116 protein-coding genes, 3 tRNA genes, 1 rRNA gene and 1 pseudogene (1 of these 121 running past the window's edge) are annotated in these 107,219 nt (G+C 68.4%); 61 read left to right on the forward strand and 60 right to left on the reverse strand.

What is annotated here, in order from left to right; translation table 11 throughout:
• The 4 genes from rrf to NOW55_RS06760 form a co-directional block, all read left to right on the forward strand.
• Positions 1-110: ribosomal RNA gene (gene rrf, locus NOW55_RS06745) — 5S ribosomal RNA — on the forward strand; the annotation flags it as partial.
• A 234-nt stretch (positions 111-344) separates the two neighbouring features.
• Positions 345-420 (forward strand) — tRNA-Cys (locus NOW55_RS06750).
• Positions 421-600: 180 nt separating this feature from the next.
• The gene (locus NOW55_RS06755; protein WP_256399343.1) at positions 601-2,004 is read left to right on the forward strand and encodes a lamin tail domain-containing protein; all 1,404 of its coding nucleotides are present in this window, start codon (positions 601-603) and stop codon (positions 2,002-2,004) included.
• Complete coding sequence (locus tag NOW55_RS06760; RefSeq protein WP_256399344.1) at positions 2,001-2,324, forward strand: DUF3006 domain-containing protein; 324 nt, start codon at positions 2,001-2,003, stop codon at positions 2,322-2,324. The genes NOW55_RS06755 and NOW55_RS06760 overlap by 4 nt, the downstream gene beginning before the upstream one ends.
• Before the next feature lie 23 nt (positions 2,325-2,347).
• Here NOW55_RS06760 and NOW55_RS06765 read toward each other — a convergent pair whose 3' ends face one another.
• A complete protein-coding gene (locus tag NOW55_RS06765) occupies positions 2,348-3,388 on the reverse strand; it encodes a hypothetical protein (RefSeq protein WP_256399345.1) in 1,041 nt (346 codons plus the stop codon).
• Between the two features lie 151 nt (positions 3,389-3,539).
• Here NOW55_RS06765 and NOW55_RS06770 point away from each other — a divergent pair, with 151 nt between their 5' ends.
• Entirely contained in the window at positions 3,540-4,391 is an 852-nt protein-coding gene (locus NOW55_RS06770) for a DUF8231 family protein (RefSeq protein ID WP_256399346.1), read from the forward strand.
• A 126-nt stretch (positions 4,392-4,517) separates the two neighbouring features.
• Here the strand turns inward: NOW55_RS06770 and NOW55_RS06775 are convergent, their stop codons facing one another.
• Positions 4,518-4,850 carry a hypothetical protein gene (locus NOW55_RS06775; protein ID WP_256399347.1) on the reverse strand — a complete coding sequence of 111 codons (333 nt, stop codon included), beginning with the start codon at positions 4,848-4,850 and terminating at the stop codon, positions 4,518-4,520.
• Between the two features lie 138 nt (positions 4,851-4,988).
• Positions 4,989-5,062: transfer RNA gene (locus tag NOW55_RS06780), tRNA-Lys, on the reverse strand.
• Positions 5,063-5,157: 95 nt separating this feature from the next.
• Between NOW55_RS06780 and NOW55_RS06785 the strand changes: the two genes are divergently transcribed.
• Complete coding sequence (locus NOW55_RS06785; RefSeq protein WP_256399348.1) at positions 5,158-6,426, forward strand: M20/M25/M40 family metallo-hydrolase; 1,269 nt, start codon at positions 5,158-5,160, stop codon at positions 6,424-6,426.
• 426 nt (positions 6,427-6,852) lie between these two features.
• Here the strand turns inward: NOW55_RS06785 and NOW55_RS06790 are convergent, their stop codons facing one another.
• Entirely contained in the window at positions 6,853-7,509 is a 657-nt protein-coding gene (locus NOW55_RS06790) for a DUF7119 family protein (RefSeq protein ID WP_256399349.1), read from the reverse strand.
• Positions 7,510-7,558: 49 nt separating this feature from the next.
• Positions 7,559-7,705 carry a DUF8595 family protein gene (locus tag NOW55_RS06795; protein ID WP_256399350.1) on the reverse strand — a complete coding sequence of 49 codons (147 nt, stop codon included), beginning with the start codon at positions 7,703-7,705 and terminating at the stop codon, positions 7,559-7,561.
• A gap of 312 nt (positions 7,706-8,017) precedes the next feature.
• Here NOW55_RS06795 and NOW55_RS06800 point away from each other — a divergent pair, with 312 nt between their 5' ends.
• On the forward strand, positions 8,018-8,341 hold the full coding sequence (locus tag NOW55_RS06800) for a DUF8134 family protein (RefSeq protein WP_256399351.1): 324 nt from the start codon (positions 8,018-8,020) through the stop codon (positions 8,339-8,341).
• Between the two features lie 66 nt (positions 8,342-8,407).
• Entirely contained in the window at positions 8,408-10,186 is a 1,779-nt protein-coding gene (locus NOW55_RS06805) for a nitrite/sulfite reductase (protein WP_256399352.1), read from the forward strand.
• A gap of 100 nt (positions 10,187-10,286) precedes the next feature.
• Here the strand turns inward: NOW55_RS06805 and NOW55_RS06810 are convergent, their stop codons facing one another.
• On the reverse strand, positions 10,287-11,273 hold the full coding sequence (locus NOW55_RS06810; RefSeq protein ID WP_256399353.1) for a sodium:calcium antiporter: 987 nt from the start codon (positions 11,271-11,273) through the stop codon (positions 10,287-10,289).
• Positions 11,274-11,396: 123 nt separating this feature from the next.
• Between NOW55_RS06810 and NOW55_RS06815 the strand changes: the two genes are divergently transcribed.
• On the forward strand, positions 11,397-11,684 hold the full coding sequence (locus tag NOW55_RS06815) for a DUF6360 family protein (RefSeq protein ID WP_256399354.1): 288 nt from the start codon (positions 11,397-11,399) through the stop codon (positions 11,682-11,684).
• A 25-nt stretch (positions 11,685-11,709) separates the two neighbouring features.
• Here NOW55_RS06815 and NOW55_RS06820 read toward each other — a convergent pair whose 3' ends face one another.
• From NOW55_RS06820 to NOW55_RS06830, 3 genes are all read right to left on the reverse strand, one after another.
• A complete protein-coding gene (locus tag NOW55_RS06820; protein WP_256399355.1) occupies positions 11,710-12,300 on the reverse strand; it encodes a hypothetical protein in 591 nt (196 codons plus the stop codon).
• A 135-nt stretch (positions 12,301-12,435) separates the two neighbouring features.
• Positions 12,436-13,983, reverse strand: a complete 1,548-nt coding sequence (locus NOW55_RS06825; protein WP_256399356.1) for an SLC13 family permease — start codon at positions 13,981-13,983, stop codon at positions 12,436-12,438.
• Between the two features lie 308 nt (positions 13,984-14,291).
• Positions 14,292-15,878, reverse strand: coding sequence for an NAD(P)/FAD-dependent oxidoreductase (locus tag NOW55_RS06830; protein WP_256399357.1), 1,587 nt, complete (start codon positions 15,876-15,878; stop codon positions 14,292-14,294).
• Between the two features lie 503 nt (positions 15,879-16,381).
• Between NOW55_RS06830 and NOW55_RS06835 the strand changes: the two genes are divergently transcribed.
• Positions 16,382-17,149, forward strand: a complete 768-nt coding sequence (locus NOW55_RS06835; protein ID WP_256399358.1) for a helix-turn-helix transcriptional regulator — start codon at positions 16,382-16,384, stop codon at positions 17,147-17,149.
• Between the two features lie 48 nt (positions 17,150-17,197).
• On the opposite strand, the gene NOW55_RS06840 is transcribed toward NOW55_RS06835, so the two are convergent.
• Positions 17,198-17,491 carry an amphi-Trp domain-containing protein gene (locus NOW55_RS06840; RefSeq protein WP_256399359.1) on the reverse strand — a complete coding sequence of 98 codons (294 nt, stop codon included), beginning with the start codon at positions 17,489-17,491 and terminating at the stop codon, positions 17,198-17,200.
• Positions 17,492-17,621: 130 nt separating this feature from the next.
• On the opposite strand from NOW55_RS06840, the gene NOW55_RS06845 reads away from it, so the two are divergent.
• Positions 17,622-17,792 carry a hypothetical protein gene (locus NOW55_RS06845; protein WP_390292698.1) on the forward strand — a complete coding sequence of 57 codons (171 nt, stop codon included), beginning with the start codon at positions 17,622-17,624 and terminating at the stop codon, positions 17,790-17,792.
• A gap of 105 nt (positions 17,793-17,897) precedes the next feature.
• On the opposite strand, the gene NOW55_RS20940 is transcribed toward NOW55_RS06845, so the two are convergent.
• The 4 genes and pseudogenes from NOW55_RS20940 to NOW55_RS06860 all read right to left on the reverse strand — a co-directional run bounded on the left by NOW55_RS20940 (position 17,898) and on the right by NOW55_RS06860 (position 21,295).
• On the reverse strand, positions 17,898-18,035 hold the full coding sequence (locus NOW55_RS20940; protein ID WP_438266572.1) for a DUF7837 family putative zinc-binding protein: 138 nt from the start codon (positions 18,033-18,035) through the stop codon (positions 17,898-17,900).
• Positions 18,036-18,547: 512 nt separating this feature from the next.
• A pseudogene (locus NOW55_RS06850) lies at positions 18,548-19,183 on the reverse strand (citrate/2-methylcitrate synthase); the annotation flags it as partial.
• Positions 19,184-19,223: 40 nt separating this feature from the next.
• A complete protein-coding gene (locus NOW55_RS06855; protein ID WP_256399361.1) occupies positions 19,224-20,633 on the reverse strand; it encodes a sodium-dependent transporter in 1,410 nt (469 codons plus the stop codon).
• A 329-nt stretch (positions 20,634-20,962) separates the two neighbouring features.
• A complete protein-coding gene (locus NOW55_RS06860; RefSeq protein ID WP_256399362.1) occupies positions 20,963-21,295 on the reverse strand; it encodes a DUF5789 family protein in 333 nt (110 codons plus the stop codon).
• Between the two features lie 193 nt (positions 21,296-21,488).
• On the opposite strand from NOW55_RS06860, the gene NOW55_RS06865 reads away from it, so the two are divergent.
• On the forward strand, positions 21,489-21,758 hold the full coding sequence (locus tag NOW55_RS06865; protein ID WP_256399363.1) for a HalOD1 output domain-containing protein: 270 nt from the start codon (positions 21,489-21,491) through the stop codon (positions 21,756-21,758).
• Between the two features lie 141 nt (positions 21,759-21,899).
• Here NOW55_RS06865 and NOW55_RS06870 read toward each other — a convergent pair whose 3' ends face one another.
• Entirely contained in the window at positions 21,900-22,724 is an 825-nt protein-coding gene (locus NOW55_RS06870) for an undecaprenyl-diphosphate phosphatase (protein ID WP_256399364.1), read from the reverse strand.
• Between the two features lie 150 nt (positions 22,725-22,874).
• Between NOW55_RS06870 and NOW55_RS06875 the strand changes: the two genes are divergently transcribed.
• Entirely contained in the window at positions 22,875-23,657 is a 783-nt protein-coding gene (locus NOW55_RS06875; protein WP_256399365.1) for a methionyl-tRNA formyltransferase, read from the forward strand.
• Positions 23,658-23,914: 257 nt separating this feature from the next.
• Complete coding sequence (locus NOW55_RS06880; RefSeq protein ID WP_256399366.1) at positions 23,915-24,310, forward strand: DUF4870 domain-containing protein; 396 nt, start codon at positions 23,915-23,917, stop codon at positions 24,308-24,310.
• Between the two features lie 323 nt (positions 24,311-24,633).
• Here NOW55_RS06880 and NOW55_RS06885 read toward each other — a convergent pair whose 3' ends face one another.
• Both NOW55_RS06885 and NOW55_RS06890 read right to left on the reverse strand, forming a co-directional pair.
• A complete protein-coding gene (locus tag NOW55_RS06885; protein ID WP_256399367.1) occupies positions 24,634-25,134 on the reverse strand; it encodes a DUF8154 family protein in 501 nt (166 codons plus the stop codon).
• A gap of 3 nt (positions 25,135-25,137) precedes the next feature.
• The gene (locus NOW55_RS06890; RefSeq protein WP_256399368.1) at positions 25,138-25,821 is read right to left on the reverse strand and encodes a nucleotidyltransferase domain-containing protein; all 684 of its coding nucleotides are present in this window, start codon (positions 25,819-25,821) and stop codon (positions 25,138-25,140) included.
• 118 nt (positions 25,822-25,939) lie between these two features.
• On the opposite strand from NOW55_RS06890, the gene NOW55_RS06895 reads away from it, so the two are divergent.
• Complete coding sequence (locus NOW55_RS06895; protein ID WP_256399369.1) at positions 25,940-26,896, forward strand: oxidoreductase; 957 nt, start codon at positions 25,940-25,942, stop codon at positions 26,894-26,896.
• Between the two features lie 7 nt (positions 26,897-26,903).
• On the opposite strand, the gene NOW55_RS06900 is transcribed toward NOW55_RS06895, so the two are convergent.
• Positions 26,904-27,095, reverse strand: a complete 192-nt coding sequence (locus NOW55_RS06900; protein WP_368407744.1) for a DUF1328 domain-containing protein — start codon at positions 27,093-27,095, stop codon at positions 26,904-26,906.
• Positions 27,096-27,276: 181 nt separating this feature from the next.
• Between NOW55_RS06900 and NOW55_RS06905 the strand changes: the two genes are divergently transcribed.
• From NOW55_RS06905 to NOW55_RS06935, 7 genes are all read left to right on the forward strand, one after another.
• Positions 27,277-27,951 carry a helix-turn-helix domain-containing protein gene (locus NOW55_RS06905; protein WP_256399371.1) on the forward strand — a complete coding sequence of 225 codons (675 nt, stop codon included), beginning with the start codon at positions 27,277-27,279 and terminating at the stop codon, positions 27,949-27,951.
• 70 nt (positions 27,952-28,021) lie between these two features.
• Positions 28,022-29,332 (forward strand): ABC transporter substrate-binding protein, encoded by a 1,311-nt coding sequence (locus tag NOW55_RS06910; RefSeq protein ID WP_256399372.1) that lies wholly within the window; start codon positions 28,022-28,024, stop codon positions 29,330-29,332.
• Positions 29,333-29,351: 19 nt separating this feature from the next.
• On the forward strand, positions 29,352-30,260 hold the full coding sequence (locus NOW55_RS06915) for a carbohydrate ABC transporter permease (protein WP_256399373.1): 909 nt from the start codon (positions 29,352-29,354) through the stop codon (positions 30,258-30,260).
• Complete coding sequence (locus tag NOW55_RS06920; RefSeq protein WP_256399374.1) at positions 30,260-31,135, forward strand: carbohydrate ABC transporter permease; 876 nt, start codon at positions 30,260-30,262, stop codon at positions 31,133-31,135. The genes NOW55_RS06915 and NOW55_RS06920 overlap by 1 nt, the downstream gene beginning before the upstream one ends.
• Positions 31,135-32,265, forward strand: a complete 1,131-nt coding sequence (locus tag NOW55_RS06925; protein ID WP_256399375.1) for an ABC transporter ATP-binding protein — start codon at positions 31,135-31,137, stop codon at positions 32,263-32,265. Before NOW55_RS06920 ends, NOW55_RS06925 begins: the two co-directional genes overlap by 1 nt.
• A 40-nt stretch (positions 32,266-32,305) precedes the next feature.
• Complete coding sequence (locus NOW55_RS06930) at positions 32,306-33,634, forward strand: CaiB/BaiF CoA transferase family protein (RefSeq protein WP_256399376.1); 1,329 nt, start codon at positions 32,306-32,308, stop codon at positions 33,632-33,634.
• Entirely contained in the window at positions 33,631-34,707 is a 1,077-nt protein-coding gene (locus NOW55_RS06935; protein WP_256399377.1) for a LeuA family protein, read from the forward strand. Before NOW55_RS06930 ends, NOW55_RS06935 begins: the two co-directional genes overlap by 4 nt.
• A 111-nt stretch (positions 34,708-34,818) precedes the next feature.
• Here the strand turns inward: NOW55_RS06935 and NOW55_RS06940 are convergent, their stop codons facing one another.
• From NOW55_RS06940 to NOW55_RS06960, 5 genes are all read right to left on the reverse strand, one after another.
• Positions 34,819-35,151 carry a hypothetical protein gene (locus NOW55_RS06940; RefSeq protein ID WP_256399378.1) on the reverse strand — a complete coding sequence of 111 codons (333 nt, stop codon included), beginning with the start codon at positions 35,149-35,151 and terminating at the stop codon, positions 34,819-34,821.
• A 255-nt stretch (positions 35,152-35,406) separates the two neighbouring features.
• Positions 35,407-36,651 carry an inorganic phosphate transporter gene (locus NOW55_RS06945; RefSeq protein ID WP_256399379.1) on the reverse strand — a complete coding sequence of 415 codons (1,245 nt, stop codon included), beginning with the start codon at positions 36,649-36,651 and terminating at the stop codon, positions 35,407-35,409.
• Positions 36,652-36,875: 224 nt separating this feature from the next.
• A complete protein-coding gene (locus NOW55_RS06950) occupies positions 36,876-37,655 on the reverse strand; it encodes a class I SAM-dependent methyltransferase (protein ID WP_256399380.1) in 780 nt (259 codons plus the stop codon).
• Between the two features lie 34 nt (positions 37,656-37,689).
• The gene (locus tag NOW55_RS06955; RefSeq protein ID WP_256399381.1) at positions 37,690-38,196 is read right to left on the reverse strand and encodes a PIN domain-containing protein; all 507 of its coding nucleotides are present in this window, start codon (positions 38,194-38,196) and stop codon (positions 37,690-37,692) included.
• The gene (locus NOW55_RS06960; protein WP_256399382.1) at positions 38,193-38,519 is read right to left on the reverse strand and encodes a DUF7317 family protein; all 327 of its coding nucleotides are present in this window, start codon (positions 38,517-38,519) and stop codon (positions 38,193-38,195) included. Before NOW55_RS06960 ends, NOW55_RS06955 begins: the two co-directional genes overlap by 4 nt.
• A gap of 126 nt (positions 38,520-38,645) precedes the next feature.
• On the opposite strand from NOW55_RS06960, the gene NOW55_RS06965 reads away from it, so the two are divergent.
• From NOW55_RS06965 to NOW55_RS06975, 3 genes are all read left to right on the forward strand, one after another.
• Positions 38,646-39,491 carry an alpha/beta fold hydrolase gene (locus NOW55_RS06965; RefSeq protein ID WP_256399383.1) on the forward strand — a complete coding sequence of 282 codons (846 nt, stop codon included), beginning with the start codon at positions 38,646-38,648 and terminating at the stop codon, positions 39,489-39,491.
• A gap of 44 nt (positions 39,492-39,535) precedes the next feature.
• Entirely contained in the window at positions 39,536-40,714 is a 1,179-nt protein-coding gene (locus tag NOW55_RS06970; RefSeq protein WP_256399384.1) for a PQQ-like beta-propeller repeat protein, read from the forward strand.
• Between the two features lie 90 nt (positions 40,715-40,804).
• Positions 40,805-41,821, forward strand: a complete 1,017-nt coding sequence (locus NOW55_RS06975) for a hypothetical protein (protein WP_256399385.1) — start codon at positions 40,805-40,807, stop codon at positions 41,819-41,821.
• A 22-nt stretch (positions 41,822-41,843) separates the two neighbouring features.
• Here the strand turns inward: NOW55_RS06975 and NOW55_RS06980 are convergent, their stop codons facing one another.
• Positions 41,844-43,076, reverse strand: coding sequence for an MBL fold metallo-hydrolase (locus NOW55_RS06980; RefSeq protein WP_256399386.1), 1,233 nt, complete (start codon positions 43,074-43,076; stop codon positions 41,844-41,846).
• A gap of 179 nt (positions 43,077-43,255) precedes the next feature.
• Between NOW55_RS06980 and NOW55_RS06985 the strand changes: the two genes are divergently transcribed.
• The gene (locus NOW55_RS06985; RefSeq protein ID WP_256399387.1) at positions 43,256-44,212 is read left to right on the forward strand and encodes a calcium/sodium antiporter; all 957 of its coding nucleotides are present in this window, start codon (positions 43,256-43,258) and stop codon (positions 44,210-44,212) included.
• On the opposite strand, the gene NOW55_RS06990 is transcribed toward NOW55_RS06985, so the two are convergent.
• Entirely contained in the window at positions 44,213-44,587 is a 375-nt protein-coding gene (locus tag NOW55_RS06990) for a WNWW family protein (protein ID WP_465260936.1), read from the reverse strand.
• 54 nt (positions 44,588-44,641) lie between these two features.
• Between NOW55_RS06990 and NOW55_RS06995 the strand changes: the two genes are divergently transcribed.
• The 3 genes from NOW55_RS06995 (at position 44,642) to NOW55_RS07005 (ending at position 45,939) form a co-directional block, all read left to right on the forward strand.
• On the forward strand, positions 44,642-44,860 hold the full coding sequence (locus NOW55_RS06995; RefSeq protein ID WP_256399389.1) for a hypothetical protein: 219 nt from the start codon (positions 44,642-44,644) through the stop codon (positions 44,858-44,860).
• A gap of 74 nt (positions 44,861-44,934) precedes the next feature.
• Positions 44,935-45,363: a 30S ribosomal protein S6e gene (locus NOW55_RS07000; RefSeq protein ID WP_256399390.1), complete on the forward strand. Its 429-nt coding sequence runs from the start codon at positions 44,935-44,937 to the stop codon at positions 45,361-45,363.
• Between the two features lie 141 nt (positions 45,364-45,504).
• Positions 45,505-45,939, forward strand: a complete 435-nt coding sequence (locus NOW55_RS07005) for a DUF7112 family protein (RefSeq protein WP_256399391.1) — start codon at positions 45,505-45,507, stop codon at positions 45,937-45,939.
• Here the strand turns inward: NOW55_RS07005 and NOW55_RS07010 are convergent.
• From NOW55_RS07010 to NOW55_RS07050, 9 genes are all read right to left on the reverse strand, one after another.
• On the reverse strand, positions 45,936-46,436 hold the full coding sequence (locus NOW55_RS07010; RefSeq protein WP_256399392.1) for a PadR family transcriptional regulator: 501 nt from the start codon (positions 46,434-46,436) through the stop codon (positions 45,936-45,938). The two genes, NOW55_RS07005 and NOW55_RS07010, sit on opposite strands and share 4 nt — an antisense overlap.
• 296 nt (positions 46,437-46,732) lie before the next feature.
• Positions 46,733-47,176, reverse strand: a complete 444-nt coding sequence (locus NOW55_RS07015) for a FlaD/FlaE family flagellar protein (RefSeq protein WP_256399393.1) — start codon at positions 47,174-47,176, stop codon at positions 46,733-46,735.
• Between the two features lie 138 nt (positions 47,177-47,314).
• Positions 47,315-47,734 carry a DUF5518 domain-containing protein gene (locus tag NOW55_RS07020; RefSeq protein ID WP_256399394.1) on the reverse strand — a complete coding sequence of 140 codons (420 nt, stop codon included), beginning with the start codon at positions 47,732-47,734 and terminating at the stop codon, positions 47,315-47,317.
• 87 nt (positions 47,735-47,821) lie between these two features.
• Positions 47,822-49,540: an archaellar assembly protein ArlJ/FlaJ gene (arlJ, locus tag NOW55_RS07025; RefSeq protein WP_256399395.1), complete on the reverse strand. Its 1,719-nt coding sequence runs from the start codon at positions 49,538-49,540 to the stop codon at positions 47,822-47,824.
• A gap of 1 nt (position 49,541) precedes the next feature.
• The gene (flaI, locus tag NOW55_RS07030) at positions 49,542-51,206 is read right to left on the reverse strand and encodes an archaellum flagellar ATPase motor FlaI (RefSeq protein ID WP_256399396.1); all 1,665 of its coding nucleotides are present in this window, start codon (positions 51,204-51,206) and stop codon (positions 49,542-49,544) included.
• A 1-nt stretch (position 51,207) separates the two neighbouring features.
• Entirely contained in the window at positions 51,208-51,936 is a 729-nt protein-coding gene (gene arlH, locus NOW55_RS07035) for an archaellum protein ArlH (RefSeq protein WP_256399397.1), read from the reverse strand.
• On the reverse strand, positions 51,933-52,385 hold the full coding sequence (gene arlG, locus NOW55_RS07040) for an archaellum stator protein ArlG (RefSeq protein ID WP_256399398.1): 453 nt from the start codon (positions 52,383-52,385) through the stop codon (positions 51,933-51,935). The genes arlH and arlG overlap by 4 nt, the downstream gene beginning before the upstream one ends.
• A 1-nt stretch (position 52,386) precedes the next feature.
• Positions 52,387-52,818: an archaellum stator protein ArlF gene (gene arlF, locus NOW55_RS07045; RefSeq protein ID WP_256399399.1), complete on the reverse strand. Its 432-nt coding sequence runs from the start codon at positions 52,816-52,818 to the stop codon at positions 52,387-52,389.
• 2 nt (positions 52,819-52,820) lie between these two features.
• On the reverse strand, positions 52,821-53,924 hold the full coding sequence (locus tag NOW55_RS07050) for a FlaD/FlaE family flagellar protein (protein ID WP_256399400.1): 1,104 nt from the start codon (positions 53,922-53,924) through the stop codon (positions 52,821-52,823).
• Positions 53,925-54,360: 436 nt separating this feature from the next.
• Here NOW55_RS07050 and NOW55_RS07055 point away from each other — a divergent pair, with 436 nt between their 5' ends.
• From NOW55_RS07055 to NOW55_RS07080, 6 genes are all read left to right on the forward strand, one after another.
• A complete protein-coding gene (locus tag NOW55_RS07055) occupies positions 54,361-54,936 on the forward strand; it encodes a flagellin (RefSeq protein ID WP_256399401.1) in 576 nt (191 codons plus the stop codon).
• A gap of 41 nt (positions 54,937-54,977) precedes the next feature.
• Complete coding sequence (locus NOW55_RS07060; protein ID WP_256399402.1) at positions 54,978-55,424, forward strand: DUF7500 family protein; 447 nt, start codon at positions 54,978-54,980, stop codon at positions 55,422-55,424.
• 219 nt (positions 55,425-55,643) lie between these two features.
• The gene (locus NOW55_RS07065; RefSeq protein WP_256399403.1) at positions 55,644-56,228 is read left to right on the forward strand and encodes a flagellin; all 585 of its coding nucleotides are present in this window, start codon (positions 55,644-55,646) and stop codon (positions 56,226-56,228) included.
• 2 nt (positions 56,229-56,230) lie between these two features.
• Entirely contained in the window at positions 56,231-56,809 is a 579-nt protein-coding gene (locus NOW55_RS07070; RefSeq protein ID WP_256399404.1) for a flagellin, read from the forward strand.
• A gap of 391 nt (positions 56,810-57,200) precedes the next feature.
• A complete protein-coding gene (locus NOW55_RS07075) occupies positions 57,201-57,626 on the forward strand; it encodes a DUF5807 family protein (RefSeq protein WP_256399405.1) in 426 nt (141 codons plus the stop codon).
• On the forward strand, positions 57,627-58,547 hold the full coding sequence (locus NOW55_RS07080) for a carbohydrate kinase family protein (RefSeq protein WP_256399406.1): 921 nt from the start codon (positions 57,627-57,629) through the stop codon (positions 58,545-58,547).
• A 26-nt stretch (positions 58,548-58,573) separates the two neighbouring features.
• Here NOW55_RS07080 and NOW55_RS07085 read toward each other — a convergent pair whose 3' ends face one another.
• From NOW55_RS07085 to NOW55_RS07100, 4 genes are read right to left on the reverse strand one after another with little or no spacing between them, the layout of a single operon-like run.
• Complete coding sequence (locus NOW55_RS07085) at positions 58,574-58,825, reverse strand: type II toxin-antitoxin system HicA family toxin (protein WP_256399407.1); 252 nt, start codon at positions 58,823-58,825, stop codon at positions 58,574-58,576.
• On the reverse strand, positions 58,826-59,095 hold the full coding sequence (locus NOW55_RS07090; RefSeq protein WP_256399408.1) for a type II toxin-antitoxin system HicB family antitoxin: 270 nt from the start codon (positions 59,093-59,095) through the stop codon (positions 58,826-58,828).
• A 58-nt stretch (positions 59,096-59,153) separates the two neighbouring features.
• Positions 59,154-59,834 (reverse strand): hypothetical protein, encoded by a 681-nt coding sequence (locus tag NOW55_RS07095; RefSeq protein WP_256399409.1) that lies wholly within the window; start codon positions 59,832-59,834, stop codon positions 59,154-59,156.
• A 57-nt stretch (positions 59,835-59,891) separates the two neighbouring features.
• Positions 59,892-60,989: a DHH family phosphoesterase gene (locus NOW55_RS07100; RefSeq protein ID WP_256399410.1), complete on the reverse strand. Its 1,098-nt coding sequence runs from the start codon at positions 60,987-60,989 to the stop codon at positions 59,892-59,894.
• 116 nt (positions 60,990-61,105) lie between these two features.
• Between NOW55_RS07100 and NOW55_RS07105 the strand changes: the two genes are divergently transcribed.
• Positions 61,106-61,903, forward strand: coding sequence for an alpha/beta fold hydrolase (locus NOW55_RS07105; protein WP_256399411.1), 798 nt, complete (start codon positions 61,106-61,108; stop codon positions 61,901-61,903).
• A 78-nt stretch (positions 61,904-61,981) separates the two neighbouring features.
• Here NOW55_RS07105 and NOW55_RS07110 read toward each other — a convergent pair whose 3' ends face one another.
• From NOW55_RS07110 to mutS, 3 genes are all read right to left on the reverse strand, one after another.
• Entirely contained in the window at positions 61,982-63,070 is a 1,089-nt protein-coding gene (locus tag NOW55_RS07110; RefSeq protein ID WP_256399412.1) for a sensor histidine kinase, read from the reverse strand.
• A 101-nt stretch (positions 63,071-63,171) separates the two neighbouring features.
• Complete coding sequence (locus NOW55_RS07115) at positions 63,172-63,600, reverse strand: universal stress protein (protein ID WP_256399413.1); 429 nt, start codon at positions 63,598-63,600, stop codon at positions 63,172-63,174.
• A 547-nt stretch (positions 63,601-64,147) separates the two neighbouring features.
• The gene (mutS, locus tag NOW55_RS07120) at positions 64,148-66,793 is read right to left on the reverse strand and encodes a DNA mismatch repair protein MutS (protein ID WP_256399414.1); all 2,646 of its coding nucleotides are present in this window, start codon (positions 66,791-66,793) and stop codon (positions 64,148-64,150) included.
• A 113-nt stretch (positions 66,794-66,906) separates the two neighbouring features.
• Here mutS and NOW55_RS07125 point away from each other — a divergent pair, with 113 nt between their 5' ends.
• Both NOW55_RS07125 and kynU read left to right on the forward strand, forming a co-directional pair.
• Entirely contained in the window at positions 66,907-67,086 is a 180-nt protein-coding gene (locus NOW55_RS07125; protein ID WP_256399415.1) for a hypothetical protein, read from the forward strand.
• 269 nt (positions 67,087-67,355) lie between these two features.
• Positions 67,356-68,654: a kynureninase gene (gene kynU / locus NOW55_RS07130; RefSeq protein WP_256399416.1), complete on the forward strand. Its 1,299-nt coding sequence runs from the start codon at positions 67,356-67,358 to the stop codon at positions 68,652-68,654.
• On the opposite strand, the gene NOW55_RS07135 is transcribed toward kynU, so the two are convergent.
• From NOW55_RS07135 to NOW55_RS07145, 3 genes are all read right to left on the reverse strand, one after another.
• On the reverse strand, positions 68,655-68,852 hold the full coding sequence (locus NOW55_RS07135; RefSeq protein ID WP_256399417.1) for a DUF7535 family protein: 198 nt from the start codon (positions 68,850-68,852) through the stop codon (positions 68,655-68,657).
• A 75-nt stretch (positions 68,853-68,927) separates the two neighbouring features.
• Complete coding sequence (locus NOW55_RS07140; protein ID WP_256399418.1) at positions 68,928-69,275, reverse strand: DUF6199 family natural product biosynthesis protein; 348 nt, start codon at positions 69,273-69,275, stop codon at positions 68,928-68,930.
• A gap of 63 nt (positions 69,276-69,338) precedes the next feature.
• Positions 69,339-69,776, reverse strand: a complete 438-nt coding sequence (locus NOW55_RS07145; protein ID WP_256399419.1) for a PaaI family thioesterase — start codon at positions 69,774-69,776, stop codon at positions 69,339-69,341.
• A 150-nt stretch (positions 69,777-69,926) separates the two neighbouring features.
• Here NOW55_RS07145 and NOW55_RS07150 point away from each other — a divergent pair, with 150 nt between their 5' ends.
• The 3 genes from NOW55_RS07150 to NOW55_RS20745 all read left to right on the forward strand — a co-directional run bounded on the left by NOW55_RS07150 (position 69,927) and on the right by NOW55_RS20745 (position 72,928).
• Positions 69,927-70,103, forward strand: coding sequence for a hypothetical protein (locus NOW55_RS07150; RefSeq protein ID WP_256399420.1), 177 nt, complete (start codon positions 69,927-69,929; stop codon positions 70,101-70,103).
• 149 nt (positions 70,104-70,252) lie between these two features.
• Complete coding sequence (gnd, locus tag NOW55_RS07155; RefSeq protein ID WP_256399421.1) at positions 70,253-71,164, forward strand: phosphogluconate dehydrogenase (NAD(+)-dependent, decarboxylating); 912 nt, start codon at positions 70,253-70,255, stop codon at positions 71,162-71,164.
• A 111-nt stretch (positions 71,165-71,275) separates the two neighbouring features.
• Positions 71,276-72,928, forward strand: coding sequence for a thiamine pyrophosphate-binding protein (locus NOW55_RS20745; protein ID WP_256399422.1), 1,653 nt, complete (start codon positions 71,276-71,278; stop codon positions 72,926-72,928).
• Between the two features lie 108 nt (positions 72,929-73,036).
• On the opposite strand, the gene NOW55_RS07165 is transcribed toward NOW55_RS20745, so the two are convergent.
• The 3 genes from NOW55_RS07165 to NOW55_RS07175 all read right to left on the reverse strand — a co-directional run bounded on the left by NOW55_RS07165 (position 73,037) and on the right by NOW55_RS07175 (position 75,883).
• Complete coding sequence (locus NOW55_RS07165; RefSeq protein WP_256399423.1) at positions 73,037-73,243, reverse strand: hypothetical protein; 207 nt, start codon at positions 73,241-73,243, stop codon at positions 73,037-73,039.
• A 115-nt stretch (positions 73,244-73,358) separates the two neighbouring features.
• A complete protein-coding gene (locus NOW55_RS07170; RefSeq protein WP_256399424.1) occupies positions 73,359-74,519 on the reverse strand; it encodes a 3-hydroxyacyl-CoA dehydrogenase in 1,161 nt (386 codons plus the stop codon).
• Positions 74,520-74,542: 23 nt separating this feature from the next.
• The gene (locus NOW55_RS07175) at positions 74,543-75,883 is read right to left on the reverse strand and encodes an APC family permease (RefSeq protein WP_256399425.1); all 1,341 of its coding nucleotides are present in this window, start codon (positions 75,881-75,883) and stop codon (positions 74,543-74,545) included.
• A 234-nt stretch (positions 75,884-76,117) separates the two neighbouring features.
• Here NOW55_RS07175 and NOW55_RS07180 point away from each other — a divergent pair, with 234 nt between their 5' ends.
• The 6 genes from NOW55_RS07180 to NOW55_RS07205 all read left to right on the forward strand — a co-directional run bounded on the left by NOW55_RS07180 (position 76,118) and on the right by NOW55_RS07205 (position 85,359).
• Positions 76,118-76,528, forward strand: coding sequence for a ribbon-helix-helix domain-containing protein (locus tag NOW55_RS07180; protein ID WP_256399426.1), 411 nt, complete (start codon positions 76,118-76,120; stop codon positions 76,526-76,528).
• A gap of 74 nt (positions 76,529-76,602) precedes the next feature.
• Positions 76,603-77,181: a 2Fe-2S iron-sulfur cluster-binding protein gene (locus NOW55_RS07185; RefSeq protein WP_256399427.1), complete on the forward strand. Its 579-nt coding sequence runs from the start codon at positions 76,603-76,605 to the stop codon at positions 77,179-77,181.
• 201 nt (positions 77,182-77,382) lie between these two features.
• Positions 77,383-81,240 carry a COG1361 S-layer family protein gene (locus NOW55_RS07190; protein ID WP_256399428.1) on the forward strand — a complete coding sequence of 1,286 codons (3,858 nt, stop codon included), beginning with the start codon at positions 77,383-77,385 and terminating at the stop codon, positions 81,238-81,240.
• A 2-nt stretch (positions 81,241-81,242) separates the two neighbouring features.
• Complete coding sequence (locus tag NOW55_RS07195) at positions 81,243-83,747, forward strand: efflux RND transporter permease subunit (RefSeq protein ID WP_256399429.1); 2,505 nt, start codon at positions 81,243-81,245, stop codon at positions 83,745-83,747.
• Positions 83,748-83,825: 78 nt separating this feature from the next.
• Positions 83,826-85,241: an MATE family efflux transporter gene (locus tag NOW55_RS07200; protein ID WP_256400397.1), complete on the forward strand. Its 1,416-nt coding sequence runs from the start codon at positions 83,826-83,828 to the stop codon at positions 85,239-85,241.
• 45 nt (positions 85,242-85,286) lie between these two features.
• Positions 85,287-85,359 (forward strand) — tRNA-Arg (locus NOW55_RS07205).
• Positions 85,360-85,466: 107 nt separating this feature from the next.
• Here the strand turns inward: NOW55_RS07205 and NOW55_RS07210 are convergent.
• Entirely contained in the window at positions 85,467-86,234 is a 768-nt protein-coding gene (locus NOW55_RS07210; RefSeq protein ID WP_256399430.1) for a DUF429 domain-containing protein, read from the reverse strand.
• A 159-nt stretch (positions 86,235-86,393) separates the two neighbouring features.
• On the opposite strand from NOW55_RS07210, the gene NOW55_RS07215 reads away from it, so the two are divergent.
• Positions 86,394-87,179, forward strand: coding sequence for an HpcH/HpaI aldolase family protein (locus NOW55_RS07215; protein WP_256399431.1), 786 nt, complete (start codon positions 86,394-86,396; stop codon positions 87,177-87,179).
• Between the two features lie 126 nt (positions 87,180-87,305).
• Here the strand turns inward: NOW55_RS07215 and NOW55_RS07220 are convergent, their stop codons facing one another.
• Positions 87,306-88,751, reverse strand: a complete 1,446-nt coding sequence (locus tag NOW55_RS07220) for an MATE family efflux transporter (RefSeq protein WP_256399432.1) — start codon at positions 88,749-88,751, stop codon at positions 87,306-87,308.
• Between the two features lie 295 nt (positions 88,752-89,046).
• Between NOW55_RS07220 and NOW55_RS07225 the strand changes: the two genes are divergently transcribed.
• From NOW55_RS07225 to NOW55_RS07235, 3 genes are all read left to right on the forward strand, one after another.
• Positions 89,047-89,703 carry a helix-turn-helix domain-containing protein gene (locus NOW55_RS07225; RefSeq protein ID WP_256399433.1) on the forward strand — a complete coding sequence of 219 codons (657 nt, stop codon included), beginning with the start codon at positions 89,047-89,049 and terminating at the stop codon, positions 89,701-89,703.
• Between the two features lie 280 nt (positions 89,704-89,983).
• On the forward strand, positions 89,984-90,319 hold the full coding sequence (locus NOW55_RS07230) for a CHY zinc finger protein (RefSeq protein WP_256399434.1): 336 nt from the start codon (positions 89,984-89,986) through the stop codon (positions 90,317-90,319).
• Positions 90,320-90,417: 98 nt separating this feature from the next.
• Positions 90,418-91,221 carry a hypothetical protein gene (locus tag NOW55_RS07235; RefSeq protein ID WP_256399435.1) on the forward strand — a complete coding sequence of 268 codons (804 nt, stop codon included), beginning with the start codon at positions 90,418-90,420 and terminating at the stop codon, positions 91,219-91,221.
• A 14-nt stretch (positions 91,222-91,235) separates the two neighbouring features.
• Here NOW55_RS07235 and NOW55_RS07240 read toward each other — a convergent pair whose 3' ends face one another.
• Entirely contained in the window at positions 91,236-91,715 is a 480-nt protein-coding gene (locus NOW55_RS07240; protein ID WP_256399436.1) for a deoxyuridine 5'-triphosphate nucleotidohydrolase, read from the reverse strand.
• Between the two features lie 52 nt (positions 91,716-91,767).
• Positions 91,768-92,046: a hypothetical protein gene (locus tag NOW55_RS07245; protein WP_256399437.1), complete on the reverse strand. Its 279-nt coding sequence runs from the start codon at positions 92,044-92,046 to the stop codon at positions 91,768-91,770.
• Positions 92,047-92,241: 195 nt separating this feature from the next.
• On the opposite strand from NOW55_RS07245, the gene NOW55_RS07250 reads away from it, so the two are divergent.
• The 8 genes from NOW55_RS07250 (at position 92,242) to NOW55_RS07285 (ending at position 97,617) form a co-directional block, all read left to right on the forward strand.
• Positions 92,242-94,215: an aconitate hydratase gene (locus NOW55_RS07250; RefSeq protein WP_256399438.1), complete on the forward strand. Its 1,974-nt coding sequence runs from the start codon at positions 92,242-92,244 to the stop codon at positions 94,213-94,215.
• A 75-nt stretch (positions 94,216-94,290) separates the two neighbouring features.
• On the forward strand, positions 94,291-94,779 hold the full coding sequence (locus tag NOW55_RS07255; RefSeq protein ID WP_256399439.1) for an HPP family protein: 489 nt from the start codon (positions 94,291-94,293) through the stop codon (positions 94,777-94,779).
• Entirely contained in the window at positions 94,776-95,249 is a 474-nt protein-coding gene (gene rimI / locus NOW55_RS07260; RefSeq protein ID WP_256399440.1) for a ribosomal protein S18-alanine N-acetyltransferase, read from the forward strand. Before NOW55_RS07255 ends, rimI begins: the two co-directional genes overlap by 4 nt.
• Positions 95,250-95,290: 41 nt before the next feature.
• On the forward strand, positions 95,291-95,704 hold the full coding sequence (locus NOW55_RS07265) for a DUF5810 domain-containing protein (RefSeq protein WP_256399441.1): 414 nt from the start codon (positions 95,291-95,293) through the stop codon (positions 95,702-95,704).
• A gap of 24 nt (positions 95,705-95,728) precedes the next feature.
• Positions 95,729-96,142, forward strand: a complete 414-nt coding sequence (locus NOW55_RS07270; protein ID WP_256399442.1) for a DUF5809 family protein — start codon at positions 95,729-95,731, stop codon at positions 96,140-96,142.
• 37 nt (positions 96,143-96,179) lie between these two features.
• Positions 96,180-96,557, forward strand: coding sequence for a hypothetical protein (locus tag NOW55_RS07275; protein WP_256399443.1), 378 nt, complete (start codon positions 96,180-96,182; stop codon positions 96,555-96,557).
• Positions 96,550-97,086: an NUDIX hydrolase gene (locus tag NOW55_RS07280; protein ID WP_256399444.1), complete on the forward strand. Its 537-nt coding sequence runs from the start codon at positions 96,550-96,552 to the stop codon at positions 97,084-97,086. Before NOW55_RS07275 ends, NOW55_RS07280 begins: the two co-directional genes overlap by 8 nt.
• Before the next feature lie 183 nt (positions 97,087-97,269).
• Positions 97,270-97,617, forward strand: coding sequence for a rhodanese-like domain-containing protein (locus NOW55_RS07285; protein ID WP_256399445.1), 348 nt, complete (start codon positions 97,270-97,272; stop codon positions 97,615-97,617).
• Positions 97,618-97,667: 50 nt separating this feature from the next.
• Here the strand turns inward: NOW55_RS07285 and yciH are convergent, their stop codons facing one another.
• The 5 genes from yciH to NOW55_RS07310 form a co-directional block, all read right to left on the reverse strand.
• On the reverse strand, positions 97,668-97,961 hold the full coding sequence (gene yciH, locus NOW55_RS07290; protein ID WP_089733931.1) for a stress response translation initiation inhibitor YciH: 294 nt from the start codon (positions 97,959-97,961) through the stop codon (positions 97,668-97,670).
• 93 nt (positions 97,962-98,054) lie between these two features.
• On the reverse strand, positions 98,055-100,334 hold the full coding sequence (locus tag NOW55_RS07295) for a transglutaminase TgpA family protein (RefSeq protein WP_256399446.1): 2,280 nt from the start codon (positions 100,332-100,334) through the stop codon (positions 98,055-98,057).
• Positions 100,331-101,338: a DUF58 domain-containing protein gene (locus NOW55_RS07300; protein ID WP_256399447.1), complete on the reverse strand. Its 1,008-nt coding sequence runs from the start codon at positions 101,336-101,338 to the stop codon at positions 100,331-100,333. The genes NOW55_RS07295 and NOW55_RS07300 overlap by 4 nt, the downstream gene beginning before the upstream one ends.
• Positions 101,335-102,327 (reverse strand): AAA family ATPase, encoded by a 993-nt coding sequence (locus NOW55_RS07305; protein WP_256399448.1) that lies wholly within the window; start codon positions 102,325-102,327, stop codon positions 101,335-101,337. Before NOW55_RS07305 ends, NOW55_RS07300 begins: the two co-directional genes overlap by 4 nt.
• A 202-nt stretch (positions 102,328-102,529) precedes the next feature.
• Complete coding sequence (locus NOW55_RS07310) at positions 102,530-102,793, reverse strand: DUF7573 domain-containing protein (protein ID WP_256399449.1); 264 nt, start codon at positions 102,791-102,793, stop codon at positions 102,530-102,532.
• Between the two features lie 72 nt (positions 102,794-102,865).
• Between NOW55_RS07310 and NOW55_RS07315 the strand changes: the two genes are divergently transcribed.
• Entirely contained in the window at positions 102,866-103,099 is a 234-nt protein-coding gene (locus NOW55_RS07315; RefSeq protein ID WP_256399450.1) for a DUF8024 family protein, read from the forward strand.
• On the opposite strand, the gene NOW55_RS07320 is transcribed toward NOW55_RS07315, so the two are convergent.
• Both NOW55_RS07320 and NOW55_RS07325 read right to left on the reverse strand, forming a co-directional pair.
• The gene (locus tag NOW55_RS07320; protein ID WP_256399451.1) at positions 103,050-104,039 is read right to left on the reverse strand and encodes a 5,10-methylenetetrahydromethanopterin reductase; all 990 of its coding nucleotides are present in this window, start codon (positions 104,037-104,039) and stop codon (positions 103,050-103,052) included. The genes NOW55_RS07315 and NOW55_RS07320 overlap by 50 nt on opposite strands.
• Positions 104,032-104,793, reverse strand: coding sequence for a coenzyme F420-0:L-glutamate ligase (locus tag NOW55_RS07325; protein ID WP_256399452.1), 762 nt, complete (start codon positions 104,791-104,793; stop codon positions 104,032-104,034). The genes NOW55_RS07320 and NOW55_RS07325 overlap by 8 nt, the downstream gene beginning before the upstream one ends.
• A 129-nt stretch (positions 104,794-104,922) precedes the next feature.
• Between NOW55_RS07325 and NOW55_RS07330 the strand changes: the two genes are divergently transcribed.
• Complete coding sequence (locus NOW55_RS07330; protein WP_256399453.1) at positions 104,923-106,182, forward strand: eIF2B alpha/beta/delta subunit family protein; 1,260 nt, start codon at positions 104,923-104,925, stop codon at positions 106,180-106,182.
• 229 nt (positions 106,183-106,411) lie between these two features.
• Here the strand turns inward: NOW55_RS07330 and NOW55_RS07335 are convergent, their stop codons facing one another.
• Positions 106,412-106,858, reverse strand: coding sequence for an NUDIX domain-containing protein (locus NOW55_RS07335; protein ID WP_256399454.1), 447 nt, complete (start codon positions 106,856-106,858; stop codon positions 106,412-106,414).
• 42 nt (positions 106,859-106,900) lie between these two features.
• A protein-coding gene (gene engB / locus NOW55_RS07340) for a GTP-binding protein EngB (protein WP_256399455.1) crosses the window boundary here: on the reverse strand, positions 106,901-107,219 show its 3' portion. The gene runs 299 nt beyond the window's last position; the window shows 319 of its 618 coding nt (coding positions 300-618); its start codon lies beyond the right edge, outside the window — the gene reads right to left on this strand; it ends in the stop codon at positions 106,901-106,903.

Raw genomic sequence — 107,219 nt, forward strand, 5'->3', positions numbered from 1 at the left:
AGCGGCGAGGTAACACCCGTACCCATCCCGAACACGGAAGTTAAGCTCGCCAGCGTGTCGGGGAGTACTGGAGTGCGCGAGCCTCTGGGAAACGCGATTCGCCGCCTCCCATTCATACTTCATTCATTATTTTCGACGAGCGACAGCCCCGCCGAACGGGGTGTGGGCTCGTCGGTCGATTCCGACTCCGTGGGCGACAGCTGGGCCGGTCGCCTGGAGTCGTTCACGGGAACAACAACTCGGGCGGTCGGGCGGCAGGTAACTCGATAGCGGCGGCGGTGTCGATCACTGTCGACAGCACACATCGCTACGTTTAAACTCGGGCGACCAGTAGTGGAAACTGCGCCAAGGTGGCAGAGTCCGGCCGAACGCAGCGGCCTGCAGAGCCGCCCATCGCCGGTTCAAATCCGGCCCTTGGCTTTCTGCGACGGACCAGGTGAGAAGCGAGCGGTGTGTTCGTGAGTCGGACGGTACCGCCCAGCGACCGCCACTGGCCCGCGGGCGCTCACTTCGTTCGCGCCGCGGGCCGGCCGTCGGCCGGCGTGTCGTGACAGCAAATTGGTAACCACGTTTATCGACATCTCGGTGCTATGTTCGAGGGTGCGAACCGTGAGCCGCGGGTCGGTGGCGGTGCTGGTGTTGCTCGTCGTCGGTAGCGGCTGCCTCGCAGCGCCGGACGCGACGGGGGCGCCCGTCACGTCGGACGAACCGACGACGGCTGCGGCGGGCAGCGTCAACGGCACGCTCGAGGTCCACTTCATCGCGGTCGGGCAGTCGTCGAGTGCGCTCGTCGTCACGCCCGCGGGGGAGACGGTACTGATCGACTCGGGTGACTGGCGGGACGACGGCGAGCAGGTCATCGACTATCTGGAGCGACAGGGTATCGAGCGCATCGACCATCTCGTCACCTCGCACGCGGACGCGGACCACATCGGCGGGCACGCGGCCGTCATCGAGCACTTCGAGACGGAGGGTGGGGGCGTCGGGGCGGTGTACGACCCCGGTATCACGTCGTCGTCGGCGACGTACGAGCGGTACCTCGACGTGGTCGAGGAGTACGACGTGGCGCTGTTCCGGACGCGCAGTGGGGCACAGCTGCCCATCGAGGGTGTCGACGTGGCGGTGCTCGGGCCACCGCAGGAGCCGCTGGCGAACGTCGACCGTAACGAGAACAGCCTGGTGTTGCGCATCGCGCACGGGAACACGAGCGTCCTGTTCACCGGCGACGCGGGTGTGGTCGAGGAACAGTATCTGGTGGCCAACTACGGCGACAGTCTCGGGTCGACCGTGCTGCTCGCGGGCCACCACGGCAGCCGGTCGAGTACGGGGTCGGACCTGCTGGATGCCGTGCAGCCGCGGGTCACGGTGATATCGAGTGCATACGACTCGCAGTACGGCCACCCACATCGGGAGGTGCTCGAACGGCTCGCGACGCGGTCGATTCCGACGTACTGGACGGGGGTCCACGGCGACGTGGTGCTCCGGAGCGATGGGCGGACCGTGACGCTGCTGACACAGCAGTCGGCGACGACGGTCGCGACGTCGTTGCGTGACGCGCCGGCGGTCGACCCCGCCACCAGCGACCCGGTCGCTGTGCGCGAGCGTTTCGTCGCCGACTCGGGGGCGGATGTCGTCCCCATCACGCCCGACGGCGGGACGACGACGCCGGTCGCGGGCCAGCTCTCGCTCGTCGAGGTACACGCGGACGCGGCCGGGAACGATAACGAGAACCTCAACGACGAGTACCTCACCTTCGAGAACACGGGCGATTCGACGCTCGACCTCGGTGGCTGGGTGCTGGCGGATGCCGCGGGCCACCGCTACACCTTCCCGTCGGTCACGCTCGCGCCGGGCGAGCAGGTGACGGTGTACACTGGCAGTGGGACCGACGGTGACGGCGAGCTGTACTGGGGTGCCGACGGTGCGATCTGGAACAACGGCGGCGACACCGTGCTCGTCACGACCGACGAGGGGACCGTCGTCGTCGAGGAGGAGTACACATGATGCGACAGTACACGGCAGTTCTGGACCGGTTCGAGGAGGATACCGCGGTGCTACTGGTGGAGGCGGACGGCGAGGTGGTCGACGAGCTGCTGGTCGACCGCTGGGAGCTGCCGAAGCCGGGGCGCGAACAGGGTGCGATCTTCGACTTGCGCGTCTTCGGCGACTCGTTGCGCGTGCTCTCCTACCGTCCCGCCGAGACCGAGGCGCGGTCGGACGCTGCCCAGAGTCGGTTCGACCGGCTGGCGCAGGACCTCCCGACCACGGACGATGCGTCGTCCGAGGAGGACGGTTCGGGCGCGGAGTCGACCGGGCCGGAGTAACGGTCTGCGACGGGTGAACCGGCCTACAGGATGCCGACCGGGTTCGTCGGCGGTGCGAGCGGGCTGGCCGGGAGGTCGTCGTCGAGATCGGGGTCGTTGTAGCCAGCGGGTGCCACGTCGTTCGGTGCGTCGGGATAGAACAGCGACGCGAGCGCCTGGATGTGGCCGCGTCCGACGGCGAGTTCGAACTGGCCGCCGCCGTACAGGCTGATGTCGTGGTCCTCGCAGTAGTCGAGCGTGTCGAGCAGCGATTCGGCGGTGCCGAAGCGGGAGGGCTTGATGTTGAGCCAGTCGGGCTCGAACGGCAGGGCGTCGACGCTCTCGATGCCGGTGATGGGGTAGTCCCAGCTCACGCGGTCCTCCTGGCCGTCGAACAGCGGGCGCGTCTCGTCGGTGAGCGCGGGGTCCTCGACGACCGCGTCGGGGAAGCCCTCGAGCACGTGTCGGTAGAGGTCGGGGTCCGCGGGCTGGTCGACCTCGGTGCCCTCGTACTGACCCTTCAGGTCGAGCAGCCGGACCGCCCCGGTGTCGGCGAGGTCGGCGATGAGTTCGTCGCTCCACTCGGAGACCGGGTCCAGCTTGAACTCTGCCGTGGGGTTGACGGCCTGGATGGCCGCGATACGGTCGAACGTCGGCGGCTCGCCCAGCCGCGTGCTGACGACGAACCGGACTGGGTCGTACGAGCGCCCGAGCGCGTCGCCGAGGTTCGTCCCGGCCTGCCGGAGCGCGAGGTCGAGTGCGGCGCTCTCGACACCCCAGCGGCGGTAGTGTCGGGCGGCCTGCTGTCCCGGGGGCTCGGGGAACAGCTCGACGTCGTCGAGCATCGTGGAGAACTCGTCGAACGTGTACTCGCCGTCGAAGTCGTAGTCGTGGGCGGCCTGGAGCGCGTCGTGGTCGTCGGCGTCGTAGGTCACGTCCTCGCCGCGGCCGACGTGGCCGTCGCCGTGGAGTTCGAAGACGGTCGTCACGCGGGTGAACCCGCTCGACGTGTCGCGCTCGTGGCGTCGGAGCCGGTAGTCGTCGACGACCAGCGGCAGGTCCGCGACTGCCTCGTAGAGCGTCATGCCACGAGGTATGCTGGGCAGTGCCAAAGGTCCGACGGCGCGCAGCGGTGCGGGCTCGCACCCGCCAGTTCGGGTCGCCCCCGTGCCAGCACCCCCGACGCCGCCCATGCAAAGAGAAATCGTTTTAGGCGGCGCGTCCGAGGCTCCGACTATGCAACGACGAGCAGCGGCGGCCTACGTCGTACTCCTCCTCGTTATCACCGCCGGGGCCTTCGCGTTCATCTCGACCGCGGAGGGACCGGCCGTCTCGCTGGAGGACCCGGACGAGACCCTCCAGAAGGGGTCCAATCTATCGGTGAACGACCGCGTGTACAACGTCTCCGACGTCTCCGCGAGTAGCGGCGACGGTGGCGGCCACGGCGGTGGCGGCACCACCTACGAGGCGGTGCTCACGTGGACCAACGAGTCCGCCCAGTGGTCGGAGAGCTGGAGCAACAACTCGACGGTCACCTACCAGGGCGACACGTACCGTGCGTTCATCGCGAACAGCTCGGAGCCGACCGAGATCACCCTGCGCTGGGAGCCCACGGACCGCTTCTCCCCGCAGTGGGTCGACGGCGTGCAGTACATCGACGCCGAGCCGGACACGCCCGACCGGCAGGCGATGCGCGTCGATACGTACATCGAGAACTCCAACAACTCGAGCATCCAGCCAGTCACCATCGACGCGACGAGTTCGCTGGAGTACAACGGCAACGAGACCACCATCACCACGGCACCGCAGCAGGCGACCTTCAGCTGGACCGCGCCCCGCACCAACGAGGTGACGTTCGGCCAGCACGAGAACGTCACGCTCAACGGCGTCGACTACGCCGTCCACTTCACGAACGAGAACACGGTCACGCTCCAGCAGGGCCAGGACGCACAGGCCGCGCTCTACGCACAGCTCGACGACCAGAGCCGCTTCCACGAGCGCATCAACGGCTTCTGGGGCGTCGTCATCATCGGCAGCCTCGCGCTGGTGCTGCTGGTGACCATCGCGTTCCTCCCGCGGAAGGAGTGACCCGACTCGCGGATTCTTCTACTGCGGTGTGCGTTCGTCGGTCGTGACCAGTGCCCGATAGCCGCTCGACACGACGAGCAGCGTGCTCCCGACCGCCGTCAGATACAGCCCGGTCGCCGGGGCGTACTACTGGCTGCCGAGCAGCGACTGGAACTCGACGGCCGCGGCGAGGCTGCCGGCACAGCCGGTGACGAGTGCGGCCGTCACGGTGAACTGGCTGTCCGGGCGGGCGAGCAGGCCCAGGGCCACGAGGACGCTCCAGACCAGCAGTGGGAAGCCGAGGTACTCGACGCCGCTGCTCATTCCGGGGAGGTAGACCAGCGGGATGGTCTCTTGGGTCGGCCGTAGCCACGGGAGCCAGACTCCGATTGCGATCAGGCCGACTCCTGCGAGCGAGACTGCCTGCTGTCGTCGCATCACGACCGGGTTCCGGGTGGTCACTTGTGGACTTTCTGCCATCTCGGCTGGTGACGGGTGTGTCGTTTTGGGCCGGGAGGGACTTGAACCACGGTCGTTCCACTCGCAGGCTCGTTCCACTCCCTGATTCAAGTCCCTCCGGCGTCGCTACTCACTGCTCACTGTCGTTCGCAGGAGTAGCGGGCCGGGAGGGACTTGAACCCCCGACCGTCTGGTTAAAAGCCAGACGCTCTGCCGAACTGAGCTACCGGCCCGTGCGCTCGACAGTTCGCAGTGGGACGGTTAAAGGGTTGTCGTTCGCCGGGGTAGCATCGAACGGTTTTAACGGTGGGTCGAACCACTCATAGCCATGCACGAGTTCGCCGACCGCTGGGGTGAGGACCTCCGAGAGTTCTTCGACGAACTGCTGCGATTCGACACGACGGACGGCGGGGAGGCACCCGCGATGGACTGGCTCCGCGAGCGCTTCGACGAGTTCGGCTTCGAGACGTACGAGTGGACCGCCGACGCGGCCGCGCTGGCCGAGCATCCGTCGTTCCCTGACGACCCCGCCGAGATCGAGGTCGCGGACCGCCCCTCGGTCGCGGGCGTGGTGGAGTTCGGCGACCCCGACGCGGGCCCGACGCTGGTGCTGAACGGCCACGTCGACGTGGTGCCGGCGACGCGGTCGGCGTGGTCGAGCGACCCCTTCGAGCCGGTCTGGGACGGCGACCGGATGACCGCTCGCGGGGCCGCGGACATGAAGGGCGGGCTGACCGCCTGCGTGTTCGCGGCGCGCCACCTCGCAACGCTGGCGGCGAGAGCGGACGGTCCGGACCTGGACGGCCGCGTCGTCGTCGAGGGCGTCGCCGGCGAGGAGGAGGGCGGCATCGGCGCTGCGGCGGCGGCGATGGACAACCCGTACCCGTTCGACCGCGACGCGGCCATCATCGGCGAGCCGACCGAACTCGGCGTCGTCACCGCCGTCGAGGGCAGCGTGATGAAACGCCTGCGCATCGAGGGCCGCTCCGCCCACGCGGCGACGCGCTGGCGCGGCGAGTCCGTCCTCCCGCACTTCGAGCGCGTCCGCCACGCCTTCGAGGAGCTGGAGGCCGAGCGCGAGGCGCGCATCGACCATCCGCTGTACGAGGACTACCCGATCAAGTGGCCGGTCTGTTTCGGCACCGTCCGCGCGGGCAACTGGGCCTCCGCGGTCCCGGACGAGCTCGTCGCCGAGGTCCGCATCGGCGTCGCCCCCGGCGAGACCGTCGCCGGCGTCGAGGCCGAGTTCCAGGACCGGCTGGACGCGGTGGTCGCCGAGAGCGAGTGGCTCTCCGAGCACCCGCCGACGTTCGAGCGCTTCTCCATCCAGTTCGAGCCCGCGTCGGTGGACCCGGAGGACCCCGTCGTCGGCGCGGTTCGAGCGGCCGCCGAGGAGGCCGGGCTGGACTCGGAGCCGTACGGGGGCACCTTCGGCGCGGACAGCCGCCACTACCAGCACGCCGGGATTCCCACGGTGCTGTTCGGCCCCGGGAGCATCGACCAGGCGCACTTCCCAGACGAGTCCATCGACGTCCGTGAGGTGGAGACGGCTGCTGGCGTGATTGCCGATGCTGCCGCGCGATTCTGCGGCCGCTAGTTCGGCTATTACTCGTCGTTCTCGTGTTCTCAGTCGTGGGATTTGCTGGAGACGACAACAGCCAGAAATCCCCGAGGTTCTCGGCTCCCGCGGCTCGCTGTCGTTCGAAAGACGCCTCCGGCGTCTTTCGTGATGACGAGAGAGCTTCGCTCTCTCGAACCACGGTCCTCGTGCCTGCGGTCCTTGCTTCGCCGGGGTTCGCCGAGAACCTCGCCCCTTTCAGTCCCACCCGACAGCACCGCAACCGCCCTCGGGCCTCCCCAGCCTCCTGCGATGCTCAGTCGCTAGCGCTCCCTGCGCGTCTCGTCCCTCGCGCGTGCCTGGCTCGCGGCCTCGCAGGGCTCGGCACGCTCGACAGCGCGCGCCACTTGGTTCGGTCGGGAGTATCGACGCGGCTATCGTGGAAAAACCGCAACCGACCCGGCTTTAGAGGTACTCGTCGAGCGCCTCGGCCACCACGTCGTCGGGCGTCCGGTTCTCCACGGAGGCGCGTCGGCGGAGCTCCCGGTAGGTCGCGGGCGGGAGCCGGAGGTCGAGCGCGCCGAGGGTGACGCCGTGTTCGGCGAGCGCGTCGGCGACGGAGGTGCCGTCGTTGACCGCGCTGGCGACGGAGCGCACCTCGCGGACGGTGAGGCCACCGTCGAGGACCGCCCAGGCGAGGTAGAGCCGGGCCTCGCCGGCGACGCGGGCGACGTGCTTGGCTGCCGTGGGGGCGATGTGGCCCTGGGCGACGTGGCGGCGGATGGACTCGGGGAGGTCGTGGACGCGGGCCCACTTGCGGATGAAGGAGACGGTGACAGGTTCGCCGACGCGCTCGGCGGCGGCGGTGTAGGAGCCCTCGCCGCGGACGAGCGCGGCGCAGGCGGCGGCCCCGCGCAGCATGTAGACGTTGTCCTCGCTCCCGACGGTGTTGCGGGCGAAGGCGTCGACGGTCTCGGCGGCTGCGGCGAGCGAGTCGGGGTCGGTCGGATCGAACTGGACCGCATCGCGGGCTCGCTCGCCGGTGACGGCCGGGTCGCCCCGGATGACGGGCTCGCCGATGGGGGATTCCCGCTCGGTCCGGGTTGGCCGTTCGTCGCTCATTGGGCGTCGTTGGGGGTCACCGGGCAAAAACTCCCTGCTGGTGTGTGGGTCACTCCTCGTCGCGCTCCTCGGAGAGGTGCTCCCAGATCTCGGTACAGCCCGCCCCGGGTTCGACGTCGCGGAGGTGGGCGTCGTGGCGGTCGTCGTTGCGTTCGTCGTCGGCTTCGTCGTCGGTTTCGACGGACCGGCCGGTCATCGTGGTGCCTCCGGTTCGTACAGCTCCGGTGCCACGTCGGCGGAGGCGTGCTGGCGCTCGGAGTCAGGTCGGTCGGGGGTCGACTCGTCGGTCATCGTCGTGTCGTAACAGCGGCCCCTCCTTAACCGACGCTGCCCGGACAATCGTCACCGGGGCTCGGGGGTACCGGAGCTTCCGGCCGGTATCTCCGACGCGGAGCCGCGGTTGGAACCGACGGACGGGAGCCGATTCGCGGTACCGCCGCCTGTCGTCGAACGCACGAAGCGTTGCACCGGGCGACGGGCCCACCCTGCTGGGGGCCCAACGGCCAGTATGGCAACGGAACTGCGCGTGCTGGACGACGGCGCGTGGATCAGCGTCGACAACCAGCGGCGGGTGCCCAACAGCGACATCTGGCCCCTCGCAGTCACCGACTTCTGTCCCTGCGAGACGGCCCACGTCGTGCTGGAGGCGTTCACCGACGTGGGCGTCGACCGGGACGGCGTCGCGGTGCAGGCGGTCGGGCAGTGCATCGACTGCGGCACCGAGGGCGCGCTGGACTGGCTCGCCGTCGGCCGGGTGCGAGACGGCGCGTTCTACCCGTACGACCCGGGCGCGCTGCGGGCGCGGCTCGAACCCGGAAACAATCTCCGGTGACGGCGAGCACCGGGGGAACCTGACGCGGTGCGCGGCGGTATAGGAGTGGCTGTCGTAGGCCGTTCCATGCCGACCGACGTGGAACAGTGGAAGTCCGAGGTCTACGGCACGGACATCCGCGAGCACATCGAGCGATTCGCCGAGACGGGCTGGGAGTCGATTCCGGAGGACGAGCGCGACGCCTGGTTCGAGCGCTTCAAGTGGTACGGCCTGTACCACCAGCGCGCCGGCCAGGAGTCCTACTTCATGATGCGCATCGGACCGCCGAACGGCGTGCTCGAACCGGGCCAGTTCCGGACCGTCGCCGAGATCGCCAGGGAGTACTCGACCGGCCCCGCCGAGAACCCCGAGTTCGGCAACGGCTGGCTCGACGTGACGACGAGACAGGCCATCCAGCTCCACTGGATCAACATCGAGGACGTCCCCGCGATCTTCGACGAACTGGAGGCGAGCGGGCTCACGACCATGCAGGCCTGTGGCGACTCCTGGCGCAACATCGTCGGCTGCCCGGTCGCCGGGAAGGACGAGCACGAGCACGTCGACGCGCTGCCCACCATCCACGAGCTGAACGACCGGTTCAAGGGCAACGCCGAGCACTCGAACCTCCCCCGGAAGTGGAAGGTCAGCGTGACGGGCTGCCGCGAGGGCTGCGGCCAGGGCGACATCAACGACCTCGCCCTCGAACCCGCGACGAAGACCATCGACGGCGAGGAGCGCGAGGGGTTCAACGTCCGCGTCGGGGGCGGCCTCGCCCGGAACGAGCCGCGATTCGCCCGCGACATCGACGTGTTCGTCACGCCGGAGCAGGCCGCCGACGTCGCCGGCGGCATCTCCGCGCTGTTCCGCGAGCACGGCGACCGCGAGAACCGCTACAACGCCCGCATCAAGTTCCTCGTCGACGAGTGGGGCCCCGAGAAGCTCCGCCGGGTCCTCCAGGAGGAGTTCGTCGACTTCGAGCTCCACACCGCCGGCGAGGACCTGCGCTCTCAGTACAGCTACAACGCCGGCGAGGCCGCCGGCAAGCACGACCACGTCGGCGTCCACGACCAGCCCGACGGGAACAACTACGTCGGCCTGAACGTCCTCGTCGGCCGCATCGGCGCGGACGACGCGCTCGCGCTCGCCGACGCCGCCGACGAGCACGGCTCCGGCGAGGTCCGGCTCACCCAGCGCCAGAACGTCGTCCTCACCGACGTCCCCGACGAGGACGTCGACGACCTGCTCGGAGAGCCCGCGCTGGAGCACTACTCGCCGGACCCGCACCCGTTCATGCGTGGCTCCATCGCCTGCACCGGCACGGAGTTCTGCTCGCTCTCCATCGTCGAGACGAAGAACCGGCAGGTGCGCTACGCGCGCTGGCTGAAGGAGCACGTCGAGCTCCCCGACGGCGTCGAGGACTTCCACATCCACCTCTCGGGCTGCACGGCGTCCTGCGCCCAGCCCCAGATTGCGGACATCTCCCTCCGTGGCATGAAGACCCGGAAGGACGGCGAGCCCGTCGAGGCGCTCGACATCGGGCTCGGCGGCGGTCTCGGCGAGGAGCCCCAGTTCGCCTCGTGGGTCACCGAGCGCGTGCCCGCCGACGAGGTGCCCGGTGCCATCCGGAACCTGCTCGCGAACTTCGAGGCCCAGCGCGAGGACGAGCGCCAGAGCTTCCGCGAGTTCGTCGCCGCGCGCGAGGACGACGAGCTGGCCGAACTCGTCGAGCCCGAGGAGACGAGCTACGACGACCCGTTCATGCACAACACGAAGCGGACGTGGTACCCCTACGCCGACGAGGACTCGCTCGACGACTCGCCCGCACCGGCGTCGCCCGACGGCACGCCGCTGTCGGCCGACGACTGAGGCGGCACGCTGTCGGTTTCGGATTCACGGACCCGACTCTGAACGCGATACCAGTCATCGGGTTCGTACAAACCACATCGCCGTCACTACTACTCCACCCTCACTGCCCCGGGAACAGCAGCAGCCGCCCGCCGAGGAACGCGAAGTACGCGACGATGAGGGCGAACCCCTCCCGGCGGTCGAAGTCGCCGCCGGTCCCGTACCGGAGCCAGACGAGCAGGCCGACACCGGCGACGAGTTTCACCGGCAGGTCCCAGTAGACGACCACGGGCGGGACCGCGTAGCCAGAGATGGCCCCGCCGAGCCCGAGCGCGAGCAGCGGGTTGACGATGTTGCTCCCGACGAGCGTGCCGACGGCGAGGTCGGGCGAGCGACGGCGCAGCCCCTCGAAGACGGTCGAGAGCTCGGGGAGCGCAGCGGCCAGTCCGATGGTGACGACGCCGACGATGGAGCCGCCGAGTCGCAGGGCCTCGACGACGACCTCGACGGCGGCGATGACGACGTACGCGCTCGCGACCACACCGACGAGTCCACCAACCACGAGCGCGCTGTCGCGGGCGATCCGGCGGCTCTCGCGCTCTACGGGGACGCCCACGCGCTCCCGATTGTTGACGGCCCAGTAGGTGTAGCCGAGGTAGACGAGGACGAGCAGTCCGCCGTCGAGCCGGGAGAGCGTCCCGTCCCACGCGACCGCGAGCACGAGCACGAAGGCGGCGAGCATCGGAACGTACGTCGTCTTCAGGAAGCGCGGTCGAGGGCGGTAGCGGCCGTAGCCGACGAGGAACATCCCGAACAGGAGCAGCTGCTGCGTGGTCGACGAGCCCATGTTGCCGCCGAGCACCGTCGCCGAGGCGACCTCGTAGTCGAGCGTGCCGCCGAGGATGCCCAGCGAGGCGATGACGTGTGCGGCGGTCTCGGGCAGACTCGTCCCGACGGCGACGACGGTCAGCCCGACGACCACGTCCGGCACGTCGTAGTGGATGGCGATGCGCGTCACCGCGCTGACGACCGTCTGTGCGCTCCTGACCAGGACGGCCAGCGCGACGGCGCTCGCGAGGACCGCGAGTGGGACGCTCTGCTCGACCATGGCCGGGCAATCGAAGGCAGGGGTCAAGTGTGTTGTCGATGCCGCGACGGTCGCGGCGTCCCGGACAGCGGCCGTCGTTGTCGGGAGCACGCCCGCTAAGTGCCTCGCCGCACTCCATCGGGTATGGCCGACCGACTGCTGAAGGTGAACGCCTACACCACCCTCGACCTCGTCGACGCGACGGTGCGCGGCCACGACTTCGCCGAGGAGGTGTTCGCGGTGTGCAACGCGACCGCGGCGAGAGAGTCGCCCGACCACGTCAAGCTGCAGTTCGAGCTCGACAACATGACCGAGGACGTCCTGCCGGCGCACACGGAGGAGCTGCAGCTCACCCCCGAGCAGGCCCGCACGCTCGCTTCGGCGCTGGTGGAGCAGGCGGACCGGGTCGAGGCGACCGGCGACGGGTCGTAGTTGGGACGAACGACGGCGACTCGCGTCAGTCGAAGCAGGCGACAGTGATGCCCTCTTCCATCGGGTCCGGCTCCGTCCCGGCGTCCCGCCGGCCCCTCGCGTGGGCGCGGACCGCGACCGACGCGTCGACGTAGTAGACGGCGACGTTCGTCGGTGAGTCCGCGATCACGCCGTCGCGGAGGGTGTAGTGGTACCGGTACTCGACGCCGGCGACCCCGGCGTCGTCCGGGGCGTTCTCGGTCCACGTCTCGTCGGTAGTGAAGCCGAACTCGACGAGGTCCCCGCCGTGTTCCCGGACCAGACCGTTCCGCCGGAACGCACGCTCGAACGACTCGGCGAAACCGGTCAGGTCGCTCTCGTCGGTGCGGTCCGGCGGCGGTCCGGGGTACGACGCGGGCGCGACGGCGTCGGGCTCGTTCGACTCGCCGGTGGTCGGTCGCGTCACCTCGAAGCAGTCGGGCTCGGCTGTGCGCTGCGTCGTTGGAGCGGTCGTTCGGGTGGTGGTCGCCGGCGTCTGGCCGGCACCGTCGTCGGCGTCGCCGCCGAGGAGGCAGCCACCGAGCGCGCCCGTCAGTCCGAGCGCGCCCGCCTGGAGGAGGGCTCTGCGGGCTGGCATCGTCCGCCGGTTTCGGGTCCGGGGGTAAGTGCTTTGTCCGGGGGAGCTACGGACGGGCAGCCGTCGCCGCAAGCTGCACCCGTCGTTGCCCACACGGATTATGGGATACAGTCCAACCTCCGGGTGATGGACACCTCACCCGAGCACGACCGGCCAAAGCACGCGGATCAGGAGGTACGCCAGCCCCGTCGTGATGAGGATGACGACGACGTCGAGGAGGATACCGGCCCGGAGCATGTGCTCGCGATCGACGTAGCCCGCCCCGAAGACGATGGCGTTCGGCGGTGTCGCGACCGGCAACGCGAAGCCGTAGCTCGCGGCGATGGCACCCGTGACGGCCAGGAACACCGACGTGAGCTCGCTCGATGCCCCGACGGCACCGGCGTACGCCGGGCCGACGTTGATGAGCAGGGGGGCGAGGATGGCCGCCATCGCGGTGTTCGACGCCAGCTCGCCGACCAGAACCGTCATCGTGACGATGACGAGCAGCAGCACCACGAGCGGCGTCCCCGTCAGCGCGTTCAGTGTGACGTCCGCGAGCCAGACCGTCGCGTTCGTGTCGGCGAGTCCGTTCGCCAGCGAGATGCCGCCGCCGAGGAGGATGAGCGTCCCCCAGTCGATGTCCGTCAGGTCGTCCCAGGCGACCGACTCGGTGACGACCAGCGTCGGAATCGCCAGCAGTGCGACCAGCACGTAGTACAGCACGCCCGCGTGTCCGGTGGTCCCGAACACGGTCTCGCCCGCCCCGCCGAAGAGCGTCACGTACCACTGCTCCGGGAGCACGCCGTCGAACGCGGCCTCGAAGCCCCCGAGCAGCCACAGCAGGGCGGTCGACCCGAAGATCGCGACGGTGCGGCGTGCCGCGGGCGACAGCGGCCCCATCGACCGAAGCTGTTCCCGGGCCTGTTCTCGCGCCCGGGTCACGTCGTACCGCCGCGGCGGGTAGACGACGTACGTGAGGAGTACCCACGCGACCGGGAGCGTGACGACGACCATCGGCAGGCCGATCGCGAGCCACTCGACGAAGGTGATCTCGAAGTCGAGCAGCTCGTTCAGCTGCCCGACGACGATGGCGTTCGGCGGCGTCCCGATCAGCGTCCCGACGCCACCGAGGCTGGCGGCGTAGGCCACCCCGAGCAGCATCCCGACCTGGAGGTTCGTGGCGTCGTCGTCGTCCGTGGACTCCACCGCCGCCAGGTCGGTCACGCTCTCGACGATGCCGAGCACGATCGGGACCATCATCGCGACCGTCGCCGTGTTCGAGATGACCATCGAGAGCAGGGCCGTCGCGACCATGACGCCGAGCACGAGCCCCCGCGCCGACGTGCCGAAGCGGACGAGTATCGCGAGGGCGATCCGCCGGTCGACGTCGTGTCGCTGGAGCGCCTCGGCGAACATGAACCCGGCGAGCAGCAGGAAGATGACCGGGTCGGCGAAGCCCGCCACCGCGTCGCCGAAGTCGGAGTAGACACCGAACAGCGTCAGGAGGATCGGGACCGTCAGGGCCGTCAACGGCAGCGGGATCGCACCGGTCACCCAGAGCACCGCCGCGAACACCATCGTCGCGACCGCGTACTGGCCGGCGACCGTGAGCGTGCTGTCCGTGGGTACCGTCGCTACGATCGCCGTGAGGAGGACGGCGAGCACGAGCGCCACCCGGCGCGAGCCCAGTATCGACGTCATCGAACCTACCCGTGTGTTCCTCACCGAGGTGTTGGTCTTAGTTGTACGGTACGCCGGGTCGCCTGCGGACACAGCTGGTGCCCGTGTGGTGACCTTGAGCGGCGCGTGATCACTACAGCGAAACCCAGCGTGGTCATACCAGCAATCGACGGGATTCAACTCGTATGACGCACTCAACGAGAAGCGAATGCGCCTGATCGTTCGTCGGCTGGGTCAGCAATCGTTCATCCACCGAGTAGGTGGGACGTTCCGGTGACGACGCTGACACCCCGAAGAAGAGGCCAAGCTGTCCCGAACGGGTCTCTCCGTCAGGCCATCTCGGGGACGGTGAAGTCGAAGAGGTTCGCTCGGAGGCGATTCGGAGACTCGGTTTTCCCCCACTCGATGAGTGCCCCGACCAGTTCGGGATTCGAGAAGTCGACGTGTCGCGCCCGCTCGTCGCCCCAGTCGTAGACGTGCTTCGGGAGCCAGTCCGCCTGGCGCATCTCCACGAACATCCGGTCGGCGGCTTCGGACGCACTCGTCTCTCCATCCCTGTAGGCATCGAGCACGTCAGCCATCGTCCGGTGTATCTCCTCTTTCTCTGTGACGAACGGTGCGCCGTCACCTGGCGGTGACTCCTGAAGGAGCGAGTCGAACGCGGTCGTCTCCCCCGATTCGAGGTAGTTGAAGCAGTGACGCTGGATGTAGAGGTCGTGGAACAGGACCTGTCCCAGCCACATCTGCGTCCACGCGTTCCAGAGCCGGAACTCGCCCATCGACTTGTACGCGTTGCTGATGAGGCGGTCGTTGTTCGCGAGTTGTCGATGGTGCATCTCGTCGATAGGCGCGAAGCGGTCGGCCGAGAAGTCGCCGTCCTCGAACGCATCCAACAGGAGGTTGGTCGAGACGAAGACGGACTCGAAGGTGTTGACCAGGCCGATCGCGTAGAGTGGGTCGACGAACCCGTAGGTGTTGTTGGTCAGGTAGTGGCGGTGACCCGACGACCGGCTGGCGCTGCGCTGGAGCCGACCGGTCCGGACCCACGGCATCACCGGCTCTGCCGAGTCGAGATGACGCTGGATGTCCGGGAACTCGGCGAGGAGTCGCCGGGCCTCCGTTTCGGCGTCGACAGACTCGTCGACGGGGTGCTCGTCCCGGTCCAGTACCAGACCGACGCTGGCCTTCGTCGCCTCGGACCGCTCGAAGTTGTCGAAGGGGATGATCCACATCCACCCGCCGTCGAAGACGTGGTGGAGCGTCCCGTCGTGGAGACGGTTGGATTGCCCGGGGCGGGCGTCTGCCGCAAGCAGCTCGTCGAACGGAGTCAGGCCTTCGACGTGCGTGAATATCGCGCGGGAATCTGTCTCCAGCTCCGGAGCGTCCTCTCGATATCCCATCTCGTCTGCGAGAACTGAATTCCCCCCGGTCCCGTCGACGTGGAACGTCGCGTCGATGACGCCACGGTCGGTCGTCACCGTCACCTCGTCCTGCCCGATGTCCACGTCGGTAATCTCGGTCTCGTCGAGGTACTCCACGCCGTAGTTCCGGGCAGATTCGACGAGGTAGTGATCGACGTCCTCGCGTAGCAGGTGACTCTCGCTGTAGAACGGCAGGTTCGGGGGAATCAGCTGGTGGACGTGGTCCCCCGTCACGGGGCGGTCCGGTTCGTGATAGGCGAACCCGATCGAGTGTTTGACCCCGCAGGAGGGAGTGATGTTGTCCACGATCTCGTTCGCGTCACTGAGGTACTGTATCTCCGGAATATCGTGGTACTCCCCGACGATCCACATCCACATCGAACTCTGGGGGAGCATCGCTTCACCGATGGCGAACCGTGGGTGTGACCCGGCCTCGATCATCGCGACGTCCAGGCCGTGCTTCGCCAGAATCATCGCGGTGGTCGACGCAGACATCCCGGATCCACCGACGACGACGTCGTAGGGGCCTGATGGCGTCGGACCGCCGTCTGTTCGATACTGGTGTCGTTCGTGCTGTCGAGTACGGCCGGTGGCTGTGTTCGGTCCTGCCCATTGCATGAACAGTTCGACGGACAGGTCACGATTATAGGCATTCGTTGAGACGATGATTCACCCCGTGAGAATCTGTCCAGGCTTGAAACAATTTGACCGCCGACACCTGCAATGTGGGCACCATCCCTCCGTGTCAGCTTGCTTCGACTGTCTCTCCCGCGAGCCGGTTTATGGCTCCCTGCTGGGGCGAGGGAACACAGTTCTCCCTCGGAGATTCTCGATGTCCTGTGAGAGACCCAAGCCCGATGGTACCGGCCCAGACCACGCTCGGACGAACCACGGATATAGCAATCGATGAATTGACGTCTCTCCGGTGAACTGCCTGTTCACCGCTGAACAGCAGGGCGGGTGTGAAACACTAAATCGATTGCCCGAAGACGTATCCCATGGACGAATCGGAATCCGACGCAGCCATCTCCCTCCTCCGGCGACGACCGGTTCTCTCGGCCTGCTCCGGATCGGCGGTGACGAGACGCCAGCTCACCGAAACCACGGGCATCTCCAGAGCCACGGTGTACCGGGCAACGGTCGCCCTCGAGGAACGGGGGGTGCTGGAAAGGGCCGACGGTGGCTACCGGACGACCGCACGCGGCGAGGCGCTCCTGGCCTCGAGTGACCACTTCCTGACGGCCATCGACACGGTAGATCGGATCGTACCGCTCCTCGAACTCGTCGACCATCCCGACCTGACCAGGAACGCACATCTGCTCGGAGACGCCGAAGTCACCGTCGCCGATGCGTCGAATCCCTACCGCGTCGTCGACCGCGTCACCGAGCGCTTCGAGGAAACGACGCGCTCTCGCGGTACCATCGCTAGCCCAACCGCGTCCGAGGCGATGAGTCGGGCAAGCCACAGCCTGGCGGACAAAGAACACATCGAGCGAATATTCACAGCCAGCGCGTTAGAGACTCACGAGACGGTCAGCGGGGACGAGTTTCGTGATGTCATCACGGCCGACTCACTCTCCATCTACGTCGCCGACGACGAGGCGGTCCCGTTCTCGTTTGCCATCGACGACGATGACGTCACCATCGTCGGCCACGATCCCGCAACAGGGCTTCCGACTGTCCACGTGGAATCGGATCGACCCGCCGCGCGAACGTGGCTCGAAGGGGTCTACGAGGAGTGCCGTGGGAAGGCGAGACCGATGTAATATCCCAACGGTGGTCGGGATTCCCGCGTCTTCAGGCGCGGGAGGCTGTCATTCGTCCGCCGATACCGGTTCGCCGTCTTCCATCTGCCATTCGAGTTCGACTTCGAACTCGGCCTCGTCGTCGGTCACCTCGTACTCGACCTCCAGCTCGAAGCGCTCTGGAACCGCCACCGTGAAGCCGTTCTCTCCTCCGATGTCGATCGTCCCGTTCTCGACACCATCAGCGACCTCACGGAGTATTCCCGCACCGTCCGCCCGACTCATCACCCGCTCACCTTCACGTTCCGTCTCGCCATCTGTCGATTCCGCTTCGGTCTCGGATTCTTGTTCGTCGTTTCCCATACCTATCCTACGACGGCTGCCAATAAAATATCTCGGCCTCCCTGTTTCACAGTATGACCGACGGTGGTCACGATTTCCATCGAGGCACTACCGGGAGGGTCCTTATTGGAACGTTCAGTACAGATCGTTCATGGATACACTGACCGAAAAGGGGCTGGTGGAGAAACACCGCCGGACAAACGTCTCTACAGTAATAAAGCGCGATCAGCGCGAACTCGAAGCCCGCCGTGATCGGGAACGCCAGTACGTCAAACTACAACTCGTACCGAGCGACATCACGACAACCGCATTCGTGACATGAATCCTGTGCCTTGTCTAAACTGGTCCCGCAAGATCGACACTCCAGGAGTTCCGTCGTATCGGTCGAGGTCGGAGAGAGCCGCTTTAGCATTCGTAACATAGTGAATTACTGTGGGTCGACGACATCCCGACACTCGGGACATTCAGCCCAGACACCGCCTGCATACTCTATCAGGGTCTGATGAGACAGAATCTCACAACCGCAGTGCGGGCAGTCACCGAGGTACGGGTCCTTGGTGCTCATATGGGTGGGAGAGCGTGTGACTGAGGACGCAGTGCTCTCTGTTTCTCTCTAAGAGGACAGGCCCATATATACCTCAGTGAACCACGGTGAAAGTGGAAACGGAGGGTAGTGGGCTGGTTCAGGTAGAAGATGGATGAACCACATTCTGTACTGTGTTGAGAGATCCAGCCTCCCAGTACACCGGGGCACGGTAGGGGTGGGATTCGAACCGCACGAGACTCCGAAAACGGAGTCTCCGTCCCCCCGGGGAATTCCGAGTACCTGGTGGACGGTGCCCTTGCCAGCGGGCGACCCTACCACACCACATCTCATGAGGGGACACCTAATTGATAGTAGGTTCCTTCGCCCCGCTAGAATCGACCTAACAGCCTGAGCGGTATCTCCAGCAGAGGAATCCAACAGCGCTTCTGCGTTCGAGCCCCTACGGGGCTTCCTCGAATATTCACACGAGGCAGGGCTCACCCAACTGACAGTCCACGGATGCGTTGGATGAAGGCAGCGGGCTGTTGATTTCATTCGTCGCTCCATGCCCGGTCGCGGTCACCGGTGTACACCGACATCGGTCGAACCATCTTGTTGTCCGCCAGCTGTTCCAGACAGTGGGCTGTCCAGCCACCGACCCGCGAGACGGCAAAGGTGGGCGTGAACAGCGCTCGTGGAACGCCGACGCCATACAGTAATGCGGCTGTGTAGAACTCGACGTTCGTTTCGAGGGGGCGGTCGGGTTTGTGTTCCGCCAGCAGGTCGACGGCGACCGACTCGAATTCGCGAACGGTATCGAAGAACGCCTCGTCCTCGGAGTTCGTGTAGAAGCGCTCGGCCGCCGTCGAGAGGACTGCAGCACGTGGGTCCCGCGTCCGATACACACGGTGGCCGAAGCCCATGAGGCGCTCGCCGGACGCCAGGGTCTCCCGCACGTACCCTTCCGGGTCGCCCGACTCGTGGACTGAACGAAGCATCTCCAGTACGGGCCCAGGCGCGCCGCCGTGCAGCGGGCCCTTGAGCGACCCCACGGCACCCGTCACACCGGAGACGAGGTCCGACTCCGTGGACACGATCGACCGCGCGACGAACGAGGACGCGTTCAGCCCGTGGTTGACGACCGTGTTCAGGTAGGTTTCGAGCCCCCTGACGGCCAAAGGGTCTGGCCCCACTACTGTCCGTCCCGCTGCGACGACGGTGCTCCCGTCAGCGCCGCGGCGGGTCGGCCAACCGCTCGCCGAGCCACCGGCCGACGGCGGCGAACACGAGGAGGGCTGCGGCCGCGACCCCCACTCCGAGCGCCCCCGGACGGGTGTTCTCGACGAGGAGTCGCCACGCGGGTCGTGCGACCCCCGCCGCCCGTGCGGCGACCACGGCGACGAGCACGGCGGGGATGAGGTACTGGACCAGCCAGTACAGGCGGCCGAGTTCGCCTCGCACGTCCTCGAAGTCGGCGACCCAGACGAAGACGGACACGAGGAGCAGCGCCGACACCGGGAGCGCGAACACCCCGACCGACTCGTCGATCAGGTCCAGCACGGGTCTGCCGGCGACGGCGAGCCGGACCGGGCTGTAGCTCAGCGCCGAGGGAACCCCGGCGACGAACACCCCGGCCGTGAGCACCAGCGTGGCGCGGGGCCGGGAGAGGCTGGTGGTGTTCTCGGCGGCGGCGACCCCGACCTCCAGCAGCGCCACCGACGACGACAGCGCGGCGAAGAAGAGCAGCCCGAAGAAGGCGACGGCGACGACCCGCCCGAACGGCATCGTCGCGAACGCCGTCGGCAGCGTCGTGAACGCGAGCTCCGTCCCGAGGGTCGGTTCGAGGCCGAAGCTGAAGACGATGGGGAAGATGACGAGCCCGGCGACGATGGCGGCGGCGACGTCGGCGACCGTGATGAGCGCCGACGACTCCAGGAGGTCGGTCCCCTCGTCGACGTAGCTGCCGTACGTGAGCATGACGCCCTGTCCGACCGACATCGAGAAGAACACCTGCCCGAACGCCGCACTCCAGAGACCGAGGTCGGTGAGCACGGAGAAGCGCGGCGTGAACAGGAAGGCTGCGGCCTGCCCCCACTCCGCGAGCGTCGCGGCGTAGAGCGCGAGCGCGACCAGCAGCACGAACACCGTCGGCATGACGACCGTCGCCATCCGCTCGATGCCGCCCCGGACGCCACGCGAGACGACGGCTCCCGTGACGGCGGTCGCGACGACGAAGGAGGCGACCGGGAACCAGCCGTCGGTGAACGTCGCGAACGTCGTCTCCGAGCCCGCGCCCCAGGAGACGAAGAAGCCGAGCACCCAGCCGGTCAGCACCAGGTAGTAGCTCAGGATGAGCAGGACGCCACCGAGGACGAGCCACCCCAGGGCGGTGTAGCTCGTGTCGACGCTCCGGAACGCCGACACGACGTCGGTCCGCAGCCGTCGCCCGATGGCGAGTTCGAGCACGAGCATCGGGACCGCACAGATGACGGCCGCGAGCAGGTAGGGGACGAGGTACGCGCCGCCCCCGTTCTGCCCGACGACCGCCGAGAAGCGCCAGATGTTCCCGAGTCCGACGGCCGCACCGACGGTCGCGAGAACGAACCCCGTCCGGGAGGACCATCGTGCGCCAGCCATACCCCGACCGTGGTTCCGCCGGCGCAATAAACGCACCTACGGAGCGCTCCCGACCCACCCGGTCGCTGTCACTCGACGTCGAGCGACCGGCCGCACTCCGGACACTCCTCGTCGACGATGGTCACCTGCGCGTCGCAGTCGGGACAGAACTCGCGGTAGCAGGCTCGGTCGCCCATAGTCGACACCAGGAGCCCCATCGTCAAAACCGTACTCCCGAGTGGCGGCCGTAGACGATGGTGTCCGTGACCGGGATGCGGACTGCAGAGGAGCCACGGTCCTACGCTGGGGGTGGGCGGCCAGCCGGACGGGAGCTGAGTGGGCCGCATTCCCTACCGGTGTACCAATCCCAGTATCCGACTTCGAACGTCATCGGCGGAGACGAACGTCTGGTCGTCAGTCCTGGCGAGTACTCCTTCGAGGGCTCTCGTCCCCTGCTGCGTTTCGATCTCGTAGTCGCCACAGGCCGCGACTAGCTCGTTCGTCGTGAGTGGGTACTCCTGGCTCTCGAGTGCTGCATCAAGTTCACCGAGCTGGCTTGCAGGGTCGCCGGGCATCGCCCGGTCTTCATGGGTGCGGTCGCGTACTTCCTCTGACTTCCGCTCTCGTTGGCGTGGCTCTTCGTCCTCCGGTTTCTCGTCTCGGCCCTGGTTGTCATCCGCCATCCATCGTCGTTGGCACGCGAAGCGGATAACGGTGTGGTCGGTCCCCGGTGTTCCCATCCTGAAACCGGATCGAACGGCCCAGCCGTGGTGGGTTCGGTGACTGAAACGAGCAGTGCGAGCCGGCGACCGGACGGAACTACCGGGACACATACCGGTAATAACGGGTTTGCTACCCCCTGTCAAATTGGCGTGTGTGCCACATTCGAAGGAATTCTACTACGAGCCGGAGGAGGGCGAAGCGCTCAGTACAGAGGTCGTAACGGCGATTGCGAGGGCTCACGACGAGGATGTGATCGAGCAGGAGTGGCTCATCAGTGAGGACATCAACACGGACGCACTCGACGGGCTCTTCCAGGAACGCAATCTCGATATGACCCTCCAGTTCGATGCCGACGGGACGACGGTGACCATCATCGCCGACCGGAGTGGGAACCCCCGCATCAAAATCGAATCCCACCGATAGGTACGCCGTTCGACACCGATAGGTACGCCGCTCGACCGAGTTGATGAGTGCCAGCCCGCGCTGGAAGACGAAGCGGACGAGCCAGTGTTCCGTCCCCGAGGGCAGCATGGTCGTCCCTGACTCACGGGACGGACGGAGGCGCTACGCCAGCAGGATTGCCAGCCCGCCGCCGACCATCGCGAGCAGTCCGAGTCCGACGCAGATCCCCCAGAACGCGACACGGCGAACGACCCGCATCAGCGCGTCGATGGTGAGGTAGCCGACGACGGCGGCGGTCGCGAGCGCGAGGGCGGCGGCAGCCGGGTTCAGCGTCGGCAGGCCGCCGCCGTCGACCACGGCGAGCACGCCCGCGCCGAGCGCGGCCGGCACGCTCAGGAGGAAGGAGAGTCGGAACGACGCCTCGCCCTCGTAGCCCCGGAGCAACAGCGCGCTGACGGTCGTCCCGGAGCGGGAGACGCCGGGGAGGATGGCCAGCCCCTGGAGCGCCCCCACCAGCACGGCGTCGACGGCGGTGGGCGTCTCGCGGCGGCTCACCCCGCGGGATTCGGCGACGCGCTGGAGGATGCCCGTCGCGACGAGCAGCAGGCCGATGAGCGCGACGACTGCGCCGCCGGTGAGTTCGGAGACGAGCCCCTCGATGGCGAGGTAGGCCGCGATGCCGACGATGCCGGAGGCGAGCGTCGCCAGCACGAGGAAGGAGAGCGTGGCGGTCTCGTCGCGGAAGGGCTCGCCGGGCCGCAGTTCGGCCAGCGTCCAGCCCACCTCGGCGAGCGTGTCCCGGTAGTAGACCGTGGCGGCGAGTGCGGTGCCGACGTGGAGAAAGAGCGAGTACTGCAGCGCGACCTCGGGCTCGCTCCCGAGCGCGGTCAGCACGACCGTGACGTTGCCCTCGCTGGAGACGGGTAGCCACTCGAAGATGCCCTGGAGGACTCCGACGACGAGCGCGACGAGTACCTCCGAGTCCATACAGCGCCGTCCAGTCCGGCGATACAAAGCCCGTTCGGTTGCGTCTCTGCAGGGCCCGCCCACGAGCACGGGGACGGGCGTTCCGGCCGGTTGCTGGCCTGCGGTAGCTGCCACCTAGCTATGTGGGACGACTTCGTACTGGCTCGCACAATGATCGACGTCGCGTTCTTCGGGAGCCACCCGCTGGGGGAGGCCTGCCTCGAACGACTCCACGCTCACGAGGCGGTCTCGGTCCCCGTCGTCGTCACGTACCCTGAAGACGAGGAGCACTGGTGGGACGGCTCGGTCAACCGGCTCGCGCACGACCTCGGCCACGACGTGCTGCCCATCGCCGAGGAGCGGGACGTGCTCGACTACGAGTTCGACTACCTGCTCAGCGTCTACTACCCCAACATCCTCGGGCCGGAGCTGCTCGAACATCCCGACGAGGCCGCGATCAACCTCCATCAGGCCGAACTCCCGCGGTACCGGGGGAGCAACGTGTTCAGCCACTCCATACTGAACGCCCGCGAGGACGACCACTGGAAGCACGGCACCACGATGCACTTCATGGCCGAGCAGGTCGACGCGGGCGACATCATCGCCCGCAGGTTCGCCGAGATAACCGAGACCGACACCAGCCGGACGCTCTACGAGAAGGTCCGGGAGCGCTCCATCGAGCTGTTCGAGGAGATGCTGCCGAAGCTCGTCTCGGGCGAGGTCCTCGAGATGGGGACCCCCCAGTCCGAGTACGACGGGGAACGGTACTTCTACGCGAAGGACAGCCTCGACGGCGCGAAGGAGATACCCCTCGACGAACTCGTCGACGGCGACGAGAACGCGATCTACGACCGAATTCGAGCCCTCGACTTCCCGCCGTTCGAGCCGGCCCACACCCGCCTGGACGGCGAGAAGGTGTACCTGACGAAGACGAGCTACGGGTCGCCGTCGTGAGCTGGTCGACGCACCTGCTCGACGACGTCGGGTGGCCTGCCCGGGTCCACTGGCCAGTTCGCGGCGAACGCTCCCCGGGGCTGTCTCCTGGGGCGCTCTCGGCGTGCCGTCGCCCGCCCGTCGGCTGCCGGCACGGCTAGGCACCTAGAGTCGGGTGTGATGGTCCCACCCCCCTGACTGGTGGGCATGGCTGGAACCAGCCGACAGAGTGTGGAACCGTATCGTGTCGACCCGCGGCGGCCGGGGGGTGCCTGACGGTGGCGACCGACGAGCGGGGGACCTCGGACATCTCGACCACCACCGAGACGGGGCTCGAACCGAACGTCGCCGGGGCGGTCGCGTACCTGTTCGGGTTCGTCTCCGGCATCGCGATGCTGCTCATCGACGGCGACAACGAGTTCGTCCGCTTCCACGCGATCCAGAGCATCGCGTTCAACGTGGTCGTCGTCGCCGTCTACGTCGCCCTCGCGTTCGTCTCGCTGTTCCTGTCGTTCCTGCCGGTCGTCGGGGACCTGCTCTCGCTGCTCTTCACCCTCGTCTACCCTGTCGTCGGGTTCGTGGCGTTCGCGGGGTGGCTGTTCCTCATGTACAGGGCCTACGAGGGCGACCGGTTCGAACTGCCGGTGCTCGGCTCCATCGCGGCCTCGCAGTAGGCCGCGTCCGGGTCGCCCTCGTCGCGAGACCGCGAGGGCCTCGACCGTCGAACCGGCTAGTCGACGATGTCGAGTGGCCGACCGCAGTCGGGCACTCCTCGTCGACGATGGTGACCTGCGCGTCGCAGTCCGGACGGAACTCGCGGTCGCAGGCGCGCTCTCCCATGGCGGAGACGACGGTGGCCGGGCACGAACCGGTGTGGCCGGTCGCCGCGGTCGTGGCCACCGCGTCTCGCCGACAGCCTTGACTGCGTGCCGTCCCAAGCCCAGTTCAGAATGAGCAAGTGGACCGCGTCTGACGTGCCACGGAGTGGACCTAACTCCTATCTGGTCCGACAGCGGCACTCGTGGCGACGCCTGACGATGTTGGTACACCGTCTATGGACCCGGTTCGCTAATTCGAGCATCGTCAAAGCTCGTTCTCTGGTTGCTTTCCCGTCCTGATAGTACGTCTGGGCTCGGTTCTCTCTCCAGAGATCGTCCAATCGCGATGCGAGTTCCGTGCTGATGAAGCCGACTTCAGCACTCCGGTTGATGGCCGTTGTATGTGACTGTGGCGGGTTGCTGGGGTCCTGATGCCCTTCCTCGATCAGCCAGAACATGAACGTCTTTTCGATCGAGGTGAATGCGGCTTCGACGGTCAACGTGTAGTACCCAGCGTCGACTAACTGGTTGGCACCGGAGAGTGACCGACAGGCCTTCCGAAGCTGCACCAGCTCCGCAGACGATACGTCCAGTCCATCCTCGGATATCTGCCCACCGTGACGGAACGCGGTCTCTGCGTCGGTGAGTGCGGGCTCGATATCGTCCAGGGTGATCGGCATCGCTCAGGCGTCACCCCGTTCGTCCGCATACACTGCGGTTCGGACATCGGTCAATCTATCACTCCGTTCCAGTACGATTCCTTCGTCGAATATCTCCCGCAACTCCCCGCCGTGTGATGTGGCCGATTCTGTCGTCTCGACGAGCACTTCGAACTGGTACCGGTCTCCATCGAACCGTCGTTCTTCGAGATCTCTGGCAGTTCGTGACCCGATTCGGCGGCCGTACGTTCCGTCGCCCTCCACGATGAGCAAGAGGTCGATATCGCTCCCCCGGTCTGCAGTTCCGCGGGCGACGCTTCCGAAGAGGACGACGCCGACGACCTCGTCTACCGCTTCGGAGTGACCGACCCGGTTCGTGAGTTCTTCGAGGAACTCGTGGATCGGAGCTCGGAACTCTTCCTGTGGAACCGCGAAGATGGGGTCGGAACGCTCGATATGGTTCTGGTCGATCGCGATTCGAGCCGGTTTCCCATCGCTGATATCGAGGACGCCGAGCTGTTCGAGCAGCGCAATCGAGCGTGAGACCGTCGAGATATCGGAGCCTGTCCTGGCGGCTAACTCCTGCTGCGTGTACGCTTCGAATGGCTCGTTCACCAGATGATGGAGGATGTCTTGCATCGCCTGGTACCGGAAGACTCGCTCCTCCGGAAATGGAAAGTCCAACAGTACCGCCGTCTGTTCTTGCATATACTGCAAACACTTGCATAATGTGCAAAAGTATTTGGGTTGGGATTTCGAACCTTCACGCCGCTACAGTTCGCTCGCCGACAGCCTTGACTGCCTGCCGTCCCAAGCGGTGTCCAGTATGAGCAACTGGACTGCGGCGGACGTGCCGGACCAGTCGGGGCGGACGGTCGTCGTCACCGGGGCCAACAGCGGCCTCGGGCTGGAGGGGACGAGGCACTTCGCCGACGCCGGCGCGACGGTCGTGATGGCCTGTCGCAGCACGAGCAAGGGCGAGTCTGCCGCCGCCGCGGTGCGCCAGACCGTGCCCGACGCCGAGCTGGACGTGCGCGAGTGCGACCTCGCGGACCTCGACTCGGTGGCGTCGTTCGCCGCGGGCGTCGACGAGGAGTACGGCGCGGTCGACGTGCTCTGCAACAACGCCGGCGTGATGGCCATCCCGCGCTCCGAGACGACGGACGGCTTCGAGACGCAGTTCGGCGTCAACCACCTCGGGCACTTCGCGCTGACCGGCCACCTGCTCGGCGCGCTCCGGGCGAGCGACGGCGAGGCCCGCGTCGTCAGCCAGTCGAGCGGGCTCCACGAGCGCGGCGAGATGGAGTTCGACGACCTCCACGGCGAACACGGGTACGACAGGTGGGACGCCTACGCCCAGTCGAAGCTCGCGAACCTGCTCTTCGCGTACGAACTCGACCGCCGGCTCGACGCCGCGGGCATCGACGACGTGACCAGCGTCGGCTGCCACCCCGGCTACTCGTCGACGAACCTCCAGTACCGCGGCCCGGAGGCCAGCGGCTCGTGGCTCCGCCTTGCCGTGATGCGCGTCGCCAACGCCGTCGTGGGTCAGTCGCCGAGCGTCGGGTCGCTGCCGATGGTGTACGCGGCGACCCACCCGGGTATCGGGGGCGGCGAGTACGTCGGGCCGGGCGGCTTCATGAACATGCGCGGCGCTCCCGAGGTGCAGGCGTCGAACGACCGCTCGCACGACGAGGCGAGCGCACAGCGGCTCTGGGAGGTCTCCGAGGAGCTGACCGGGGTCACGTACGCGTTCGCGGAGCAGGCCGTCGCGGAGGGCTGAGCGCCGGTCAGAGCAGCAGCGAGAGGATGGCGAGCACGAGGAACACCAGGACGAGTATCCGCGCGATCTCCATGGTCATCCCCGCGATGCCGCGGGCACCGAGAACGGCGGCCACGATGGCGAGGATGAAAAAGAGGATCGCGAGTTCCAGTAGTCCGCCACCGAACTGCAGCGGGAGGCTCCCGAAGGTGCTACTCACAGCGGTCAAGTCGCCTAGAGACGGGAGCGCAGTCGTGAGTGGGTGCATCAGAGGTGACAGATGTCTCCCGGGCCCTTCGTTATGAACGCCGTACGGGAGAACGGTTGGATTAACGCCAGAAAGCGACCGTCGGCGCGGCAACGCGGGCAACGTTGATTATCGTTCATACGAAACCCCTCGTATGTACCGGGCCAAGCTCTACATCGACATCCAGACGGAGTGCGTGCTGAGCGAGGTCACGAACCGATGGAACACCTCCTTCACGGTCAAGCACGAGGAGGTCCTCGACGACGAACACATCGCGTTCGTCCTCGACGCGGGGGAGCGGGTGGACGAGTTCATGGCCGCGTTCGAGGCGTCGGACCAGGTGCCCGAGGTCGAGCGCGTCGACGACACCCACATCCAGCTCACGAAGCGGTCCTGCGGCGCGCTGCCCATCATCCGGAAGAACCACGGGATGATGCAGTGGTGGGACCGGGTCAGCGGCAGCCAGCGCACGTTCGACATCGTGGTGTTCCGCCGGGACGACCTGCGGAACATCGTCAGCGAGCTCCGCGAGATCGGCTCGGTGGAGCTCGCGCGCCTCACACCGTACCGGGCTCCCGAGGCGATGCTCTCGGACCGACAGGCGGAGGTCGTGGGGCTCGCCATCGAGGAGGGCTACTACGAGTGGCCGCGCGAGACCGACGCCGAGACGCTGGCGGCGGCCCTCGACATCACGCACTCGACGTTCCTCGAACACCTCCGCAAGGCCGAGTCCAGACTCCTGCGGAGCGCACTCGACGCCGGCGGCAGGCCCGGCGGCCCGCCGCCGGTCGAACGGGCTGCCGAGCCGGCCCAACCCGGGGTCAGGTAGCCGCCCCTATTTAAAGAGCCAACAAGTGAAGGGTGAACTGGCTCCCGCGCCCGATGTGGTATACAGTCACATGGCACGGGACCAATCGACCAGGCGGCAGCTGCTGACCGCGACCGGCGCAGCCACGACGGTCGCACTCGCGGGGTGCATCGGCTCACTGACCGGCGGATCGGGCGGCGGCGGCTCGAACGAGATCAAGTACCTCTCGGACCGGGGTGACTCGCGGGAGATCATCGACCAGATCATCACCGAGTTCGAGGACGAGTACGACTACACGGTCGACGTCACCTACACGTCGAAGGGGACCTCGACCGACGAGCAGCTCCAGCGGATGCGCGCGGCGGGGAACCCACCGGACATCATCTTCGACACGTCCGCCGACGCCTACCGCTACCAGCGCGACGGCAAGGCGGCGCAGGTGAGCGACGTCGTGCAGGGGACGGGCCTGCCCGACCCGGTGAACGTCGACGGCGAGTCCTACTTCGTCCCGACGATGGTCGAGCCGCTGATGGGCTGGTACCGCAACGACCTCTACCCGGAGAACCCGACGACGTGGGAGACCTGGCGGACAGAGGCCCAGCGCCTCACCGAGGAGGAGGACATCAACGGCTACGTCGTCCAGTCCGGCCAGACGAACAACGCGGACACGATGGTCACACAGACGCTGTGGCAGAACGACGTGAACATCTACGACGGCCCGGCCGACGACATCCAGGTCACCATCGACGACGACGAGAACCGTCAGGCAGCCGTCGAGACCTACGAGTGGCTCCAGACGATGTCGCAGTACGCGCCGAACGGCTCGGGCTGGGAGTGGGGCGACGCCATCGCCGCGCTCCAGCAGGAGAACGCCGCGGCCGCGATGAGCGTCGGCGGCCTGCCCATCCTCACCATCCAGGCGAACCGGCCCGACCTCGTCGAGAAGCTCTCGCCGACCGCGTTCCCCGTCCCCGACGGGAAGTCACAGGACAAGTGGTGGGCGTACATGGAGGGCCACGTCGTCTGGAACGACGGCGACGCCACGGAGGGCGCACGGCAGTTCGTGGACTTCTTCAGCAGCTCCTCGCGGTTCATGGACTTCATCCTCTCCGCGCCGCTGTTCCAGTTCCCGCCGACGCGGGAGGGGCTCGACAGCGAGGCGGTGCAGAACAACGAGACCATCCAGCAACACCCCGAGGTGATGGACCTCGTCCGCGACAACTGGGACGCGTTCACGACGGTGCTGGCGACCGGCCGCGACGGCGCGCCGAACATCGTCGCCGCCGACGCCTACGGCCAGCAGCTGTTCGGCCAGTCCGCCGACCAGCTGCTCGTCGGCGGCCGTTCCCCCGAGGAGACCGTCGACTGGGTCGCGAGCGAACTGCGGGGGCTGCAGGGTTGAACCCAGCCGTTCCGCTACAATGAGCACGTCGACCCTCAGACGGCCCTTCGCCGACCTCGACGAGCGGCGGCTCCTGCTCTGGCTGACGTTCCTCCCGCTCGTCGTGTTCTTCACGCTGGTGTGGGCCATCCCCATCCTGTACGCGCTCGGGATGAGCCTGTTCGAGGACCCGACGACCGCGCCGACGTTCGTCGGTCTCGGGAACTACGCCGCCATCCTGACCAGCGGTGACTTCGGGCTGTTCCTCTGGAACAGCGTGCTGTACGCGGTGTCGACGACCGTGTTCAGCCTCATCATCGGGCTGGCGCTCGCGCTCGTCGTCAACCAGGAGATCCGCGGCGGGAGCATCCTCCGGACGATGATGATCTTCCCGTACCTGCTGCCGACGCTCGTGGTCATCTTCATCTGGCAGTTCCTGTTCGACCCGAACATCGGCGTCATCAACCAGTGGCTCGTCGACTACGGCGTCGTCAGCGAGCCCATCGCCTTCTTCTCGACGGTCGAGTGGGCGATGCCCGCGGTCGCCATCACGAGCGTCTGGAAGTTCGGCTCGTTCGCGTTCTTCATCCTGCTCGCGAGACTGCAGGCCATCGACCCGAACCTCTACGAGCGCGCCCGCGTCGAGGGTGCCTCGCCCTGGCAGTCGTTCCGTGACATCACCGTCCCGCACCTACGGGGGGCCATCCTCATCATCCTGCTCGTCAGGGGCATCTGGATGTTCAACAAATTCGACATCATCTACCTCTCGACCGGTGGTGGCCCGCTGGACGCGACGACCACGCTCCCCATCCGGGTGTACGAGCTCGCGTTCAGCGAGGTGAACTTCGGTGCCGCGACCGCGCTCGCAGGCATCATGTTCTTCCTGCTCGCGGGGGTCGCCGTCGTCTACTTCAAGGTGTTCGAGCCGGAGAAGGAGGTGGCGCACTGATGCTGGGGCTCGGCGAGGGCGAAGCCGGCTCCATCGTCCCGCAGCACCTCCAGCGGCGCATCAAGCGCGTCTCGGTCGTCGTCGTCGCACTCGCGGTCGCCATCTTCGTCACCATCCCGGTGTACGTGATGGTGGCCGTGGCGGTGCAGGACCCCACGAACGTCTTCGCGGGCGGCGACGTCCACCTGCTCATCGACTCGGTGACGCTCCGGAACTTCGAGGTGCTGTTCGAGGAGACCGCCACGGTCCGGTACTTCACCAACAGCCTCATCGTCACCATCAGCTCGACCATCCTGTCGACGTCGCTCGCGGTCGCGGCCGGCTACGGCCTCACCCGCTTCGACTTCACCGGGAAGACCGTGGCGGCACGCGCGGTGCTGTTCTCGTACATGTTCAGCCCCATCGTGCTCGCCATCCCGCTGTACGTCATCTTCTACACGCTCGGCCTGCTCGACAGCTACTTCGCGCTGACGCTCGGCCTGACCGCCATCTCCGCGCCCTTCACCATCTGGCTCATGTGGCAGTACTTCCAGACGGTGCCCATCGCGCTGGAGGAGTCGGCCTGGGTGCGCGGCGCGAGCCGCACCCGGACGGTCTGGGACGTGGTGCTCCCGGTCGCGCGGCCGGGCTACATCTCCGCGGCCATCTTCTCCTTTGCGGTCGCGTGGAACGACTTCACCATGTCCCGCGTCGTCATGAGCAGCGACGAGATGTACACCATCACGGTCGGGGCGAGCCTGTTCCTCGACCGCGTCACCATCGGCTGGGGCGAGACGATGGCCGTCTCGCTGCTCATCTGCATCCCGCCGTTCCTCATCGCCGTCTTCCTCCAGAACTACCTGCTACAGGGCTTCAACGTCGGAGGGCTCGAATAATGGCACGTCCAATCCACTTCGATACGGTTCGCAAGGAGTACCGCACCGCCGGCGCGACCCACGTCGCCGTCGACGACCTCACGCTCTCCATCCCGGAGGGCTCGTTCACCACGCTCGTCGGCCCGTCCGGCTGTGGCAAGACGACCACGCTCCGGATGATCGCCGGGCTGGAGACGCCGACCTCGGGTCGCATCTCCTTCGGCGAGGAGGACGTGACCGACCAGTCGCCACAGGAGCGCAACTGCGCGATGGTGTTCCAGTCCATCGCGCTCTACCCGCACATGTCCGTCCGGGACAACATCGGCTACGGGCTGAAGGTCCAGGGTGTGCCGAAGGCCGAACGCGACGAGCGCATCGACGAGGCCGCCGAGACGCTCCAGATCACCGAACAGCTGGAGAAGATGCCCGCGGAGCTGTCGGGCGGCCAGCAACAGCGCGTCGCGCTCGGCTCGGCGTTCGTGCAGGACCCCGACGTACTGCTGCTCGACGAGCCGATGAGCGACCTCGACGCGAAGCTCAAGGCCGAGCTCCGGGTCGAGGTCCAGCGGCTCCACCAGGAGCTCGACGCGACCGTCGTCTACGTCACCCACGACCAGACGGAGGCGATGACGATGAGCGACCAGGTCATCCTGCTGAACAACGGCCGGCTCGAGCAGTTCGCACCCCCCGGAGAGCTGTTCGACGACCCCGTCTCGGCGTACGTCGCCGAGTTCATCGGCACGCCGTCGACGAACCTCCTGCCCGCGACGGTCGAACGGGGCGGCGAGACGCTCGTCCTCTCGGGCGATGGCTTCGCGGTCGCCGCCCCCGAGGACCAGTTCGGCGACCGCGTCGGCGAGGCCGTCTCGGTGGGCATCCGCCCGCAGTACCTCTCGCCCGACGGCGGCACCTACGAGCTGCGCATCGTCGCCGAGGTCGTCGAACAGCTCGGGACCGAGTTCGTCGTCCACGGCCACACACCCGACGGGACAGCCGTCGACGCCGTCTCCGACGCGTTCGGCGACGTCCAGCACGACGACGAACTCGTCGTCGGCTTCGAGCCCGGGGACCTGTTCGTCTTCGGGGCAGACGGGGGGACCATCTGTCACGGCGACGCGCTCCCGAGCGGGCCGCCCTCACAGCCCCAGTGACACGACCAGCACAGTCCACCACAACCGCCTCACTACCACGATGACGAAAGACACCACTCCCCCTGCAGAGAGCGCGTCGGCCGACGAACGACCACCACGGAACGAGCGTCGCCACAGTACAGACCAGTGTCCTGACAACCGCCTCCGCGCCGACGGCGGCCGCGTCGCCCCCGGCCTGCTGCCGGGCGGCGAGGGCCGTCCGCTGTCGGACGTGACGGTGCTCGAACTCGGGCACATCATCGCCGGGCCGTTCTGCTCGATGCTGCTGGCCGACCTCGGCGCGGAGGTCATCAAGGTCGAGTCGCCCGGCCGCGGCGACGCCGTCCGCGATTCGAGCCCCATCGGCAACAGCTCGTTCAACTACGTCAACCGGAACAAGCTCGGCGTCGCGCTCGACCTGAAATCCGAGGACGGCCGGGCCATCTTCTACGAGCTCGTCGAGGAGGCCGACGTGCTCGTCGAGAACTTCGCGGCCGGCACCGCGGACCGCCTCGGCGTCGGCTACGACGACTGCGCGGCGGTGAACGACGAGCTCGTCTACTGCTCCATCAAGGGGTTCAACCCGGGACCGTACGAGTCGTTCCCCGCGCTCGACCCCGTCGCGGAGGCGCTCTCGGGCGTGATGAGCGTGACGGGTCACCCCGGCCAGCCGCCGGTGCGCTCGGGCACCAGCCTCTCGGACATGGTCGCGTCGCTGTACGCCGCGGTGACCGTCCTCGGCGCGGTGCGCCAGCGCGACGCGACCGGCGAGGGCCAGCAGGTCACCGTCCCGCTGTTCGAGAGCACGGTCGCGCTGATGGGCTACTGGCTCGCCTACACCCAGGCGTACGACGACGTGCCCGAGCCGATGGGCGCGAGCCACCCCGGCTGGGCCCCCTACGACGTGTTCCAGTCCGCCGACGACGAGTGGGTGTTCGTCGGGCCGTCCTCGGACCGTGCCTGGCGGCGGTTCTGCGATGCGCTCGACCTCGACCTGGCCGACGACGAGCGGTTCGTCGAGCTCGCCGACCGACTCGACAACCGCGCGGAGCTACACGCCATCGTCGAGGCGACCTGCGCCGAGCTCCCGGCCGAGGAGATCGTCGCCCGGCTGCGGGAGGCGAGCGTCCCGGTCGCCCCGGTGAACGACACCCGCGACGTCTGTGCGGACCCGCACCTCCGCGAGACGGACGCGTTCGGCGAGGTCCGAGCGACCGAGGGCGACGGCGGCCGCATCGACACCCCCCGGTTCCCGGCGCGGGCGACAGGCTTCGACCGCGTCGAGTCGACCGACCCGCCCGAACTCGGCGAGGACACCGAACCGGTGCTCGAAGCGCTCGGCTACGACGGCGAGGCGGTCGAGCAACTCCGCGAGGAGGGCGTGATATGAAACTGCTCGACCTCACCCTGCGCGAGGGCGAACAGCGCCCGGGCGTCGAGTACACCGTCGACCAGAAGGTCGACGCGGTCCGCGAACTCGACGCGCTCGGCGTCGACTACGTGCAGATCGGCTTCCCCGTCGCCGACGACCGGACGAAGCGGGTCTGCGAGCGCGTCGACCTCGACGCGAAGACGACGGGCATCGCCCGCGCCGTCCCGGGCGACGTCGACGCCGCCATCGACGCGGGCGTCGACGCCGTCAACCTGTTCGCCCCGACGAGCGACCGCCAGCTCGAACACGTTCTCGGGAAGTCCCGCGAGGAGCTCCTCGACACCGTCGTCTCGGTCGCCGACCGCGCCCGTGACCACGGCGTCGAGGTCCACTTCGACGCGATGGACGGCTTCCGGACCGACCCCGGGGACCTCGACGCGCTGTTCGACGCCGTCGACGCAGAACTGTACACCCTCGCCGACACCGTCGGGGGCCGGACCCCGGCCGGGGTGGTCGACCACCTCGACGCGATGACGACCGACCCCGGGGCCCTCGGCGTGCACTTCCACGACGACCTCGGCGTCGCCACCGCGAACACGCTCGCGGCTGCCCGTCTCGGGGTCGCCCGCGCCGACGTCTCCGTCGCCGGCCTCGGCGAGCGCGCCGGAAACGCGGTGCTGGAGGAGGTCGTCGCCGCGGCCGTCGTCGGCGACGAGCCGTTCACCCTCGCCGTGGACGAGCGCCGGCTGCTCCCGACCGCACGAGCCGTCCTCGACGCGCTCGACGAGGACGTCGGGCCCGAGAAGGCGCTGCTCGGCGACGAGGTGTTCTCACACGAATCGGGCCTCCACACCGCCGCGATGCTCGACGACCCGGCGACGTTCGAGCCGTTCGACCCGGCCCGATTCGGCGGCCAGCGACGCCTCCTGTTCGGGAGCGCGACCGGAACGGGGGCGGCTCGGCGGCTGCTCGAACGCGCTGGTCGGGAACCGACCGAGGAGCGCGTCGCGGCGTTGCTCGACCGGCTCGACGACGTGGCGGAGGAGCTGTCGCTGGAGGAGGCGGTGGCGCTGGCCGGCGAGGTGGCGTGACCGGTTCGACCCGTTCGCCGTTCTCGTGGGCGGAACCCCTGCCCGGTGTCCCGCAACCTGCGCAGCTCGTCCTGCCGTGACACGAGTGCTGGGTCGGGGAGAGACGAACCACTACCCGCCGGTCGGTCCCTCGGTCGGTTCCTGCGCCGCGATGACGACCGTCGCGACCAGGAGTATCCCCACGACCGGGAAGATGACCATCCAGAGGACGGCCTGCCAGAGGCCGAGCAGGAGGAGGCCACACGCCCCGACAGCCGTTGGCAGGATGCGTCGAGAGACCACGCCAGCCGCCCCGAGGACTGCCAGCCCACCGAGTATCGCGAAGAACGCCAGCCGCGTCACCGTGTATCCGGGTTGCCCGAGAGAGCACGCCAACACACCGAGGAACCCGAGGATGGTCACGACGGTCAGCCCCTGCACGATGTACACGCGCCTGGCCGTCATACACCCCCTGATACAGCTCGAACGCCGATGAACCACGCCACGGCAGGACCGTGACACGAGGGGGTCTGGATAACGGCTGCAGTCGACGACCGGTCGATCACCGGCTCCTCGCACGACCCTCGGCAGGAGTGCCCTCGTCGGGTGTGACGTCGGAAACAGCGTGTGGTCCTCGTGGGGACGGCCGACACCACGTCGGGTGGCTCTCCCGGCGGTCCCGACCGACCGTCCAGTCCTCCGACGTGGGCTGAGCGGCGCCTACAGCAGGAACGCGAACACCGGGTAGGAGGCGGTGACGGCCAGCGAGGGCGTCAGGACCCACATCGTCACGATACGCTTGGCCGCCGATGCGTCGAAGAGACTTCGCTCGTCGAGATCGGCCGGCCCCTCCGAGCCGACCTCCGGGACGTCCGGTAGCTCCTCCGGCGTCTCAGGCGGTTCCTCGTGTCTGGCGATATCACCGATCGTCGGACTCGCAGGCGCCGCTTCGACGCGCGAGGTGACCAACGCGCCCGTCGCGACCTCCAGCTCCGGGCCTTCGGGCGTCGGCGTCGCCAGCTCGGCGAGTGTCGCCGCCCGACTGGCGCGCCCCCAGCCGAGCCCGATGATCGCGGACGTCGTGCTGACCGCGAGGCTCGCGGGAATCCCGAGGTACGACAGGATGGTGATGACCGTCCCTCCGACGACGGAGACGATCAGTGACGCGAGGATGGGGAGCTCCGTGATCTCGTCTCCGACCGTCTCCAGGGTGCGACGGGCGATGGTGAAGCTGCCCAACCCGAAGGCCCCCACGGCGAGCAGCACCCCCTGGTCGACGGTCAGGGCCCCGCCTTCCCCGACGAGCGGGGCCACGGCGTTCGCGGCGTTCGACGCCCCGGCGGAGAACGCCATGTAGCAGCCGATGACGACCACCGAGAGCGACCCGACGATGTCCTGTGCCGACGCGTTCGGGTTCACGTACGGGCGTGGAATCGTCCCCGAGCGGTCGAGCTGGATGAAGTGGAGGTCGAACTTCGTGAACGCGACGTAGCGGTCGAGATACGGGTAGAGGTAGCGCCCGACGACGAGCCCGATGGCCAGACTGATCAGCGGGGCGACGATCCAGGCGGAGATGATGACGAACATCAGTGCCTGATTGAGCGTCCCCGTCGCGAGGCCCAGTCCCACGATGGCGCCGACTGCCGTCATGGAGGTCGAGGCTGGAACGCCGTAGAGATTCGATATCAGTAGCGACAGCCCGGTGAAGAAGAGGACGGTGACGCCGGCGACCGGCGTGAACTGCGCTGCCGGGACGATACTACTGCTCATCGTGGCGATGACGTTTCGACCGACGGTCCAGGCTCCGAGGAAGCCGAAGCCCACGAACAGGGCCGCCGCGGTCGCCTTCCGAACGAGGCGTGACCCGACCGTCGGACCGAACGCCACGCCGGTCGACGACCCGCCGATGTTGAACCCGACGAATACGGCCACGAGGATACCTGCGACGCCTAGCAGTGACACCATCTTGTTGTACCTACCCCTCTCTCACTGTTGTCGGAAAGGTGTATCCGAGTTGGTCGAACTGGAGCGCGGCCAGCCACCGGACTGTGTGTCGTGCACATTCGGCCGGTCACTGAGCCCCCCGCCTCGAATTCGATGGACGCACGCCCTGCCTCCAGCGGGCCGTCCCCGATGGTATCCACGGAGCTGGGCTCCGGTGTGGGGGCACGCCCGTCGACGGCGAACGGTCAGTCCGGCCGGCACCTCGCGACCACCCTGAGCCGGCGGTAGTCCGCGGTCCACGTTCCGTCTTCGAACAGCTCGTTGCGCAACCGGTCCTCGACGTCCGAAATCACGGCCTCGCGCTCGTCCGCCGGAATCGGCCCCAGCAGCCCGTCGCCGAACATGCCCAGCCAGCCCGCCAGCCCGTCCTCGCCGTCGTCGAGCTCGGTCGGCCGGTCGAACAGCGTCGCGTAGCGCACCTCGAAGCCGTGGGCCTCCAGCCGGGTGGCGTACTCGCCGACGCTCGGGAAGTACCACGGGTTCTCGACGTCGTACCCGCGCGCCGCTGCCTCGGCCTCGACCGCGCCGACGATGGCCGCGACGTTGCCCGTCCCGCCGAGTTCGGCGACGAACCGGCCGCCGGGCCGGAGCGCGTCGGCGACCGATTCGAGCACCGCGTCCTGCTCGTGGATCCAGTGCAGCGCCGCGTTCGAGAACACCGCGTCGAACGGCTCGCGGAAGGCGAACCGGCGTGCGTCACCACGGACGAACCGCAGGTCGGGGTACGTTCGCGCGGCCTCGGCGACCATCTCGCGGTCGGCGTCGAGGCCGACCACGTCCGCGCCCGACTCGGCGATGCTTGCGGTCAGGTGGCCGGTGCCGCAGCCGAGGTCGAGGATTCGCTCGCCCGGTCCGGGTTCGAGCAGGTCGACGACGCCCTCGCCGTACTCGAAGACGAACGCGTGCCCGCCGTCGTAGTCGTCGGCCGACCACTCGTTCCCGTCGTCGGCTCGGTGGGGGTTCATACGTCGGACTGGGAGCCAGGGCAGTTAGCTGTGCTCACTCCGACAGAAACACCTCGATGTCCCGCGATGGCGCACGAAACCCGGCTTCGTCTATCCAGCGCTTCAGGTACGTGTCCGCTGTCTCGTGGTCGAGCCGGTCGTTCTCGACGAACCGGACCAGGAGGCCGATGGACCCGGTCACTGCGACCCCGCGGCGTTTTGCCGTGGTGCGGGCGTCACCGTCGTCGGTGACTGCGGTTCCGTCGGCCGTTTCGGCGACGGCCAGCACCTGAGCTTCTCCTGGGTCCAGCGTCTTCAGCAGCTCCGTTTCCACCGTCTCTGCCGAAGACGATGGTGTGAGTACCGGAATCCCGTCTTCGAGGACGTCCACGGCGTCGTCGAGGTACGGATGCGTCTCGACACCGTCTTCCAGTTCGGTCCGTACTGCGTCGACCGTCGCTACCCGGGGAAGATCACACAGGAGTTCGACGTTGGACACCTGCGCGAAGTTCGAGAGGACCGTCGTGTCGAGGACCGTCGGATTCTCCGGCGTACCGCTCATTCGAGGTTTCGTGCCGTGTCGATCTCGTCGCGGGCAGCCTCCATGTCCTCGACCCCGAACCGTAGCTCGACGCCCTCCTCGCGCAGGATGTCGCGCATCTCGAACCGGTTCACACCGGCGAGTCGCGCGGCCGTCCCGAGCGTTATCTCCCCGTCCTCGTACAGCGAGACGGCGGCCGCAATCCGGGCGTTCTGGTGCTCCTCGAAGTACTCGCGGAGGACGTGCCGGATCGCGTCGCTCTTGTTCTCGAAGATACCGGCGCTGATGGCACCGTTCATGAGGTCGGTGAGGTCGTCCGGAATCGTGGCGGTCGTTCGAGACATCGCTCCAGTCGCGGATTGGTTTTCATACAATATATGAATTACGCCGCCCCGTGTGCTGGGGACGACAGCCATCCCACCACCCCGTTAACGTCACCGTTTATACTCGACCACGTGGTGCGTGGTGCCATGACCCGAACAGACGCCTTCGTCACCGTCGACGGCACCGAGGTCCACTACACCGACTGGGGCGAAACCGACGCCCCACTCGTCGTCTGCGTCCACGGGCTCTCGCGCAACGGCCGGGACTTCGACCCGCTCGCACGCCGACTCGTGGGCGAGGGCTACCGCGTCGTCTGCCCCGATATGCCGGGCCGTGGGCTGAGCGAGTGGGCCGACGACCCGGCATCCGAGTACTCGTGGGCGGGGCTGCTCGGAACCCTGCGCGAGTTCTGCGACACGTTCGAGCGCGAGGAGATCCGCTACGTCGGCACCTCGATGGGCGGCCTGCTCGGGATGTTGCTCTCCGAAGACGACGAGGCCGTCTCCATCTCGCACTTCGTCTGCAACGACATCGGCCCGGTGTTCGTCCACGCCGAGGACGGCATCGACCGCATCGTCGACTACCTCACCGACCCGCCGGCGTTCGACACCTACACCGAACTCGAGGACTGGTACCGGGAGACCTACGGGACGATGAACGCCCAGACCGACGCCGAGTGGCGGCGCTTCACCCTCACGAGCGCGCGACGGCGCGACGACGGGCAGGTCACCCGTGCCTACGACGAGCGCATCGTCGAGGCGCTGCTCCACAGCAACCTCCCACCGGAGGAGGCGTGGGGAATCTGGGAGTCGCTCGACCTGCCGACGTTCGTCATCTGGGGCCACGAGTCCGACGTGCTCACCGAGCCGACCGTCGAGGAGATGCTGGAGCGGCGGCCCGACATCGAGCTCCTCGAACTCGACTGCGGGCACCCGCCAGGGCTGAACGTCGACGAGCAGCTCGACCCGGTCGTCGACTTCCTGACGGAGTGACCGGCAGCGCTGGATTCATCCGTCAGTGCCGAGAAGGCCCGACGATGCCCTCCTCTTCACGTCGCCGGTTCCTCGCTTCCCTCGGTGCCGCGAGCGCCGCCCTCTCCGGCTGTCTCTCCGGTGGTCGATCCCCGCCCTCCGGCGACCTCGGCCGGGTCGACGGCTCGTGGTCGATGGTCGGCCGGGGCCCGGGTCACAGCCGCCGAGTCGCCGACGGCCCGACCGACCCGGAGACGGTCTGGCTGTCGGATATCGAGGGTGCCCGAGCTACCGGGACGCCGGCCGTCGTCGACGAACGACTGTACCTCCCGGTCGACGCGGTCTCCGATCACAGCCGCTACCGCCATCGGCTCCACACACTGTCCGTGGCGACCGGCGAGGAGCAGTGGCAGGTCCCCCTCCGCTCGAATCTGAACGGGCCGCCCGCGGTGCGCGGCGACCACGTCGTGGTGACCGCCCGTCGGTCGCCCCACCGCGGTCGTATCGTCTGCTTCGAGGGTCGATACGGCGGCGAGCACTGGCTCCTCGACGTCGATGCCAGACTCACGGCCCCGCCGACGATCGATGGGGCCCTCGCCTACGTCCCCGACTGGGCCGGTCGGGTCCACGCCCTGTCGGTGTTCGACGGCTCCGTCCGGTGGTCACGACGGGTGGGCGACGACGACCACGGCCCGACGTTCGCGGAGCCGGTCGCCGTCGGCGACGGGGCGCTCTACGTCGGGTCCCGCTCGGGGACGACCGGCGTGACGGCGCTCGACGCCGACACCGGCGAGGAACTGTGGCACAGGTCGACTCCCGCCGTCGTCGCCGGGCCGGTGGTCCACGGGGACCGCGTCGTCGTCCGGACCCGCCGACTCGTGGTGTCGTTCGACGCCGACGGCACGCGTCGGTGGTCGGTCTCGGTCCCCGACTCCGGCGTCGGCCCCGTCGCCGCCACCGAGCAGCACGTGTACGTCCCGGGTCGCGGGCGGGTCGACGCGATCGACCGGGCCGGGGAGACGGCCTGGACGTACGAACCGTCCGACGCCTGGGTCGGTCGGCCGACGGTCGTCGGCGACAGCGTCGTCGTCCGCGGCCGGGACTCGCTCGTCGGGCTCTCGCGTGCGACCGGCGACGAACGGTGGACGCGCTCCCCCGACGGGACCGGTCGTACGGTCGTCACGCCGAACGCGATGTTCCTCTCGGGCTACAGGGGACGGGTGCTCGCACTCGGCGACGGGTAGTCCGCCCCGTCCCCCGGCCCAGTCGTCGCGTTCCTGGCGGCACGAACACAAGACGTTTACCGGTCGGTTCAGCACTCTGTGCCACGATTCATGCCCTGCTCCCGCCGTTCCCTCCTCCAGCGTGCCGGCACCGTCGCCGGGCTCGCAGCGACCGTCGGTGCCGGCTGCCTGAGCTTCGGCTCCGCCAGCGGCTACCGGCTCGTTCCACAGGACGTGGACGGGACGCTCGCAGACGAGTTCCTCGTCGACGACCCCGTCGCGGTCCGTGCCGAGACCCGCATCGACTACGACACCGGGACGAAGGAGAACTGGCTCGCCGAGCTGTTCGAGACCGGCAGCGTCACCGCGGTCCAGTGGCCGCTGGTCCGCCCCGACGACTGGGGGGCTGAGACGCGCCCCCGTCCCACGTTCCTCCGGCACGACGATGCGTACCACGAGGTGACGACCGACCGGACGCGGCAGGTCGAGCGCGAGCGCTGGCTGTTCGCCGTCCAGCGCGCCGATGAGGAGCCGCCCGACTCCGCGACCGTCGCGGGCGAACCGTTCGGCCTCTCTGACCGCGACCGCGAGATACTGCAGGCGGCACTCGACGCCGTCTACGCCGACAACGACGGCTTCCTCGGCGAGCCAGACGTCGACGGCCTCCAGCCGGTCCAGTACCACCGTGACGTGGACCCCGGGACGAGCGAACTCGTCCCCGAGCCGCCGTTCGACTACGTCGACTACGCCGGCGACACCTACCGCGTCGTGGTCGAACAGCGGACCGTGACGGTCCCCGAGCGGACGTTCGCCGTCGAGCAGGTCGCGTCGTCGCGGGACGCGCTCGACTCGTACGCCGACGAGACCGTGCCGGACGCCCGGTTCGACCGCGACGCGCTCTCGGAGGCCGCCCGCGACGTGCTCGACGCGGCGGTGGAGAGCGACCCCGGCAGCCGCTACCACGAGGAGCCGCCGCTCTCGGACGGGCTCGCGACGGTCCTCGACCGGCTCGGCATCGGCGACGACCTGCGGCCGTACGACGAGTACGACGAGCGCGCCGTGTTCCGCAACGCCGTCGCCTCCTACGACGACGACTGGTACCTGTTCGACCTGCACGTCCTGGCGTAGGCCGTCGACGTGGCGTCCCCGGTCAGACCGTGACGGTCGCGTCCAGCGCCGGCGCGCTCGCGTCGAAGCCGCCCGCGACGAGTTCGGCGGCGAAGTCCTCGCAGTCGTCCCCGTGGTTCACCAGCACCTGCGCGTCGCGGTACGACTGGAGGAACTCCCAGAGCCCGTCGCTGTCGGCGTGGGCCGAGAAGTCGTGCTGTTCGGTCCGGGCCGCGACGGGGAGGATCCGTCCGTCGAAGTCGGCCCGGCCGTTCTCGAGCAGTTCGTGGCCCGGAGACCCCGGAACCTGGAAGCCGGTGAACGCGACCTTGTTCGTCGGGCTCGACCGGATCTCGGGGACGTACGTCATCGCGGGGCCGCCGTGGAGCATCCCCGACGTGGTGACGATGACCGTGTTCTTCTCGGCGATGCGCTCGCGCTGGCCGGGTTTGCCGGTGACGAACCGGGCGTTCGACGCCCCGCGCTGGAGGGTGTCGGGGTCGCGGACGAAGCCGTCGTGACGCTGGAACAGCCGGGTCACGTCCTTGCCCATGCCGTCGACGTAGCAGTCCACGTCGTGCGCGCCGAGGATGCAGAGCACCTCCTGCGTGCGACCGATGCCGAAGGCGGGGACGACGACGGTGCCGCCCTCCCAGACCGTCGACTTGACGCTCTCGACGAACCGGTGCTCGATGGCCGCGCGCGACTCGCGTTCGGTGTCCGCGTAGGTCGACTCCACGACGACCACGTCCGCGTCGGGTCGGGCACGGGAGCCGGCGAGGAGGCGCTGGTCGGCGGTGTGGAAGTCGGCGGTGTACAGCAGTCGCGTGTCCCCGTCGTCGACGAGCACGTGCGCGCTGCCGGGGATGTGGCCTGCGTCGAAGAACGTCACCTCGTAGCCCGCCGCCTCGAAGGGCTGGCGGTAGGCGTGGGTCTGCGAGACCTCGGTGAGCCGCTTCAGTTCGGCCTCCGTGAACGGGCAGTCGTAGCTCCCGCCGTGGAGCTTCAGGGTGTCCCGACCGAGCACCCGCGCCAGCTCCGCGGTCGGCGGCGTCCAGTGGATGGGCGGCCGCTCGTCGCCCGACAGGAGGGAGGGGACCGCACCGACGTGGTCGAGGTGGCCGTGCGAGACGACGACCGCGTCCGGGTCTGGTCGGTCCACCGGGTACTGCGGTGGGTTGCCCGACGCCATCCCGTAGTCGAGCAGCAGCGAGTCGTCGACGAGGATGGCGCTCCGCCCGATCTCACGTGCGCCCCCCAGGAACCGTATCTCCATTCGATTGAACTGCGGTACGGGGGCGAGCCGTTTGGGTCCGTCGGCTTCGCCCTCCGGCACCCGCGTCCAGAAGTGGCTACTCCCAATCCGGGTATCTCCTCCCCGGAACCAGCGGCAGGTCGGACGGCACGACCCCCCAACGCTCATCCCTGTCCCTTCCGTCACTCCGACAACGACCGATGGCAGGCACACTCGTCCAGCTGGGCATCGTCGCCGCGACCGTCGTCGGACTCGGGCTCGGCGCACGACTGCTCGTCGACGCGGCGGTCCGGCTGGCGCGCGACTTCGGGCTCTCCGATCTCACCATCGGCCTGACCATCGTCGCGGCGGGGACGTCGACGCCCGAACTCGCCGTGACGGCCGACGCCGCGCTCAAGGGTCTCGGCGACCTCGCCGTCGGGAACGTCTTCGGGTCGAACATCTACAACCTCGCGTTCGTCCTCGGCGTCGTCGCCCTGATCCGCGTGGTCCCCGTCGAGGGTGGACTCGTCCGACGCGATGGCCTGATGCTGCTCGCGAGCACGCTCCTGGGCGGATTCGTCGTGCTCGACCAGCTGGTCACCCGCCTCGAAGGCGCGGTGCTCGTCGCGGTGTTCGTCGCCTACACGGCCTACCTGCTGCACAGTCGGAGCGACGAGAGCTCGCCGGACCCCGGGGAACCCGTCGTCCGCGACATCACGGCCAGATTCGAGTTCCCCGGACGTGACCCGCTCCTGCTCGTCGTCGGGCTCGGTATCGTCCTCGTGAGCGGCGACGCGCTGGTCGGCGCGGCGTCGGCGCTGGCACGCGACGCCGGCGTCTCCGAGTGGGTCATCGGCGGGACGATCGTCGCGGCGGGCACGTCGACGCCCGAGTTCGCCGTCTCGCTCGTCGCCCTCAGGCGCGGGAGCCTCGGCGTCTCGGTCGGCAACGTCGTCGGGAGCAACGTGTTCAACCTCGCCGTCGTGATGGGCGTGGGCGCGCTCGTGCGACCGCTGTCGGTGGGCCCGGCCGCGCTGGGGACGTTCGGCTGGCTGCTCGCCGTCACGTTGGTCATGGTCGCCGCGCTGTGGACCGGTCGCGTGCTCTCCCGGCTGGAGGGTGTCCTGTTCACGGCGTCCGAACTCGTCAGGTGGGCGCTGGGCCTGCTCGGCTGATCAGAACGTCCCGTTCTCCCGGTCCCGTGGGTTCCGACGCACGGTGAACTGGTTGTACTCGGGGCCGTGCGCTATCGCGAGCGAGCCGAGCCACCAGTTCCACCGGTCGACCACGTCGCCGCGCGGCGCGTCCCGCAGGTTGTCCACGATGACGTCGGCGGTGAGGTCGTGCCCGGCGTCGTCGTGGTACCGACCGGAGTCACGCAGGTCCAGGGCCTCGCGCACGACGACGTGGCCCTCGCCGCCGAACTCCCGTTCGAGCCTGAGCTCCAGTCGGCCGGGTTCCATGCGGTGGCGTTCGCACCCGGAGACTTTCGGTCTTCGGGTCGGACGGACGCCAGCCGTCAGCCGGATGTCGGACCCGGGTGGTTTCAAAACGTGAAACAGCTGTCACTACCCTTTGTACCTGGAGGCCGTACCGTCGGGTACATGACGGACATCAGCGAACGTGACCGCTCACCCTCCAGAACCGACGGCCGGCCGTCCGAGGCCGTCGACGGCGCAATCGGTTCCCGCATCGGGGTCGCCACAGACCCCGCTGCCGGGACGGTCACGTTCATGGCTCGCGGAACGGACGGCCGCCCGGCGGCGACCGAGTGGATACTGGTCGACGAGTCGCTCGTCGTCGACGTCGCCGAGATGGGCTGACGCCGGCTGCCGCCGCGACAGTCCGACCCCGTTTCGACGGAGTTTTGAACGCCCACCGACGATTCGTATCCACTATGGCGAGTTTCAACGTCGTCGTTGCGGACCCGGACTCGGGCGCATCGTACCAGCTCGAGGCGGAGGAACAGGACGCGAACCGATTCATGGGCAAGGGGCTCGGCGAGGAAGTCGACGGGAGCGCCGTCGGCCTCGACGGCTACACGCTCGAACTCACCGGCGGCTCGGACGAGGCCGGGCGGCCGATGCGCGAGGACATCGAGGGCCCGAACGTCGAGGAGGTCCTGATGCGCGAACAGGGCGTCGGGTACAACCCGTCCCGTCCCGGCGAGCGCAAGCGGCTGACCCTCCGTGGTCGCCAGGTCTCCGACGAGACGAGCCAGATCAACGCGAAGATCGTCGGTCGCGGCGACGAGTCCGTCGAGTCCCTCCTCGGTCTGGTCGAGGAGAACGCCGACGAGGACGCCGACGAGGACGACGAAGAGTAATCCGGACGCGTCCCGTCACGGCCGCGTCGTAGGTTTCCTGAGGGGCACACCCTCGGCGCGCGGCGGTGACAGCGACACACTTCTTGCGCCCATCACGCCGCGAGCGACAGGTACATTTGGCGTGGGGAACGAGTAGCGACCATGGCTGATCGGGTTTCTTCTGACGCAGTGCCGACGGTACGGGCGAAGTTGGCGAAACACGGTGCGACCGGACGACTGAAGCTGGAGCTTCCGGCCGACGAGACCGACCGCTTCCCGGTCGACGAGGTCGTCCGGGTGGTGCTCGACGGCGAGCAGCAGTTCGCGCGCATCGAGTCGTCGCTGACGGGCGAGGAGTTACTCATCTCGGGCGTGTTCGAGACGCCGTCGGCGGCACGGAACCCCGGCGAGGGGGAGAACCACCTCACGGGCTGGTGCGAGGACAACGGCCGCAGCGCTGGCGGGTCGGTGCTGGTGGACGTCATCGAAGACGGGTTCCAGTACGGGTTGCGGGCCCCGGGAGGCCGTGCAGTGTACGACGCACTGGAGCAACCCGACGGGAGTCTCGCGTCTATCGCTTCTGACCTCGAAGATTAGAGTCGGGGGAGGAAGGAGTACAGCAGGTAGCCGAACGCGAGGTGCTGGAGCATCGTGCGTTCGACGCTCGTGCGGACCTCGCGCTCGTCTTCGATGGAGTACTCCTTCGTGCGGACCTTCTTGTGCATGTGGAGTACGTCGTCCTCCTCCAGCTTGTGCAGGCCGGGGTAGACCGTGCCCGGGCTGAGCTGTGCGCCGAAGAGGCGGGTGAGGTCGGAGATGAGCTCCTTGCCGTGGGTCTCGCCGCGCAGCGAGATGAGCATGAGGAGCACCTCGTCGAGGTTCTCCTTGATGATCTCCTCGTCGAACTCCGCCTCGTCGGTCGGGAGTGCGTCCTCGACGGATTCGAGCATCTCGTCGAGCTCGCGCTCGACGGACTTTTCGTCCACCTTCTCGGCCGACCCGATGGTCAGCTCGTACTGCTCGCCACTATCGTCGTCGGTGGCAGCGGCCGTGAGGTCGCTGAACACCGAACTGGTATCCTTGTTGTTTCGCATCTGTCGGTCGTCACCTTCTGGCTTTCTCCGATTCGGCCCGCCACACCGACCTCCACCAAAGGTCGTCGAGGCCCGCTCGGGTACTACTCCGTTCGATGGAGGCATGCCTAATAAGTCAAACGGCCAACCCGTGTTTTATGACAAAATATTAGGCCGGGTCGATTCGATGTTTTCGACGGTCGGGGAATGGCCGAAAAACGTTTTACATAGGCGTCTTGGACGGTATATCGCCGCTCGCGATGTGGGCGATATGCTGATGTCTCTGGAGGCTTCTTATCAGAAAACACGCATTCTGTTCAGTCGTCGCCGATCGCCTCGACGACCTCGTCGCGGACCGTCCGATCGCCGATCTGTTTCTCCACGCGGCGCTCGGCGAGCCGGGCGAGCATCAGGTGCTCCTCGAGGTCGTCGCCCGCGATGGACGCGATGTACTTCAGGGACCGTGCGTGGGTGCCGAAGGGCGTCCCGGAGAGCGTCTCCAGCGGGTACTCGAGTGTCGCCGGCTCGTCGTACTTCTTGTTGTGGATCTCCTGGAGCGAGAGCCCCCGGATGTACGTCGTCATCGAGCGACAGACGTCCTCGGAGATCCAGCCGAGTCGCTCGTAGTAGCGCAGACAGTTCAGCGCACCGCTGGTGCCGAACGTCTCCCCGAGGTAGCGAGCCCACTCCATCGTGGCCTCCATCCCCTCGGTGCCCTGCGAGAGCGAGCGCAGGTACGGTTTCTCGGCGTGCAGTGACATCCGCTTGTCCAAAGCGACGGACGGTATCCGTATAAAGGTGCTCGCCGTTTCGAGGCGTGAGTCGACGCGTGAAGTCGGCGACAGCAGGCGATTCGGGCTCCCTCGACCGACGGCTGTCGGCGGTCGACTGGCAGCTCTTCAGCGCGTCGCCCCGAACCTGTATAGCCAGCGACCGACCACGCCGCCGAGCAGTCCGATGAGGGCCGTGAAGACGAGGTGGGTCACGACGAACACCACCACCATGCCGGCCTGGAGGAGGGAGTACCACCACGTGCCGCCGCTGGTGGTCACGAAGTCGACGAGTGGCGGGAGGAACCAGGCGAGTGCCGGGGAGCCACCGAGCAGGCCCGCACGCACGGCGGCACCGGCAGCGTCGACCGAGGCCCGGGCGGCCAGGAAGCCGGCGACGAAGCCACCGACCAGCACGCCGTTCAGCGAGAGCTCGGTCTCGAGCCCGGTGTACAGGTTGTTGGCGACGACCAGCAGTGCGGCGACGAGGGCGCCGACGAGGGCGTACGTCCAGACGTCCTGTCGGCTGCGGTGGAGGGACTGTGTCATGGATGGAAAGGGGGTCCGCGCCGACGTATAAGAGAGGGGACGGTTTCTGACTCGGAAACCGTGGTCGGTCGTTCACCACTGCCCGTCTCACACCGAGATGAGGGCGTCGACCGCGATCTTCGTGATGACGGCGGTCAGCGCGCCCGTCCACGTCAGCGCGACGAAGTGGACGTAGCCCGAGAGGATGTGGCCGCGGTCGGCGACCCGGACCATGATGGACGAGAGCATCGCGTTGAAGACGATGGTGAGGATGAGCAGGTACTCGATGGTCTGGACGTCGTACTGCTCGGTGGACAGCAGGAAGCTCATCTGGCTGGCCTGCAGGTCCATGTCGCTGACGATGCTCATCAGCATCTCGACGACCTCCAGCCCGACGAAGAAGGAGAACACCGACGCGGCGGTCAGCCCGTACAGCACGCCGATGAGCGTCGTCGTCGCCTGCTGGCGCTGCTCGCGCAGCTTGAGGACCTCGCTCTGGTTGCGCGAGATGACCTGCCCGAGCATCTTCGGGTCGCCACCCATCCGGCGGCCCTCGACGTACATGTCGCCGAACTTCTGGATGAGGTAGGAGCCGGTCTCGGCCGCGAACAGCGACCAGGACCGCGAGGAGTCGACCCGCATGGCGAGGCGCTTGTACAGGTTGTCGATGTTGTGCGTGAGCGCGCCGAAGTCCTTGCGCCGGAGCGACTCCAGCACGTTGCCCGTCGAGGTCTGCTTGACGGACTCGACGGCACCCAGTGCGCGGATGAAGCTGGGGAACTCGCTGTCGCGCTCTTTGACCTTCTTCTCCTCGTGGCGGACGAGCCAGCCGGGGATGAGCAGCGGCGTCACCGGGATGGCCGCCATGACCGGCAGCGGCAGCACGTCGCTCTTGACCGGGAGATAGCCGAGCAGTATCCCGCCGACGACGACGAACGCGACGAGCGAGAGCACGCCGCCCGCGACGAGCGCCGGCCGGGCCCGCTGGAGCGGGTAGTCGCCCGCCGTCTCCTGGATGTACCACACCGGGTCGTAGGGCGACACGGCGTGGATGGCGTAGACGAACCCCGCCTGCACGACGACGAACATGAAGATGACGCCGCCGACCGCGACCGTCGGGTTGATGCCGACGAGCACGGGCAGGACGATGGCGAACACCAGCACGAACGCCGTCGACAGCATCATCGACAGGTAGAGCTCCTTCATCACGTCGAGCTTGTTCAGGTCCGCCTCGTAGCGGATGACGTACTGCTGGATGATGGAGTCCTGCTCGTCGATGAGGAACTCGCTGATCTGCTGGCCGCCACCGACGGTGTAGGCGAGGCGTTCGAGGAAGTCCGAGAGGAGGGGGGAGTTCACCTGCCGCGCCCGCATCCGGGCGCTGTCGTCGAGGCTCTGGTTCCACGTGTCCACCAGCGCGACGAGGTAGCCCATCTCCTCGGCGAGCGCCTGGTACTCCTCCTCCTCGGCGAGGGTGCGGAAGATCTCGATGCGGTTGATGTTCGTCATCGAGAGGACGGTGATGTGGGTCAGGAACAGGTGGAAGCGCTGGCGGATCTGCTTGCGCCGTCTGTCCTGCACCGCCTTCGGGTAGACCAGCGCGGCGAACACCGCGAACACGCCGAGCAGTATCACCGGGCCGCCGATGGTCAGCGGGAGCCCGACGACGAAGACGACGGCGACGCTCCCGACCATGAACAGGAGGGACGGGAGCACGATGAGCAGCACGTACCGACGAACCGACATCTCCATGCGGCGGTACGCCTCCCGGACCGAGGAGAGCATCGTGCGGGCGTTGATGTCGCCCGAGGGGTTCGCGGTCGACATCTCAGATGGTCCCGCCGAGCCCCCCGGTGTCTATCGGGATACCCTCCATGCCGTCGCGCTGGTAGTCGGCGATGAAGTCGTTGACCTCGTGGTAGCCGAGGATCTCTGCGTCGATGGCCCGGCGGATGAGCTCGGCGCGCTTGTCCAGCTCGTCGTAGATGAGCCGGGTGTCGGTGTAGCCGAGCAGCGTCGCGATCTGCTCCTCCAGCACGTAGGAGTTGTTCCGCCCGGTGAACTCGACCTCGTCCTCGCGGGGGTCCCAGTTGAACGCCTGTCGGGTGATGACGCCGTCCTCGTAGTCTGAGTAGCCCTCGATCTCCTGGACCGAGGTGACCCGTCGAAGCACCTTGTCGCCCTGCTTGACGCGGTTCTGGAACAGCGCCACGTCGCAGTTGTCCATGAACGTCTCGGGGACGTTGATGGGTGCGCCGGTGAAGCGCTGGATCATCGAGACGATGTCGCTCGCGTGGAACGTGAGCATCACCGGGTGGCCGGTCTGGGCGGCCTGGAACGCCATCTGGCCCTCCGCGCCACGCACCTCACCGACGATGATGTAGTCGGGACGCGAACGCAGCGCGGCCGCGACGAGGTCGAACATGTCGACGTCCGAGTCGCCGTCGCCCGAGCCCTCCCGGGTGAGCAGTTGCTGCCACGTCTCCTGTGGCGGCTTGACCTCGGCGGTGTCCTCGGCGGTGTATATCTTCGAGTCGTTCGGAATGAACGACAGCGAGGCGTTGAGCGTCGTCGTCTTCCCGGACGCCGTCTCGCCGACGACGAACACCGTCTGCTCGTTCTCCAGGCAGAGCCAGAGGTACGCGCCGAGCTCCGGACTCAGCGTCCCCCACTTCGTGATCTGGAAGATGGAGAGCGGGATCTCCTCGCCCTGGCGGATGGTCAGCGACGGCCCCTGCACGGAGACGTCGTCGGAGTAGATGATGTTGATACGCGAGCCGTCGGGCAGCGTCGAGTCGATGATGGGGTGGGAGTCGCTGACGGGCGTGTCCATCCGCTCGCCCATGTTGCGGATCCAGTTCTGGAACGACTCGAGGGTGCCGAAGTCGACGTTCGTCTCGACCATCCCGTACGTGCCGTGGTCGGTGTAGCACTGGTGCGGGCCGATGACGTGGATGTCCTCGTTCTGCGTGTCCTCCATCACCGGGTCGAGGGGGCCGAGGCCGACGATGTCGCGCTGCAGGTGGTAGCGCAGCGACTCGTACGTGTCCGGGTCGACCGTGATGGAGCCGCCCAGTAGCCCGCCGACGGAGGAGCTGATGGCTCCACCGACGCTGACGACCTCGCTCAGCAGCGTGTCGATGTGCTCCTCGAACTCGTCGTCGTCCGAGGGCGCGGGCCGGGTGACCGAGCGGTCGAGGATGCGCTGGCGGACCTGCGCGTACACCTCGTTCTGCTCCTCGTCGAGCTGCGGCTCGATGCAGTAGTACGTCGTGTCGATACCCAGGTCGCCGAAGACGTGGATGAAGATGTCGTCGGTGACCTGGTAGCAGACGTTCGGGCGGTCGGACTCGTAGTCGCCCGGGTCGGGCACGAGCGTCGGGTACTCGCTGAACTCCGCGCTGAACTCCGCGAGGTGGTCGGCGAGGTGGCCGTGCTCCTCGCTCGCCTCGCGGAGCTCCGTCGTCATACGAGAGGTGCCGTACTCCGCCATCTCAGGCCACCGTCCGGTTCACGATGGTGATTCCTCGCCCCTGCTGGACGTTGAAGCCGATGCCGTCGTCGACCGGCTGTTGCATGTTCGCGAACCGCCGGACGCGGGCGGTCCGTCTGATGTCCTTCCCGACCGTCTCCGTCTCGATCTGGAGGAACACGTCCGCGACGCTCCGGATGGGCATCAGCCCGCGCTCCGTGACCGCCTCGGGGTCCGCGGTCAGGATGACCGTCTTCCCCTTGCGGGTCATGCTCTCGAAGAACGTCAGCACGGACTCCATGGCGTGGTCCTCGTCGCCGACGCCGGTGATGGCGTCGTACCGCGGGTCGTTCCGGAGGAACGCGCTGAAGGCGTCGACGACGACCACGTCGCCCTGCCAGAGCAGGCTCGGCTCGGTGAGCCGCGCGAGCAGCTCGCGCTGTGAGCCGTTCCGGTGCGTGTCGACGTCCGCGTTGAGGAACAGCAGCTGCCCGGAGAGCAGGTGGTCGACCACGTCGTACGACAGCGAGTGCATCTGGGTGATGAACTCGCCCGCGTTCAGCTCCGTCGAGATGTACGAGACGTAGGCGTCCTCGCTGGCGATACCGTAGGCCATGCGCTGGCTCATGACCGACTTGCCCGCGCCGTCGACGCCCTCGACGAGGACGACGCTCCCCTCGGGGATGCCGCCCCCGAAGGCGTGGTTGACGCGGTCCGAGTCGGTCAGGCCGAGCGAGTAGTAGTCGTTCATACGTAGAACTCGAACACCTCCCGGTCGCCGTTGATGATGACGACGACCCGGTGCTCACCGGGGTCGAGGTCGACGTTCAGCTCCAGCCGGACCACGTCGCCCGACCTCCACTCCGAGCCGCTGACGACGGTCAGCGACCGGTCGCTCGCGGTGATGTACTGGCCGTCGACGAGCACGTCTGGTTTGGACGGGTCGGCCGAGAGCCGCCCGTTGCCGGTGTTCTTGACGAGCAGCGTCACCGTGGTCGAGCTCTCGTCGTACACCGCGTCGCTCCCGGGGTCGGAGATGACGTCGATCTCCGTGTCGATGGTCTGGGCGGCGTCCGCGCTCCTGGCGTCGATGGAGCCGCTCACGTCGCCGACGCTCGTGACGAGTGTCCCGGCGACGCTCGCCGCGACGAGCATCGCCGCGATGAACAGGATCATGCTCGACACCGAAGTACTCGCCATCTCACAGCACCTCCGTCTCGGCGATGCCGTTCTCGGTCACGAGCTTGACCCGCCCCGGTTCGGCCGTGACGCCGGTCACCTCGAACTGGAGCTGTTCGCCCGGTACCCAGATCGTCCTCCCGGAGTCGTCCTCGACGCGGGTCGTCGCACCGGCCACGTAGGTCCCGTCCAGCAGCAGGTCGGTGCCGTCGACCGACAGCGTCGTCGAGCCCGTGTTGGTGACGTTCACGACGAGCGTGTCGGTCGACGCGTTGTAGCCGACGGACGTCACGTTCATCGCGGTGTTCGCCTGGGCGAGCGCGCGGTCGTCGCGAGCCTCGCCCGCCTCCGTCACCCGTTCGTTCGCGGTCTCCATCACGGGGTAGATGGTGCTCAGGCAGACGAGCAAACCGACGAACAGGATGGCGGCCGAGCCACTCGTGCTGAATCCCATGGTTACAGTCCGGTGTCGTCCATCGTCTGCTGGATCGATTCCAGTTTCATGATGTACTCGTAGCTCTCTGCGTGGTCCTCGGCGTTCAGCTCGTTCGGGTCGCGGCTCGGGTCGACGGTCATGTCGAGGTCCGGGCCGGAGAGGGTGTCCTCGAGGTACGCCTTCACCTCGGGCGAGATCCACCCGATCTCCTCGTAGTACGCGATGGCCCGGAGCGCCGCGGCCGGCCCCGCGCTGGTCACGAGGTCGGTCAGCCACTCGAACACGAGGATGTCCGTCGCGTACGTGTCCGCGAGGGTCGGGAGGGTGGCGTCCGACCGTGACGCCGCTGTCCCGGCGCGGGACTCCCTCGACGCCCGCTCGTACGAGCGCGACTCCTCGGCTGCGTCGCTCATCTGTGCTGCCTCGTCCGAGAGTGGTTCGACCTCCAGTCTGGTGTCGTCTGCATTGTCTTCCTCCTGTTCTCGCTGGCTCTGGACGGCCTGCTGGCCGTCGTCGCCGACCGCCTGCTCGTCGTCGCTGGATTCCGCCTTCAGGTCGTCGAAGGAGACGGCCTCCTCCTCGCCCGGCTCGGTCGCCTCGACGACGACCTCGTTGTCCGCGAGGTCCTCGTCGGCTGCTGGCTCGTCAGCTTCGCCATCGGGGTCGGCCGTCTCGGCCTCGTTCTCGACCGCCTCGGCCGGCGGCATCTCGCCCGTCGCGCCGTCGGGTTCGCCACCGAGGCCGAACCCATCGACGTCGTCGTCCATCTGGGTCCGGCTGCCGCCCTCGACGAACGGGTTCGCGCTGGCGGTCAGCTGGTCGTAGATGCCGAGCAGCTGTCGGACCGTCCCGTTGACGTCCTCGACGCGCTCGGCGACCTCCTCCTGGGAGCTCTGGATCGACTCGATCTGGGAGTTGCTCCGTTCCAGGTCCTCCTGCATCGAGTCGATGCGGTGCTCGAGGTTCTCGACCTGTTCTTCCTGGTCGAGGTCCTCGAGAGGGACGTCGAAGCTCGGGTCGGGTGCTGTCTCCTCCTCCTCGTCCTCGTCCTCCGTCTCGGAGCTGGCCCCGCTCTGGGGTCCCTCCGAGCTGAGGAAGTCAGCGAGTACGTCTCGAAGCCCCATTGGTGTCCCTCTCGGTGTAGACTCGTGCACGTACGGCGCGGTCGCTCCCGGTTTCGGGGGCAGCCACGCCGACGGTCGCTGTACTCCCAGCAGTCACTGCTACTTCGTAGGACGGATGTCGGTATATTGGTACGGACGCCTTCGCTCGCCGAGTCGGTCCGCGTATCGAGGACTGAGTCGACGGTCGAAACAGACGGTGAGCGCATACAGGCCTTGATAGTCACGTCTGTCGTTGTCCTCGACGGGGAACACTCCCCACGCTGTGATGCGAGGAATCGGCTCACCCCACGACGGGGAACGACGTTGGCGGCGGTCGGCAGCAGACGCCTCTCTCTGGATCGCGTCGCGCCGACTCCCGGTTGGCCCTGCTGGGCCACGCGTAGCTGGTCGTGTCCGCGAGGACGCGAGTGAGCTGCTCGCACGGGGTGAATTACCGATGAACGTAACGGAACCACAAGATGAAGACCGCGGGCAGGTCGGCATCGGGACCTTGATCATCTTTATCGCGATGGTCCTGGTCGCGGCTGTCGCAGCTGGCGTGCTCATCAACACGGCAGGCATGCTGGAAGCGAAGGCGTCGGACACGAGTACCGACGCACAGTCACAGGTCTCTAATCACATCGTCGCTGTCAGCGCGACCGGCGAGGTGAACGCCAACGGCACCGGCGTCGACAAGGTAAACATCACCTTGATGCAGGCAGCCGGTGCCGGCGATATCGACCTGAGCAAGGCGTCGTTCGAGTGGGTCTCGGACTCGGCAGCAGTCACGCTGTCGTCCGACGACTCAGCGATCACGCTCGTCAACATGAGCGGCGATTCGAACACGACGCTGAACGACCGATCCGACCGCATCCGCGTCTCCATCAACGTCACCGATCCGCAAGTCGAAGGAACGTACCTCGCAGAAGGCGAACAGGCGATGCTCCAGATCGTCGACCAGTCGGGCGCGAAGACGCTCTACGGCGTCAACGTCCCGCAGTCGATATCCGACGAGGAGTACGTCGTCGTCTGATGCGAGCAACCCGTGCCCCCACGCGGGGCACACATCAACCAATGAACGAACGCACGAAGCACACGGACGAACGCGCCGACGGCATCCTCTCGCCAGAGGAGCTGACCCCCGACGAGGACCGCTGCAAGGACCTCGGCGACGGTCGGTTCGTCGTCTCGGCGAGCGATGGTCCGTCTGCGGGATCGCACGGCGGTCAGGCCCGACTTCCGGACGTCGACCCGGCACGTGCCGGGCTGGCGACCGACGGGTCCGGTGGCCCACCGCGGGCCGCCGTGTCCGCCGACGCGCTAGCGAACACGGACGAGCGGTACGGCGTCGACATCGCGGTGAAGACCGACGACGGCGTCGCCCATCAGGAGATCCGCTCGAACGACGTGCGCGAGGTGTTCACGTCGCTGCTGACGTGGTACGCCGACGAGCTCGACGACGAGCTGGAGGCCGAGGAGACGCTCCGGATACTGCTGGACGCGTCACCGCTGGAAGTATAGTAACGAAGCTGGCAGTTCTGCGGTACCGTTCTCCGGAGAGCTGCGGTGCTGTTGGCTGATTGAAGGCTCTATTTTCGAGCGACTGCAGTACGAACACTGGTCGAGTTACCGCGCCGTATCGAGTCGTGAGTCGAGGACCGAAACGGCTCTCGAAACCATACCGGCCTTGATAGTAGTACGGTACTACGGACTATTCGGGGCGCATCCCCACGTATACCAATGATAGTGGACGTAACAGAGAACGACGAACGCGGTCAGGTGGGCATCGGCACCCTGATAATCTTCATTGCCATGGTGCTCGTCGCCGCAGTGGCGGCCGGCGTGCTCATCAACACGGCCGGGCTGCTCGAGTCCACGGCGTCCGACACGGGCGCGGACTCACAGGCACAGGTTTCCAATCAGATCGACGTGGTCACGGCTGTCGGTGAGGTGAACACCTCGGCCGGTCACATCTCGACGCTGAACTTCACGGTCAAGAAGTCCGCAGGCTCCGACCAACTCGACCTGCAAGATGCGACCATCGAGTTCCTCAGCGCCGACGCCAGTACGACCCTCGAATACGGGGCTTCGACCTCGGCGACCAACTTCTCGACCGAATCGCTGGTCGGGAACGGTGACCAGGTGCTCGACAACACGACCGAGCGCGTGCGCATCACCGTCGACGTGTCCAACTCCGGCATCGGCGACCCGCTCGATGACGGTGAGGAAGCGACCGTTCGCTTCGTCGACCAGTCCGGTGCGACGACGATCTACGGCGTGAACGTGCCCGACACGCTCTCGGGTGAGACCTTCGTGGCGGTGTAATCATGTTCGCAGACATCACCTCAGAAGACGGTGAGCGTGGTCAGGTCGGTATCGGTACCCTGATCATCTTCATCGCGATGGTGCTCGTCGCCGCAGTGGCGGCCGGCGTGCTCATCAACACGGCCGGGCTGCTGGAGTCCACGGCCTCCGACACGGGCCAGGACTCCCAGTCCCAGGTCTCCAACCAGATCGACGTGGTCACCGCCGTCGGCTTCAACGACGGCAGTGGCGACGTGACCCAGCTGAACTTCACGGTCAAGAAGTCCGCGGGCTCGGATCAGATCGACCTGCAGGACGCGACCGTCGAGTTCCTGAGCAACGACGCGAGTACGACGCTCCAGTATGGTGCGAACACGTCAGCCACCCAGTTCGCGACCGAATCGCTGGTCGGGAACGGTGACCAGGTGCTCGACAACACGACCGAGCGCGTGAAGATCACGATCAACGCGACGGACGTCGGCGACCCGCTCAGCCCGGGCGAGGAAGCGACCATTCGCTTCGTCGACCAGTCCGGTGCGACGACGATCTACGGCGTGAACGTACCCGACACGATCTCGGGCGAGACCTACGTGGCGGTCTAGACGGCGACGCTGAGATTTCCCACCTCAGCCTCGTCGACTCCGAGTAACGTCTGCGGGCGCATCCCCTCCGGTCCACCCGGACCGGGGATGCGCCGGTGGCATCGACCGGAGACGAGGACCGCTCGACGCGTCCCTCACGGGATGCGCTCGTAGACTCGCCCGGAACGGCACCGCCCGCTAACTATCCCAACGAACGGATATGAGGCGTCTTCCCGACGCATCGATACAGGCAACGCGATTCCCGATCTCGGCGGCAGCGACCCCCCGGGGTCACCCCACTGTGGCGTATCCCACGCCGCGAGGCAACCACGATTCCGACTGCGAGCCCGCTCCGACCTTCCCACTCGGGGCGACTCGCGTGCTTTTTATCGGTCGAGACGGTACCCCGACCATGAGCGACTCACGCCGCGAGCGGTTTCTGGCGGGCGAGCTGCCCGAGGACATCGCACTCTACCTGGCCGACAGCTTCGTCGACGACGTCGGCCGGCTCGAGAAGTACGGCGAGCGCGTGGCCGACGGCATCGTCGTCGTCGTGGACGGCGACAGCGGCCGCGACGCGTTCACCGCCGCGACCGGGGCCGACGCGATGAACTTCGCGAAGGAGGCCATGGGCACCGAGGGCGTCATCGCGCCGAACCTCACCGCCGGCGACTGTCCGGAGTGCGACGACGGCCACGTCGAGTACGTGTTCGCCTTCGCCGAGGAGCAGAACGAGGAGGTCGGCGGCCTCTACGAGGAGGGCGACGTCATCCACGCCTACGCACGCTGTGACTGCGGGGCGGCGTACAGCCAGAAGTGGGTCGCCGGCTCCCGGTAGATGCCCACCGTCGTCGCCGTCGGCAGCGCCCTGCTCGACCGTATCTACCACGTCACCAACCTGCCGGAACCCGACGGCGGCGCGTTCGCCCGCGACGAACGACTCGCGGCGGGCGGTGTCGCAGCCAACGTCGCCACCGCCTGCGCCCGGCTCGGCCGTGACGCCGGCGTCGTCAGCCGCGTCGGCCGAGACGACGACGGCGACCGGATTCTCGACTCGCTTGCTGCCGAAGACATCGACGCCAGCCACGTCTCCCGCGGCGACGAACGGTCCAGCTACGCGATGATACTCCGGGACGACGACGGCCACCGGATGATAATCGCCGGCGGCGAGAGCATCCCGAAGCTCAGGCTGGACGACGCCGCCCTCGACTACTGCCGCGATGCAGACGTGGTGTTCACCAGCGCGTACGCGCCGGACAGGGTCGTCTCGCGACTCGTCGAGGCTGCCCGCGAGGACGACGAGTTCCCGCCCATCGTCTTCGACCTCGCCGGCCCGCTCGAAGAACTCGAAGGCCGCGGCACGGAGCCGGAGACCATCGACGACCTCCTTCCGGTGGTGGACTGCTTCGTATCGAGCGAGGTGCCCCTGCGCTCGTACCTCGGCTGCGACGGGCGCGAGGCGGCCGCGGAACTGCGCGACCGCGGGGTCACGCGGGCCGCCCTGACGCGTGGCGAGGACGGCGCGCTGTTGCTGGACGGAGACGACGTGGTGGAGGTCCCCGCGTTTCGGGTCGACGCCGTGGACACGACCGGTGCCGGCGACGCCTTCTCGGCCGGGCTGGTGGATGCGTGGATTCTCGACGGGAAACCGGCGGCCGAGGCGGGGCGGTTCGCGGCCGCGGTGGCGGCGGAGAACTGCCTCGGCGAGGGTGCACGTGGTGGGTTGCCGGGGCGGGAGACGGTGCTGGAGCGACTCTGATTCCCCGCTGAAACAACCTGCGTTCGCTACGCGTTCCGGTCGAGCCAGTCGCAGAACTCGTCGAAGTCGTTCGCACCTGCACGCTCGGCTATCTCACGGAGTGTCCCTGTCCGCAGTTCGCCGTGTAGTGGTACCGTAACCTGTCGCCTGTCGTCCTCGTTCGTCGGGTGCTCGTAGTACAGCTGTGCGTGGTCACCGGTCGTTCGTCGCCACTCGAAGCCACCGATGTTCACGAGTACCTTCACGACTTCCCTGCCGGAGAACGTCCGCCGGCCCATCTATTCGAGCACGTCCGGCGGTTCCTGGTCGCCTGTCGTATTGTCCTCGGGCTCGATTCCCGTCTCACGAAGCTCCTCCTCGCTCGGTTCGTGCCCCGCTTCTCCCCGGTGAAGGGCGACGGCCTCGTCGAGGTTGTCGAGTGCCTCGGCCCGGGACTCGCCCTGCGTCGTCACGCCAGTCTCGACGTCCTTGGCGATCCACCAGCCGTCCTCGCGCCACAGACGAATCTCGTCGTCGTGAGCGTCGCCATCCTGTGTCGAACTGGCCATCACCGGAAGTTTGGCCGTTTTGTGGGATAAACGTTCGGCCGAGTTCGGAGTCGACGGCCTACACCGTCACCGGATACGTCAGCGAGAACTCCCAGGTGAACTCGACGAGGCCATCGTCGGGTATCTGAAACTCGCTCTCGAAGGTGTACTCGCCCGCAGGGACACAGTCCCTCCTGTCGTTGACGAGCACGGAGTACGTGTTGGTGAACGCCTTGTCCGTGTCCAGCGTTATCTGGAACGCGTTGTTCGGCGGGCTGGACGGGACATCGATCCGGTTCCAGCACTCGCCATTCCGCGAGTCCGGGACCACGTTGACCTCGCGGTCGCCGTTCTCGTCGCTGATGAACGAATTGTGGATGGTGTGCGGATGCAGGAGCAGTCCCTCGGATTCTGGCACGTCCCCCACGAACGGTGCCGACAGCGGCGCGGAGCCGATGAAGTTCAGGTCCCGGGGTCGCCCCTCGTTCGTGACGCCGATTTCTATCTCCGCCGGGTGCTCCGAAGTCGCCTCGCGCAGCGTCTCGACGTGGAAGGAGATGTTCGCGTCGGCGATGGAATCCGGCGGCTCGGCGGTCGCCGTCGGTTCTGCTGTCGGTGTCGCGGTCGGCGCTGCCGTCGTCTCGGTGGGCGTTGTGGTCGTGGCGCTCGTCGTCTCGGCTTCTGTCTCCGAACCATCCAGTGCGGAACATCCCGGGAGCGCGACCAGTCCGAGACTGGCGAGGAGGCGGCGGCGGTCCATACAAGCGGTTCTCACCGATAGGATAACTGTCTTGTCCCGAGAACGAAGTCGTGACCGTTACCGCTCCGTCTCCACGCCCTCGTCGTCGTCCTCGGGCTCTAAGTTCCGGAAGCCGTCGAGGATGACCTGCTTCGCGGTCGCGCCGCGGGTGGTCCAGTGGTGGGCGTAGTCGAGCATGTCGCCGTAGATGTCGGGCTTGCAGCCCGCCGCCTTGGGGTGACCGCCGCCGTTGACCTGCGCGGCGACCTCGTGGCAGCGCTCGAACTCGTCGGTGCCGCGGATTGAGGCGGAGCCGGCGGGCTTGACGACGACGCTCGCGTCCGCGCCCTGCTCGCGGAAGGCCTCGGCGACCTCGTTCTGGGAGCAGCGGCCGTAGGTGACGCCGACGGTCCAGCCGTTGACCTCGCGGATCTCGCCGCGGTCGACGGCCTTCTCGATGAGCGCTTCCTTCTCGACGCGGCGCTCGGCGAGCAGCTCCTCAGCCTCGGGCGGGAGGTCCGCGCCCCCCCTGGCGACGATGTCGACGTACTCGTCGGGTTCGAGCCAGTACGCGAGGTCCGCGAGGTCTCCGCTGCGCTCGTCCTCGCGGAGCCAGAGGTCGTGGTCGCGGGTGACCGCGGCGAGGTCGACGAACTTGTCGTCGAAGTCGTAGTCGAGCGAGCGCACGGCCACGTCGGCGGTGCACTCCTCCTCGCCGTCGCCGACGACGAGGTCGACGCCCGCGTCGCGGACGGCCTGTTCGACCTCGGGGTCCCACTGGTGGTGGTCGAACCAGCGCACGCTGTCGGCGGTCTCGAGCAGCATGTCGAGCTCCTCCTCGACGTACTCGAACCTGTCCGGGCAGAGGTCGCAGACGAACACGTCGAGTCCGGGCTCGCCGAACTCCGCGACCAACTCCATGCCCTCCTCCAGGTCGTGGGGGCTGGCCGGGATCAGTCCGGCCTCGCCGAAGGCCTCTCGCAGCAGTGCGACGCAGGCCAGCCCGTCGGCGTCGGGGTCGGCCACGACGGCCACCGATTTGCCCGAAAGCGCCGACATCGCCTCGCGCTCGCGTCGCTCCTCGTCGACCTCGTCGGGCACGAAGAAGCCGGTGCCCGGCAGGATGGACTTCCGCGCCAGCGGCATGTCCTCGTCAGCGATGAGTTCCTCGTTCATACCCCGGAAGAGTGGCGGGAGCGGGAAGAAGCCGCCGGTTCCTGGTCAGATGCGGGGGTGGGACGATAGCACACGGTACCGGTGGCTTTTCGGGCCACGCTCCCGGCCGTGGTGGCATGGACGTCCCCGACGACTGGACCACCGACACGGTCCACGCGAACGACATCGACCTCCAGTACCACCGGACCGGCGAGGGACCGCCGCTCGTCGTCGCCCACGGCTTCTACGAGAACGCGCGCTGTCGAATTCCACTCATCGAGGACCTCGCCGACGATTTCGACGTAATCGCCTACGACGCCCGCGGCCACGGGGGCTCCGACGGCCCGGACTGGGGCTACGGCATCGACGACCGCGTGGCCGACCTCGTCGGACTCGTGGAGGCACTGGAACTCGACGACCCCATCCTGTTCGGGCACTCCGCCGGCGGCTCGACGGTCGCCTGGGCCGCCGCCCGACACCCGGACCTCCCCCGTGCCGTCGTGCTGGAGGACCCCGACGCCTGGCGCGGCGAGCCCGACATGACCCCCGGGGAGATGTCCGAGTTCGTCCGCGAACGCGTCGCGGGGCTGGCCGAGCAGTCGGTCGCGGAGATCGCCGCCGAGCACGACGAACTGGACGACGAGCGGGCCCGGCGCGTCGCCGTGGCGAACAGAGAGTGCGACCCGAACATCGCGGGCTTCGCGGCCGCCGGTTTCGAACAGACGCCCGAGGCGTTCCCCGACATCGATGCCCCGACGCTGGTCCTGAAGCGGGACACCGACCCCGAGGAGCGTGCGGCGGACCTGGCGATTGCTGATGCGCTGCCGGATGGACGCCTCGTCCACGTGCCCGGCTCCGAGCACCACGTCTTCTGGAGCGAGTACGACGCGGCGTGGGCGGAGCTCCGGGCGTTCCTGTACCGGGTGGCGAACTGACCGCAGAGGCGTCCTGCAGCTGCCGCACCCCCGGCACGGCACTCGGACGACGGGTCCCCCGTCGCCGGTTCGTCAGCGTCAGTTCGCCTCGGTAGCGGGGACGGTCATCTCGACGACCGTCCCCTGTGGCTCGTTCCGCTCGAACGAGAGGTCGCCGTTCGACATGGTGACGGTCCAGTACATCAGCCACAGGCCGAGCCCGGAGCCGTGGACGAGGGAGTCCTCGCTTCCCTCACGGATGGCGTCGAGTTCGTCCTCGGGGATGCCATCGCCGGTGTCGGAGACGGACACGGTGACGGTGTCCGGAGGATTCCGGTCGATCGATACCCGGACATCGGTCCCGGGGTCGTTGTGTCGGACGGCGTTCTCGACGGCTTCCCTCACCGCGAAGTCGAACCGGTGGTGCACGTCGGCGGGGGCGGACGGCGGCAGGTCGGTGGTGACGGTTACGTCATCGTGTTCTGCCAGTACGTCTTCCACGCTAACCTCGACCACCTCGGTGAGGTCGAGTTCGTCGGTGAACTCGTTCTCCCAGACCTGGTTGAGCCGTTTCGCCTGGTTCCCGAGCCGCTCGACGTTCTTCGTGTGCTTGCGGATGGTCCGCAACGTGGCTCTCGAATCGTCCCTCGGTTCGGTGTCGAGCAGCGACTCGGTGTACCCTCGGATGACGGTGGTCTCGTTCCGGAGGTTGTGGCGGAGGGCGCGGTTGAGGACGGACAGTCGGCGGTGCAGCCTGGCGGTGTAGTCCGTCTGTTCGCGGAGGGTCTTCCGTTCGCTCCACAGGCGCTCCCGGTACTCCGCGACGCCGAGTCCGACGATGGCGGTTGCCCCCGACGCCGTCACCAGCAAGACCGGGATGTTCTGGAGTTCGACGCCCTCGAGCTGCTGCATCTTGATGAGGAGTGTGGCGACGACGAGGCCGACGAGGCCCGAACCCAGGACCCAGAAGAACACCCGAAGGCCGTCGTGCGTGTCGAGATCGAGCCGGGAGAGTCGCACGCTCCCGTAGAGCAGGGCCGTCCCGAGGAGTCCGAGGAGCACCGCCTCGACCGCCGTCGCGACGCCGTCGTTGCCTCCACCGACGAGGTGGACCGCTGCGGCCACCAGGTACCCGACACCGAGTCCGACGACCGGCAGGGAGGGATGTCGGTCGAAGACCCCGGTCATACCCGATTCATGTTACCACCTGTTAATGTAGCTATGGGGAAACAGCTCCTCTCACGACCTCCCGACGCCGGGTGAACCGGGGCACGCTGGCCGGAACCGGCCTACGCCTCCTGCAGCTGCCGCACCGTCAGCACGGGGCTCTCGCAGGTGCGGACGACGCGCTCGGCGACGCTGCCGATGAGGAAGCGGTTCTCGCCGTGCCGCCCCCGCGTGCCGGTGGCGACCACGTCGGCGTCGACCTCGCGGGCGAACGCACAGATCTCCGCGGCCGGCCGGCCCTCGCGGATGGCGGTCTGCACCGGCAGGTCGGTGTCCGCGGTGACATCCGCCAGCGCGTCCTCCGCGCTCTCCTCAAGCGCCTCGCGGAACTGGTCGCGCACCGACTCGGGCGAGGACTCCACCTCGCTCGCGTCGATCACGTACAGCGCGTGGACCGTCGCGTCGAAGCGCTCTGCCAGATCGAGAGCGACCGCGACGGCGCGTTTGACGCTCTCGGAGCCGTCGGTGGCGATGACGACGGTGTCGAACATGGTCTGGGGTTTTCCGGCTGACGGCATAAATCTGCGGACATTTCTGTCAGCAGTCTGTGGCTGGAGTTCCGACGGGATGGGTGCGTCTGTTGTCGTGGGACTCGCTGGTGCCAACAATAGCCAGAAAGCCCCGGCGGGCTACGCTCCCAGGACTGGCGAGACTCCTTCGTCGTCTCGCTGCCCTCCGCTCGCAAGCTCGCGGAGAACTCGCTGCGTCCCCGGAAATCGAAGATTTCCGGTGTGCTCACGAGACGCGAGCGTCTCGTGACCGGTCCTCGTTCCTGCGGTCCTTGGCTGGCGAGACTCCTCCGTCGTCTCGCTGCTTCCCGCTCGGTCGCAGGCTCCCTCGCGGGAACGTCGCCGGGGATTCGTCGAGACGCTCGCCCCTTTCAGCCCCACCCCGCACAGCACCGCACCTCACGCCTCCCCAGCCTCTTCGCTCAGTCGCAAGCTCCCTCGCTCATCCCTCGCACGAGTGCGGCGAGCGGCCTCCGGCACGCTCGCCAGTCGCGCGCCACTCGGAAAAACCGGATACTGTCGCCGCCTTTCATTCCCGCTTCAATCGCTCCTGCCACTCCTGCACGCGCTGCATCAGCTCGACGGGCGAGGTGCGGTCCACGTCGATGCCGTCCAGTTCGTCGAGGATGGCCTCTGTCTCGGGGTCGATGGCCGGTTCCGGCTCGCGGCCGCCGTCCGCGGTTGTCATCGTCCCGCTGTCGAGGTCGAAGACGACCTGCTGGCCGCCGCCGCCGTCGCCGCCACCGCTCCCGCGGGCCTCGATGGCTTTCTCCTGTCTGAGCCGGTCGAGTACGTCGCGGGCGCGGTCGACGACCGGCCCGGGGACGCCGGCGAGGTCGGCGACGTGGATGCCGTAGGAGCGGTCGGTCGGGCCCTCCCGCACCGTCCGGAGGAACGTCACGTCGCCGTCGCGCTCGTCGGCCGCGACGTGGACGTTCTGGACGCGTTCGAGGTGCTCGGCGAGGCCGGTCAGCTCGTGGTAGTGCGTCGCGAACAGCGTCTTCGCGCGGATCTCGTTGTGGAGGTACTCCACGGCGGCCCAGGCGATGGAGATGCCGTCGTAGGTGGCGGTGCCGCGGCCGACCTCGTCCAGGATGACCAGCGAGTCCTCGGTCGCGGAGTGGAGGATGTTCGAGAGCTCCTGCATCTCGACCATGAAGGTGGAGCGGCCCTGGGCGAGCTCGTCCAGCGCGCCGACGCGGGTGTAGATGCCGTCGACCAGCCCGACGGTCGCCTCCCGGGCGGGGACGAAGCTGCCGACCTGCGCGAGCAGCACGATGAGGGCGGTCTGTCGCATGTAGGTGGACTTCCCGCTCATGTTCGGCCCCGTCACCACGGTGAACGTGCGCTCGTCGTCCATGTGGCAGTCGTTCGGGACGAACTCGACGGTCTGCTCGACGACGGGGTGCCGGCCCGCGGTCACGTCGAGGCTGCGCTCCTCGGTCAGCTCGGGGCGGCTCCAGTCGTTCGAGACGGCATGCGTCGCGAGGCTGGCGAGCACGTCCACCTCGGCGACGGTCCGCCCCACGTCCTGCAGGAGTTCGGCGCGGGCGGCGACCCGCTCGCGGAGCTCGTCGAACAGCCGCGCTTCGAGGTCGCCGCGTCGCTCCTCCAGCCGGAACAGCTCGCGCTCCTTCTCGGCGAGCTCGTCCGTACGAAAGCGCTTCGAGTTCTTCAGCGTCTTCACGTGCTCGAAGCCCTCGGGCACGCCGTCGGCGGCCGACTTGCCGACCTGCACGTAGTAGCCGTCGGTCTTGTTCCGGTCGACGGTGACGTGGCTGAGGCCGTGCTCGCGCTTCACCCTGTCGGCGAGCCCGTCGAAGTACGCCTGTGCGGCCTCGTGGCGGTCGCGAAGCTCGTCGAGCTCGTCGTCGTAGCCCGGCCGGAACAGCCCGCCCTGGGTCGTCGTCTTCGGCGGGTCCTCGACCAGTGCGTCGGCGAGTTCGTCCCGGAGGTCGGCGGCGGCCGCCCGGTCCGGCCGCGAGAGGATCTCCGGGAGCGGCGAGACCGCCAGCTGCGACGAGGCCTCGACGGCCTCGACGAGGTCCGGGAGCACCCCGAGCGTGTCCCGCACCCGGAGCAGGTCCGTCGCGTCGGCGCTCCCACCTACCGCCCGCGAGGCCAGTCGTTCGAGGTCGTACGCGGAATCCAGCACCTCGCGAATCTCCTCACGGCCGAGCGCCCCGGCGGCGAAGGCGGCGACGCTCGCCTGCCGTTCTTCGAGCGTGCCCCGGTCGCGTCGGGGCCGCTGGAGCCACTCCTTCAGCAGTCGGCCGCCCGGGCTGGTGACGGTGTGGTCGACCGTCGCGAACAGGCTGCCCGAGCGGTCGCCGTGCATCGTCTCGGTGAGTTCGAGGTTGCGCTGCGTCGTCGCGTCGAGTTCGACGTGCTCGCCGCCGTGGTAGGGCTGGACGCGGGTCATCGACGCCAGCACGCCCGTTCCAGTCTCGTCGACGTACGCGAGGACTGCGCCCGCGGCGCGGACGCCGAGGTCGCCCACGCCGAGCGTCGCGAACGTGTCGTCGCCGAAGTGGTCGCGGGCGACGTGGCCCGCCTTCCCGGGCGCGAACGACGCCGCGTCGGGCAGCGAGAGCCGCGCCCCGGTGCGCTCCTCGATGCGGTCGCACAGGTCGCCGTCGTCCCTGATCCCGGGGCCGGGCAACACCTCCACTGGACTGAACCGGTACAGCTCCGTGAGCGTGGCGTCGGTGCCGTCGACCGTCGTCACGTGGAACCGGCCCGTGGTCACGTCCGCGAAGGCGAGGCCGTAGGTGGCGTCCCCGGCCGTCCCGTCGTCGCCCTCGCGCACGACGGCGGCGAGGTACTGCGCGTCCACCCCGGCCACGTCGAGCAGGGTGCCGGGCGTGACCACGCGCTCGATCTCGCGGTGGATGTCGCCGCCGTCCTCGTGCTGCTCGGCGACGGCGACGGTGTAGCCGCGCTCGACCAGCGCCTTCAGGTACGGCGTCAGGTCGTCGACCGGCACGCCCGCCATCGGGTACGACGAGCCGTGGCTCGACTTCTGGCTCACCTTCAGGTCCAGTTCGTTGGCGACCAGCTCGGCGTCGTCCGCGAAGAACTCGTAGAAGTCGCCACACTGCATCGCGAGCACGTCGGCGTCGGTCTCCGCCTTCAACCCCAGGAACTCCCCGACGATGCCCGTCGCCTCTGTCATGGCAGGTAGTGGTCGTGAGACGGAGTAAAACCCTGCGGGTTCCGCGTCGTCCCCTGTTCGACCACGCTCGGCCTGCCGAAGCCCTTTAGCCACCTCCGCGAGGTGGTTGTCGTATGGCCGGCGACCCGAACCGACTCGTCCGTGCGCTCGCCAACGCCGTCGTCGCCTTCGGCGTCACCGCCGGGATGGGGATACTGCTGCGTGTTCCGACTGACGTGGCGTTCCTGCAGGGTGGGGCCGTCGCCGTCGCGCTCGTCGTTGGGACGTTCGCCGTCGCGTCGATGGGCTACTGATACTCGGCCTGTTGTTCTGTTTCGTTCAACCCCTCTCGGCACGCTCGCCAGCGTGAGAGCAAACTCTCACTGGCCATCGGAATCGCTCCGCGATTCCGAGACAGCCGCGCGCCACCCGGCTGATTCGGCATCGATGTGGGCCGAAAGTTTACACTATTAGTAAACTCTTGGCGTCCCTGCCGTCTGGGTGAATCCCGTGGTTTTCGGTGGTCGACGCCATCGCCGCCTGCCAAAGCTAGTTCACGCTTCCACGCGAATCCCGACCCAGCATGCCGACGCCGGAACTCCCCGCAGACCCGCCGACGGACCGCGCGTTCGCCGAGGAACTGGACGAGCAGGACCCGCTCGCGTCGCTTCGGGAGCGCTTCTACATCCCCGAGGGCGACCGCTACATGGACGGGAACTCGCTGGGGCTCATGTCGAAGGACGCCGAGGCGGCGCTCTCCCGGGTCGTCGACGAGTGGCGCGACCTGGCCATCCGGGGCTGGGGCGAGGCCGACCCGGACTGGTTCCACTACCCCGAGCGGCTGGGCGACCGGCTCGCACCGCTCGTCGGCGCGACGGAGTCCGAAGTGGTCGTCGGCAACTCGACGACGGTCAACATCCACACGCTCGTCGGGACGATGCTCGACGCCTACGGGGCGGAGACCATCCTCGTGGACGACCTCGACTTCCCGACGGACCACTACGCCATCCGGGCGCAGCTCCGCCAGCGCGGCCTCGATCCCGAGGAGTACCTCGTCGTCGCCGAGAGCAGCGACGGGCGCACCGTGACGGTCGATGATGTCGAGGCCGCGCTGGTGGGCAACGACGTGGACATCGTCTTCCTCCCGACGGTGCTCTACCGCTCGGGGCAGCTCCTCGACGTCGAGGCCATCGCCGAGCTGGCCCGCGAGCACGGCGCGCTGTTCGGCGTCGACGCGGCCCACAGCGTCGGCGCGGTCCCGCACGAGTTCGACGCGAACGGCGTGGACTTCGCGGTCTGGTGCTCGTACAAGTACCTCAACGGCGGCCCCGGCGCGGTCGCGGGCCTGTACGTCAGCGAGGAGCACTTCGGCAGCCCACCCGCGCTCGCTGGCTGGTGGGGCAACGACAAGGGGACGATGTTCGAGATGCGGACGACGTACGACCAGGCACCCGACGCCGGCGCGTGGCAGGTCGGGACGCCGCCGCTGCTCGCCGCGGCACCGCTCGACGGCGCGCTCGACGTGGTCGAGGACGCGGGAATCGAGGCGCTCCGGGAGAAGTCGGTCGCGCTGACCGAGTACCTCGTGGCGCTGACCGACGCACGACTCGCCCAGCACGGCTTCGAGGTGGGGACGCCGCGGGACCCCGACCGCCGGGGCGGGCACGTCGCGCTCGAACACCCGGAGGGCTACCGCATCAGCGAGGCGCTGCGCGACCGCGGCGTCGTCGTGGACTACCGTCCGCCGGACGTGGTCCGGGTCGCGCCCTCGCCGTACTACGTCACCTTCGCGGAGGTGTGGTCGGTGGTCGACGACCTCGTCGAGATCGCGGAGCGGTCGCTCTACGAGGAGTACGAACGCGAGAGCGGCGGCGTGACGTAGCTACGCTGTCCCGGGACGCCTGGCGTCCTCCTCGTCCTCGCCGCCCGCCGCCTCGGCGATCTTGAGGGTGATCCACACGACGAGGATGATCGGCGCGAGCGGGAGCAGGACGAGCGCCAGCAGCGCCGCGATGATGTAGCCGATGGCGCTCATCGAGGCGTCCGGATGCATCCCGGCGCTTTCGCTGAGGGTTGACATGGCAGTAGACGTACGCGACAAACCGGTAAAAACGGCCCGCTGGGCGGCTGCAACTGGGGTGTAGCTGGTAACCGACTACTCGTCGATGTCGACCATCACGGGGCCGTCGTCGTCCTCGTCGTCACCATCCGCTTCCTCCTCCTCTGCCTCCTCGACTGCCGCTGCGGCGGCGCTGTCACCGGCGCGGTCGGCGAGGATGTAGCCGAACAGGCCGCCGACGAGCATCCCGAGGCCGGAGGCGCGGGTCGAGTCGACGTACCAGTCACGGGGTTCGAGTTCGCGGGTGTTCTCGTAGCTCATCCCGAGCAGGAGCCGCGAGCCGAGCTTGGCCATGCGCTTCGGGAACAGCAGACTGAGAAGGCCCTGTGCGGCGGTCGCGGCGGCGATAGCTTTCCGGAGTTTCGGGGAACCGAGCATACCCATACTTGTACCTCCAGCGAGAAAAACCCCGACCAAAGCGGGCGGGGTCGCCGGCTCGCTCGCGGCTCAGTCGACGTCGAACTCCTCGGGGCTGTCGACCCAGGCGGAGCCGCCGTCACCACCGGCGGTCTTGAACACGCCGCGGGCGGTGGCCACCCGGGTACCGGTCACGTCGGTCACCTCGCAGTCGACGGTGGCGATGTCGCCGCCGTCGCGGACGACCTCGGCCTCGGCGACGAGGTCGTTCGTGGCGGGAGCCAGGTGGTCGATGCGGATGTCGATGGTGGGCGTCGGCGTGAAGTTCAGCGAGATGACGGCCGCGCCGGCGACGTGGTCGGCGAAGGAGTGGACGACGCCGCCGTGGGCGACGACCTTCCCGGGGACCGAGGAGTGCTCCTCCGCGAGTCCGAGGCGACCCCGGGCGAAGCCGTCCTCGGCTTCCTCCATCTCGATGCCGAGGTGCTTCGCGTACGGCATCGCGTCGAAGATGGCGTTGACGGTCATGCACACCCGTTACGCGGCCTCGACCATACCGTTTTGCCAACGTCGAGGAACGTGTCTTCAGTGTGTCGGAGTCGTGCGGTCGGTGCACACGACTTTGTGGTATGCTAACAGTTATCGTGTCCGGGGACCAACGTAGGGCCGAGGAACACAATGGCTGCTGCACCGAACCCGAACCGGGAACACGACACGGTCGGAGTCGACGCCGTCGACTTCGGCCCGTACGTCGCCATCGACGTCGGCGACGGCGAGGTCCTGCTGTTCGACGAGGGACGCTCCACGGCGTGGATCCAGTCCACCGTGGCCGTCTCGGTCGAGGAGGCAGTGTGATGTCGAAACGGACCGACCCGCTTCCCACACGAGGGCCAGCCCACCACCCGACCTCGTTCGACTGGCCGCAGTAGCGTCCGCTCCGTTCTCCCGGCCACGGCCGGTCCCGAATCACAACCCCTACGTCCCCACCTGTCGGAGTCTCGCCCATGCAACTGGGCGTACTCGGACTCGGGCGGATGGGCCGTATCGTGGTCGACCGAACACTCGCCGCCGGACACGACGTGGTCGCGTTCGACCTCGACGACGACGCGGTCGCGGCGGCCGCCGACGCCGGGGCGACGCCCGTCGACTCCGTCGCCGAACTCGCGGCCGAGCTCGGCGACGAGAAGCGCATCTGGCTGATGGTCCCGGCGGGCGAGCCGGTGGACGCCGCGCTCGCCGACCTGGAACCCCGGCTCGACGGCGACGACATCGTCGTCGACGGTGGCAACTCCCACTTCGAGGACTCCGTGCGCCGCGCCGAGGAGACCGACGCCGCGTACCTCGACTGCGGCACCTCGGGCGGCCCCGCCGGCGCGGAGCTCGGCTTCTCGCTGATGGTCGGCGGCCCGCAGTGGGCCTACGACGAGCTCTCGCCCGTCTTCGACGCCGTCGCGACCGGCCCCGAGGGGCACGACCGGATGGGTCCCGCCGGCTCCGGCCACTACGTGAAGATGGTCCACAACGGCGTCGAGTACGCGCTCATGCAGACCTACGGCGAGGGGTTCGAGCTGCTCGCGAACGGCCGGTACGACCTCGACCTCGAATCGGTCGCACGCACCTGGAATAACGGCGCGGTCATCCGGTCGTGGCTGCTCGAACTCTGCGAGGAGGCGTTCCGCGAGGAGGGCACCGACGCGGACGAGCTGGGAGACGTGGCGGACCACGTCGCCGGCGGCTCGACGGGCACCTGGACCGTGCAGGAGGCCCTCGAACAGGAGGTCCCCGTCCCGCTCATCTACCAGTCCCTCGCCGAGCGGTTCGGCTCCCGCGCCCCCGAGTCCGGCCGGTTCTCCCGCCGGCTCGCCAACCGGCTCCGGTACGGCTTCGGCCGGCACGAGGTCGCACGAGAGGAGTGAGCTAGCACCAGGCCGGGGGTGACATCCCGGTGGGGTTCGCCTGCCAAGGTTTTTGGGGGACCCCTGCGCGCCGTGTAGTATGACAGCAACCCACGAATCGGGTGGTGGCCGGTGACCGCTGCTGAGGACCTGGTCGCGACGCTCGAAGACAGCGGCGTCGACACCGTGTTCGGCTTCCCCTGCGAGCAGCTGGAGCCGTACTACGCGGCGCTCGCGGAGTCCGAGATCCGACACGTCCACCCGCGGAGCGAGGCGAGCGCGGCGATGATGGCCGACGCCTACGCCCGCGTGACGGGCACGCTGGGCGTCTGCGACGGCGTCGGCGGCCCGGGCGCGGCGTACACCGGCGTCGGGCTGACCGAGGCCGACGGCGCGTCAAGCCCGGTGCTCGCGCTGACCGGCGACAACGACCGGGCGTTCCGGGGCCGGGAGGCCATCCAGGACGCCGACAACGAGGCCATCCTGGCCCCGCACGTCGCGGCGAGCTACGACCCCGAATCCCCCGAGCGCGTCGTCGAGGCGGTGCGGGCGGCAGCGCGCGAGGCGGTCGCGGGCGTCCCCGGGCCGACGCACGTGAACCTGCCCGAGGACGTGCTCGCCGGGGAGAGCGAGTCTGGGCCGGGTGCGGCCGTGGAAACCCGGTTCGACGACGGCGGCCCAGCGCCCTCGAGAGACGACGTGACGGCGCTGGCCGAGGTACTGACAGCGGCCGAGCGCCCCGTTCTCGTCGCAGGCGAGGGGGTGCTCCGGGCTGGCGCAGCGGACGCCCTGAGCGCGCTGGCCGCCGACACGAACACGCCGGTCGTCACGTCGATGAACGGGAAGGGTGCCGTCGCCGAGGACGAGCCGTACGCCGCCGGCGTCGTCGGCCGCTGGGGCTTCTGCGAGGTGGCGAACGACCTCGTCGAGGACGCCGACGCCATCGTCGGGCTGGGCTGTCGCTTCGGCGAGCTGTCGACGGTCGGCTGGTCGTTGCTCCCGGCGGACGCGACGATGGCCCACGTCGACCTCGACCCGCACTGGCTCGGGCGGAACTACGACGCCGACGTGGCGGTGCAGGCCGATATCCGGGCGACCGTCGAGGCGGTGCGCGAGGCGCTCCTGAGCACCGACTTCGGTGACGGTCGCGAACGCATCGAGCAGGTCGCGGCCGACCGGGAGAGCTGGCGCGGGGAGTACGCCGGCCGGCTGGAGAGCGACCGGACGCCCATCGACCCCGCCCGCATCGTCAGCGAGCTGCAGGCCGCCATCCCGGACGACGGGTTGCTCGTCTCGGCCACGTCGTTCCCCGGCTTCTTCACCGGTGCGTTCTACGAGGTGCGCCAGCCCGGCGTCGGCTACATCCAGGCGCGGGGCAGCGACGGCATCAACTGCGCGCTCCCGCAGGCCATCGGCGCGAAGGCGGCCGACCCGGACCGACCCGTCGTCGCGGTGTCGGGCGACGGCGGCATCGGCTACCACATCTCGGACCTGGAGACGGCGGTCCGGGACGACCTGCCGGTCGTCGTGGTCGTCTGGAACAACCAGTCGCTCGCGTCCTCGAAGGCGAGCCAGCTGACGAACTACGGCGTCGACATCTCGACGGACTTCGAGCCGGAGACCGACTACGCCGCCGTCGCGCGCGGGTTCGGCTGTGCGGGTTCGGTCGTCACCGACCCCGCGGAGCTGGCCGACGAACTGGCCGACGCGCTGGCGCGGGACCGGCCGACACTGCTCGACGTGCAGGTCGACCCCGGCGCGGTGCCGCCCGTTATCGCGGACTAGGTAACTCCGGACGGTGGCCTCGCGATTCAGCGCTGTGGCCGGCTGACCCGGTGGTCTCGCCACCTGCAGCGGCTGCGTCTGCAGAAGGAAACGGGAGGGCGTCGTCGGTCAGGTGTGAGCGACGGCGGTCCGGGATGGCCGACTCGCCGTGTCCGAGGAGTCTTCCCGGTGGAGGGTGCGGGCGACGATGTACAGTCCGACTGCCAGTGCCATGAACCAGAGTGCGAACTCAGGATGCATGGCCAGCGAGAGCGTACACGCCGTACTCGCCATGATGATGCCGACCGTCAGGATCCAGTACAGCCAGTGCTTCATATCACAACGTTATCTTAAGGATTAATAAGTGTTCGCTTCCGTAGTACATTCCCTGCCGGCGTGATGCTGGTCGCCGTCAGGCACGCCACGTGACGGACTGCTCTCCCGGCAGACCCTACCCCAGCGTCTCCGCGGGCTCGAACACGCCCGCACCCGTCTCCGCGTACCGCGATTCGAGCACGTCCCGGAGCACGTCGCCGCCGACCATCCCCTCGATGTCGAACGGGCCGATAGCGCCGCCGCTCCCGCGCTTGAGTATCTCGTTCAGCGTCTCGCGGTCTGCAACGCCGTCGGCCACCATCCGATGGGCCTCGTTCACCAGGGCGGCGACGATGGGCTGGACGTCGTGGGGGGACTCGACCGCGGGGAGCACCGCCTCGCCGTCCTCCCAGCGGAAGAAGCCCTCGCCGTCCTTCGCCCCGGCGCGGCCGTCGGCGACCATCGTCTCCATGCGCTCTCTGACCGATTCGGGCGGGGCGAACCGGCCGCCGTACTCGACGGCGAGGTTGTCGACGGTCGCGAGGTGGATGTCGAGGCCGATGAGGTCGATGAACGCCAGCGGGCCGCGCGGGAAGCCCATGTTGCGTGCGCCGACCTCGATTTCGGCGGCGTCGGCGTCGAGCAGCTCCCACGTGCCGGCGCACTTGATGGCCGCGGAGAGCCGGCTGAGGCCGTTGGCCCGACGTTCGGTTCCCAGGCGGAACGGCGTCTTGCCCATGGCGCGGGCGACCGACTCGGCGAGGGCGAGCGCGTCCTCGCTCGCTGACTCGCCGTTGATCTCCACCACGTCGCGCGGGATGGCGGGGTTGGCGAAGTGGAAGAGGACGACGCGCTCCGGATACTCGGCCTCGGCGGCCACCGCGCTCGCGGTGAGCGAGGAGGTGTTCGTCCCGACGACCGCGTCCGGGGCGAGGACGGCTTCGAGCTCGGCGAGCAGCCCCCGTTTCGCGTCGAGCGACTCGCTGATGGCCTCGACGACGAACTCGCAGTCGGCGAGTGCGTCGAGGTCGGTGGCGTAGCTGGTTCGGTCGGCCAGAGGGTCGGTGTCCGTTGCGAGTCCAGCATCGGCGAGGGCTGCACTCGCCTCGCGTTGGAGGTACGATTCGGCGGCCGCCAGCGCGTCCGCGTCCACGTCGACGAGGACGACTTCGCAGCCTGCGTTCGCGAGGAGGGCGGCGATGTCCCGCCCCATCACGCCAGCGCCGACGACGCCGGTTCGGAGGCCGTCGCCGGCCGGTCCGTCGCCGCCGGCGTGGTCCGTGGTGTCGTTCGTCATGTCCCCTCGCACGAGGGCGGGGGTTAAAACTCCCCGTCGAAGCCCGACAGCAGAGCCGTGCCCCGGTCGGCGAGGTACCGCCGGCGGGCGAGCAGGTACGCGCCGCCACCGAGGAGGGTGAGGCCCGCCCACGCGGCGAACAGGAGCGGGCTCTGGCTCGCGAGCAGGACGAGCAGGACGGCGTTCGCACAGACCGCGGCGACGGCGAGGGCGACCGTGATTCGCGGTGGGACGGGGATCGGGGTCGCCGCGTAGCGCTCGGGATGGCGGCGGACGAACCGGACCGCCGCGACCATCATCGGGACGATGAGGACGATGCCGCCGAAGCCCAGCAGCGAGCCGAGGTCCGCGACGGGGAGCGGGCTGACCAGCGACGCGAGCGAGAGGGCGAACACGAGCGTCAGACCCCAGTGTGGTGTGCCGAACCGGTCGTTCGTCCGGGCGAGTGCGGCCGGGAAGAAGCCGTCGTCGGCGAGGACGACCATGTACTTCGGGGCGATGATGAACACCGCGTTGATGCTCGTCGCGATGGCGAAGAGCGCGCCCCCGACGACGAAGAACGCGGAGAGGGTGGGCGGGAGGGCGACCTCGGCCGGGACGGAGAGGGTCGCGCCGGCCATGGACCCCGGGCCGGCCGCGCCGACGGTGCCGACGGCGACGAGCGCGGTGCCGACGTAGAGCACGAACACGAGCGGAATGCTCACCGCGAGCGACTGCGGGATGGTGACCGTGGCGGCCTGTACGTCCTCGCCGAGGTCGACGATGAAGTTCGCTCCCAGACAGACGAAGTAGAGCACGCCGGCCCCCGTCAACATCCCGCCGATGCCGGTCGAGAGGAACGGCTCGAAGTTCGCGGGCTCGACGGTCGGCGCGCCCACGACGACGAACACGACGAGGCTCGCGACGAGCGAGACGAACAGCAGCACCTGCACGCTGGCGGCCACGTCGATGCCGGCGAGGTTCACGAGGTAGAACGCGGTCAGGACCACGACGCCGACGGCGACGGGGTCCACCGCGACGAGCGAGTCGACGTAGCGCCCGAAGCTCAGCGCGTACACCGGCAGGCCGCCGCCGAACATGCTGATGGAGAGCCCCCACGCGGTGAGGAAGGCGACGACGGGCGACCACAGCCTGCTCGGGTACCAGTAGTTCCCGCCCGTCACGGGTCGGGCGGCGGCCAGCGCCGCGGTCGGGACCAGGCTCATCGAGACGACGGTGAACGTGAACACGTACGACAGCGGGACGCCCGTGCCGGCGAGCGTGGTCGCCACGCCGGTCAGCGAGAACAGCCCCGCGCCGACGATGAGGCCGACCTCGATGGCGACGGCCTGGAAGAGCCCGACGGTCGTGTCGTCGTCGGTCATTGGTCCGCACTGACCGCGTGTCGTGGCTGTCGCGACCGCGGTACGGTCCCCGTGTGCATGTCCTTCTCTATCAGAGCACCGCCACAAATAGTCTCGGTGGACGTGCTGGCCGTGGCGACTGTCTGACGCTCGTCCGACAGCGCTCCCCGGAACGCGCACAGTACGGTCGCAGCGGGGTGAAAATGGTGTTGGACGGTCGGTCGATTTATTACCCCTTCGCTAACATGAGTGGGTATGGTAAAGAGCACGGTCCGATTCTCGGAGTCGACCGTCGAGGAGATCGAGTCCCTCGTCGAGGAGGGCGTCTTCGAGAGCAAATCCGAGTTCTACCGCTTCGCCTCGGAGTACATCCTGGAGCAGCTCTCGGACAGCTACGAACCCTCGACCGTCGACTTCGAGGACATCAAGGCGGACGTGTTCCCGCAGGACCAGATCATCGAGTCAGCCGAGGACCGCGAGTCCGGGCTCCCCTTCTTCGAGTCGGTCGCGACCGTGCGGCGGTTCGTCGTCCGCGGCAACCCGAGCGACGCCGAGGACTTCATCGACCACCACTACGCGACGAGTTCGCGCGACGCGCTCCTGCTGGAGGAACTCCTGGACCTGTACTGTCACCAGTACGGCGTCGACCGCCCCGGCCGGGAGTGAGAGCCGACGAGGACGCCACACAGGGCGCGAGCAATCACAACTGAATTAAACCAGTACTCCCAACCGTCTCGCATATGGCTAACGAACTGGGAATCGCTATCGGGCTCTCCCTGACGGTCATCGCCGTGACGCTCCATCTCGTGCGCGGCACGTCGTGGAAGCCCAACGAGGACATCTCGCAGGAGGTCCTCGAACATCGGGCGAGCACCGTCCCGGAGACCGACTTCCCCGAGCCGATGAACCGCTCCATCGGTGGCGGCGGCGCGGTCGGTGCGGTCGGTGCAGGGGAGGCCGGCGCGGAGCTCGAAGAGGGCGCGGAGGAGGAGGAGTCGACGAGCCCCGCCGACATCCCGGAGGACGAGATCGAGCACTTCGACATCGACTACACGAAGGAGGGCGAGACCATCTCCGTCGCCAACAACGAGACCCTGCTCGAGGCCGGCGAGGACGAGGGCTGGGACCTGCCCTACGCCTGCCGCGAGGGTCAGTGTGTCTCCTGTGGTGGCCACATCGTTGACGGTGACTCCCGGGACTTCGTCGAGCACGACAACCAGCAGATGCTCGACGACCCCGAGCTCGAGGAGGGCTACGTCCTGACCTGCGTCGCCTACCCGCGCGGCGAGTTCACGCTCGAGACCAACGAGACGCCGTAGTCGGTCGGCACGCGCACTTCTCCGTTCGTCGCGGTGGAAACGAGTTGCTACAGCCGCGGCGTAGGCGGTCGCTGACCGAGTAACGCCGGGCTTCTCTCTCGTATACGCTTCACTACAAAGGGCGTCTTCGGCGTGTCTCCCCACGTCGATGCGTGAACCCCGCCACCGGGTCGGACGGGTCGGAGAGGTGGCTGTAGCCCGATGAACCGCCGGGTCGTCCTGGTCGTTCTCCTCCTCGTGTTCGCCACGCCGGCCTCGGCCGTCACGGTGGCCGACAGCTCGTCGGCCGACACCGACGACCGCTTCGAGCTGGTCGGCGTCGAGGGCGCGGTCACGGAAGCAGACGGCGGGCAGCTCACGGTCACCGTCGAGAACACCGGCGGGGCCGTCGAGGACGTGACGGCGGCGCTCTCCTCGGCCGAGGCCGACACCGGCGACCACGAGCCCCACGTCGGAACGTGGGCGGGCGGCACGGAGCACAGTTTCTCGTTCGACGTGGCGAGCGTCGCCCCCGGCACCGGCTCGTCGGTCTCGCTGACGCTCACGCTGACGTACACGGCGGGCGGGACGGAGTACATGAAGACGCTCCAGCTGACGGTCGCGCTCGGAGGCGGTGGTGGTGGAGACGGCGGTGACGGAGGCGGTGGTGGAGGAGACGGCGGCGATGACGGGGGTGACGGTGGTGGAGACGGCGGCGATGACGGGGGCGACGGTGGAGGAGACGGTGGTGACGGGAACGACGGTGGGACGGGAACCGTCGACGCCGCGGAGGTGTTCGAGGTGACGGACATCGAGACGGACGTGCAGGTCGGTTCGACCGGGACGCTCGCGGTGACCATCGAGAACGTCGGCGACGAGGACCTCACGGACGCCGTGGTGTCGGCGTCGTCGTTGAACCGCGAGTTCCTGTTCGGCCGGTCGCCGAACGCCAGCCGGTTCGTCGGCGACTGGGACGAGGGCGAGGAGCGCACCGTCGAGTTCTCGGTGACGCTCGGCAACGAGTCGGTCACGGAGCCGTACCCGGTCGCGCTCTCGGTCGACTACCGGAACGAGGACGACGAGCCCCGGGTCGCCCGGGGGCTCCGGATCGGCGTCCAGCCACGCAGCGAGCAGCGCTTCCGGGTGAGCGGCGTCGAGGGGGACCTCCGCGTCGGGGCCGAGGGGACCGTCGAGGGCGAGGTCGAGAACCGCGGACCGGACGACGCCGAGGAGGCGGTCATCCGCATCCGGAGCAGCGAGGGCGCGATCCAGCCCCGCCGGACCGAGTTCGTCCTCGGCGACCTCGACGACGGCGAGACGGAGGGTTTCGAGTTCCCCGTCGCCGTCGCGCCCGACGCCGAGCCAGGCGAGTACCAGCTGACGTTCGTCGTGGTGTACCGCGACGACGAGGGCAACCGGGTCGCGAGCCGCGGGCTCACCGGCACGGTCGAGGTCGACGACGAGGCGGCCGTCTTCGAGGTGACCGACGTGGAGACCAGCGTGCAGGTCGGCGAGCGCGGGACGCTCGAACTGACCCTGGAGAACACCGGCGACGAGGACCTGACCGACGCCGTGGTGTCTGTGTCGTCGCTGAATCGCGACTTCCTGTTCGGCCGGTCGCCGAACGCCACGCGGTTCGTCGGCGAGTGGGAGGCGGGCGAGGAGCAGACGGTCGAGTTCGCCGTGGTGACTACGAACGACAGCATCACCGAGCCGTACCCCGTGGACCTCGCGGTCCGCTACGAGGACGAGGACGGGCAGGCGAAGGTCGCCGACGACCTCCGCATCGGCGTCCGGCCGCGGAGCGAGCAGCGCTTCCGGCTGGACGACACGAGCGGGACCCTGCGGGTGGGTGCGGACGGCACCGTCGAGGGCGAGGTGACCAACCGCGGCCCACAGACAGCCGAACGGGCCGTCGTCCGGCTCGTGAACCCGCCGCCCGGCATCGACCCGCAGCAGGCGTCGTTCGTCCTCGGCGACCTCGGCCCGGGCGAGTCGGCCGCGTTCGAGCTGCCGGTCCGGGTCGCGCGCTCCGTGCGCTCCGGTGACCGCCAGCTCCGGTTCGTCGTGGAGTACCGCAACCGCGACGACGACCCGCGCCGTAGCGCACCGCTGCTCGGCACCTACGAGGTGCGCGAGTTCCGCGACGACTTCGAGCTGGTCGACGTGGACTCGGACCTCCAGGTCGGGGAGGAGGGGACGGTGACGCTCGAACTCCGGAACCGGCAGGACCGAACCCTCGACGACGCCACGGTGACGCTGCAGTCCGCCAGCGGCGAGCTGCTCGTCGGCCGACTGCCCAACGGGAGCCGGTTCGTCGGCGACTGGGAGCCGAACGAGACGCGCGATGTCGAGTTCACGGTCACCTCGACGAACGCGTCCGACGAACAGCCGTACCCGTTCGTGGCGACGGTCTCGTACGACGACGAAGACGGCGACCGCCGCCGGAGCGACCCGTTCCGCTTCGGTGTCGAGCCCGACGAGGAGCAGGCGTTCGCGCTGACCGACGCCGACGCCAACCTGCAGGTCGGCGACGACGGGACCGTCACCGCGACGGTGACGAACGAGGGGCCGCGCGACGTCGAGAACGCCGTCGTCAGGCTGACGAGCGACGACCCGGGCGTCGTCCCGCAGGTGAGCCAGTACGCCGTCGGCGACCTCGACGAGGGCGAGTCGGCGACCGTCGAGCTGCCGGTCCGGGTCGCCCGCGACGCGAAGGCGGTGCCGCGCCAGCTCTCGTTCGTCGTCTCCTACCAGACCGACGAGAACGAGCCGCGGCGGAGCGACACGCTCGCCGAGCAGTTCGACGTGGACGAGCAGATCCCGGCGTTCGAGGTGGTCGACGTGGACTCCACGGTGCAGGTCGGCGAGGAGGGGACGCTCGAACTCACGCTCGCGAACGTCGACGCCGAGCGCGCCAGTGACGCGGTCGTCACCCTCGCCACGAGAAGCGGCGAGCTGCTCGTCGGCCGTGCCCCGAACGGGAGCCGGTTCGTCGGCGACTGGGCACCGAACGAGGAGCGCACCGTCGCGTTCACCGTCACGTCGACGAACGCGACCGACGTCCAGCAGTACCCGCTCTCGGTCTCGGTGAACTACGAGGACGAGGACGGCGACGAGCGCCGCTCGGAGGCCCGGACGTTCGGCGTCGAACCGCTCGACGAGCAGCGGTTCGCGCTGGCGGACGTGCGGAGCACGCTCCGCGTCGGCGAGGACGGCAACGTGACCGGGCTCGTGCGCAACGTCGGCCCCGGCACCGCCTACGAGGTCGCCGTGCAGGTGTCGACGCGGAGCGAGACCGTCGTCGTCGACGAGGCCGAGATACCGCTCGGGACACTCGAAGCCGGGGAGAACGCGTCGTTCCGCATCCCCGCGTCGGTCGTCTCGGACGCCGAGAGCACGCCGCGACGGCTCACCGTCCGGGTGGTGTACCAGACCGCCGACGACGAGCCCCGGCGGAGCGACCCGCTCGTCGCCGCGGTCCCGGTCGCCGGCCAGCGGGACGCGTTCCTCGTCAGACCGGCCAACGCGACCGTCCCGACCGGCGGCACCCGGACGGTGACGCTGCTCGTGACGAACAACCGCGACCAGGTCGTCCGGAACGTGAACGCGAAGCTGTTCGCGAACGAGCCGCTGTCGGTGCCCGACGACCAGGCGTTCGTCGACCAGCTCGCGCCGAACGAGACCGTCGAGCTGCAGTTCCGCGTGTCGGCGGCGGGCGACGCCGTCCCGAAGGACTACCCCCTCTCCATCGACTTCCAGTACGAGCAGCCCGACGGCGAGACGGAGCTCTCGCGGAGCCTCACCGTGCCCGTCACCGTCGCCCAGCCGCCGGGCGACGGCTTCCCGTGGTGGGCCATCGTGCTGGTGGTCCTGCTGGTGCTGTTCCTCGTCGGGCTGTTCCTGTGGGGACGCCGGGAGGACGGCGGAGACGGGTCGGAGGAGGGAGGTGAGGGCGGCAACGGGACAGAGACGAACGGTGGGAGCGACGAGGACGAGGCCGGGAGCAGCAGCGACGATGGGGCAGCGAGCGACGACGAGTCGGACGGGGGCGACGACGAGACCGACGGGGGCGACTGACGGTGTCGCGGGTCGACGCCGCCACGGACCGGGTCGCCGACCTCGTGGTGGACCGACCCGGGGCCATCGTCGCCGCGTTCCTGCTCGTGACGCTGCTGTTCGCGGCGGGGCTCGGCAACGTCTCGACGGAGGCGGGTACCGAGCAGTTCACCGAGGACAGCCCCGCGCAGGTGGCGTTCGACCGGGTGAACCGCGACTTCCAGCCGACGTTCGAGCCCGACGAGGGGACGACCCAGCTCATCCACCGGTCGCGGAACGTGCTGGCCCGCGAGGAGCTGTTGCGGATGCTCAGGACGCTGGAGCGCATCGAGGACCGCGAGACGCTTCGCGTGGCGTCCATCGCCAGCCCGGCCCGGACCGTCGCCCGGACGCTCGACCCGAACGCGACCGGACTGGAGGCCGAGGTCCGTGCGGTGGAGGGCGCGACCGAGCGCGAGGTCGACCGCGCGGTCCGGCGTGCCGCCGAGTCGCCGGGGTTCACCGCGTCGCTGAGCGAGGACTTCAACGCGCGGTCCGCCAGCGCGTCGGCGTCCATCACGGTCGTCCGCCACCGCATCCCGGCGGGGCTGGAGGCGACGGCGGGTGCCGGCGGGACGAGCCCGTTGACCGACATCCAGCTCCGCACCGAGCGGGTCGTCGAGGCCGGCGGCGGCGACGTCATCGTCTTCGGGGCGGGCATCCTCTCCGAGGAGTTCTCGACCATCATCGGCGACTCGCTGCTCATCGTCGTCCCGGCGGCCGTCGTGCTCATCCTCGTCTTCCTCGTCGCCGCCTACCGCGACCTGGTCGACCTGCTGCTCGGGCTGGTGTCGCTGGCGATGGCGCTCGTCTGGACCATCGGCTTCCTCGGGCTGGCGGACATCGCGTTCAGCCAGCTGCTCATCGCCGTGCCGCCGCTGCTGCTCGCCGTCGGCATCGACTTCGGCATCCACACCATCAACCGCTACCGCGAGGAGCGCGTCACCGGCACCGGTATCGAGGCGTCGATGCGGGTCGCGGCGCGCCAGCTGCTCGTCGCCTTCGGCATCGTCACCGCGACGACCGTCATCGGCTTCTCGTCGAACGTGACCAGCGGGCTCGCGCCCATCCGCGAGTTCGGCATCGTCGCCGCCGTCGGCATCACGTTCACGTTCCTCATCTTCGGCGTGTTCCTCCCGGCGGCGAAGGTGTTCGCCGACCGGGTCGTCGCCCGGACCCCCATCCCGCAGTTCAGCCAGCGCCCGCTCGCACAGGAGGGCTCCGCGCTCGGAGCGATCCTGCCCGTCGGCGTCGCGGTCGCCCGACGCGCCCCCGTCGTCTTCCTCCTGCTCGTCGCCGCGCTGACGGCGGGCACCGGCTACTACGGCACCGGCGTCGACACCTCGTTCTCCGACGAGGACTTCCTCCCGCCGGAGGAGACGGCGGGGTTCCTCGACGAACTGCCGGAGCCGTTCGCGCCCGGCGAGTACACCGTGACGGGGACGACGAACTACCTCGAGGAGAACTTCGCAGCCGCCGAGGACGACACCGTCGTGCTGTACGTCGAGGGACCGATGCGCCGGAACGACGCGCTGGAGGCCATCCAGCGCGCGAACCGCGACCCGCCCGACTCCTTCGTCACCGAGAACCGGGAGGCCCGCTCGGAGAGCATCCTCGGCGTCATCCGGGCCCATCAGGAGCGCTCCGACTCCTTCCGCCGTCTCGTCGCCCGGAACGACCCCGACGGCGACGGCATCCCCGAGCGCAACCTGGAGCGGGTGTACGAGGTGCTGCTCGACTCCGAGTCCGGCGACCAGGCACGCCGGTTCATCACCGAGGACTACCGGAGCACGCGGGTCGTCTACACCGTCGAGGCCGACGCCGAGCAGGCAGAGATCACGGCCGACGCCCGCGAGCAGGCCGACCGCTTCCGGTTCGAGGCGACCGCGACGGGCGCGACGGTCGTCTTCCAGGACATCGCCGACACCATCCTCGCGTCGGCCCTCCGGAGCCTCGTCATCGCCTTCGCCCTGACCGCCGTCTTCCTCGTCGTCGTCTACCAGCTGCTCGCCGGCCGCCCCTCGCTGGGCGTCGTGAACCTCGTCCCCATCGCGGTGACGCTCGGGCTCATCGCCGGCTCGATGCGCTTCTTCGGCGTGCCGTTCAACGCGCTCACCGCGACCATCCTCTCCATCACGCTCGGGCTCGGCATCGACTACTCCGCCCACATCGTCCACCGGTTCGTCGACGAGTTCGAGGCACGCGCGGCGGTGCTGCCCGCCATCGACGCCACCGTCAAGGGCACCGGCGGCGCGCTCACCGGCAGCATGCTCACGACGACCGCCGGGACGGGCGTGCTCGTCCTCGCCATCACGCCCGTCCTCGGGCAGTTCGGCCTGCTCACTGCCCTCAGCGTCTTCTACTCCTACCTCACCGCCATCGTCGTCACGCCCTCCGCACTGGTCGTCTGGGGACGGCTCACCGGGGCCGACCTCCACGCGAGCCGACGGGGTTTCGTTCACGCCGTTCGTCCCGATTCAACAGATTGAAATCGACCTGTTTCGTTTCGAAGTACAGTGAGCACTCAGCCGTCCGACAGCATCACGGAGGGCGGACTGGTGCGACCGATGTTCCGGCTCGCCTGGCCCATCGTCGCCCTCCAGCTCCTCCAGGTCACGTACAACATCGCGGACACGTTCTGGCTCGGTCAGTTCGACACCGACGCGCTGGCCGCCATCAGCCTCGCCTTCCCCCTCATCTTCCTGCTCATCTCGCTCGCCGGCGGCTTCACCGCCGCGGGCAGCATCCTCGTCGCCCAGTACACCGGGGCCGACAGCGACACCTCCGCCGGCCGCGTCGCCGGCCAGACCCTCTCGTTCGTCTCCGTGCTCGCCATCGGGCTCGGCATCGTCGGCTACGTCCTCACCGAGGACATGCTCGCCGTCCTGCCCAGCCAGCAGGAAACCAAGGAGGCCGTCATCCCGCTCGCCGCCGACTACATGGAGGTGTTCTTCCTCGGCATCGTCTTCATGTTCGGCTTCTTCGTCTTCTCGGCGCTCATGCGGGGCTACGGCGACACCAAGACCCCGATGCGGGTCATGCTCGCCAGCGTCGCCGTCAACGTCGTCATCGACCCCATCCTCATCTTCGGCGTCGGCCCGATCCCCCAGCTCGGCATCCAGGGCGCGGCCATCGCCACCGTCGCCTCCCGCGGGCTCGGCTCCATCCTCGGCGTCTACATCCTCTTCTGGACCGACGCCGGCCCCGACGTCCAGCTCTCGCATCTCAAGCCCGACCTCGGCGTCATCAAGGACATCGTCCGACTCGGCGTCCCCACCGCGCTCGAACAGTCCGCCAGCGCATTCGCCATGGTCACGCTGACCGCGATGATCGTCCTGTTCGCCCCGCCGGTCGTCGCCGCCTACGGCCTCGGCAACCGAATCGCCTCGCTCATCTTCCTCCCCGCGATGGGCCTCGGCCGCGCCACCAACACCATGGTCGGGCAGAACCTCGGGGCCGGCAACGCCGAACGGGCCGAACGTGCCGTCCACCTCGCGGCCGCCGCAGCCGCCGGCATCCTCCTCGTCGTCGCCGTGGTGGTGTACGCCTTCCCCGACCCGCTCGCCGAGGCGTTCGTCAACGAGAACATCGAGAACGCACAGGCGACCATCGACTTCAGCTCCGAGTACATCCGCATCCGCGCCTTCGAGTTCGCCTTCATCGGGCTCCTCCAGGTCGTCCTCGGGGCCTACCGCGGCGCTGGCAACACCAAGACCGCGCTCGCGTTCTCCCTCGTCGCGCTCTGGATCGGCCGCGTCGCCACCGTCGGCGTCCTCGCGTTCGACCCCATCCCCCTCGTCGGCACCATCCCCTTCACCACGTTCACCGGCTACGGCCTCGGCCCACGCGGCTTCTGGATCGGCATGGCGCTCGGCAACATCGTCGGCGGTATCGCCGCCGCCCTCTGGTTCACCCGCGGAACCTGGAAGGACGCCTACATCGACGAGGCCCCCCGGGGTGCGCCCGCCGGCGGCGAGGAGTGAACGGTTCACAACCGTTATAGCATCGGGTGGGTAATGCGTACCTGAGGGCCCGTAGCTCAGTGGACAGAGTGCTTGGTTCCGGACCAAGATGTCGCGGGTTCAAATCCCGTCGGGTCCGTTCCCTCGTTTCACTCGGTCACTCCCCCGACGTACTCCCATTCGTTCGCTGACGCTCACTCATGGGAGTCCCGTCGGGTCCGTTCTCCAGTTTGTGGCGATGACCCGTCAGCTGTGTGCGTTCAAACTCGACAGCCGGGTCTGCCTGGTGTTGGAGGGGTAGACCATCTTCATCGGTAACCCGCGCTCGTCGGTCGGCGGTGCGTCCGGGAGGGTCAGACGCTCGTCGGGTGGCCGTCGCGCCGTCACTGCCGCGACCAGTGCGTCGAGGATGTCGTCCACACCGCCCACCATCGGGGCGTAGTCGGGGGTGGTGTACCTCCGGGTGGACGCTTCGATTATCTCCATCGCCTCGGGGCTATCGTCGACGAGAAGCGACTTGCGCTGTCGAAATCCCTCGCCGGTCTTCTTGGAACTGTCGAGCGGGGTCTGTCCGTTGAGGGAGTAGAAGCAGACCTCGGGATGGGTTTCGTGCAATCGGTCGCGGGCACCGGGATACGAGTCGAGGAACTCGTCGACCTCCCTGATACGTGGCACGATGCCCCACGCCTGGTTCTGGATGCTGAACCCAGCCTGCTTCTCGTTCGTCGCCTTCGCCTCGTCGATGTTCTGCTCGTACACTGCCTCCCGGACGGGTGTGTAGAACACACTCCGCTGTTGTCGGGATAGCTTCTCCTTCGCTTTCACATCACAGGTCCGTTTCCCCTCGCTGGGGAGCCCGATGGGGACGTCGACGAGGATGTTCGAGGCGTCGCTGTGGTACTTCCAGACGCTCCAGATGGATGGAAACAGGTCGGTCTCCCAGCTCCCGTCGTCACGCAGGATCACGCCGAACCATCCCTTCGAGGCCCAGTCGAGACCGACGTACTTCGCCATACTGGCCCGTACACGAATATCCGTGTTAACTCTTGATTCTGGGCGGACCCGGGAGCGGACCGGGACCAGTCGGTCGTCGGGCCACACGCGGATCGACACGTACCGGTTCACGCTACCCTCAGCCAAACACCCTTCACGTCCCTCTCCGAACGCCTGCCCATGGACAGGCTGGAACGATTCGAACGCTTGCGACAGCGATTCCACGACGGCGACCCGGTCAGAGGCGGCTGGGTCTCCATCCCGCACGGCGAAGCCGCGGAACTCACGGCCAGACACGACTACGACTTCGTGGTCGCGGACATGGAGCACGCGCCGACCGACGTGGGCGACCTGAGCGACCTCGTCAGGGGCATCGACGCCGCGCCGGGCGAGACCGTCCCGCTGGTCCGGGTGCCGAGCAACGACGAGGTGGTCATCAAGCGGGCGCTCGACACGGGCGTCGGCGGGCTGATGGTGCCGAGAATCGACACCGTCGCGGACGCCGAGGCGGTCGTCGCGGCATCGACGTACCCACCGGAGGGGATCCGTGGGACGGCCGGGACCCGGGCGTCCGGCTTCGGGGCGGACCTGCCCGAGTACCTGGACGGGGCGGACGACGCGCTCACGAGGATCGTGCAGGTCGAGACACTGTCGGCGGTCGAGAACGCCGCCGACATCGCCGCCGTCGAGGGTATCGACGCGCTGTTCGTCGGACCGGCGGACCTCTCGGTGGCGCTTTCCGTGCCACTCGACTACGAGGCGGAGGCGTTCGAGGCAGCCGTTTCGGAGGTCGTCGCGGCGGCCGAGTCGGCGGGCGTGCCGGTGGGCGTGTTCGCCACCGACCCGGACCGGTTCGGGACCTGGTCGAACATGGGGTTCGAATTCGGTATCATGGGCTACGACGCGGGCTTCCTGCGGGCGGGGAACGAGCGGCTGTTGGCGGCGTACGACGAGAACTGGGGCTGACGCGACGGGTGGCCCGGGTCGATCGTCGGCGGCGGGTGGTCCGGGTCGATCGTCGTCGGCGGGTGGTCCGGGTCGATCGTCGTCGGCGGGTGGTTCGGGTCAATCGTCGTCGGCGGGTGGTCCGGGTCAATCGTCGGCGACGGGTGCGTCGGGCCGGTACTCCCGGCTGATGGACTTCCACTTGCCCGTCGAGAACCGCCAGTAGTTGATGGCGGCGGGGACGGTGGTCTCCGCGAGGAACGAGAGGTAGAGCCCGTAGATTCCGAGCGGCGTGGTCGCGCCGAGGTACGCGAGCGGGATGGCGACGCCGAACATCCCGATGGCCTGGCTGTAGAACGGCCAGCGGGTGTCGCCGCTGGCGTCGAGCGGGCCGGCGGTTGCGGCCTTGACGCCGCCGGCGATGACGGCGACGCAGGCGGCGTAGACGAGGCCCCGGGCGACGGGGACGGCGGTGTCACCGGGGTCGCCGACGAACGCGGTGACGATGGGTTCGGCGAAGATGGCGACGATGACGGCGGCGACGGCGTAGGTGGCGACGGAGAAGGCGATGATGTCCCGGGCGTAGGACTCGGCTTCGGCCTCGTCGCCCGCGCCGAGCGCCTGCCCGACGAGGCTGCTGGAGGCGAGCCCGAAGCCCCAGCCTGGCGTGTTCATCAGGCCCCAGATGCGGCGGCTGATGACGTACGCGGCGACGACGGTCGAGCCGAACAGGCCGACGATGGCGAGCATGGGGAACTTCGCGACGGTCCAGACGAGGTTGCGCCCGACGACGGGGAGGCCGATGCGGACGAGGTCGCGGAGGTCGGCGAGGACCGCGTAGGAGCCCGTGGGCGAGACCTGCACCGGGAGCGTGCCGAGGAGGGGGAGCCGCCCGGCGGTCAGCGCGACGGCGAACACGCAGGTGATGAGCGCGTTCGAGAGCACGGTGCCCCACGCCGCGCCCTCGACGCCGAGGTCGAGCCCGAAGATGAGCACCGCGTTGAGGGCGATGTTCGCGGCAGCGCCGCCCGCCCGGAGGACCATCGGCGTCCAGGCGTCGTCGAGTCCGATGTAGATGCGGCTGCCGACGAGGTTCAGGCCGGCGAACGGGACGCCGAGGGCGAGTATCTTGAGGTACGCCCCGCCGAGTTCGACCGGTCGGGCCTCGCTCGACAGCAGGTCGACGAGTTCGTACGGAACCGACCAGAACACAGCGGCGACGGGAACCGTGACGACGACGACGAGGAGCGCACTCGCCCGGATGGCGTCGCCGAGTTCGTCGAAGGCCTCCCCGCCGAAGCGCTGGGAGACGAGGGCGATGGTGCCCGCAGCGAACCCCCCGCCGAGCGAGAAGGCGACGCCCCAGTACGGCGAGGCGAAGCCGACGCCGGCGATGGCCGTGCGCCCGACGGCGACGCCGACCATCGCCACGTCGACGGCGCTCTTCGACATCCGCGCGAGCCCCGTGACGATGCGCGGCCACGCGAGGTCCGTCGTCCGGCGCACGTGCTCCCGGGAGACCAGGCCGACGCGGGCCAGCGCGAGCCCGATCCAGAGGATGCAGAACTGGACGGGGTTCGGCGGACGGTACACACCGTAGCTATTTCGAACCGAAACAAATGCGTTGCGTCTCGCCGACGGTCGACGTTCCGTGTTCTGTCCAAGGACACGTACAGAAAGTTCAAGTATTGAAGTTCTGATATACTATCGCGGGTTCAGTTCTCCCGCCGGAAACGAACGGGACGCCTGCATATTCAGGCAACATAGATATGTGGGTATGCCCTCCAGCGAGTAGTAGTGGTCACACCTACGTCATGTCCTCTCGACTACGGAACCGTGGTCCGACTGCAGCGAGTCGCCACTGTTGACTCTCGCCAGTAACCCGCTAATGTTCGTCCAATTCACTCTCGACTCTCCACTCCTCGACCGAGCCGTCTCTGCCGTCCCCGACATCAGTCTCGACATCGAGAAGCTCGACTCCTCGCCGACCGTTCCGTTGCGCGTCGTCTTCTGGGCGCGAAGCGAATCGTTCGACGAGTTCGAAGACGCGCTGGCGCTCGACTCGACCGTCGAGGAGTACACCGTCCTCGCGACCGAGCACTCCAAACGACTCTACAGCGTCGTCGTCCCCGAGCACGTCCCCTGTGTCGAGCTGTACGCCCGCTCGGTCGACCTCCACGGCGTCGTCATCGGTGCCAGCTGCAACAGCGCCGGCTGGACGATGGAGATGCTGTTCCCCGACCGCGATGCGTTCAGTTCGTTCCGGCACGCCTGCGAGGAGGCGGACCTCTCCGTGACCGTCGGGTCCATCCACAGCGGGCAGGTCGACCGGACGACCGCCGACGCCGACCTCACGCCACCCCAGCGCGAGATCCTCTCCCGGGCTGTCGAGGTCGGCTACTTCGACATCCCCCGGGAGACGACGCTCCGTGGCCTCGGCGACGAGGTCGGCGTCTCCGGCCAGGCCGCATCCGAGCGCCTGCGCCGCGGCATGGAGACCCTCGTCCGCGAGTCGCTCACCGACCACCTCGACCACGAGGAGTAGTCAGTCATCGGCGCGGAGCCCTGACCCCGCCCGCCCCCGAACCAGCTCCCGATGGCCCGCGACGGTCCGCATCCGACCGACGCGGTGACTGGCCGGTCTGCCCGACGGCGGCGGGGGACTGCTGGGTCTGACGGGGCGGCACGACACCAGCCGGCGGTGCTGCCCCACACCCGAGGACCGTTCCCCCTGCCACATCGGTGAACCACGAGGCAACACCGTCGACCGCGTGTCGACGCCGCGAACCGCAAGACAGGTGTCGTCGCCGCTCCATGCTCTTTTCGTGCGCCGAATCGACGACCGCCACGTCTTCGGCGTCGCCGTCGACGCCGAGACGCGCTGTGCCCACTACGACGCCGAGTACGACGTGCTGGCGCTCCGGTTCGGCTGCTGCGGACGCTTCTTCCCGTGCTTCGAGTGCCACGACGCCGTCGCCGACCACGCCCGCGAGCCGTGGCCTCGTGACCGGTTCGACGAGGTGGCGGCGCTCTGTGGGCGATGCGGTGCGGGCCTGACCGCGAGCGAGTCCCTCGATGCACCCGAGACGTGTCCGGCCTGCGGTGGCGCGTTCAACCCCGGCTGTGCGGCCCACCACGGCCTGTACTTCGAGGGGGAGTAGTCTCACGCCGCCGGGAGTCGTCTCGCGCCAGCGGCGAGCACGGACCAAAAAGGTTGTAGCGACGTGGCCGCAACCCTCGCCGCAACGACCGACCCGCAATGTCCACACGAACCCACGTCCTCGTCCCGCTCGCGCTCGCCCTCCTCGTCGCCCTCGCCGGCTGTACCGCCATCGGCGGCAGCGGCGACCAGGACAGCGACGGCCTCGGTGAGGGACAGGAGATCAGAGGCGAGGTCGCCAACGAGATGGCGTCCGTCGACTCCTACAACTTCTCGATGGTGACGACCGTCGGGTTCGGGGACAACGAACAGGTGACCGAGTCCAACGGCACCGTCGACGTCGCCGCCCAGCGGATGGTCTCCGAGAGCATCACGACGATCAGGACGAACTCCTCGCGGACCCGGCAGGGCTCCACCGCCTACGTCTTCGGCGACCAGCAGTGTCTCGACCTCGACGGCGACTGGGAGCAGTCCACGGTCGACCGCAGCCCGTGGCGCTCGGCCACGAACGTCAGCGTCCTCACCGAACTGCTCAACAGCTCCACGGCGAGCCTCTACAACGACACGTACAACGGCCAGGACGTCCACGTCATCGTCGTCGAGCCGACGGACGAAGCGGTCCAGACCCTGCTCGCCGACACGAACACCTCCGTCGAGTTCAACGACGTGACCTACACGCAGTACGTCGACACCGAGTCCAAGCGGCTCCTCCGCTCGGACATGAACGCGACCTACTTCACCAGCGGTCGGGAGGTCGACCTCAGCGTCTCGATGCGCTTCTCGGACTTCAACACGAGCCACCCCATCGAGCTGCCGCGGGCCGCCGTCGGCTCCAGCGGCAACGGGCCGTGTGCGGGGATGGCGAACACGTCCAACAGCTCCGACGCGAGCGTCGTGCGGTAGCCACACCCGTCGCGCTACAGGTTCTCGCCCTGATAGCTGCCGTCGTACTCCTCGACGTGTTCTGCCTCGGCGAGCACCAGCTGGGCGATGCGTGCGCCCTCGGCTATCTCGACGTCGTGGTGGACCTGCAGCAGTCCCTCGCCACGGCCCTCGTAGCCGGCGTCCCAGACCGCCGTGTTCAGCATGCAGGAGTTGCGCATCAGCGACGAGCGCGGGTAGACGAAGCCGACGTGGCCCGACGGGATGGCGATGCGCTCGCCGTAGCGGGCGACGTAGGTCCCGGCCTCGAGGTAGTACGTCGGCGTGCCCTCGTCGGTGTACTGCTCGGATTCGAGCTCCTGCCGGTCCCCGATCTCCTTGCCCTCGCGCCGGATGCGACCCGGCTCCCGCTGCTCGAACACGGCCTCGACGGTGAGGTCGACGCCGTTCGGCTGGACCTGGTCGTCGGCCGTCGGCGACACGTGCTCCGCGACGAACTGCCCGGAACGGTACATACGCGAGCGTCCGAGCGGAGTCGAATGTAGCTTGCGAGTTTGTCGCGGGTCGTCACAGCCGCTCCCGGAGCCGGGGGAAGTGCTTGTAGAGCCAGCCGTGGGCGACGGCTGCGAGCGTGACGAACCCGATGCCGACGAGCGTCGGGACCGTCACGCCGCGGCTCACGGTGCGCATCTGTCCGTCCGGGGCGGTGGTGTCCTGTACCAGTGCGGCGTCGCCGAACAGGAGCGGGAGGACGAACAGCCCGTACACCACGGTGGCGAGGAGGAGCGAGACCGCGAGCCCCGTCAGATACCACGTGACCGAGACGCCCGTCGTGCTGTCGGCCATCCATTCAGTGCTCTGGTGAGACTGGGTTAAATCTGACGCCGGTCCCCACCGGCCACGGAGGGCCCCGTCTCGGAGACGACCGTCCCCCGCCGGCAAAGATTGCGCGAATCGACAGCCACGGCCCCGAAAACCGCACGGTCGTCCATCCAAAACACGCGGGATTTATGGTCGCGGACGGCCGAACTTCACCTTGCTATGGGACAAACGCTTACAGAGAAGATTCTCGATGACCACCTCGTCGAGGGGGAACTCGAAACAGGCGAGGAGATCGGTATCGAGATCGATCAGGTCCTCACCCAGGACACGACGGGAACGATGGTCTGGCTGCAGTTCGAGGCGATGGGTCTGGACGAGGTCCAGACGGAGATCGCCGCACAGTACTGCGACCACCAGACCTACCAGTTCGACTTCAAGAACACTGACGACCACCGCTTCCTGCGGTCGGCCGCCGGCACCTACGGGGCACACTTCTCTCGCCCCGGCAACGGTATCTGCCACAACGTCCACAAGGAGAACTTCGCCGCGCCCGGCAAGACGATGCTCGGGTCGGACTCGCACACGCCGACGCCAGGCGGGCTCGGCGAGCTCGCCATCGGCGCGGGTGGTATCGACGTCACCGTCGCGATGGGCGGTGCGCCGTACTACATCGAGATGCCCGAGGTCGTCAACGTACGCCTCGAGGGCGAGCTCCCCGAGTGGGCCACCGCGAAGGACGTCATCCTCGAGATGCTCCGCCGTCTCTCCGTGAAAGGCGGCGTCGGCAAGGTGCTCGAGTACACCGGCCCGGGAGCCGAGACCCTCTCCGTGCCCGAGCGGACCACCATCACCAACATGGGTACCGAGCTCGGCGCGACCTCCTCCATCTTCCCGACCGACGAGAAGACGAGGGACTACCTCGCCCGCCAGGGCCGCGAGGACGACTTCGTCGAGGTCGGCCCCGACGAGGACGCCGAGTACGCCGACGAGATCGTCGTCGACCTCTCCGACCTCGAACCCCTCATCGCCGAGCCGTCCATGCCCGACAACGTCGTCCCCGTCCGCGAGGTCGAGGGCGTCGAGGTCAGCCAGGTCATGATCGGCTCCTGTACGAACGGCGGCTACGAGGACATCCTCCCGGCCGCGAAGATGGTCGAGGGCCGCGAGATCAACAAGAAGACCGAGATGATCGTCGCGCCCGGCAGCAAGCAGGCCTCCGAGATGCTCGCTCGCGACGGCTGGGTCGCCGAGATGATGGCCGCTGGCGTCAACTTCTCCGAGGCGACGTGTGGTGCCTGTATCGGCATCGGCCACGTCCCCGCCAGCGACTCCGTCTCGCTGCGCACCTTCAACCGCAACTTCGAGGGCCGCTCCGGTATCGACGACGACTCCGTCTACCTCTGCTCCCCGGAGGTCGCCGCCGCAGCCGCGCTCAAGGGCGAGATCATCGACCCGCGCGACCTCGCCGACGAGCTCGGCGACCTCGAGGACCCCGGCTTCGAGCTCCCCGACGAGTACGACGGCTCCAAGGCCGACCTCATCGCACCCGACGAGGCTGTCGACGACGAGCTCGTCAAGGGCCCGAACATCAAGGACGTCCCGCTGAAGGACGAGCTCGACGCCGAGCTCTCCGGTGAGAACCTCCTCAAGATGGAGGACAACATCACGACCGACCACATCACGCCCGCGAACGCGGACGCCCTGATGTACCGGTCGAACATCCCGGAGTACGCGAAGTTCACCCTGACCCGGATCGACGAGACGTTCCCCGAGCGCGCCGAGGCCGCCGACGGTGGCGTCCTCGTCGCCGGCGAGAACTACGGCCAGGGTTCCTCGCGTGAGCACGCCGCGATGTGTCCGATGTACCTCGGCATCGACGCCGTCTTCGCACAGAGCTTCGCCCGCATCCACAAGGCGAACCTGTTCAACTTCGGCATCGTCCCGTTCATCATCGACGAGGACACCTACGCGAAGATCGACCAGGGCGACGAGCTCACGGTCGTCGACGACATCCGTGGCGGCGTCGAGTCCGGCGAGGAGGAGTTCACGGTCAGCGTGAACGGCGACTGGGAGTTCACCGCGACGCTCGACGCCTCCGAGCGCGAGCGCGACATGCTCGCGGTCGGCGGCAAGCTCCCGTGGACGAAGCAGCGCGCGCAGGACGGCTCCGGCGCAGCTCCCGCGGACGACTGAGCTCGCACTCGCGACTGCAGCACCGACCTCGTTCTTTCGACGCGCTCAACACGGGGGAGTGACAACGCGGACCCGATGGACTCCCTGAAGCACGGGCTGGCAGGGCTGCTGCTCGCGATTCCGGCCGCCGTCGCCTGGATGTCGGGGGCGGCGTTCGTCTTCCCGAGCCTCGGGCCGACGGCGTTCGTCCTCACCGGCGGCGACGACCCCGGCCCGCGGCGCGTCGTCGGTGGCCACGTCGTCGGTGCGGTGGCGGGGCTGCTCGCCCACCGGGCCGTCGCCGCGGGCATCGTCGTCCAGACCGAGGCCGCTCCGTTCGCGCCCGCACAGGCCCGCATCGCCATCGCGGGCGTGCTCGCCGTCGCCGCGACGGCGGTCGGGATGCGCGCGACCGGGACGGTCCACCCGCCGGCGTGTGCGACCACGCTCATCGTCTCGCTCGGCCTGCTCGCGAGCGTCCTCGACGTGGCCGTCATCGTCCTCGGCGTCTGTCTCCTGTACACAACGTTCCGGGCGGGCACCCACGTGATTGATAATCGCGCCGGCCGTACTCCCCGGTCGTGACGACCGTCACACGGGACGCGGCCGACGACGACCTCCACATCCGGCAGGCCGAGCACGCGGACCTGCTCGCCGTCTTCCGCATCGAGAAGGCCGTCTTCCCGCAGCCGTGGCCGTTCGACGCCTTCCAGCGGTTCCTCGACGAGCCGGGCTTCCTCGTCGCCACGGAGGACGGGAAGGTCACTGGCTACGTCGTCGCCGACACCATCCCGAACCACGGCCGCGCGCTCGGCCACGTCAAGGACCTCGCGGTCCACGAGACCCGTCGCGGGGAGGGCATCGGCCGCCGGCTGCTCGCCCGCGCGCTCGCCACCCTCGCGACCCGGGACGCCAGCTCCGTCAAACTGGAGGTCCGCGTCGGCAACGAGCCCGCGCGCTCGCTCTACGAGGACTTCGGCTTCGAGGCGCTCCGGCGGGTGCCCCGGTACTACGACGACGGCGAGGACGCACTCGTGATGGTCCGGGACCTCTGAGAAGCGCAAAGGGCTTTCCTCCAGACCACCTGCCCACGCACATGGGATACGAGTGTCCGATCTGTTCGGTGCCGCACGCGGACGCCGAGCACCTGGCGAACCATCTCGCGTTCACCGCGATGCTCCACGGCGACGAGCACGAGGACTGGCTCGCGGAGCACGCGCCCGAGTGGGAGTCCGCGAACCCGGAGGCGCTCGGACCGGTCGTCGCCGAGGCGGTTCCGGAGACGGAGTTCGACCAGGTGTTCGAGGACACGACCGACGGACACGACCACACCAGCTACGAGGACGCCGTCGCCGAGGGTGTCCGCGGCGGCAACCAGTCCCCGGCCACTGGCGAACACGAGGCGGTGCTGCAGGAGGCCCGCGAGCTGACGCGGCAGATGCACGCGGACAGCGAGACGGACCCGGAACACGAGGAGACGGACGAGGCGTCCGACACCGAAAGCGAGTAACCGTTCCCGTTCTGCAGTTCAGCTATGCACACCGTCGGAGAGATACGTCCCGAGACCGAGGCGGCCGCCCGCGAGGTGTTCGAGGGCGTCGGGCCGACCGCACAGCTCGTCGTCAAGGAGGTCGCGAAGTCGATGCGCTTCGACCGCGAGGAGTACAGCGAGCGCGTGGACGCGGACGTCGTCGAGACCGCCCGCGACGTGCTCTTCGCGGCCGAGCTCGCGGTCCACGTCGGCACTCGCGAGGAGTACGAGGAATGGGCCGACGACTTCGACGGCGAGGTCCACGAGACGGGGAGCGAGCAGGTTCCCAACGTCGCCTGGCACGTGGCACCCTTTGCCGACGAGGCGGTCGCCGCCACGTTCGCCGACGAGGAGGACGCAGCCGTCGACACGCTTCGCCGGCAGGCGCTCGGACGCATCTATCGCGAGCGCCTGTGACGAAACCCCCTTACTCGTCCCGTCCTAACCGCCGCGTATGCGACAGCGCTACCTGCTGATCCTCCTCGGACTGGTCCTCGCCCTGCTGGCGCTCGGCGCGTTGCCCTCCCTCCTCGCGAGCGGCGACCCGTACTACGTGACCTCGGCCGAGGTCGAGACCGACCACGACACCGTCGACGTGACGAACTTCTCGGAGCGACAGTACCCGTACCTGTTCGCGGCGCTCTCCGACGGACGCTCCGGCAGCTACTACGAGGGTCCCGTCGGCATCAAGGGTGCGTTCACGCACTCGCCGTTCGACGAGTTCGGCGCGCTCCGGACGCGCTCGGCCGACGCGGTCGACGGTGACGTGGCCTACGTCCAGCACAACGGCACGGTTTACCGCCTGGAACTCACACGGGAGACCGATGAGTGATCCCGACGAGTGGACGCTGCAGGAGTCCGTCGCAGAGTACGAGACCGGCTGGTACACCGGTGGCTACGACCTCCTGACACAACCCGACGGGAGCGAGAAGCGCTACTACTGGGCCGAACTGCCTGACGCCGTCGTCGTCGTCGCCGTGGTGGACGACAAGGTGCTGTTCGTCGAGCAGTACCGGCCGGCCATCCGCGAGACGCACCTCGAACTCCCGGCTGGTATCGTCGAGGACGGCGAGTCGTTCACCACGGCCGGGGCGCGGGAGCTGCGGGAGGAGACCGGGTTCGACCCGGCGGGCGTGTCGCTGCTCCAGGAGTTCTGGTGCTCGACGGGCGTCCTCCGGCACCGCCGCGGCATCGTCTTCGCGGAGGGGCTGGAGCCTGCCGAGCGCGAGCTCGACAGCAACGAGTTCCTGACGGTGCGTACCGTCCCGGTCGACGAGGCGCTCGACCGGGCGCGAGCACAGCCGACCAACGACGCGACCGTCGAGGGCGTGCTGCTCGCGAAGGAGGAGGGCCTGCTGTAGGGGCGGCCCGGCGCTGGTCTGGGGCGAACAGGCGGCGCTGGCCCGCCCGCGCCGGTGCGCCGCACACCCGCCGTGGCCGACGCGGGCCGTCGTCACTGCATCGCCGATTCTGGTCGCGCCTTCCGACTTGAACCCTCGCCGGGTCCAGCAGGCTTACCTCCGTCCGGGCGTACCTTCGTGACGATGGACGGCGAGATTCGACCAGAGGACGTGAAGGGACGACTGGACGACGGCGACGACCCGCTCGTCGTAGACATCCGGAGCGAGCTGGCGTTCGAGCGGGGGCACATCCCCGGCTCGACGAACCTGCCATTCCAGCGACTCCCGAGCGAGGTCGACCGTGTCGCGGGCCACGACCACGTCGTGACGGTGTGCCCGCACGGAAAGTCGAGCGTGCAGGCGGCCCGGCTCATCGCCTCATACGAGGGGTTCGACGGCACCGTCGAGAGCATGGCCGGCGGGCTCACCGCGTGGGAGTGGGAGCTGGAGCGCGCCGAGGCGGCCGAAGAAGCCGGTGACGCGCCGTTCTAGAGCAGTCGCTCGACGTGGGAGGCCGAGAGAAAGCGAAACCGTTGCCGTGGTCAGGCGACGTTGAATCCGCGCTCGCGGAGGAAGTCCTCGATGCGGCCCGAGTGGTTCCCCTGGAGTTCGATGTGGTTGTCCTCGACGGTACCTCCACAGGCGAACTTCGATTTGAGGTCCGACGAGAGGCTGTCGAGGTCGACGTCCTTCGCGTCGAACCCTTCGATCACCGTTACTTCCTTACCGTATCTTCGCTCGTCAATGCGGATGGTTATCTCAGTGTCGCCCTTGGCAACGTCTTCGCAGACGCAGAGTTCCTCGGGCAGTCCGCACGTCGAGCAGACTTCCGACATTACAGGTTGGACGTACGAATTCGCCATATTAAACACTATCGGGTGGGCGCGCAACAAATCGGGCGTCGCGACGGTGGGGGTGCCCCGGCCCGGTCACCCGGCGAAGCGACGGAGGATGGGCGTGTTCGAACGGACCATCGCGTCGACGAGCTCGATGGCCTCGTCGGCCTCCTCCCGGCTCACACCGGGGCCGTACACCGCTTTCTCGTGGAGTTCGACCACGCGATCGGCGCGTCTGTCGACGCCGGAGACGGACAGTCGCTGGACGTACTGCGACGGCGACTCACTCGGCTGCCGCGGGCTGTAGCGCCGTTGGAGCATCAGCTCGAGTCGCTCCACGGCGCGCTCGACGTCGGTGTCGGGCTCGCGTCTGGTCCCCTGCCAGCGCAGCTTCGCGGCGCGGTGGACCGCCCGGGTCGCGCCGGCGCGGTGCGCGCCGGCGGCGAGGCCGACCATCGCGACGAGGGCGAAGGCGGCGTAGCGCTGCTGCTCGGGGGTGAAGCCGTCCGGGCCGTCACCTCCATCGGTGTCACCGACGGTCGCTCCCGGCGTCGCGCCCGTGCCGTTGACGCCGCCACCGAGGTTGTCGGAGCCGACACCGGGGAGGTCCGGGTCGCGGAACGTCCGGTTCGGGTCGGTGCCGTTGTCGGTCAGTCGGTTGGTCGGGATCGCGGTCGTCGTCGTCAGCGGCGCGTCCTCGCTCCCGCCGACGTCGACCTGCGAATCGCCGCCCTGTCTGGCGTCCTCGATGCGTTCGACCTCGGCGTCACTCCGCGGGCCACCGGGGGTGGGGTCGAACCTGACCCACCCCACGTCCGGGAAGTACGCCTCGACCCACGCGTGGGAGTCGAGGCCGCGGACGACCCACTGGTTCTCGTCGACCTGCTGGCCGGACGTGTAGCCGACGACGTACCGGGCCGGGATGTCCTGTGCGCGGAGCATCATCGTCATCGTCGTCGCGTAGTAGACGCAGTAGCCCTGCTCCATCTCGAAGAGGAACGACTCGGCGACGTTGCCGCTCGGCCGGTCCACCTCGAGCGAGTACTCGCGGTTCTCCTCCAGCCAGTTCTCGATGGCGACGGCCGTCTCGTAGGGGTTCTCGGCACCGGCCTCGTCGACGATCTCCTGGGTTCGTGACTCGAACTGGTTCGAGAAGTCGGGCTGTTTGTCGTCGGCGAGGTACACCTGCCGTACCGCGGGCGGGTAGTCGGTGCCGGCGTTCCGGAGCGTCTGCTCCTCGGCCTCGGGCACCTCGCTGATGACGCGGTAGGTGTCGTTCGGCTGGAACGTGACCGTGGACTGGAAGCTGCCGTGGCTGGTCACCTGGGTGTACTCGCGGACCTGCCCCTCGACGCGGACGGGCTGGTTCGCCGCGGGCATCACGTTCGTCCGCGCGTGCATCCGGACGAGCTGCGAGACGGTCTCCGTCTCGCCGGGTGGTGACTCGAGCTGGCCGCTGTACGCCTGTGCCTGTCCTGTCCGGAGCCACGAGCCGCCGGTGAAGCGGTCGTAGACGCCGACGCGCCAGTACTCGGGGTCGTCCGCGGTCACGGTGAACCGGACCTCCGGGGAGAGCTCGATGGTGCCCTGGATGGTCGTCTCGCCGGGCGAGCTCGTCAGGCTCCCCTCGACGGTCGTCGGTCCGCCGTCGACCAGCCGGAGCGCCGTCCCCGTGAACGGGAGCTGGATGGCCGACCCGATGAGCATGAGCGTGAAGAGGACGACGAGCACGTCGGCCTGGAGCACCGAGCCGCCGTGGCGTTCGAGTTCGCCGAAGCCGATCATGGCGATGCCGCCGAGGGTCGCGCCGAACAGCATCCCGCGCTGGAGCCAGCCGCCGCTGAACGCCGTCGCGGCGTCGCCGGTCAGCACCAGCACGAGGAACGCCAGCCCCCCGACGACGGCCGAGAGGACGTAGCGTCGCCGGAACGCGAGATACCACGAGAAGAAGGCGGGTGCGGGTGCGAACCCGAGCACCCAGAGCTGTGCCTCCCGCAGGCGGAGGATGGTCAGGCCGGTCAGCAGCGAGATGGAGTCGGCGATGATCTTGTCCCACGCCTGGACGAGCAGCTCCAGGCCGTTCGGCGTCGAGAGGATGTACGAACCGTAGGAGACGACGAGCAGCCCCACGGTGAGCAGTGCCGCGACTCGTTCGCTGATGAGCCGAGAGAGCACCGCCGCGAGCGCGATGGAGCCGGTGACGAGCAACAGCAGCGGTATCGAACCGCCGAGCGTGATGGTGAGGTCGTACAGCACCGCGACCCAGGTCGCGGTCATCACGGCGAGGCCGCCGAGCGCACAGAGTCGGAACCAGTCGACGCCGTCGTCGACCTCGTTCTCGTTCCGGGCGCGGTAGGCGGTCGGTGTGCTCATGCCGTCACCTCGCGGCTGGAGGGGACGTCGTCGCTGACGAACTGCTCGAACGGCACCTCGTTGTCCTGCATCCGGACGCTGACCGCGGTGCCTTCGCTCGCAGTGATGCGGATGTCTGCCTCCTCGCGGTAGTGCTCGGGCACCTGTCCGGGGCCGACGGTCGCGAGCAGGCTGAGCAGGCGTTCGCGCTGGTCCGCACCGGCGGCGACCTCGAGCTCGCCGTTCGGGGTCGCGATGCCGACGGCGATACCGTTGTCGAGCAGGTACAGCGCGATGCTCGCGGCCGCCTCGGCCATGTCGTCGTCCCAGCCGTCGGCGGCCTCGGCGGCGATACGCACGTCACCGAGGTCGGTCTCGGCGAGGAACTCCTTGACGACGAGGTCGTCGGTGGGGCGCTTCGCGCTCGACTTCCAGTGCACGTCGCGCAGCGAGTCGCCGCGGTCGTACTCGCGGAGGCGGTCGAACTCCTCGCGGTTGTGGTCGAAGCCGCCTTCGGGGAGGAGGTTCAGGTCGTGTCTGGTCGACCCGGTGAGGGTGTACACGCGGGGGTAGACGAGGACGGAGTCGTACATGCTGTAGCTGTAGGTTCGTTCGGCGAGCGCGAGCACGTCGGTCACCGTGACGGTGAGCGGCCCGAGCTCGTGCTCGCCGCGGGCGAGGTACTCGACGTCGTACTCGAGGACGGTCTCGCCGACGGTCGTATCGAAGACGTTCCCCGTGGCTCCGAGGGCCGCCGGGGTCTCGTCGACGACCCGTGCCGCGACCGGTGAGGCGACGTCGAAGCGGAGCCGCACGGGTCTGCTCTCGCCGATGTGGCCGGCGTCGGGGACGACGCGCTCGACCTCGGGGCGGCCGGTGAGTACGATCTGGATGACGGCACCGAGGCAGGCGACGACGACCGGGATGACGATGGCACCGAGCTGACGCGACCCGAACTGGACGGCCATCGCTACCGTGACGACGAGGAGGACGACAGCGCCGATGCCGCGTCTGGTGAGTCTCATTCGACGGGGACGGTCTCGATGGCCTCCTCGACGACCTGGATGCCCTGGTCGCGGGGGCCGCTCGCGGCGAGTCTGATGCGGTGGCTCAGCACGCGCGGTGCCTCGGCCTGGATGTCGTCGGGGATGACGTAGCCGCGGCCGCGCAGGACCGCCCGCGCCTGCGCCGCACGGAGGAGTGCGATGGTGCCACGTGGGGAGACGCCGAGCTTCGCGTGCTCACGCGTGAACTCGGAGATGCGGGTCGCGTAGTTCCGAACCGGCTCCTTCACCGTCACCTCGGCGACGGTCCGACGGGCGCGCCGGACGGTCTCGACGTCGGTGACGGGGCCGAGCGAGTCGATGGGGTGGTCGCCGACGACGCGAGCGAGCATCTCGGACTCCTCGGCCTGCGAGGGGTAGCCGAGGTTGAGTTTCTTCATGAAGCGGTCGACCTCGGCGAGCGGGAGCTCGTAGGTACGGTTCGGCTCGACCGCGTTCTGGGTCGCGATGACGGTGAACGGCTGCGGGAGCTTCCGGGTCGTCCCGTCGACGGTGACCTGCTCCTCCTCCATCGCCTCGAGGAGCGCCGACTGGGTCTTCGGCGGCGCCCGGTTTATCTCGTCGCCGAGGACGATGTTCGCGAACACCGGGCCCCTCTGGAACTCGAACTCGCGGGTCTTCTGGTTGAACACGTTGACCCCGGTGATGTCCGAGGGGAGCAGGTCCGGCGTGAACTGGACACGCTTGAACGAACAGTCGATGGACGCCGCGATGGCGCGGGCGAGCATCGTCTTCCCGACGCCGGGGACGTCCTCGAGGAGGATGTGGCCACGGGCGAGGATCGCGGTGAAGACGTGCTCGATCTCGTCCGGGTGGCCGACGATGACGTCCTCGACGTTGGCGAGGACGTCGCGACTGACCTGTGCGGCCTCGTCCACGGGCAGTGCGTCCGTGGTGGTTTCTCGTCGACTCGGCTGGTGTGAAGCGTCTGGAGTGTTGGCGTCCGTCATGGTGGTGCTTCCGACCGCTCGTATCCGTCTGGAGGGCTACTACCTCGGTCTGGGTGAGGTAACGGGATAGTTTTTGTGTTGCCCATAGTCGCGATTTTAGTGATTCGGCCTCCGACGACCTCGTCCGGTCTGTATGTGGTTGTGTAGCATTCCCGGACTTGTAACGTTGCCGTGCTACTGTCTGGCAAAGGTTACTGGCGGGCTACCACTCCTTGCAGTCGGCACAGAGCAGGCGGCCATCGTCGGTCCACGCACGCTGGATCCGGGTGCCACAGCCTGCACACGGCCGTGGTTCCGCGCTCCAGCGCGATGTCGGCCGGACCGGGTCGGGAGCGTCCCGATCGTCGACGGTCCCGGACCCGGCTGTCGCCTCGCCGCCGCCGGTCTCCGAATCCGTGGTGCCGTCCGCTTGCTCCTCGTCGTCCCCGCCGACCCCGAACTCCGTCAGCGAGGCGTCTCGTGTCATGGCCGCTCGTACGGGCGGGACACCCTTGAGAGCAACGGACAGAACCAAGTAGTCCCGCTCGAACCCTCGCGTATGTTCAGCATCGAGACGGTCGCACTCCAGGTCGACCCGGTCGCGAACGTCGAGCAGCTCATCGAAGGCTTCGGGCAGGTCGCCGCCAACGGCGACCCGCTCTCCATCGCGCTGTTGGTCGTCGGTGCCGTGCTGACCGGCCTCGCAGTCGGTGCCTTCGGCGTGCTGGCCGCCGGTGGGCTCCTCAGCGGTCTCGCCCGCTCGCTCTCCCGAGAGCCTCCGCGAGGAGCGTAGGCGCGGCCGTCCGGTCGGGCCCCAGGGGGCTCCCGGCCACGAAGCTATCCACACAGGTCGACACTTCCTCCATCCGCTCGCCGACCTGCTCCGGCGTCCCCGCGATACAGAACGCATCGAGCATCCGCTCCGTCACCGCGTCGAACGCCGCGGTGAACGCGCCCTCGGAGAGCTGTTCACCGACCGTCGCTGCGGCCCCGTGGTCCACATCGTGTCTGTCCAGCACCGGCTCCGCGGCACCGGCCACGATGAAGGCAACGGGTGGCCGTGCAGCCGCCCGCGCCGCGGCCTCGTCCTCGGCGACGCTGACGCTCGCGAACGCCGCGAAGTCGAACTCGCCACGGGAGTCCGGCCGCTCGTCGAGCCCCTCGGCAACCCGTTCGGCCGCCCACTCGAAGTCCCGCGGATGCGACGCGTTCAGCAACACGCCGTCGGCGTGTTTCGCGGCCATCCGAATCATGTGCGGCCCCTGCGCACCGACGTACACCGGCACCTCACCCACGTCGAAGTTCAGCTCGGCGCTCCGGGCGGTGAACGTGCCGTCGTGGTCGACCTGCTCGCCGGCCCAGAGCCGCTTGGCCACCTTGAACGTCTCCAGCACGCGCCGGAGCGGCCGGTCGTGCTCGTACCCGAGGTTCGTCAGCGCCGAGCGGTCACCCGCGCCGATGCCGAACACCGCCCGCCCGCCGGTCGTCTCGTCGAGCGTTCCCACCCTCGCCGCCAGCGACACGGGGTGCGTCTCGTAGGGGTTCACCACGCCCGGCCCCACGTCGAGGTCGGTCGCCCGACCGATGCGGTCGGCGACGACGAACGGGTCCCGGTTGAAGTGATGCGAGGAGACGAAGGCGGTGTCGAAGCCCGCCTTCTCGGCGGCCTCGGCCGTCTCGACGATCTCCTCGGTGGGGTGCTCCGGCGTGAGCTCGATACCGAGTCTACGCATCGTCGAACTCCCACCCCCGCAACGCCTGTCTGACGAAGTCGCTGTCCACGTCCCGGAACACCGAGTCGTGACCGTCGTGGTCGCCGAAGGCCCAGTCCCGCACGACGACGATGGGCTTCCCGCCGTCGCCCTCGCCGGCGACGAGGTTCGCCGCACCGGCGAGCTCGTCGACGACGCACTGGACGGTGACACCGAGCTCCCGCCCGTCGCGGTCGTGCTCGCCGCGCCAGTCACGGTTCCCCGGCATCCCGTCCCAGCCGACCGCGACGGCGGCCTGCCCGTGGCGGAACGGCCGCCCGGACGTGTCGGTCACCACGACCGGGTTCCCGTGGGGCAGTCCCTCCCGGATGCGGGCCGCGCTCTCGCTCGGCCGCTCCGGCAGCAACAGCAGGTCGTGCCCCGGCACGTTCGACCGGTCGATGCCCGCGTTGACGCCGACGTGACCGAACTTCGTCTCCGTGAGCAGGAACGGGGCCTCCATCAGCAGCTCCGTCGACTCCTCCAGGACGGCCTGTGCGAACCGTGGGTCCTTCTCGTCGCCGGTGATGGACTCCAGCCGGCCCGCAATCTCGCGAGCCCGTGGGCCGTCGGGGAACTCAGCGAGGTCGGCGAACCGGCCCTCGGCCTTCGAGACGACCGTCGAGGCGACAACCACCACGTCGTCCGGACGCAGGTCGATCCGGTCCGTGATCACGGCCGCGAGGTCGTCGCCCTCGCGTATCTCCGGCACGTCCGGAACCGCCAGTAGCTCCATACCAGTCCGTTCCGGAGGCCCGGACAAAAGCGCCTCGGTGGTGGAAACTTCCACCCGTGTCGGCCGTCACCACCTCCCGAATCGAACGCGATGACAACACTCACAGCGTTGGCTTTCGTTCATCGACTCATGAGCGAGGAGGCCCACGTCGTGACGGCGTTCCTGCGGCACGACGGCGAGGTGCTGTTGCTGCGGCGGAGCGGCGCTGTCGGGACGTATCAGGGCAACTGGGGCGGCGTCTCCGGCTACGCCGAGGGCGATTCGGAGTCACAGGTCGAGACCGAGATCGACGAGGAGACGGGGATCGGCGAGGCGGAGCGGACGCTCGTCAGGGCCGGGAACCCCGTCCGCGTCGTCGACGAGGACCTCGACCGAACGTGGATTGTCCACCCGTTCCTGTTCGACGTGACTACCCGCGAGGTGACGACGAGCGAGGAGCACGACGCCTACGAGTGGGTCTCGCCGACGGCGATGTTCGACCGCGACGTGGTGCCCGAGCTGTGGGCCACCTACGAACGCGTCGCTCCCTCCGTCCGGAGCGTCACCGCCGACGACGAACACGGCGCGTCCTACCTCTCCATCCGCGCGCTCGAGGTGCTACGCGACCGAGCCGCGACGCTCGTCGCCGAGGACGAATCCGACGAGGACGCCTGGGACGAGCTCACGGACCTCGGGAGACGGCTCTGTCGCTCGCGGCCCAGTATGGCGGTCCTGCGAAATCGCGTGAACCGCGTTCTCGCCGGGCCGGAACGGACCGCCGCGTCGGTGCGCGAGACTGCGACCGACGGTATCCACCGCGCCGTCACGGCCGACACCGACGCCGCCGTCCGGGCCGGCGCGCTCGTCAGCGACCGGACGGTCCTCACGCTGTCGCGGTCAGGGACCGTCCTCCGGGCCTTCGCCGAGGGCGACCCCGAGGAGGTGTTCGTCGCCACCTCCGAGCCCGGCGGCGAGGGCGTCGCCGTCGCGGAAGCGCTCGTCGACGACGGCCCCGTCACGCTGCTGCCCGACGCCGCCGTCGCCCAGGCCATCGTCACCGGTGAGGTGGACGCGGTGCTCGTCGGTGCCGACACCATCCTCCCCGACGGCACCGTCGTCAACAAGGTCGGGACGCGCACGGCGACCATCGCCGCCGCTCACGAGGAGGTGCCCTGCTACGTCGTCGCCTCGACGGACAAGATCCACACCGAGGCCTCGGTCAACGTCGAGAGTGGCCGTCGCTCGGCGGTGTACGACGGTGACGCACCACTGACGACGTTCAACCCGCTGTTCGACGAGACCCCCGCCCATCTCGTCGACGCGTTCGTCACCGAGCGCGGCGAACTCGACCCCGACGAGGTCGACGCCGTGGCCGACGAACTGTCGGCACTCGCCGACTGGCGTGATTGACAGGCGACTCGGCGACACACGACGGCTCGTCGCACACCCGCCTCGACCGTCGTGGGCTGTAGTTCAGGTGATGTCGGTGCTGGTCGCCTTCTCGTACTTCAACCGTCGGCCGGAGTCGCAAGTGAGAAACCGTCGGTCGGCGTAGTCCCGACCGGGCGGCGGTGACGAGGGTTACCCCCACCGAGCCCCGTGTGACGAGGCACTCAACCCGAGCCGCCCCATTCTGGAACTACCACCCCAGCGACCGCCGTCGCTCGTCGGCGAGGGCGACGAACGCGGCGGTCCACTCGGGGCAGTCGGGGTGTGTCTCCACGTCCGCGGGTGCGAGCCAGTGGGTCGCGGCGACTTCTTCGGGGGCAGCGACGGTCGGCTCGCCCTCGCCGTGGCGAGCGAGGAACACGACGTTCAGGCAGTCGGTGCCGGTGTCGGTGGTGAACGCGTTGCTCTGGACGTATTCGAGGTCGCTGACGCGCACGTCGACCTCCTCGCGGACCTCGCGGCGGACGGTGTCCTCGAACGCCTCGGTGCCCTGTGCGGTGTCCTCGACCCTGCCACCGACGAGCGCGAGCTGGCCGCTCGCGTGTGCTTCGTCGGCTGCACGCTCGACGAGGAGGTACTCGCCGCCCCGGTAGATGGCTGCTTCGACGTTGACGACGTAGCGTGGACCGTCTGTCATCGTGACCGGGTTTTCGACGGAGCGAGTTAGCCCCGTCGGCCGTCAGAAGTACTGGAACAGTTCGTCGTGGTTCTGCGCGTGGAGGTGGTCGCGGAGGGCCTCGTTGAGTGCACTGATACGGCCCTGCTTCGCGGTGATGGGGGCGACGACGTCCTGCCACTGCTGCCACGGCGGGTAGAGACCCAGCCGGTCACAGAGGTCGTCGAGGCGCTCGTCGCGGTCGTCGACCTTGTCCATCTTGTTGACGGCGACGACCGTGGGGACGCCGAGTTCGCGCAGGAAGTGGAACATCTCGACGTCGTAGGGGATCTCGTCCTCGCCGGAGTGGCGGTCGATGATGTCGACGGCGCTCTTGCCGTCG

It is taken from the genome of Haloarchaeobius litoreus (assembly GCF_024495425.1).
Taxonomy (GTDB): Archaea; Halobacteriota; Halobacteria; order Halobacteriales; family Natrialbaceae; genus Haloarchaeobius; species Haloarchaeobius litoreus.

What these genes read in the sequence shown, in the direction of transcription:
- NOW55_RS06760 (WP_256399344.1), top strand. Translation starts at nt 2,001, where the DNA reads ATGATGCGACAGTACACGGCAGTTCTGGACCGGTTCGAGGAGGATACC.
- NOW55_RS06765 (WP_256399345.1), bottom strand. Translation starts at nt 3,388, where the DNA reads ATGACGCTCTACGAGGCAGTCGCGGACCTGCCGCTGGTCGTCGACGAC.
- NOW55_RS06770 (WP_256399346.1), top strand. Translation starts at nt 3,540, where the DNA reads ATGCAACGACGAGCAGCGGCGGCCTACGTCGTACTCCTCCTCGTTATC.
- NOW55_RS06775 (WP_256399347.1), bottom strand. Translation starts at nt 4,850, where the DNA reads ATGGCAGAAAGTCCACAAGTGACCACCCGGAACCCGGTCGTGATGCGA.
- NOW55_RS06785 (WP_256399348.1), top strand. Translation starts at nt 5,158, where the DNA reads ATGCACGAGTTCGCCGACCGCTGGGGTGAGGACCTCCGAGAGTTCTTC.
- NOW55_RS06790 (WP_256399349.1), bottom strand. Translation starts at nt 7,509, where the DNA reads ATGAGCGACGAACGGCCAACCCGGACCGAGCGGGAATCCCCCATCGGC.
- NOW55_RS06795 (WP_256399350.1), bottom strand. Translation starts at nt 7,705, where the DNA reads ATGACCGGCCGGTCCGTCGAAACCGACGACGAAGCCGACGACGAACGC.
- NOW55_RS06800 (WP_256399351.1), top strand. Translation starts at nt 8,018, where the DNA reads ATGGCAACGGAACTGCGCGTGCTGGACGACGGCGCGTGGATCAGCGTC.
- NOW55_RS06805 (WP_256399352.1), top strand. Translation starts at nt 8,408, where the DNA reads ATGCCGACCGACGTGGAACAGTGGAAGTCCGAGGTCTACGGCACGGAC.
- NOW55_RS06810 (WP_256399353.1), bottom strand. Translation starts at nt 11,273, where the DNA reads ATGGTCGAGCAGAGCGTCCCACTCGCGGTCCTCGCGAGCGCCGTCGCG.
- NOW55_RS06815 (WP_256399354.1), top strand. Translation starts at nt 11,397, where the DNA reads ATGGCCGACCGACTGCTGAAGGTGAACGCCTACACCACCCTCGACCTC.
- NOW55_RS06820 (WP_256399355.1), bottom strand. Translation starts at nt 12,300, where the DNA reads ATGCCAGCCCGCAGAGCCCTCCTCCAGGCGGGCGCGCTCGGACTGACG.
- NOW55_RS06825 (WP_256399356.1), bottom strand. Translation starts at nt 13,983, where the DNA reads ATGACGTCGATACTGGGCTCGCGCCGGGTGGCGCTCGTGCTCGCCGTC.
- NOW55_RS06830 (WP_256399357.1), bottom strand. Translation starts at nt 15,878, where the DNA reads ATGTCTGCGTCGACCACCGCGATGATTCTGGCGAAGCACGGCCTGGAC.
- NOW55_RS06835 (WP_256399358.1), top strand. Translation starts at nt 16,382, where the DNA reads ATGGACGAATCGGAATCCGACGCAGCCATCTCCCTCCTCCGGCGACGA.
- NOW55_RS06840 (WP_256399359.1), bottom strand. Translation starts at nt 17,491, where the DNA reads ATGGGAAACGACGAACAAGAATCCGAGACCGAAGCGGAATCGACAGAT.
- NOW55_RS06845 (WP_390292698.1), top strand. Translation starts at nt 17,622, where the DNA reads ATGGATACACTGACCGAAAAGGGGCTGGTGGAGAAACACCGCCGGACA.
- NOW55_RS20940 (WP_438266572.1), bottom strand. Translation starts at nt 18,035, where the DNA reads ATGAGCACCAAGGACCCGTACCTCGGTGACTGCCCGCACTGCGGTTGT.
- NOW55_RS06855 (WP_256399361.1), bottom strand. Translation starts at nt 20,633, where the DNA reads ATGGCTGGCGCACGATGGTCCTCCCGGACGGGGTTCGTTCTCGCGACC.
- NOW55_RS06860 (WP_256399362.1), bottom strand. Translation starts at nt 21,295, where the DNA reads ATGGCGGATGACAACCAGGGCCGAGACGAGAAACCGGAGGACGAAGAG.
- NOW55_RS06870 (WP_256399364.1), bottom strand. Translation starts at nt 22,724, where the DNA reads ATGGACTCGGAGGTACTCGTCGCGCTCGTCGTCGGAGTCCTCCAGGGC.
- NOW55_RS06875 (WP_256399365.1), top strand. Translation starts at nt 22,875, where the DNA reads ATGATCGACGTCGCGTTCTTCGGGAGCCACCCGCTGGGGGAGGCCTGC.
- NOW55_RS06885 (WP_256399367.1), bottom strand. Translation starts at nt 25,134, where the DNA reads ATGCCGATCACCCTGGACGATATCGAGCCCGCACTCACCGACGCAGAG.
- NOW55_RS06890 (WP_256399368.1), bottom strand. Translation starts at nt 25,821, where the DNA reads ATGCAAGAACAGACGGCGGTACTGTTGGACTTTCCATTTCCGGAGGAG.
- NOW55_RS06895 (WP_256399369.1), top strand. Translation starts at nt 25,940, where the DNA reads ATGAGCAACTGGACTGCGGCGGACGTGCCGGACCAGTCGGGGCGGACG.
- NOW55_RS06905 (WP_256399371.1), top strand. Translation starts at nt 27,277, where the DNA reads ATGTACCGGGCCAAGCTCTACATCGACATCCAGACGGAGTGCGTGCTG.
- NOW55_RS06910 (WP_256399372.1), top strand. Translation starts at nt 28,022, where the DNA reads ATGGCACGGGACCAATCGACCAGGCGGCAGCTGCTGACCGCGACCGGC.
- NOW55_RS06915 (WP_256399373.1), top strand. Translation starts at nt 29,352, where the DNA reads ATGAGCACGTCGACCCTCAGACGGCCCTTCGCCGACCTCGACGAGCGG.
- NOW55_RS06920 (WP_256399374.1), top strand. Translation starts at nt 30,260, where the DNA reads ATGCTGGGGCTCGGCGAGGGCGAAGCCGGCTCCATCGTCCCGCAGCAC.
- NOW55_RS06925 (WP_256399375.1), top strand. Translation starts at nt 31,135, where the DNA reads ATGGCACGTCCAATCCACTTCGATACGGTTCGCAAGGAGTACCGCACC.
- NOW55_RS06930 (WP_256399376.1), top strand. Translation starts at nt 32,306, where the DNA reads ATGACGAAAGACACCACTCCCCCTGCAGAGAGCGCGTCGGCCGACGAA.
- NOW55_RS06935 (WP_256399377.1), top strand. Translation starts at nt 33,631, where the DNA reads ATGAAACTGCTCGACCTCACCCTGCGCGAGGGCGAACAGCGCCCGGGC.
- NOW55_RS06940 (WP_256399378.1), bottom strand. Translation starts at nt 35,151, where the DNA reads ATGACGGCCAGGCGCGTGTACATCGTGCAGGGGCTGACCGTCGTGACC.
- NOW55_RS06945 (WP_256399379.1), bottom strand. Translation starts at nt 36,651, where the DNA reads ATGGTGTCACTGCTAGGCGTCGCAGGTATCCTCGTGGCCGTATTCGTC.
- NOW55_RS06950 (WP_256399380.1), bottom strand. Translation starts at nt 37,655, where the DNA reads ATGAACCCCCACCGAGCCGACGACGGGAACGAGTGGTCGGCCGACGAC.
- NOW55_RS06955 (WP_256399381.1), bottom strand. Translation starts at nt 38,196, where the DNA reads ATGAGCGGTACGCCGGAGAATCCGACGGTCCTCGACACGACGGTCCTC.
- NOW55_RS06960 (WP_256399382.1), bottom strand. Translation starts at nt 38,519, where the DNA reads ATGTCTCGAACGACCGCCACGATTCCGGACGACCTCACCGACCTCATG.
- NOW55_RS06965 (WP_256399383.1), top strand. Translation starts at nt 38,646, where the DNA reads ATGACCCGAACAGACGCCTTCGTCACCGTCGACGGCACCGAGGTCCAC.
- NOW55_RS06970 (WP_256399384.1), top strand. Translation starts at nt 39,536, where the DNA reads ATGCCCTCCTCTTCACGTCGCCGGTTCCTCGCTTCCCTCGGTGCCGCG.
- NOW55_RS06975 (WP_256399385.1), top strand. Translation starts at nt 40,805, where the DNA reads ATGCCCTGCTCCCGCCGTTCCCTCCTCCAGCGTGCCGGCACCGTCGCC.
- NOW55_RS06980 (WP_256399386.1), bottom strand. Translation starts at nt 43,076, where the DNA reads ATGGAGATACGGTTCCTGGGGGGCGCACGTGAGATCGGGCGGAGCGCC.
- NOW55_RS06985 (WP_256399387.1), top strand. Translation starts at nt 43,256, where the DNA reads ATGGCAGGCACACTCGTCCAGCTGGGCATCGTCGCCGCGACCGTCGTC.
- NOW55_RS06995 (WP_256399389.1), top strand. Translation starts at nt 44,642, where the DNA reads ATGACGGACATCAGCGAACGTGACCGCTCACCCTCCAGAACCGACGGC.
- NOW55_RS07000 (WP_256399390.1), top strand. Translation starts at nt 44,935, where the DNA reads ATGGCGAGTTTCAACGTCGTCGTTGCGGACCCGGACTCGGGCGCATCG.
- NOW55_RS07005 (WP_256399391.1), top strand. Translation starts at nt 45,505, where the DNA reads ATGGCTGATCGGGTTTCTTCTGACGCAGTGCCGACGGTACGGGCGAAG.
- NOW55_RS07010 (WP_256399392.1), bottom strand. Translation starts at nt 46,436, where the DNA reads ATGCGAAACAACAAGGATACCAGTTCGGTGTTCAGCGACCTCACGGCC.
- NOW55_RS07015 (WP_256399393.1), bottom strand. Translation starts at nt 47,176, where the DNA reads ATGTCACTGCACGCCGAGAAACCGTACCTGCGCTCGCTCTCGCAGGGC.
- NOW55_RS07020 (WP_256399394.1), bottom strand. Translation starts at nt 47,734, where the DNA reads ATGACACAGTCCCTCCACCGCAGCCGACAGGACGTCTGGACGTACGCC.
- arlJ (WP_256399395.1), bottom strand. Translation starts at nt 49,540, where the DNA reads ATGTCGACCGCGAACCCCTCGGGCGACATCAACGCCCGCACGATGCTC.
- flaI (WP_256399396.1), bottom strand. Translation starts at nt 51,206, where the DNA reads ATGGCGGAGTACGGCACCTCTCGTATGACGACGGAGCTCCGCGAGGCG.
- arlH (WP_256399397.1), bottom strand. Translation starts at nt 51,936, where the DNA reads ATGAACGACTACTACTCGCTCGGCCTGACCGACTCGGACCGCGTCAAC.
- arlG (WP_256399398.1), bottom strand. Translation starts at nt 52,385, where the DNA reads ATGGCGAGTACTTCGGTGTCGAGCATGATCCTGTTCATCGCGGCGATG.
- arlF (WP_256399399.1), bottom strand. Translation starts at nt 52,818, where the DNA reads ATGGGATTCAGCACGAGTGGCTCGGCCGCCATCCTGTTCGTCGGTTTG.
- NOW55_RS07050 (WP_256399400.1), bottom strand. Translation starts at nt 53,924, where the DNA reads ATGGGGCTTCGAGACGTACTCGCTGACTTCCTCAGCTCGGAGGGACCC.
- NOW55_RS07055 (WP_256399401.1), top strand. Translation starts at nt 54,361, where the DNA reads ATGAACGTAACGGAACCACAAGATGAAGACCGCGGGCAGGTCGGCATC.
- NOW55_RS07060 (WP_256399402.1), top strand. Translation starts at nt 54,978, where the DNA reads ATGAACGAACGCACGAAGCACACGGACGAACGCGCCGACGGCATCCTC.
- NOW55_RS07065 (WP_256399403.1), top strand. Translation starts at nt 55,644, where the DNA reads ATGATAGTGGACGTAACAGAGAACGACGAACGCGGTCAGGTGGGCATC.
- NOW55_RS07070 (WP_256399404.1), top strand. Translation starts at nt 56,231, where the DNA reads ATGTTCGCAGACATCACCTCAGAAGACGGTGAGCGTGGTCAGGTCGGT.
- NOW55_RS07075 (WP_256399405.1), top strand. Translation starts at nt 57,201, where the DNA reads ATGAGCGACTCACGCCGCGAGCGGTTTCTGGCGGGCGAGCTGCCCGAG.
- NOW55_RS07080 (WP_256399406.1), top strand. Translation starts at nt 57,627, where the DNA reads ATGCCCACCGTCGTCGCCGTCGGCAGCGCCCTGCTCGACCGTATCTAC.
- NOW55_RS07085 (WP_256399407.1), bottom strand. Translation starts at nt 58,825, where the DNA reads ATGGGCCGGCGGACGTTCTCCGGCAGGGAAGTCGTGAAGGTACTCGTG.
- NOW55_RS07090 (WP_256399408.1), bottom strand. Translation starts at nt 59,095, where the DNA reads ATGGCCAGTTCGACACAGGATGGCGACGCTCACGACGACGAGATTCGT.
- NOW55_RS07095 (WP_256399409.1), bottom strand. Translation starts at nt 59,834, where the DNA reads ATGGACCGCCGCCGCCTCCTCGCCAGTCTCGGACTGGTCGCGCTCCCG.
- NOW55_RS07100 (WP_256399410.1), bottom strand. Translation starts at nt 60,989, where the DNA reads ATGAACGAGGAACTCATCGCTGACGAGGACATGCCGCTGGCGCGGAAG.
- NOW55_RS07105 (WP_256399411.1), top strand. Translation starts at nt 61,106, where the DNA reads ATGGACGTCCCCGACGACTGGACCACCGACACGGTCCACGCGAACGAC.
- NOW55_RS07110 (WP_256399412.1), bottom strand. Translation starts at nt 63,070, where the DNA reads ATGACCGGGGTCTTCGACCGACATCCCTCCCTGCCGGTCGTCGGACTC.
- NOW55_RS07115 (WP_256399413.1), bottom strand. Translation starts at nt 63,600, where the DNA reads ATGTTCGACACCGTCGTCATCGCCACCGACGGCTCCGAGAGCGTCAAA.
- mutS (WP_256399414.1), bottom strand. Translation starts at nt 66,793, where the DNA reads ATGACAGAGGCGACGGGCATCGTCGGGGAGTTCCTGGGGTTGAAGGCG.
- NOW55_RS07125 (WP_256399415.1), top strand. Translation starts at nt 66,907, where the DNA reads ATGGCCGGCGACCCGAACCGACTCGTCCGTGCGCTCGCCAACGCCGTC.
- kynU (WP_256399416.1), top strand. Translation starts at nt 67,356, where the DNA reads ATGCCGACGCCGGAACTCCCCGCAGACCCGCCGACGGACCGCGCGTTC.
- NOW55_RS07135 (WP_256399417.1), bottom strand. Translation starts at nt 68,852, where the DNA reads ATGTCAACCCTCAGCGAAAGCGCCGGGATGCATCCGGACGCCTCGATG.
- NOW55_RS07140 (WP_256399418.1), bottom strand. Translation starts at nt 69,275, where the DNA reads ATGGGTATGCTCGGTTCCCCGAAACTCCGGAAAGCTATCGCCGCCGCG.
- NOW55_RS07145 (WP_256399419.1), bottom strand. Translation starts at nt 69,776, where the DNA reads ATGACCGTCAACGCCATCTTCGACGCGATGCCGTACGCGAAGCACCTC.
- NOW55_RS07150 (WP_256399420.1), top strand. Translation starts at nt 69,927, where the DNA reads ATGGCTGCTGCACCGAACCCGAACCGGGAACACGACACGGTCGGAGTC.
- gnd (WP_256399421.1), top strand. Translation starts at nt 70,253, where the DNA reads ATGCAACTGGGCGTACTCGGACTCGGGCGGATGGGCCGTATCGTGGTC.
- NOW55_RS07165 (WP_256399423.1), bottom strand. Translation starts at nt 73,243, where the DNA reads ATGAAGCACTGGCTGTACTGGATCCTGACGGTCGGCATCATCATGGCG.
- NOW55_RS07170 (WP_256399424.1), bottom strand. Translation starts at nt 74,519, where the DNA reads ATGACGAACGACACCACGGACCACGCCGGCGGCGACGGACCGGCCGGC.
- NOW55_RS07175 (WP_256399425.1), bottom strand. Translation starts at nt 75,883, where the DNA reads ATGACCGACGACGACACGACCGTCGGGCTCTTCCAGGCCGTCGCCATC.
- NOW55_RS07180 (WP_256399426.1), top strand. Translation starts at nt 76,118, where the DNA reads ATGGTAAAGAGCACGGTCCGATTCTCGGAGTCGACCGTCGAGGAGATC.
- NOW55_RS07185 (WP_256399427.1), top strand. Translation starts at nt 76,603, where the DNA reads ATGGCTAACGAACTGGGAATCGCTATCGGGCTCTCCCTGACGGTCATC.
- NOW55_RS07190 (WP_256399428.1), top strand. Translation starts at nt 77,383, where the DNA reads ATGAACCGCCGGGTCGTCCTGGTCGTTCTCCTCCTCGTGTTCGCCACG.
- NOW55_RS07200 (WP_256400397.1), top strand. Translation starts at nt 83,826, where the DNA reads ATGTTCCGGCTCGCCTGGCCCATCGTCGCCCTCCAGCTCCTCCAGGTC.
- NOW55_RS07210 (WP_256399430.1), bottom strand. Translation starts at nt 86,234, where the DNA reads ATGGCGAAGTACGTCGGTCTCGACTGGGCCTCGAAGGGATGGTTCGGC.
- NOW55_RS07215 (WP_256399431.1), top strand. Translation starts at nt 86,394, where the DNA reads ATGGACAGGCTGGAACGATTCGAACGCTTGCGACAGCGATTCCACGAC.
- NOW55_RS07225 (WP_256399433.1), top strand. Translation starts at nt 89,047, where the DNA reads ATGTTCGTCCAATTCACTCTCGACTCTCCACTCCTCGACCGAGCCGTC.
- NOW55_RS07235 (WP_256399435.1), top strand. Translation starts at nt 90,418, where the DNA reads ATGTCCACACGAACCCACGTCCTCGTCCCGCTCGCGCTCGCCCTCCTC.
- NOW55_RS07240 (WP_256399436.1), bottom strand. Translation starts at nt 91,715, where the DNA reads ATGTACCGTTCCGGGCAGTTCGTCGCGGAGCACGTGTCGCCGACGGCC.
- NOW55_RS07245 (WP_256399437.1), bottom strand. Translation starts at nt 92,046, where the DNA reads ATGGCCGACAGCACGACGGGCGTCTCGGTCACGTGGTATCTGACGGGG.
- NOW55_RS07250 (WP_256399438.1), top strand. Translation starts at nt 92,242, where the DNA reads ATGGGACAAACGCTTACAGAGAAGATTCTCGATGACCACCTCGTCGAG.
- NOW55_RS07255 (WP_256399439.1), top strand. Translation starts at nt 94,291, where the DNA reads ATGGACTCCCTGAAGCACGGGCTGGCAGGGCTGCTGCTCGCGATTCCG.
- NOW55_RS07265 (WP_256399441.1), top strand. Translation starts at nt 95,291, where the DNA reads ATGGGATACGAGTGTCCGATCTGTTCGGTGCCGCACGCGGACGCCGAG.
- NOW55_RS07270 (WP_256399442.1), top strand. Translation starts at nt 95,729, where the DNA reads ATGCACACCGTCGGAGAGATACGTCCCGAGACCGAGGCGGCCGCCCGC.
- NOW55_RS07275 (WP_256399443.1), top strand. Translation starts at nt 96,180, where the DNA reads ATGCGACAGCGCTACCTGCTGATCCTCCTCGGACTGGTCCTCGCCCTG.
- NOW55_RS07280 (WP_256399444.1), top strand. Translation starts at nt 96,550, where the DNA reads ATGAGTGATCCCGACGAGTGGACGCTGCAGGAGTCCGTCGCAGAGTAC.
- NOW55_RS07285 (WP_256399445.1), top strand. Translation starts at nt 97,270, where the DNA reads ATGGACGGCGAGATTCGACCAGAGGACGTGAAGGGACGACTGGACGAC.
- yciH (WP_089733931.1), bottom strand. Translation starts at nt 97,961, where the DNA reads ATGTCGGAAGTCTGCTCGACGTGCGGACTGCCCGAGGAACTCTGCGTC.
- NOW55_RS07295 (WP_256399446.1), bottom strand. Translation starts at nt 100,334, where the DNA reads ATGAGCACACCGACCGCCTACCGCGCCCGGAACGAGAACGAGGTCGAC.
- NOW55_RS07300 (WP_256399447.1), bottom strand. Translation starts at nt 101,338, where the DNA reads ATGAGACTCACCAGACGCGGCATCGGCGCTGTCGTCCTCCTCGTCGTC.
- NOW55_RS07305 (WP_256399448.1), bottom strand. Translation starts at nt 102,327, where the DNA reads ATGACGGACGCCAACACTCCAGACGCTTCACACCAGCCGAGTCGACGA.
- NOW55_RS07310 (WP_256399449.1), bottom strand. Translation starts at nt 102,793, where the DNA reads ATGACACGAGACGCCTCGCTGACGGAGTTCGGGGTCGGCGGGGACGAC.
- NOW55_RS07315 (WP_256399450.1), top strand. Translation starts at nt 102,866, where the DNA reads ATGTTCAGCATCGAGACGGTCGCACTCCAGGTCGACCCGGTCGCGAAC.
- NOW55_RS07320 (WP_256399451.1), bottom strand. Translation starts at nt 104,039, where the DNA reads ATGCGTAGACTCGGTATCGAGCTCACGCCGGAGCACCCCACCGAGGAG.
- NOW55_RS07325 (WP_256399452.1), bottom strand. Translation starts at nt 104,793, where the DNA reads ATGGAGCTACTGGCGGTTCCGGACGTGCCGGAGATACGCGAGGGCGAC.
- NOW55_RS07330 (WP_256399453.1), top strand. Translation starts at nt 104,923, where the DNA reads ATGAGCGAGGAGGCCCACGTCGTGACGGCGTTCCTGCGGCACGACGGC.
- NOW55_RS07335 (WP_256399454.1), bottom strand. Translation starts at nt 106,858, where the DNA reads ATGACAGACGGTCCACGCTACGTCGTCAACGTCGAAGCAGCCATCTAC.